Origin of the sequence: Brumimicrobium glaciale, from assembly GCF_004152935.1 — a bacterium.
GTDB lineage: Bacteria > Bacteroidota > Bacteroidia > Flavobacteriales_D > Crocinitomicaceae > Brumimicrobium > Brumimicrobium glaciale.
In genome coordinates this window covers 1-115,343 of the sequence record NZ_SETE01000005.1, presented here as the reverse complement: position 1 = coordinate 115,343, position 115,343 = coordinate 1, and the positions used below count along the sequence as shown (strand labels likewise).

General features: G+C 33.8%; 92 protein-coding genes and 1 tRNA gene (1 of these 93 running past the window's edge). 28 read left to right on the top strand and 65 right to left on the bottom strand.

Annotation, left to right across the window (positions count from 1 at the left end; all coding sequences use genetic code 11):
* A protein-coding gene (locus ERX46_RS12210) for an HYR-like domain-containing protein (protein WP_165366229.1) crosses the window boundary here: on the bottom strand, positions 1 to 1,720 show its start. It extends 3,398 nt beyond the left edge of the window; only the first 1,720 of its 5,118 coding nucleotides appear in the window; its start codon is at positions 1,718 to 1,720; its stop codon lies off the left edge, out of view.
* 130 nt (positions 1,721 to 1,850) lie between these two features.
* On the opposite strand from ERX46_RS12210, the gene ERX46_RS12205 reads away from it, so the two are divergent.
* Positions 1,851 to 3,332: a tail fiber domain-containing protein gene (locus ERX46_RS12205; protein ID WP_165366228.1), complete on the top strand. Its 1,482-nt coding sequence runs from the start codon at positions 1,851 to 1,853 to the stop codon at positions 3,330 to 3,332.
* A 349-nt stretch (positions 3,333 to 3,681) separates the two neighbouring features.
* On the opposite strand, the gene ERX46_RS12200 is transcribed toward ERX46_RS12205, so the two are convergent.
* The gene (locus ERX46_RS12200; protein ID WP_130094155.1) at positions 3,682 to 8,814 is read right to left on the bottom strand and encodes a T9SS type B sorting domain-containing protein; all 5,133 of its coding nucleotides are present in this window, start codon (positions 8,812 to 8,814) and stop codon (positions 3,682 to 3,684) included.
* Positions 8,815 to 8,902: 88 nt separating this feature from the next.
* Here ERX46_RS12200 and ERX46_RS12195 point away from each other — a divergent pair, with 88 nt between their 5' ends.
* Positions 8,903 to 10,498, top strand: coding sequence for a tail fiber domain-containing protein (locus ERX46_RS12195; protein ID WP_130094154.1), 1,596 nt, complete (start codon positions 8,903 to 8,905; stop codon positions 10,496 to 10,498).
* Between the two features lie 303 nt (positions 10,499 to 10,801).
* On the opposite strand, the gene ERX46_RS12190 is transcribed toward ERX46_RS12195, so the two are convergent.
* From ERX46_RS12190 to ERX46_RS12150, 9 genes are all read right to left on the bottom strand, one after another.
* Complete coding sequence (locus ERX46_RS12190) at positions 10,802 to 11,728, bottom strand: isoaspartyl peptidase/L-asparaginase family protein (RefSeq protein WP_130094153.1); 927 nt, start codon at positions 11,726 to 11,728, stop codon at positions 10,802 to 10,804.
* Between the two features lie 178 nt (positions 11,729 to 11,906).
* Positions 11,907 to 13,160 carry a T9SS type A sorting domain-containing protein gene (locus tag ERX46_RS12185; protein WP_165366227.1) on the bottom strand — a complete coding sequence of 418 codons (1,254 nt, stop codon included), beginning with the start codon at positions 13,158 to 13,160 and terminating at the stop codon, positions 11,907 to 11,909.
* Between the two features lie 276 nt (positions 13,161 to 13,436).
* Positions 13,437 to 13,973 (bottom strand): GNAT family N-acetyltransferase, encoded by a 537-nt coding sequence (locus ERX46_RS12180; RefSeq protein ID WP_130094152.1) that lies wholly within the window; start codon positions 13,971 to 13,973, stop codon positions 13,437 to 13,439.
* Between the two features lie 458 nt (positions 13,974 to 14,431).
* The gene (locus ERX46_RS12175; protein ID WP_130094151.1) at positions 14,432 to 15,514 is read right to left on the bottom strand and encodes a CNNM domain-containing protein; all 1,083 of its coding nucleotides are present in this window, start codon (positions 15,512 to 15,514) and stop codon (positions 14,432 to 14,434) included.
* A 226-nt stretch (positions 15,515 to 15,740) separates the two neighbouring features.
* Positions 15,741 to 16,856: a DUF2914 domain-containing protein gene (locus tag ERX46_RS12170; protein ID WP_130094150.1), complete on the bottom strand. Its 1,116-nt coding sequence runs from the start codon at positions 16,854 to 16,856 to the stop codon at positions 15,741 to 15,743.
* A 308-nt stretch (positions 16,857 to 17,164) separates the two neighbouring features.
* A complete protein-coding gene (locus ERX46_RS12165; protein ID WP_130094149.1) occupies positions 17,165 to 18,850 on the bottom strand; it encodes a T9SS type A sorting domain-containing protein in 1,686 nt (561 codons plus the stop codon).
* 137 nt (positions 18,851 to 18,987) lie between these two features.
* The gene (locus ERX46_RS12160) at positions 18,988 to 19,611 is read right to left on the bottom strand and encodes a porin family protein (RefSeq protein WP_165366226.1); all 624 of its coding nucleotides are present in this window, start codon (positions 19,609 to 19,611) and stop codon (positions 18,988 to 18,990) included.
* A gap of 244 nt (positions 19,612 to 19,855) precedes the next feature.
* Positions 19,856 to 20,194 carry a DoxX family protein gene (locus ERX46_RS12155; RefSeq protein WP_130094147.1) on the bottom strand — a complete coding sequence of 113 codons (339 nt, stop codon included), beginning with the start codon at positions 20,192 to 20,194 and terminating at the stop codon, positions 19,856 to 19,858.
* A gap of 9 nt (positions 20,195 to 20,203) precedes the next feature.
* A complete protein-coding gene (locus ERX46_RS12150; RefSeq protein ID WP_130094146.1) occupies positions 20,204 to 20,539 on the bottom strand; it encodes a DoxX family protein in 336 nt (111 codons plus the stop codon).
* Positions 20,540 to 20,847: 308 nt separating this feature from the next.
* Between ERX46_RS12150 and ERX46_RS12145 the strand changes: the two genes are divergently transcribed.
* A complete protein-coding gene (locus ERX46_RS12145; RefSeq protein ID WP_130094145.1) occupies positions 20,848 to 22,326 on the top strand; it encodes a DUF6770 family protein in 1,479 nt (492 codons plus the stop codon).
* Positions 22,327 to 22,600: 274 nt separating this feature from the next.
* On the opposite strand, the gene ERX46_RS17520 is transcribed toward ERX46_RS12145, so the two are convergent.
* The 3 genes from ERX46_RS17520 to fabV all read right to left on the bottom strand — a co-directional run bounded on the left by ERX46_RS17520 (position 22,601) and on the right by fabV (position 24,810).
* Positions 22,601 to 22,771 (bottom strand): hypothetical protein, encoded by a 171-nt coding sequence (locus ERX46_RS17520; RefSeq protein WP_165366225.1) that lies wholly within the window; start codon positions 22,769 to 22,771, stop codon positions 22,601 to 22,603.
* 66 nt (positions 22,772 to 22,837) lie between these two features.
* Positions 22,838 to 23,368 carry a DUF6934 family protein gene (locus ERX46_RS12140; protein WP_242494574.1) on the bottom strand — a complete coding sequence of 177 codons (531 nt, stop codon included), beginning with the start codon at positions 23,366 to 23,368 and terminating at the stop codon, positions 22,838 to 22,840.
* Between the two features lie 251 nt (positions 23,369 to 23,619).
* Complete coding sequence (gene fabV, locus ERX46_RS12135) at positions 23,620 to 24,810, bottom strand: enoyl-ACP reductase FabV (RefSeq protein ID WP_130094144.1); 1,191 nt, start codon at positions 24,808 to 24,810, stop codon at positions 23,620 to 23,622.
* A gap of 486 nt (positions 24,811 to 25,296) precedes the next feature.
* Here fabV and ERX46_RS12130 point away from each other — a divergent pair, with 486 nt between their 5' ends.
* Together ERX46_RS12130 and ERX46_RS12125 are read left to right on the top strand one after the other, a co-directional pair.
* A complete protein-coding gene (locus ERX46_RS12130) occupies positions 25,297 to 25,860 on the top strand; it encodes a fasciclin domain-containing protein (protein ID WP_130094143.1) in 564 nt (187 codons plus the stop codon).
* A 66-nt stretch (positions 25,861 to 25,926) separates the two neighbouring features.
* The gene (locus tag ERX46_RS12125) at positions 25,927 to 27,765 is read left to right on the top strand and encodes a CHRD domain-containing protein (protein ID WP_165366224.1); all 1,839 of its coding nucleotides are present in this window, start codon (positions 25,927 to 25,929) and stop codon (positions 27,763 to 27,765) included.
* 103 nt (positions 27,766 to 27,868) lie between these two features.
* Here the strand turns inward: ERX46_RS12125 and ERX46_RS12120 are convergent, their stop codons facing one another.
* Positions 27,869 to 29,143 (bottom strand): T9SS type A sorting domain-containing protein, encoded by a 1,275-nt coding sequence (locus ERX46_RS12120; protein ID WP_130094141.1) that lies wholly within the window; start codon positions 29,141 to 29,143, stop codon positions 27,869 to 27,871.
* A gap of 253 nt (positions 29,144 to 29,396) precedes the next feature.
* On the opposite strand from ERX46_RS12120, the gene ERX46_RS12115 reads away from it, so the two are divergent.
* Positions 29,397 to 31,061 carry an ABC1 kinase family protein gene (locus ERX46_RS12115; protein WP_130094140.1) on the top strand — a complete coding sequence of 555 codons (1,665 nt, stop codon included), beginning with the start codon at positions 29,397 to 29,399 and terminating at the stop codon, positions 31,059 to 31,061.
* A gap of 18 nt (positions 31,062 to 31,079) precedes the next feature.
* Here the strand turns inward: ERX46_RS12115 and ERX46_RS12110 are convergent, their stop codons facing one another.
* A complete protein-coding gene (locus ERX46_RS12110) occupies positions 31,080 to 31,700 on the bottom strand; it encodes a porin family protein (protein ID WP_130094139.1) in 621 nt (206 codons plus the stop codon).
* A 192-nt stretch (positions 31,701 to 31,892) separates the two neighbouring features.
* On the opposite strand from ERX46_RS12110, the gene ERX46_RS12105 reads away from it, so the two are divergent.
* From ERX46_RS12105 to ERX46_RS12095, 3 genes are read left to right on the top strand one after another with little or no spacing between them, the layout of a single operon-like run.
* Positions 31,893 to 32,273, top strand: a complete 381-nt coding sequence (locus ERX46_RS12105) for a DUF6249 domain-containing protein (protein ID WP_130094138.1) — start codon at positions 31,893 to 31,895, stop codon at positions 32,271 to 32,273.
* Positions 32,273 to 32,809 (top strand): RNA polymerase sigma factor, encoded by a 537-nt coding sequence (locus ERX46_RS12100; RefSeq protein ID WP_207214167.1) that lies wholly within the window; start codon positions 32,273 to 32,275, stop codon positions 32,807 to 32,809. Before ERX46_RS12105 ends, ERX46_RS12100 begins: the two co-directional genes overlap by 1 nt.
* A gap of 5 nt (positions 32,810 to 32,814) precedes the next feature.
* Positions 32,815 to 33,144, top strand: coding sequence for a hypothetical protein (locus ERX46_RS12095; protein ID WP_130094137.1), 330 nt, complete (start codon positions 32,815 to 32,817; stop codon positions 33,142 to 33,144).
* Between the two features lie 290 nt (positions 33,145 to 33,434).
* On the opposite strand, the gene ERX46_RS12090 is transcribed toward ERX46_RS12095, so the two are convergent.
* The 7 genes from ERX46_RS12090 to ERX46_RS12060 form a co-directional block, all read right to left on the bottom strand.
* Positions 33,435 to 35,306 (bottom strand): PLP-dependent aminotransferase family protein, encoded by a 1,872-nt coding sequence (locus ERX46_RS12090; RefSeq protein ID WP_130094136.1) that lies wholly within the window; start codon positions 35,304 to 35,306, stop codon positions 33,435 to 33,437.
* Between the two features lie 313 nt (positions 35,307 to 35,619).
* Positions 35,620 to 36,309 (bottom strand): class I SAM-dependent methyltransferase, encoded by a 690-nt coding sequence (locus ERX46_RS12085; protein ID WP_130094135.1) that lies wholly within the window; start codon positions 36,307 to 36,309, stop codon positions 35,620 to 35,622.
* 372 nt (positions 36,310 to 36,681) lie between these two features.
* Positions 36,682 to 37,866, bottom strand: a complete 1,185-nt coding sequence (locus ERX46_RS12080; RefSeq protein WP_130094134.1) for a BaiN/RdsA family NAD(P)/FAD-dependent oxidoreductase — start codon at positions 37,864 to 37,866, stop codon at positions 36,682 to 36,684.
* A 123-nt stretch (positions 37,867 to 37,989) separates the two neighbouring features.
* The gene (locus ERX46_RS12075) at positions 37,990 to 38,505 is read right to left on the bottom strand and encodes a DUF3124 domain-containing protein (RefSeq protein ID WP_130094133.1); all 516 of its coding nucleotides are present in this window, start codon (positions 38,503 to 38,505) and stop codon (positions 37,990 to 37,992) included.
* A 124-nt stretch (positions 38,506 to 38,629) separates the two neighbouring features.
* The gene (locus tag ERX46_RS12070; RefSeq protein WP_130094132.1) at positions 38,630 to 40,099 is read right to left on the bottom strand and encodes an amidase family protein; all 1,470 of its coding nucleotides are present in this window, start codon (positions 40,097 to 40,099) and stop codon (positions 38,630 to 38,632) included.
* Between the two features lie 218 nt (positions 40,100 to 40,317).
* On the bottom strand, positions 40,318 to 40,593 hold the full coding sequence (locus tag ERX46_RS12065; RefSeq protein WP_130094131.1) for an EF-hand domain-containing protein: 276 nt from the start codon (positions 40,591 to 40,593) through the stop codon (positions 40,318 to 40,320).
* A 270-nt stretch (positions 40,594 to 40,863) separates the two neighbouring features.
* Complete coding sequence (locus ERX46_RS12060; RefSeq protein WP_130094130.1) at positions 40,864 to 41,157, bottom strand: T9SS type A sorting domain-containing protein; 294 nt, start codon at positions 41,155 to 41,157, stop codon at positions 40,864 to 40,866.
* 197 nt (positions 41,158 to 41,354) lie between these two features.
* On the opposite strand from ERX46_RS12060, the gene ERX46_RS12055 reads away from it, so the two are divergent.
* Together ERX46_RS12055 and ERX46_RS12050 are read left to right on the top strand one after the other, a co-directional pair.
* Entirely contained in the window at positions 41,355 to 45,746 is a 4,392-nt protein-coding gene (locus ERX46_RS12055) for a beta strand repeat-containing protein (RefSeq protein WP_130094129.1), read from the top strand.
* A 123-nt stretch (positions 45,747 to 45,869) separates the two neighbouring features.
* Positions 45,870 to 46,061, top strand: a complete 192-nt coding sequence (locus ERX46_RS12050; protein WP_130094128.1) for a LytTR family transcriptional regulator DNA-binding domain-containing protein — start codon at positions 45,870 to 45,872, stop codon at positions 46,059 to 46,061.
* Between the two features lie 178 nt (positions 46,062 to 46,239).
* Here the strand turns inward: ERX46_RS12050 and ERX46_RS12045 are convergent, their stop codons facing one another.
* The 8 genes from ERX46_RS12045 to ERX46_RS12010 all read right to left on the bottom strand — a co-directional run bounded on the left by ERX46_RS12045 (position 46,240) and on the right by ERX46_RS12010 (position 51,931).
* Positions 46,240 to 47,337: a poly(ethylene terephthalate) hydrolase family protein gene (locus tag ERX46_RS12045; RefSeq protein WP_130094127.1), complete on the bottom strand. Its 1,098-nt coding sequence runs from the start codon at positions 47,335 to 47,337 to the stop codon at positions 46,240 to 46,242.
* Positions 47,338 to 47,556: 219 nt separating this feature from the next.
* Entirely contained in the window at positions 47,557 to 48,171 is a 615-nt protein-coding gene (locus ERX46_RS12040) for a hypothetical protein (protein WP_130094126.1), read from the bottom strand.
* A 66-nt stretch (positions 48,172 to 48,237) separates the two neighbouring features.
* Positions 48,238 to 48,621, bottom strand: coding sequence for a hypothetical protein (locus ERX46_RS12035; protein ID WP_130094125.1), 384 nt, complete (start codon positions 48,619 to 48,621; stop codon positions 48,238 to 48,240).
* Between the two features lie 248 nt (positions 48,622 to 48,869).
* Positions 48,870 to 49,421, bottom strand: a complete 552-nt coding sequence (locus ERX46_RS12030) for a hypothetical protein (protein WP_242494573.1) — start codon at positions 49,419 to 49,421, stop codon at positions 48,870 to 48,872.
* Positions 49,422 to 49,651: 230 nt separating this feature from the next.
* A complete protein-coding gene (locus ERX46_RS12025) occupies positions 49,652 to 50,254 on the bottom strand; it encodes a Fic/DOC family protein (protein ID WP_130094124.1) in 603 nt (200 codons plus the stop codon).
* Complete coding sequence (locus ERX46_RS12020) at positions 50,244 to 50,465, bottom strand: hypothetical protein (protein ID WP_130094123.1); 222 nt, start codon at positions 50,463 to 50,465, stop codon at positions 50,244 to 50,246. Before ERX46_RS12020 ends, ERX46_RS12025 begins: the two co-directional genes overlap by 11 nt.
* 108 nt (positions 50,466 to 50,573) lie before the next feature.
* On the bottom strand, positions 50,574 to 51,053 hold the full coding sequence (locus tag ERX46_RS12015) for a hypothetical protein (protein WP_130094122.1): 480 nt from the start codon (positions 51,051 to 51,053) through the stop codon (positions 50,574 to 50,576).
* Positions 51,054 to 51,361: 308 nt separating this feature from the next.
* Positions 51,362 to 51,931, bottom strand: coding sequence for a hypothetical protein (locus tag ERX46_RS12010; protein WP_130094121.1), 570 nt, complete (start codon positions 51,929 to 51,931; stop codon positions 51,362 to 51,364).
* An 817-nt stretch (positions 51,932 to 52,748) separates the two neighbouring features.
* Here ERX46_RS12010 and ERX46_RS12005 point away from each other — a divergent pair.
* From ERX46_RS12005 to ERX46_RS11980, 6 genes are all read left to right on the top strand, one after another.
* Positions 52,749 to 53,321 (top strand): DUF4293 family protein, encoded by a 573-nt coding sequence (locus ERX46_RS12005; protein WP_130094120.1) that lies wholly within the window; start codon positions 52,749 to 52,751, stop codon positions 53,319 to 53,321.
* On the top strand, positions 53,321 to 55,213 hold the full coding sequence (locus tag ERX46_RS12000) for an ABC-F family ATP-binding cassette domain-containing protein (RefSeq protein WP_130094119.1): 1,893 nt from the start codon (positions 53,321 to 53,323) through the stop codon (positions 55,211 to 55,213). Before ERX46_RS12005 ends, ERX46_RS12000 begins: the two co-directional genes overlap by 1 nt.
* A gap of 478 nt (positions 55,214 to 55,691) precedes the next feature.
* A complete protein-coding gene (locus tag ERX46_RS11995) occupies positions 55,692 to 56,303 on the top strand; it encodes a 30S ribosomal protein S16 (protein ID WP_130094118.1) in 612 nt (203 codons plus the stop codon).
* A 30-nt stretch (positions 56,304 to 56,333) separates the two neighbouring features.
* Complete coding sequence (rimM, locus tag ERX46_RS11990) at positions 56,334 to 56,870, top strand: ribosome maturation factor RimM (RefSeq protein WP_130094117.1); 537 nt, start codon at positions 56,334 to 56,336, stop codon at positions 56,868 to 56,870.
* Between the two features lie 150 nt (positions 56,871 to 57,020).
* Positions 57,021 to 57,758 carry a tRNA1(Val) (adenine(37)-N6)-methyltransferase gene (locus tag ERX46_RS11985; RefSeq protein ID WP_130094116.1) on the top strand — a complete coding sequence of 246 codons (738 nt, stop codon included), beginning with the start codon at positions 57,021 to 57,023 and terminating at the stop codon, positions 57,756 to 57,758.
* 122 nt (positions 57,759 to 57,880) lie between these two features.
* Positions 57,881 to 58,528 carry a C40 family peptidase gene (locus tag ERX46_RS11980; RefSeq protein WP_130094115.1) on the top strand — a complete coding sequence of 216 codons (648 nt, stop codon included), beginning with the start codon at positions 57,881 to 57,883 and terminating at the stop codon, positions 58,526 to 58,528.
* Positions 58,529 to 58,763: 235 nt separating this feature from the next.
* Here ERX46_RS11980 and ERX46_RS11975 read toward each other — a convergent pair whose 3' ends face one another.
* The 6 genes from ERX46_RS11975 to ERX46_RS11955 form a co-directional block, all read right to left on the bottom strand.
* Entirely contained in the window at positions 58,764 to 59,591 is an 828-nt protein-coding gene (locus ERX46_RS11975) for a DUF2797 domain-containing protein (protein ID WP_130094114.1), read from the bottom strand.
* A gap of 234 nt (positions 59,592 to 59,825) precedes the next feature.
* Positions 59,826 to 60,809 carry a NupC/NupG family nucleoside CNT transporter gene (locus ERX46_RS11970; protein WP_207214166.1) on the bottom strand — a complete coding sequence of 328 codons (984 nt, stop codon included), beginning with the start codon at positions 60,807 to 60,809 and terminating at the stop codon, positions 59,826 to 59,828.
* 3 nt (positions 60,810 to 60,812) lie between these two features.
* Positions 60,813 to 61,469, bottom strand: a complete 657-nt coding sequence (locus ERX46_RS17595) for a Na+ dependent nucleoside transporter N-terminal domain-containing protein (RefSeq protein WP_207214165.1) — start codon at positions 61,467 to 61,469, stop codon at positions 60,813 to 60,815.
* The gene (locus ERX46_RS11965) at positions 61,444 to 62,046 is read right to left on the bottom strand and encodes a bifunctional nuclease family protein (protein WP_130094113.1); all 603 of its coding nucleotides are present in this window, start codon (positions 62,044 to 62,046) and stop codon (positions 61,444 to 61,446) included. Before ERX46_RS11965 ends, ERX46_RS17595 begins: the two co-directional genes overlap by 26 nt.
* 100 nt (positions 62,047 to 62,146) lie before the next feature.
* A complete protein-coding gene (locus tag ERX46_RS11960; protein ID WP_130094112.1) occupies positions 62,147 to 63,088 on the bottom strand; it encodes an electron transfer flavoprotein subunit alpha/FixB family protein in 942 nt (313 codons plus the stop codon).
* 26 nt (positions 63,089 to 63,114) lie between these two features.
* The gene (locus ERX46_RS11955) at positions 63,115 to 63,855 is read right to left on the bottom strand and encodes an electron transfer flavoprotein subunit beta/FixA family protein (protein ID WP_130094111.1); all 741 of its coding nucleotides are present in this window, start codon (positions 63,853 to 63,855) and stop codon (positions 63,115 to 63,117) included.
* Positions 63,856 to 64,712: 857 nt separating this feature from the next.
* On the opposite strand from ERX46_RS11955, the gene ERX46_RS11950 reads away from it, so the two are divergent.
* Positions 64,713 to 65,222, top strand: a complete 510-nt coding sequence (locus ERX46_RS11950) for a Sec-independent protein translocase subunit TatA/TatB (protein ID WP_130094110.1) — start codon at positions 64,713 to 64,715, stop codon at positions 65,220 to 65,222.
* Complete coding sequence (locus ERX46_RS11945) at positions 65,222 to 66,166, top strand: calcium/sodium antiporter (protein WP_130094109.1); 945 nt, start codon at positions 65,222 to 65,224, stop codon at positions 66,164 to 66,166. The genes ERX46_RS11950 and ERX46_RS11945 overlap by 1 nt, the downstream gene beginning before the upstream one ends.
* Positions 66,167 to 66,518: 352 nt before the next feature.
* Here the strand turns inward: ERX46_RS11945 and mnhG are convergent, their stop codons facing one another.
* From mnhG to ERX46_RS11890, 11 genes are all read right to left on the bottom strand, one after another.
* Positions 66,519 to 66,908 (bottom strand): monovalent cation/H(+) antiporter subunit G, encoded by a 390-nt coding sequence (gene mnhG / locus ERX46_RS11940; protein WP_130094108.1) that lies wholly within the window; start codon positions 66,906 to 66,908, stop codon positions 66,519 to 66,521.
* Positions 66,901 to 67,176 (bottom strand): cation:proton antiporter, encoded by a 276-nt coding sequence (locus ERX46_RS11935; protein ID WP_130094107.1) that lies wholly within the window; start codon positions 67,174 to 67,176, stop codon positions 66,901 to 66,903. The genes mnhG and ERX46_RS11935 overlap by 8 nt, the downstream gene beginning before the upstream one ends.
* On the bottom strand, positions 67,173 to 67,649 hold the full coding sequence (locus ERX46_RS11930; protein WP_130094106.1) for a Na+/H+ antiporter subunit E: 477 nt from the start codon (positions 67,647 to 67,649) through the stop codon (positions 67,173 to 67,175). The genes ERX46_RS11935 and ERX46_RS11930 overlap by 4 nt, the downstream gene beginning before the upstream one ends.
* Positions 67,646 to 69,172 carry a complex I subunit 5 family protein gene (locus tag ERX46_RS11925; RefSeq protein WP_130094105.1) on the bottom strand — a complete coding sequence of 509 codons (1,527 nt, stop codon included), beginning with the start codon at positions 69,170 to 69,172 and terminating at the stop codon, positions 67,646 to 67,648. Before ERX46_RS11925 ends, ERX46_RS11930 begins: the two co-directional genes overlap by 4 nt.
* Complete coding sequence (locus ERX46_RS11920; protein WP_130094104.1) at positions 69,169 to 69,522, bottom strand: Na+/H+ antiporter subunit C; 354 nt, start codon at positions 69,520 to 69,522, stop codon at positions 69,169 to 69,171. Before ERX46_RS11920 ends, ERX46_RS11925 begins: the two co-directional genes overlap by 4 nt.
* A 5-nt stretch (positions 69,523 to 69,527) precedes the next feature.
* A complete protein-coding gene (locus ERX46_RS11915) occupies positions 69,528 to 69,941 on the bottom strand; it encodes a Na+/H+ antiporter subunit B (protein WP_130094103.1) in 414 nt (137 codons plus the stop codon).
* Between the two features lies 1 nt (position 69,942).
* Positions 69,943 to 72,192 carry a hydrogen gas-evolving membrane-bound hydrogenase subunit E gene (gene mbhE, locus ERX46_RS11910; RefSeq protein ID WP_449374884.1) on the bottom strand — a complete coding sequence of 750 codons (2,250 nt, stop codon included), beginning with the start codon at positions 72,190 to 72,192 and terminating at the stop codon, positions 69,943 to 69,945.
* A 323-nt stretch (positions 72,193 to 72,515) separates the two neighbouring features.
* On the bottom strand, positions 72,516 to 73,700 hold the full coding sequence (locus ERX46_RS11905; RefSeq protein WP_130094101.1) for a pepsin/retropepsin-like aspartic protease family protein: 1,185 nt from the start codon (positions 73,698 to 73,700) through the stop codon (positions 72,516 to 72,518).
* Between the two features lie 137 nt (positions 73,701 to 73,837).
* A complete protein-coding gene (locus tag ERX46_RS11900) occupies positions 73,838 to 75,157 on the bottom strand; it encodes a DEAD/DEAH box helicase (protein WP_130094100.1) in 1,320 nt (439 codons plus the stop codon).
* Between the two features lie 3 nt (positions 75,158 to 75,160).
* Positions 75,161 to 75,724, bottom strand: coding sequence for an L-threonylcarbamoyladenylate synthase (locus ERX46_RS11895; protein ID WP_130094099.1), 564 nt, complete (start codon positions 75,722 to 75,724; stop codon positions 75,161 to 75,163).
* A 46-nt stretch (positions 75,725 to 75,770) separates the two neighbouring features.
* Complete coding sequence (locus ERX46_RS11890) at positions 75,771 to 76,256, bottom strand: hypothetical protein (RefSeq protein WP_130094098.1); 486 nt, start codon at positions 76,254 to 76,256, stop codon at positions 75,771 to 75,773.
* Positions 76,257 to 76,374: 118 nt separating this feature from the next.
* On the opposite strand from ERX46_RS11890, the gene ERX46_RS11885 reads away from it, so the two are divergent.
* A complete protein-coding gene (locus ERX46_RS11885) occupies positions 76,375 to 76,818 on the top strand; it encodes a PaaI family thioesterase (protein ID WP_130094097.1) in 444 nt (147 codons plus the stop codon).
* Positions 76,819 to 77,483: 665 nt separating this feature from the next.
* On the opposite strand, the gene ERX46_RS11880 is transcribed toward ERX46_RS11885, so the two are convergent.
* The 7 genes from ERX46_RS11880 to ERX46_RS11850 form a co-directional block, all read right to left on the bottom strand.
* Positions 77,484 to 78,395: a ribonuclease Z gene (locus ERX46_RS11880; protein ID WP_130094096.1), complete on the bottom strand. Its 912-nt coding sequence runs from the start codon at positions 78,393 to 78,395 to the stop codon at positions 77,484 to 77,486.
* 4 nt (positions 78,396 to 78,399) lie between these two features.
* On the bottom strand, positions 78,400 to 78,738 hold the full coding sequence (locus tag ERX46_RS11875) for an STAS domain-containing protein (protein WP_130094095.1): 339 nt from the start codon (positions 78,736 to 78,738) through the stop codon (positions 78,400 to 78,402).
* Between the two features lie 34 nt (positions 78,739 to 78,772).
* Positions 78,773 to 79,702 (bottom strand): aspartate carbamoyltransferase catalytic subunit, encoded by a 930-nt coding sequence (locus tag ERX46_RS11870; RefSeq protein ID WP_130094094.1) that lies wholly within the window; start codon positions 79,700 to 79,702, stop codon positions 78,773 to 78,775.
* The gene (pyrR, locus tag ERX46_RS11865) at positions 79,695 to 80,243 is read right to left on the bottom strand and encodes a bifunctional pyr operon transcriptional regulator/uracil phosphoribosyltransferase PyrR (RefSeq protein ID WP_130094093.1); all 549 of its coding nucleotides are present in this window, start codon (positions 80,241 to 80,243) and stop codon (positions 79,695 to 79,697) included. Before pyrR ends, ERX46_RS11870 begins: the two co-directional genes overlap by 8 nt.
* 141 nt (positions 80,244 to 80,384) lie before the next feature.
* Positions 80,385 to 81,779: a sugar transferase gene (locus tag ERX46_RS11860; protein ID WP_130094092.1), complete on the bottom strand. Its 1,395-nt coding sequence runs from the start codon at positions 81,777 to 81,779 to the stop codon at positions 80,385 to 80,387.
* Between the two features lie 9 nt (positions 81,780 to 81,788).
* The gene (locus tag ERX46_RS11855) at positions 81,789 to 82,652 is read right to left on the bottom strand and encodes a hypothetical protein (protein ID WP_130094091.1); all 864 of its coding nucleotides are present in this window, start codon (positions 82,650 to 82,652) and stop codon (positions 81,789 to 81,791) included.
* Positions 82,653 to 82,693: 41 nt separating this feature from the next.
* The gene (locus tag ERX46_RS11850) at positions 82,694 to 83,686 is read right to left on the bottom strand and encodes a Gfo/Idh/MocA family protein (protein ID WP_130094090.1); all 993 of its coding nucleotides are present in this window, start codon (positions 83,684 to 83,686) and stop codon (positions 82,694 to 82,696) included.
* A 368-nt stretch (positions 83,687 to 84,054) separates the two neighbouring features.
* On the opposite strand from ERX46_RS11850, the gene ERX46_RS11845 reads away from it, so the two are divergent.
* The 5 genes from ERX46_RS11845 to ERX46_RS11825 all read left to right on the top strand — a co-directional run bounded on the left by ERX46_RS11845 (position 84,055) and on the right by ERX46_RS11825 (position 90,881).
* Positions 84,055 to 84,130: transfer RNA gene (locus tag ERX46_RS11845), tRNA-His, on the top strand.
* Positions 84,131 to 84,638: 508 nt separating this feature from the next.
* A complete protein-coding gene (locus ERX46_RS11840) occupies positions 84,639 to 85,052 on the top strand; it encodes a hypothetical protein (protein ID WP_130094089.1) in 414 nt (137 codons plus the stop codon).
* A gap of 8 nt (positions 85,053 to 85,060) precedes the next feature.
* A complete protein-coding gene (locus tag ERX46_RS11835; protein ID WP_130094088.1) occupies positions 85,061 to 88,135 on the top strand; it encodes a PKD domain-containing protein in 3,075 nt (1,024 codons plus the stop codon).
* A 346-nt stretch (positions 88,136 to 88,481) separates the two neighbouring features.
* On the top strand, positions 88,482 to 90,305 hold the full coding sequence (gene rho, locus ERX46_RS11830) for a transcription termination factor Rho (RefSeq protein ID WP_130094087.1): 1,824 nt from the start codon (positions 88,482 to 88,484) through the stop codon (positions 90,303 to 90,305).
* A 3-nt stretch (positions 90,306 to 90,308) separates the two neighbouring features.
* Positions 90,309 to 90,881, top strand: a complete 573-nt coding sequence (locus ERX46_RS11825; protein ID WP_130094086.1) for a hypothetical protein — start codon at positions 90,309 to 90,311, stop codon at positions 90,879 to 90,881.
* Between the two features lie 340 nt (positions 90,882 to 91,221).
* On the opposite strand, the gene ERX46_RS11820 is transcribed toward ERX46_RS11825, so the two are convergent.
* From ERX46_RS11820 to ERX46_RS11775, 10 genes are all read right to left on the bottom strand, one after another.
* Complete coding sequence (locus tag ERX46_RS11820; protein WP_130094085.1) at positions 91,222 to 91,752, bottom strand: TspO/MBR family protein; 531 nt, start codon at positions 91,750 to 91,752, stop codon at positions 91,222 to 91,224.
* Entirely contained in the window at positions 91,712 to 92,614 is a 903-nt protein-coding gene (locus ERX46_RS11815) for a histone deacetylase family protein (RefSeq protein ID WP_130094084.1), read from the bottom strand. The genes ERX46_RS11820 and ERX46_RS11815 overlap by 41 nt, the downstream gene beginning before the upstream one ends.
* 4 nt (positions 92,615 to 92,618) lie before the next feature.
* The gene (locus tag ERX46_RS11810; protein WP_317127197.1) at positions 92,619 to 94,283 is read right to left on the bottom strand and encodes a DUF819 family protein; all 1,665 of its coding nucleotides are present in this window, start codon (positions 94,281 to 94,283) and stop codon (positions 92,619 to 92,621) included.
* Between the two features lie 223 nt (positions 94,284 to 94,506).
* Positions 94,507 to 102,261, bottom strand: coding sequence for a PD40 domain-containing protein (locus ERX46_RS11805; RefSeq protein ID WP_130094083.1), 7,755 nt, complete (start codon positions 102,259 to 102,261; stop codon positions 94,507 to 94,509).
* Positions 102,262 to 102,311: 50 nt separating this feature from the next.
* Positions 102,312 to 102,932: a glycerol-3-phosphate 1-O-acyltransferase PlsY gene (gene plsY, locus ERX46_RS11800; protein WP_130094082.1), complete on the bottom strand. Its 621-nt coding sequence runs from the start codon at positions 102,930 to 102,932 to the stop codon at positions 102,312 to 102,314.
* Positions 102,933 to 102,941: 9 nt separating this feature from the next.
* Positions 102,942 to 107,546 (bottom strand): hypothetical protein, encoded by a 4,605-nt coding sequence (locus tag ERX46_RS11795; protein WP_130094081.1) that lies wholly within the window; start codon positions 107,544 to 107,546, stop codon positions 102,942 to 102,944.
* Between the two features lie 2 nt (positions 107,547 to 107,548).
* The gene (prmA, locus tag ERX46_RS11790; protein WP_130094080.1) at positions 107,549 to 108,388 is read right to left on the bottom strand and encodes a 50S ribosomal protein L11 methyltransferase; all 840 of its coding nucleotides are present in this window, start codon (positions 108,386 to 108,388) and stop codon (positions 107,549 to 107,551) included.
* Between the two features lie 3 nt (positions 108,389 to 108,391).
* Positions 108,392 to 109,144, bottom strand: a complete 753-nt coding sequence (gene tpiA, locus ERX46_RS11785) for a triose-phosphate isomerase (RefSeq protein WP_130094079.1) — start codon at positions 109,142 to 109,144, stop codon at positions 108,392 to 108,394.
* A 3-nt stretch (positions 109,145 to 109,147) separates the two neighbouring features.
* Positions 109,148 to 111,034 carry a DoxX family protein gene (locus ERX46_RS17835; protein ID WP_130094078.1) on the bottom strand — a complete coding sequence of 629 codons (1,887 nt, stop codon included), beginning with the start codon at positions 111,032 to 111,034 and terminating at the stop codon, positions 109,148 to 109,150.
* Positions 111,027 to 111,581: a DUF1599 domain-containing protein gene (locus ERX46_RS11775; protein WP_130094077.1), complete on the bottom strand. Its 555-nt coding sequence runs from the start codon at positions 111,579 to 111,581 to the stop codon at positions 111,027 to 111,029. Before ERX46_RS11775 ends, ERX46_RS17835 begins: the two co-directional genes overlap by 8 nt.
* A gap of 56 nt (positions 111,582 to 111,637) precedes the next feature.
* Between ERX46_RS11775 and folP the strand changes: the two genes are divergently transcribed.
* Genes folP through ERX46_RS11760 form a run of 3 tightly spaced genes read left to right on the top strand, consistent with a single transcriptional unit; the run spans position 111,638 to position 115,050 of the window.
* The gene (gene folP / locus ERX46_RS11770) at positions 111,638 to 112,459 is read left to right on the top strand and encodes a dihydropteroate synthase (RefSeq protein ID WP_130094076.1); all 822 of its coding nucleotides are present in this window, start codon (positions 111,638 to 111,640) and stop codon (positions 112,457 to 112,459) included.
* A 2-nt stretch (positions 112,460 to 112,461) separates the two neighbouring features.
* Positions 112,462 to 113,976 (top strand): sensor histidine kinase, encoded by a 1,515-nt coding sequence (locus ERX46_RS11765; protein ID WP_130094075.1) that lies wholly within the window; start codon positions 112,462 to 112,464, stop codon positions 113,974 to 113,976.
* 18 nt (positions 113,977 to 113,994) lie between these two features.
* Complete coding sequence (locus ERX46_RS11760; RefSeq protein WP_130094074.1) at positions 113,995 to 115,050, top strand: response regulator; 1,056 nt, start codon at positions 113,995 to 113,997, stop codon at positions 115,048 to 115,050.
* Positions 115,051 to 115,343 lie beyond the last annotated feature (293 nt).

The following is a 115,343-nucleotide window of genomic DNA, read 5'->3' as shown; positions in this document are numbered from 1 at the left end:
GGCAAAGTGAATCTGTAAAAGAAAAACTAGGAATAGTTTGCGAAATAACCTCAATTAATTGCTGAAAATTTACTGGACAACCCGCCGAAACGCCCGAAGAATCTGACGAAAAAGTATAAGTTGTTGTGTTTTGATTATCAAAAGCAGGCGACCAAGAACCAGCAACTCCATTATTGGAAACTGTTGGTAAAACAAGTGCATCATTTATGCAAATAGAATCTGGTAAATTAAATGTTGGAACTATTTCTGGAACAATTTGCACGGTAAGTTGAACTGTATCTGCACAGAATAAACTTGATGGCGAAAAAGTATAGGTTGTTGTTGCTTGAGAATTGAAAGCTGGCGCCCAAGTTCCTGAAATACTGTTGTTAGATGTAGTTGGCAAAACTAAATTTGTTCCTTGACAAACTGGTTGAATAGAATCAAAAATTGGAACTGTAACCGTTATTAAATTAAGCGTTGTGTCTGCAGAATTATTTAAGAAATTACTCTCTGGAATAACGCCCAATTGAGTGGCATCTTGGTTGGCAATAACACTTAATGTAAAAGGACTGGTAACATTTGCTGGAATTGTTACGCTTGTTGACATTGCTAAACTGTCTCCAATAAAAATTTCAGATGGTGTTAAAAATGTTCCTAGAAAAATAGTGTTATTTGCATAAATTGAAATGGGAGTTCCTTGAGGTAAGGTGTCGTTAGAGTTGACATTGAGAACGGTAAAATCTATTGCAAGGGTTTGGTTTTCACAAAGTTCTTGACCTGTGATGGTGTTGAAGGTGACTGTGGCGTCTGGGAGTTCTGAGGGGATGGATGTGATAATGTTTGAAATAAAGCGAAAACGATTAGACCTTGCACCTATTGTCGCAGAAATATCTCCAATATTGATAGAATTGCTAATATCAAATTTATCAACATCCCTATTCCAACTCGTATTGCTTCCTGAAAAGCTATCTGTACTATTGAATGGGTTATTGGCAGGGCTTTGTATGTTACTTAAAGTATCTCCATTGATTGTAATCCATTCTCCTAAAAATTTATTCGCACTTCCATTCCAAGAAAGACAGGTCATAGTAGCATTATTTGTATTTGTTACATTTAAGTTGTTTATTGAGAAGCTGATAGGAGTTACGGGACTAAGGCCCAAGGTTTCCAGTCCATCATAGATGTTTAGTTGTACACTTGGAAGTGAAGTTTCAGAGTAGACCACTACAATATTCCATCCTGAATAGTAAATAGCATTTGAACAATAACTCGGGAGGAAAGGATTTAGGTCGAAGTTGCTAATGTTATAAAGGCCGTTACCAGTAATTTGAGCATAGGTTGTAATATCTTTTACCGCTGAAAAATATAGTCTAGGGTTGCTACTAGGACCACTTACATTCGTGGTATTAATGATATCTGGGGTTTGAAGATTTCCGTTTAGGGTAACAGTTGTTCCAACACCATCTTTAACTCCACTCCAGATTAAATAGGCAGCTTCAATAGATTGGTTAGTGGTTAAATTCAATGTTGCGCTTGAGTTCGTTAGCAATTGGCATGGTGGATTGGGAGTTTGCCAATTATCCAAGACATTGTGGGTGTTACCTATTACTGTGTAATCATATTGCCCATTGAATTGCTTATAAAGTGTTAAGGGTGTAGTAAACTGAGAAAATAAATTGTTCGAGATAATCAATGAAAAGAGCAATGCCCATAGAACTATGTTTTTTGACTTTTTCATAGTTTCAAAAATAAGGAAAACTTTCAGTATTCGCAAATATAGAAAACTTAAAGCAAAAATAAACATCAGATTATTTTGATTAGTCATTTTTTTTTTTAGTAGATTTATGACTTATCAAAACTATTATATTATGAAAAAGCAAATTTTAGTGTTATGCCTATTGGTTTCAACCATGACGATTTTAAAAGCCCAAGACAATTTATCGGAAGGCCCAGTAGAAACATATAACAATACTGGAATAACACAGCTTAATGGTGAAATCTTTCGTTTTAAACCGGGCCTAGTAACACAATTACAAAGTGGGACCAGCTTTAATTTTGATGAGGACTGGTTTGCTTTAGGAAAGATTACTGCTGGTACTCAAGATTTTTATGGCTTACGTTTTCAACAATTCAAGAAAGGTTTAACAATGGGTTATACAAGTGCAGCTCCTAATAAGCCACGTATTGAATGGGTTCATAGTGGTGGACCAACTGCTGGATTTCTAGAGTTTCGTGTAGGAACTAGTTTAGGTAGCTCAGGTAGTCCTGGTACAAATGTCTTAGTAGCTTCTATGTCTCCACTTCAAGGTAATACATATTTTGGGGATATAGTTAATTTAGGAAATCCATTTCTAGATAATGCTAATTCCCCTGAGGTAGGTATTCTTACACGAGGGCAAATAGGTTTGAGTATTAGAAATCAAAATTCAAATTCGACAACAGGTAATAATATAGGAGCAGCAATTCGGGTGGAGCATGGTTCGAACAATGGTAATGGAATGATTATCGATTGTGTTGGAGGAGAAAGCTCAATAGGTATTAGAACAGAAGTGGCTAGTTCACTAAATTCAATTGGTGTCAGATCAACAACAAATACAAACACCCAGTTTAGTGCTGCAATTTATGGAGATGCTCAACTATCAGGTAGTAATCGTCATGCAGGTTATTTTAATGGAGACGTTCTTGTAACGGCAGGTACTTTTACTGTTTCTGATGAAAAATTAAAACAAAACATCAATAATGAAAAAAGCGCACTCGAAAGAATTGCTTTGTTGCGTCCTGTTACATATACGTTCAACAAAACAGAAGGAATTGCACTTCCTGAGACAAATCAACATGGTTTTGTTTCTCAAGAAATGGCAGAAGTATTCCCAGAATTAACCAAAGATGTGACTCAACCAGTTTTTGATGAAGACGGTAAAATAGTTTCTGATATTTCTTACAAAGCCATTAACTACACTGGGCTAATTTCTGTTTTAACGGCTGGTATTCAAGAATTGAACAGTGAATTGGTTGATATTAGAGAAGAATTGGCAGAATACAAAGCCAACGACAAAATAAGAGAAAGCTTAGTTCAAGACAGCCGTGAGGTTTCGGATTACTCAATGGAGCAAAACATACCTAATCCATTCAATGATAGAACCGTAATTCGCTACCAATTAGCGCCTAATGTTGAACAAGCTTCAATTACTATTTTCAACTTAAATGGTGGATTTGTGAAGGATTACCCAATTAATGAAAACAAAGGTGAAATTACGATTTTGGCATCTGAAATTGGTAAAGGAATGTTTATTTACAGCCTTACAAGAAATGGACAGGAAATTATGTCTAAACGAATGATTGTTAGATAGATAATGGTTAATTATTAATCCGCCAGGGGTCGGACAAGTTGTTTAATTATTAACGCGATAGAGGTGGTTATTTGCGGTGAATACTACAAAGCTCTTTAGTTAATTTTTATCTGATAACGGTTGGTCGTTCGATTTTTTATTAAAAATCTCTGAGAGTTTAGACTTTTGGAGGTTTTTTCTTGATAATTGAAAATTCAATAATGGTCAAATCATTGATTAACGCGATATTGATACCTGAAGCGAATAGTCAAATCTCATACCTAATAATTCAAAGGATTCAAAGGATTCAAGGATTGAAAAATTCAATGATTAAAAAATTCACCATTCAATATTTTTCATTTTTCATTATTTAACGTAGTAAACTAACACTTCCAACGATTTCAACTCTATCTTTATTTCTTGCTTTTTTGAAATTAATTCTCCAAACATAAGCACCCGACGGCGCAAACTTATAGCTATTCGTTCCATAAGTTCCGTCCCATCCAATTGCTGCATCGTTACTTTCAAATACTACTTCTCCCCAACGATTAAAGATTTTTAAATTGTATTCCATTGGATCGAATCCTGTTGTGAAAATCGGTTTAAATGTTTCGTTATACTGATTTCCATCTGGTGTAAACGCATTCGGAATATAGTAGATCAATTCTTCAAAGAATGGGAGATCTAATTTTGCTGTATCTGGACAACCTAAGTTGCTGTATGCTATAAGTTCTACTCCGAAAGTATACTTTTGACCAATAGAATCAACTGAATATTCATGACTTGGATCTGTCGCATTACTGAAATTCTCGTCTCCAAAACTCCAGTCGTAATCTGTAGCTCCTGTCGATTCATTTGTGAAATCAGCAATATTATAAATACTGGTTAGCTCTTTTGGATTCACTGTGAAATCAGCAACTGGATAGTCATCGATGCAGATGAATTTCGTTTTTGTTAAATCATCGACACAACCATTTGTTAATTCCACTTGTAAATTGATATCATAACAACCTGCTTCTGTAAAAATGTGATTTACATTACATCCTGAAATTTGTTCACCTCCATTTATAGTATAAATACATTTATTTGAAACACCAGGTGATGTACTAATAAAGTTAACTTCTTGCGGTGCGCAACCTATTGTTCTATCCGCTACAAAAGATACATCTGGAGAAATTATAACGTCAACATCAACTTGATCTGAAGCTGTACATCCAAAAATAGATGTCCCAATTACAGTATAAGTTACTGTTCCTAATGAAGGAGTAAATGGAACTCCATCGATAACTCCATTGTCCCAAACATAAGTATCTGCCCCACTTCCAGACAGAGTAGCTTCATCACCGTCACAAACTGTAAAATCATTTCCTGCATTCACAATCGGTAATGGATTTATAGTAACTTGAACATCATCTGTAGAAAAACAATTGAACTTTTCCGCAGTAACGGTATAAATTGTTGTTCCAACTGGTGGAATAAAACCAACGCCGTCCACTACTCCATTGTCCCAAGAGATATTTGCTGTATCAGGATTACTCGCTGTTAAAGTTATAGTTTCAGCTTCACATTCTTCAAAGTCAGCTCCAGCATCAACTATTGGTGGAAGAGGATCTGTTAAAGTCATTGTTACATTTTCTGTTGTACTACACGTTAAACACGTTCCTTCAGTAACAGTAAATCCGGTATAAGTTCCTTCAACAAGTCCTGTTATTGTGTATTCTCCAGCAGTATTAGTTGTGATTGAAATTATCGCTCCACCATTATAATTTAGTTCATAAATAGCAGAAGGAGCTAATCCTGAAAGTGTAATTGTTCCTTCGTTTCCAAGACATGTAGTTGGATTTGTGCTCGACACCGTAAAAACTGGATTATACACCTCAATCACAATGATTTGAGTTACATCAATAATGTTTCCGCAATCATCAGTAATGCTATAAATACGCGTGATTTCTTCGCCATTACAAGTATTTGCATCTGTACTTTCTGAAACAAAAGCTACCGTTGGATTTACGGTACAATTATCTGCTTCGTCGGTTACTTCTGTAATATCTGCTAGAGGAACATCAACCAAACAATCTACAAATATTGTATCGGGATTACTCGCTGTTGGTAGAATATCGTCGTTAATCGTAATGGTTTGAACCACATCAATGTTGTTTCCACATTTGTCCTCAATGTTGTAAGTTCTGGTTATTACTTCAGGACAAGTATTCCCATCTGAAACATCGCTAATGTGCGTCACAATTGGAATAGCAGAACAATTATCAGTTTCATCTGTGATTGAGTTAACATCTACAATTGGAACATCTCCGATACATTGAACTAGCGTATCATTCGGCGCTGTCCCTGTTGGTAAAATTATTTCGCTAATTACGATATTTTGCGTACATGAAAGCGTCACTCCACAAGTATCTGCTATTTGATAAGTTCTTGTAATTGTTTCTGGACAAGTTATTCCATCAGAAACTTCACTCAATAAAGTAAATGAGGCTGAATCAATTATACCACCAACTGGAATTGTTGCAGAACCTCCAGCAGCTATAAAAGCATTAAAATCCGCGTAAGGTGCTTGTTCTGAAATGTTACATGAAGCTGTTAAATCTCCCGGACAAGTAATGTCTGTAATTGCTGGAGAAACCGTGATACTCATTTGATCTGAAGAAAAACAATTTACTCTTTCTGCGGTAATGGTATAAAAAGTTGTGCCGACGGGTTGAATAAATCCAACGCCATCCGTTATCCCGTTATTCCAAGTGATGTTCGCATTTTCAGGGTTTATTGCATTTAAAACGATGGTTTCACCTTCGCAATATTGCTGATCTGGTCCAGCGTTAATAATTGCAGCTGTTGGGTCGTTAATGTTGATGGAAACATTTTCTGTAGATGTGCAAGCTGGACAATCTGCATCTGAAACAGTGTAGTTTGTGTAAGAACCTGCTGCAAGTCCTGTTATTAAGTAATCTCCTGTTGCATTTGTTGTGATAGCATTTGTCGTTCCACCATTATAACTCATTTCATAATTTGTGTTTGGCGATAATCCTGAAAGTGTTATTGTTCCATCGCTTCCATCACAAGTTGTTGTTCCTTGTCCTGAAACAGTAAAGTTTGGCGTGTAGGAATCTACAAGAATTGTATGTGTAACATTAATGCTGTTTCCGCAATCATCAGTAACGCTGTAAATTCTCGTAATTATTTCTCCCTTACAGGAGCTTCCGTCTGTACTTTCTGAAACAAAAGCAACTGTTGGATTTGCTGTGCAGTTATCCGCTTCATCTGAAACTACAGAAATATCAACCGCAGGAACATCTGTTAAACACTGAACAATTGTTGAAATATTACTTGATGTTGGCGCGGTATCGTCGTTGATTATAATGGTTTGAATTACATCAATATCATTTCCGTTATCATCTGCAATGTTGTAAGTTCTTGTGATGATTTCTGGACAGGTATTTCCGTTTGAAACATCAGAAACAAAAGTAACCGTTGGAATTGCTGTACAATTATCTGCTTCATCAGTAATTGCGTTTATGTCTGCAACTGGAACATTAGCAAAACATTGCAAAACTAAATTCGCTGGCGCTGTTCCAGTTGGATTAACAATATCAATGATTGTGATTGTTTCTGAAGTACTTGCTGCGCAGCCATTTGAAAGGTTACTACTGTTAGGAGAAAAAGTATAATTGGTAGTCAATTGATTATCAAATACTGGTGACCAAGTACCAATTATTCCATTGTCAGAGCTTGTTGGAAAAGTAAAAACAGCATTTGGGCAAAGTGAATCTGTAAAAGAAAAGCTAGGAATGCTTTGTGGAACAACCTCAATTAATTGCTGAAAACTTACTGGACAACCCGCCGAAACTCCCGAAGAATCCGGCGTAAAAGTATAATTTGTTGTGTTTTGGTTGTCAAAAGCGGGCGACCAAGCTCCAGCTATTCCATTATTGGAAGCTGTTGGGAAAACCAAGGCATCATTGATACAAATAGAATCTGGTAAAGTAAATGTTGGAACTATTTCTGGAACAATTTGCACGGTAAGTTGAACTGTATCTGCACAGAATAAACTTGATGGCGAAAAAGTATAGGTTGTTGTTGCTTGAGAATTGAAAGTAGGCGACCAAGTTCCTGAAATACCGTTGTTAGATGTAGTTGGAAAAACTAAATTTGTTCCTTGACAAACAGGCGGAATAGAATCAAAAATTGGAGTGATAACCGTTGTTAAACTAAGTGTTGTATCTGCTGAATTATTGGTTAAATTGCTCTCCTGAATTACGCCCAATTGAGTAGCGTCTTGGTTGGCAATAACACTTAAATCAAAAGGACTGGTAACATTTGCTGGAATTGTAACGTTAGTTGACATTGCTAAACTGTCTCCAATTAAAATTTCGGAGGGCGTGATAACTGTTCCTAGAAATGTATTGGTGTTTGCGAAAATTGAAACGGGTGTTCCTTGGGGTAGAGTGTCGTTGGAGTTGACGTTTAGGACTGTGAAATCTATTGATAGAGTTTGGTTGTCGCAGAGGTCTTGACCGGTGATGGTTTCTATATTAATTGTGGCGTCTGGGAGTTCTGAGGGGATAGAAGTGATGATGTTTGAGATGAAGCGGATAAGACCAGAAGTAACATCTATTGTTGCAGAATTATCTCCAATATTTATAAAGCCACTGATGTCAAATAAATCTACATCCCTGTTCCAACTGATGTTACTTCCCGTAAAGCTATCTGTGCTATTGAAAGGATTATTTGGGGGGCTTTGCGCATTACTCAATGTATTTCCATTAATTGCAATAGATTGAGTAAAATTTATGTTTGAACTGCCGTTCCATGAAAGACAAGTCATGTTGGCATTATTTGTATTCGTTACGTTCAAGTTGTTAACAGGGAAGGTAACAGAACTACCGATTTGAAGCCCATCATAAATATTTATTTGAACATTAGGTAGTGAGTTGTCAGAATAGACTAAAATAATATTCCATCCTGAATAGTCAAGTGTCTGAAAACAATAACTAGAAGTAAATGGATTCAAATCAAAATTCGTGATTTGGTAAATTCCGTTACCAAAATTTTGAGCATAACTAGTGATGTCTTTGACAGCAGAAAACCAAAATAAGGAGAATGGGGGTGTGCCACTAGCAATTAAATTGGTATAATCAGGGGTTATCAAATTTCCATTTAAAGAAACAGACGTGGCCATGCCATCACTTATACCACTCCAAATTAAATATGCTGCTTCTATTGTCTGGTTTGGATTGAGGTTTAGAGTAGCAGAAGAACTTGTTAAAAACTGACATGTTGAGTTTGTAGAATTATCCGCTGTATTATGAGTGTTACCAATTACTGTATAGTCGTATTTTCCGTTGAATTGTTGGTATAGAGTAATTGGTGTGTTGATAAATTGTGCAAGAAGCTTGTTTGGAACCAGCAATCCAAGTAGCGTTAACCAAATAAAGATGTGTTTATTTACACTCATAGCTTCAAAAATAGAGAAAATTAGTTGAACTCCCATACAGAAAAATTAAAAATAGTTGTTTTTAATTTTGCTATTTCATTTTTTTTTTTTATGAGTTTTAACAATCAATTAAAAACATTACATTATGAAAAAAGTACTTTTATTCGCAAGTTTATTTACTATTACGTTTTCTTTTGGACAATCTAATAGTCTAAGTCAGAACAATATCACTGCTGTTCCTTTTCCTACTCCGTTAGGGTCTTCCTTGGGTCTTGATGAAATCTTCCGTTTTCAAGCTGGAGCAGTTACCCAACTGTCAGGTGGCACAAGTGATTTTACATTTGGTAATACTGATGAATGGTTTTCCTTAGGTAAAGTTCCTGCTGGCGGACAAACATTTTACGGCTCTCGTTTCCAATTCAAAGGAAGTGCTTTGGTAACGGGCTATACAAGTGCAAGTCCAGCGAAACCTCGTATTCAATGGATTCACAATGGCGGCACAACTGCTAAACCATTAGAATTTATCGTAGGAAATGGTTTTGGATCTTTGCCGAGTGGCGGAAATCCTGGAACTCAAGGTACAACTAAATTAGTAGCTATTATGACTCCAAATGGCGCGAACACTTATTTTGGAGAAAATGTTGATGAAGTTTTTCCTTTTGGAGATAATAATGTTACTTCTCCTAAAGTAGGTATCTTCACAAAGGGGCAACTAGGTTTGTCCATCAATAATTTTAATGGATCTTTAATTGCACCTGAAATATTTGGTGCAAAAATTAGAGTACGCCATGTTTCAGATTTCGGTTATGGAATATTTAGTGAATGTTCTGATGGAGGAATGTCAACGGGTGTTTATGGTAAAGCTATAGGTCGAGACGTTTCAACAGGTGTTCATGGTATAAGTATAAATAGTAATGCAAGTGCTTCATATGGAGTAAAAGGTGAAACTGATGCCACTGCTAGTTTTAATGCTGGAATTTATGGTATAGCAGCAAGTACTACAGGTAATAATTTCGCAGGATATTTTAATGGAAATATTATGACAACCGCGGGTACATTCCTTATATCTGACGCCAAATTAAAGAACGAAATTTCAAATGAGATTAATGTACTTGAAAAGATTTCTTTACTTAGACCGGTAACTTATAATTTCAATAAAACAGATGGGCTTGTACTTCCAGAGATAAACCAACACGGTTTTATATCACAAGAAATGGCAGAAGTCTTCCCAGAATTAACCAAAGACGTAACTCAACCAGTTTTTGATGAAGACGGTAAGATAGTTTCTGATATTTCTTACAAAGCCATTAACTATACAGGTTTAATCTCTGTTTTAACCGCAGGAATTCAGGAGTTGAACACTGAATTAGTTGAAGAAATAAAATCAGTTCGCGAGGAATTATCATCTGTTAAAGATGAATTAGCAGAATACAAAGCCAACGACAAAATAAGAGAAAGCTTAGTTCAAGCCAGTCGTGAGGTATCTGATTACTCAATGGAACAAAACACACCTAATCCATTCAATGATAGAACCGTAATTCGCTACCAATTAGCTTCTGAGGTTAATCAAGCTTCAATTACTATTTTTAACTTAAACGGAGGATTTGTTAAGGATTATCCACTTGAAGAAAACAAAGGTGAAATTACAATTTTGGCTTCTGAGGTTGGGAAAGGAATGTTTATTTATTCACTTACAAGAAATGGACAAGAGATAATGTCTAAGAGAATGATAGTTAGGTAAATAATGATTAATTATTAAGGTTTAATTATTAACGCGATAGGGGTGGTTGTTTGTGGTACAGACTTCAATTGCAGACCGTTTTGTTATTCAAAATTAATTTTAAACTGGTAAATATGATATGTTAGATTTATATATTTTTGATGAATAGAAACCTCTGAGAGTTTTGGCTTTTGGAGGTTTTTTTATTGGTTGTTGGCTTTGATTGTTACCTGTGACAATGCTCAGTCAACGAAGAGTAATCCGTTGACTCATGGTAGCCGAAGTTAACGCAAACGCTGAAAGCAGCAATCCTAAAGCAAAACTCTAGTTATAAATCAAAACCTCTTTCTTCCCTTCTGAATCTCTGCATCCGCGGTACATTCCTTCGGTATTAAATGGCATTGCGATATCTCCTTTTGCGTTTACAGCAATCAATCCGCCATCTCCACCGATTTTTAGAATACGCTTATTGATAACTTCATCAGCCGCTTTTTCTAATGAATAATTTTTGTGTTCAATTAAACACGCTACGTCATAAGCAACAACTCCACGAATGAAGAATTCACCACTTCCTGTGCAGGAGATTGCGCAAGTTTCATTGTTGGCGTAGTTTCCAGCTCCAACCATAGGACTGTCTCCAATTCTACCAAATTTCTTGTTGGTCATTCCACCAGTGCTTGTTGCAGCGGCTATGTTTCCGTTTTTATCGCAAGCAACAGCTCCAACAGTTCCAAATTTTGAATCTTTAGATTTAGAATGATCCAATTGAAAACTATCCGTGTCTTTTATTTCTAGCCATTGTTTATGACGTAAATCATCGTAGAAATATGAATCAGGTTCAGTCGTATAGCCATTCATTTTAGCGAAAATCATCGCTCCTTCAGCTGCTAGGAAAACGTGTTCGCTTTTTTCCATGACATCTCTAGCTAAAGAAATTGGGTTTTTGATTCCAGAAATTAAAGAGATTGCTCCAGCGTTTAGATTTTTTCCTTCCATAATAGAAGCATCCATTTCATGCGTTTCATTGGCGGTAAAAACACTTCCTTTTCCAGCGTTAAAAAGTGGGGAATCTTCTAGAATATTTACAGCAATTTCAACAGCATCGACTGATGACTTTCCATCTTCGAGTGCTTTGTAGCCCGCATCAAGCGCTTTTTCTAGGTCTGCTTTGTATCGTAATTCCAATTCTGGAGTCATCATACCTTTAACGAGTGTACCGGCACCGCCGTGAATTGCTATTGAAAATTTCATTTGAAGAGTTTATTATTTGATTGATACAAAGTTAGAAAATGGATTGAAATTAGAATGTTCTAATTATTCTATTTGAATGTTTTTTTTGGATGATTTTAAAACTATTCATTGGTTTCAAATTTATAGGCTATGCTGGAAATTGAACTAATAGACCAATAGTTCACAAACAAACTTTAATTTATCGTTTGATTATATTAAATATGTGTTCTTGGTTTTCACCAATTTTAAGATAATATAGTCCATTTTGAATATTTGAAATATCTATACTTGGATTATCATTTATCAGTTTTCCTTTACGAAGAACTTTGCCCATTTGATTAATCAAAATATAATTTCTATTGTGAAGATCGGTTTTGGATTTTATATAAATGAAATCACTTGCTGGAACAGGATAAATGAAATAGTCATTTTTAATATAAATTTCTGAAATGGACAAGAGATTTGATAAATGTTCATCCAAATATGGAGTTAAATCTATTATATGTAGCTTTTGAATGATGTTGGATTGTGAAAATTTTTCATTAGAAATATAATATTTGAATCCATTTGAAGAGGTGATTCCCTCAACTTGGTGGAATGGGAGTGATAAATTGATTTTTCTTTTATTTCCCCTAGTAAAAAAATCTCCTTTAAAATCATAAATCAGATAAATGAAGGGACTCAGCAATTTTGAATAACCTGACAATGCGATAATATTTTTTGACTCTAGATAAACGGCTCCTGTGATTAATCCTTCAACATTTATGGTTGATTTTAATCTTGCATTATAGGAACCAGGGACTTTAGGAAGGGAATAGATTTTAGTCTTTTCACTTATCCATTGTTTTGTAAATAAGTAAATACTGTCTTTTGAGACAATAAAAGCTTCACAATCAAATTCAGTAATATTGGATCCTGTATTTGTAAAATCAGTTTGATCTGAATAAGAAAAATATATCGTATCGACAATTGGAAAATTAGTAAGTAAAGAAACTTTTGAGATTCTTAAAATTTTTAAATCTGTTCGATTTCCACTTATATTGTTTCCAAAGTCACCAATATATACAAAACTACTGTCTTGGGAAATCTCTTCCCAATCAACAGGTTCTCCAGCAATCGGAGGGTTTGATGTGCTAAATAATTCGATAGTTTCATTCAGATTGCCATTCAAAGTATCTAAACCATAAATTATTGATTGACCGCCGCTGTCATTATGGGTCCATAATTTATCATTCCACTTTATTAATCCAGATGTTTCTGAGATTGCGTTTTCTAAAATAGAGCTTGAATTAGGCGTTATTGTGTCTGAAATATAAATACAACTGCCATTGTTTTCTGATGCCACTGAATTGAAATTAAGGGCTTTTGAATCGGTACAACCAGTTACCTGTGCGTTTAAATCGTTTAGTATAAATAAAAAACTCGAAATGGTTAAAAAAAATATTTTCTTCATGTTGGTTTAGAATGGTTTGAAAATAGGAAAAAAATAATTGGTTTAAATATAAATATCTTGTTGTTATGCTTTTATCATAATATGTTTAGGCTTTTCTTGGTCTCAGTAATAATTAAAACTATGCACTTTAGCTGCTAAAAACCTTTGTCAAACATTAGATTTGCGATGTTAGAAAAAAGACAGAAAGTCTAATATCTAACATCTTAATTTTTTTGATAGAAATAAAATTTTATTCTCAAATGAACCTATAGTGTTTTAAGACCTAATGGTTCAGTTCTATCTTTTCTCAAAATCTGATTTTTTAATTTTATACCAATGGTGTTTTGCTCCATCATACATAAACTTCTCAGTACAACTAAAACCAATTTTGTATAGTATATGGTTTGATGCTCTATTTTTAGAATCTGTAATTGCATAAACTTCCTTTGCATCTAATTTAGTGAAAGCATATTTTAAAGAAGCCAATGCAGCTTCAGTTGCAAATCCTTGATTCCAGTATTTTTGAATGATTCGATAACCTAAATCATAATAATTAATATGATTGTTTGTTTCTTCTGTAACAAATTTTAGGCCTGCCCAACCCATGAAGGCATTGGTTTTCTTGTCGACTATTGCCCATCGCCCAATTCCGTTCTCTTCGTATTGTTTTCTAATAAAATCGATTACCTCAACAAGCTTTTCTTTGTAAATTACAGGTTCATTGCCTAAATATTTATGTACAGCTGGATCGGAGTCTAACGCGAACAATCCATCTATATCAGTAGAAATAATTTCTCTTAAAATTAATCTATCTGTTTCTGCGTATATTTTCATTCTGAAGCATATTTTGGGTAATATTAGACGATTTATTAATCTTTTATTAGATAATTTCTCATTTTATCTTCAATATACGTATTATTGTATAAAGTTTTATACGCACCATTCAATTTAATTATGCTATCAATATTGATGATTATTATAGTGCTTTCGAATTGTTCATCTAGCTTTATCTTCTAAAAACCTTTATATCAAACATTATATTTTAGGAAAAAGACAAAAAGTCTAATTTTTGTCTAATGTCTAATGTCTAACATCTAACATCAAAATCGCTAGCCATAGAATTCTATTCTCAAATGATCCTCAGGCACTTTTAGTCCCTAGTGGTTCAGTTCAATTTGTTTGAAGCTAATTTGACCAATACTTTAAAAAGCTAAGGCAAAATAGAGCAATAGCGTTTGAATTATCATCAAGGATTTTAATTTTAGTCAAATAAACATTAAGTTTTCAATCCTTTACTCTTTAGGTTTTTCGGGCTGATCATCTTTATTGAATTTCTCAATATTTTCATATTTTACTTGTCTATTTTCCCATCTGTCACGTGCAAATTTTTGCATGTCAGTTACAGTATCTTTTTCATCCATAATCTCTAATCCAAGTAAAGTTTCAATAATGTCTTCCATAGATACGATTCCGTCCACACCGCCATATTGGTCTACGATTAAAGCGATATGGTCTTTTTTCTCCAATAGACTTTCCCAAAGAGTGAAGAGCACTGTGAAGTTTGGAACTTTTAAAATAGAATGTTTTAAATCTTTCAGTTTTAGATTTTGATTTCCTTCAGCCAAATGTTCAAAAACCTCTTGCCTCATAACGTAGCCAGTGATGTTTTCAATGTTTTCAGAGTAAACTGGAATTCTAGAGAATTTTAAATATTCTTTATCCTTTAAGAATTCATTTAAATTCATGTTTTCATCTGCTGTAGCTAAGACAACTCGCGGAGTCATAATTTCCTTAACTTTTATATTTTTTAATTTTAGAATATTTTGAATGATTTTGTTCTCTTTACTTGAGAATAGACCTTCTTCTGTTCCTATACTTGCTAAAGCAGCTATTTCGGCTCTACTTGTTGTGTTTTCATTATCGTTTTTGGAAAACATTTTTGTGATTAATGCAGATAAAATCACAAAAGGGTAAGTGATGAAGATTGTTACTTTAATAATTTTGTAAACGGGCTTTGTTAACTTTCTCCAGAATCTAGCTCCAATTGTTTTTGGGATAATTTCAGTTAAAAATAGAATCAATAATGTTAAAACAGCGGAAACAATTCCGAAAGATGCTTCACCAAATACTTTGACTGCTTGAGCACCAACTCCTGCCGCACCAATGGTATGTGCTACGGTGTTTAAAGTTAAAATAGCTGACAAAGGTTTGTCGATATTCATTTTTAACTCACTGAATGGTTGAGCCCAAACTTTCCCTTCGTTTTGTTTGACAATAAGATAAGATTGTGGAATGGAGAGTAAAACAGATTCCATTATCGAGCATAAAAAGGAAATAAATAAAGCGATGAATAAATAGACAAATAATGCTACCATTTTTTCTAATTAGTTTTGGTGTAGTTTACTATGCTGTGCGATTTCAATCAATTGTTAGCTGAATATAAATAATCAATTGAGTATAATGTGAATTAATCTACTAAAAGTATATCCTAAAAATACAAAATCTATAAAAAGGAGTATGGTTTCAATTCCAATTTTACCAAATAGAAGTGTTTTTTAACAGAATCAAAACCTTAATAACTGTCTCTTGGAATTTAAAGTTTTAAAACCTTCTTTCAACAACTCTTTTGGGCGCTTTTGTTGGATCTATGATAATTTCAAAATCAATAATTCCCAAAACTAAATTTTCTTCCGTGATCACATCTACTTTCCAGAAGCCGGGTTTCACGTTGTTTTTGAAAGTATAACCACGAAAACCTTCATCTCTTCCGCCTGTTATTTCATAGCCGATGTTATCAGTAATTTCCCAAGTTTTTGTTGCTTCATTATACCATTTCCATCGGTGGAAGACTGGTTTTGTAATTTGTGTTGGAGCAAAAATTGAGGTAAAAACATAAACACTTTCATCTGGTTTGTGAATGTATTTTATTCTGTGATCTCGCCAAAATATATACCAATCGTCTCGTTCGTAGATTACAACATAGTCACCATTAACTTTCTCGACATTATGTGCGACCATTCCTGAATCTAAAGCCAATGGAACAGGAGGGATGAGGTTTGTGAAATAGAATAAATTGATTGTTGCGTACATTGTTAAAATAATAGCAACCAACTTTTTAATGCGAATTTCAGCCCTTGTGCTTGGACTTTTTCTATATGTAAATGTGATAAGTGAAAGTGTAACAACCAAACTCACAAAACCAGAAATGAGAAAGATATTGGTATTCATTTGTTTTATGAAAACCGGAATCATAAACGTGAAAAACGTAAAACTGATAAAAAAGTAGACACTAAACTGCAGGTATTTATTAGAAATCCGTTTTTTCAGCATTTCATTGGCGAAAAGTAAAGCCACCAAAATAACGAAGAAAGTTATGGTTTTAGAAAGGGAAACACTCCTTGAAAAGTAAATCACGTAAGCACTGGAAAGTCCACCAAATGAGAACTGAATAGCCAAAGGCAAATACATTTGATAACCATCTAAAAGTGTGTTTTTCCACCTGCCGTCATCCACGCGATTATACACATAAATCACAACAGTTAAAAAAGTCATGTGTGCGCACAAAATGGTTAAGTCATAAATACGATCTATTCGTCCAAGCGTAAGAGAATCAAAAATAAATCCTCCAATAAAGAATATAACGGGAGCATATTTATTGTTTCTCCGAATGAATTTTCGAAAGCCACTATTCTTAAATTTTTGTACTGTTCTGTTCATGCATTTTTAGAATGGATTGAAAGTAGGTAAAAAGATTTATAATTGATATGCTTATTGGTTGATTTTAAATATTATTAGGAAATATATTTAGAGCTTTGTTCTAAATCATTTTTTTGATTGAAGGATCTATTTTAAATTAGTGATTAATAGCCGTTTTTGTCGGTTTGGATAGCATGTATTATAGTTGGTTTATTTCCTGATATTTAAATGGGGAACCCTTCAATTAATCCATCATCCAAATCAACTGCCTCGTTAATCATTAAAAATTTACTGTAATAATTAACCGTCCGATTCCTATCGGATAACAATTAGTTTTTTACTAAGAACTGCTTCCTGTGAATCAAATCTCCATCTTTCGAATTCAGCTGTAAAACATACATTCCGCTTGACAATTTACTTACATCGATTTGTTTTGATTCCACGTCTCCTTTATTGATGAGTAAACCTTGAGTATTGTAAATTACATATTGCAAGTCCTCTTTTTCTATTTCAATATTTAAAATTGAGCTTGTCGGATTTGGGTAGATGTTTACTTCATTGATTTCATTTTCTTCCAGTCCCAAATATCCAAAAACAATGTTTTTACAATAATTATCATTTGTAATATTCATGTCTGTTTTGAAATTTGAGTGACTTGTATAAACACAGATACCAGCTGAAATTAAACTATCCGAGAAATAGTTGTTATTGGTATGAATTAATCCCAATGAAATCCACATTGAGTCGTTTGGAGCAAGGTTTAAATTAGAGAATTGTTCTGAATAAACCGCAGATCCACAAAATCCTTGTGCGATGTAGTGATTGATTCGACAGTCGTCTAAGGTGTTATTTCCAAAATTTTTAATCAATACATCAGCCCATAATTTTATTTCGAAAACACCTTCTATTCCTTGTGCAGGAACTGCCGAAACTTGTGTTTGTTGAATATCAATTACTCCAATATCAGTTGTGTTAATTATTGCATCTTGAGTTGATTTTCTAGAATAATCCAAATGGCGAATTGATGTAAACATTGTGAGCTCATAGTTTTCCGAAACAGTGAAATGTAAATCATTAAAATCTTTTTCAGTTGCAATATCAAGTTTTATTGGAATAGTAAGGAGATTTATTAATCCAAATTGATGATCCAATGTTATTATAAATTGGTCATTCAATCCATGACTTATAAATTCGATTTGATTATTATCAACCTTCAAATTCGAATATCCAGTGTAACCAACTAAGTTATTCGCTTCGATTTCTTGAAAATTGGTATCAAAACTAAAAATACTGTCCGAAGTCAAAGCGTAAAGCGTATCGTTTAGCACTTTCATTCCTTGAATATGTGTACTAAATCTAAGCGAAGCTGTCAAATTTCCATTATTATCAAAACCAAAAATCGAATCTTTTTTATATGCGATTTTATCATAATTAGTAAATTCTGAAATACTTTCTAGCTCTGAATTGGCTAAACTTAAACTATCCATTAAGGTTCCTCCTGAGCTCATGGTATAGATCTTAGATTCAGTTGCGGTTTTGTAATTAAACAGTAATTCATTGTTATCATTCAATGACAAACCACTTATGATAACTTCATTACAGAACTCATCAAACCAAGTTTTTGTCCACCCTAGATTCCCATTTGCATCAAACTTTTGAATAAATCGAAAACATTCTGACCCCACATCGCATGAAGGCCAGCCCCAACCAGAAAGATAAATTCCACCATTTTCAGATGGAATGATTTTAAATTCAATCATTGCGTCTGAAGGGTTTGGCTCGATAAGGCTACTCCAAACAATATTTTCTAAGGTATCTACTTTGTTTAATGTATATGTCGTGGCATAGTTATCTCCATTGGGCTGATATTTAATGAAGTAAGAATATTCATCAACAACTGTCATTCCCATTGACATTTGAGAATATTCGTCATTAAGTGCTATTTCGCCATTTAATCCTTGACCAAAACTAGCTAAGGATATGAAGAGTGCCGTAATAAGGGTTGTAATTTTCATAGTGAGTTGTGTTTTATTAGTTTTTTAAACTATTGGTAATGTTAGTTATAAGTGTTGACTAAGTTAAGGTGAAAAAACAAAAAAAACAATTTTCTTATTGTTCAAATAAAAATAGATTTATAAGTTTTTCAACTTTCTTACAACTCCATCACCAAAACAATCCCAAGCGAGTTCATTCTGCCCAGTTTTTGTTTATCATTGATGATCAATTGCTTATTGCTTGATGAGAATTTGCTCAAATCATATTGTAATCCGTAGTTAAATCCGAGATGAAAATTTGTGTATAATTCAAAGATAAGTCCGACACCTAATTGTGCTCCGAAATTCCATTCTTCAAAGATGTTTTTATGAGTGGAATTTAGAAAACGATATTCATCTTCAAAAATGTAGTTGGCATATACTCCGAGATTGGGAATAATGCTGAAATGATCAGAAATTGTGTAATCGAGAATAGCCAGTAATGGAATTTTGAGCAACTTTCTTTCATGATGAAAATTTCCATTTATGTTAAAACCATCACCTGACAATTCATTTAAACCAATACCTGTAGCTATTCCTAATTTCTGGGTGACCCTATATTTTAATAATATATCAGCGCTATTGCTGTTCATATTGTAGTTGGGATCCGAATCATTTTCCATCACGCCAAATCCAATTCCACCATAAGCTAGAATGTTGAAATCATAATGCTTTATTTGAGCTTGAGTAGGATTGATGATCCAAATAAGAATTAATAATAGAAAGTATTTTGATGATTTCATGCGTTTGAACATTTCATAATTGGCTTCTAAAAGTAATAGACTAAGCTAGCCTTATTTGTAACGTTTTTTAAATTATAATCTAACTTCGAAATTAATCAAATGAACGAGTTTAAGGAATAGTAGTTGAATTATTTAATGAATCTTGAAATTACCCAACGATTTTTAACAAACCCTGTAATTCATAATTCCAATAATCCATAACTGATTATTATACACAATTCGTAATTCTTTAATTCGTAATTCTCTATTTAATAGCGTACACAAAAATCACAGCATTCAAAATCATATAGAAAAGAGCGGGTGTGGAAACCTTAAGGCCATCTTTTAACCTCAATCTTACAATCACTCCAAAAAACATGAGTAGTGCCAGACCTAGAGAAGACAAAATTAAAAGTAGATTGAACTTTAGTCCAAGCAGTAAACCAGATGCTCCTAAAAATTGCAGGACAATGACTATTAAACCAAATTTCTCTAGTTTGAACCGCTCAAATTCTCCCTTCATTTTGGTAGAAGTAAAGTAGAATAGGGTGTAAGCAAAAAACGACAAACTAGAGATTAGAATGCAAATTGTAATAATGTCCATTTCTAAATTTTAGTATGATTGATAGGCTACATAAAGACTTAAAATCAATAGAATAAGTGATGGTAAATGCTTGATGAATGGATTCTTTATTTTGAAGTGAAAAAATTGTGCTGATAACATAAAAAATGCCATTAGAACAGCGGGAATGAAAACCAATTCTGGATACCAAATTCCAACGACAAGCAATGTTGACAAAACAGTTTTAGAAAAACCAACAAAACTTCTTGTGACCAAACTTAATCCAAATTGATTAAATTCTTTTTCTACGTTATGAAATCTAAGAATCCATACGAAAGCAACTGATATTGCGATTGCTAATTGTACTACATGTGTAAAGTTATCCATAATTAATAAATTAAATTTTCCTTACTCATGAGGCTTTTCTGATTCCGCCCTATTTTTTGAAATGAGTTTCGTTCTCCTTGCAGATTTTAATTTCTACCCTATAATAACAAATGTTTAGAATAATTGTTTTTAAGAATTATTCGGAATGAAGATATAATTCAATCAAATATACTATTCTGTTTTTGATATTTTCAATAAATTATGAATGAGATGTTTTTGATTCAATTATTAATAGCAATAAGCAGTCTTGTGTGTACTTGTAATTTATTATATTGTGCCATTAAATATTACTTATGAAAACAAACAGAATGAAAACAAAAACGTTTATTAAGCAAGGATTATTCCTTTTTGGGATGGCAGTACTCTCTAATATTTCATTTGCTCAAGATTTAACAATTGATGATGTGAAAATTTTTGAGGGAGCTGGCGATGTTGATAAAATCGGGTTTTATAGTGTTTATCAGGCAGATGGTGAAAAAGGAAAATTTAGAAATTACACAGTAAATTTCGTAGATTACGATTACAACACAATAGGAAAGGATAAAATTCAACTTTCTAAAAGAGCAGATGTTATTCACTCTGAGAGTAATGATTCTCATTTGGCCATTTCTTTCGGTGATCTAAAAGAGAAGAAACATGTTGTTTATAGTTTTGATAAAAATGGATCTATTGCTGGGAAATTAGATTTGGAGAAAGGCAAGCTATATGATTCAAAAATTTACAAGTCGCCGAATGGATTTGTTATTTCAAATACAATCAGACATAAATTGATGTCAGCAGAATCAACAATCGAAATCATTATGGTTGATAATGAGATGAATAAATTATGGACCAAAACATTTGAGAAAGGAAAGGCCATATCTGTTACCGATATTCTTTCTACTGAAAACGGCGTTGCTGTAGTTTATACTTCTGGAAAAGGGATGTCTATAGAGAATTATAGTCAAAACATGATTCGATTAGATAATTCTGGAGAAGTTGTTTTTGATGAAGTTTTTGCAAATAACTTTTATTATTACCCAAATAAAATATTGCTCGACGATGAAAATACTTACATTTTTGGTTCATATCCTGAAGAAGGTAAAGTGAAGCCAGAAGGTGTTTTCGGAATTGGATTTTCTCCAAATGGTGATATTGTAATGAAAGAAGAAGTGAGTTTTGAGATGGATATTATTCCAGTTGCAAAAGACTTAATGACCGAAGAGCAATTGAACGTTAAGGATGCCCCTCAATTTATTGTGAACGATGTAGTTAAAACAGATGACGGTTTTTATCTGATTACAGAAACTATTCGTTTACGTCCATCATTAGGCGGTTCTATCAATGTTGGTGGTGGTGGAGCAGGAGGTTCAATAACAGTGAATACTGCTTTCTTGATGGGTGACTTTATAATTTTAAAATTCAATAAGGATTTGGGTTTAGATAAAATTAAATTTGTAACCAAAGAGGAGAACAAAATTGTTGTTGAAGGAATGGTTACTAATGTTAATACGTATGCAAGTATGTTTAAAAGTAAAAATATCAGTAATTATCAGTTCTGGGTAGAAAATAGTGATGGAAATCCAGCTATGGTTTATACAATTATTGAAGGTTATAGAAATAAAGTAAGGGTTGGAATTGCAGATATTACTACAGAAGCGTTAATCACAGAATCAGAGCCAATTGAATCCGAAATGGGGAAAATTAAAAAAGTTGAATCATTCAACGTTTTGAAAAATGAAGCAGGCAGACTATCTGTACTAATTTATAAAAACAAGATGATTTCTTATTATAATTTCGATTACTAAGCAAGTTGTCTATATAACTTACTAATTCCGTTAAATTAATAAAAGTGCTTAAAGAATGTATTTCCTTAAGCACTTTTTTTAATGTATTTTTAGTTCAATATTATCTATTGCAATCCAGCAATGTCAACTACTTCTTCCGTTTCTTTTGTATAATCTATTTCATCATAATTAAATCCGAAAAGATGAAAGAGAAATAGTAGAAAATATTTAATTAAATTCATTCTATATTTTTTTTCATGATTAAGATTTAATAAGAATGAAATAATAGTCGTTATTAAATAGGAAGTGATTTAATCTTACTCAATGTTCTCTTTGCTTGTTCTACTTTTTGTGGAAACAACTCTTTTCCTTTTAATTCTAAGGCAACTTTAGCTAGTCTTTCTTTAGTCGCTTTTGACATTGAAATAGCTTTTTGAGATTTACGTATTTGTTTTTCTTGTTCCATTTTTTTTCAAAAGTTAAATTTGAATAATGTATAAATTCATTAAACATTCAACTAGACAAAGATAATTCATTTTTTCTTATACACCAAAATTCCTATATATTCACTATTGGGAATATACTGCACAAAGTCAGGATTTTTTCCACTTGTGAAACCAAAAAAGATGTACTCTTTACTCAATTGAACGAAATTTTTGTCGACATAATATTTATATGCTTTTATTCTCCTGTTATGATTTTTACAAATTTCATCACATTTCTTTTTGCATTTAATTTCACATTTAGCTCTAAAGTCCTCTGCACTGTCGCTTCCTTGTACCCAAATTGCAGCTTCGTTATTAAGTGCGAAAAATTTTGGAATCGTATTTAATACTTTTCGCATGTCTCCATTATTACTATTAATGTCATCTATTAGCATGCCATTTTTTTCATTGAAATCTCCAAATCCTAAATTGTAAACTTTTCTACCTGAAATATTTCTAATAAAGCTATATTCTATGGCTTTCACGATAGTTCTCTCACCTTTACTTTCAAAAATAAATTGAGTGCTTAATGAATCTTTATTTAAAACTTGAAATTTGTATGCATGAATATTATTCAAGAGTTAGGTTTTATATTTAAGTTCTGATAAATTTAATGGTATAAACATATAAATATATGAAAACTGATTGATTGAACTTTAAAAAACACAATGAAAAATAAAAAAGCACCAAAATGATGAATAAAGGTGCTTTTCTGAAATTACCGTTGGTCAATTGATTAAATCCCTTTAAAATTATCTTCAATTTCGAAGTTACCAAATTGCTTGCTTTTAAAGTGGAAAATTCCCAATTCGTAATTTATAATCCGTAATTAATCTTGTAATCCAGCAATGTCAACTACTTCTTCCGTTTCTTTTGTATAATCTATTTCATCATAATTAAATCCGAAAAGATGAAAGAATTCATTTCTATATCCTTGTAAATCTCCAATGGACATTAAATTTTCAGTAGTAACTTTTTCCCAAAGTTCAGCTACTTTTTCTTGAATGTCAGCACGCATTTCTAAATCATCGATGCGTATTCTTCCTTCATTATCCGTTGGAACTTCATCCAAGAATAATCTTTCAGTGTACAATCTTTGTATTTGTTCAATACAACCTTCATGAACATTGTTGTCTTTCATAACTCGGTACAATAAAGACATGTACAAAGGGATAACAGGAATCGCAGAGCTAGATTGTGTTACAAGCGCTTTGTTAACAGAAATGTATGCTTTTCCGCTAATGTCTTTAAGTTTATCTGTAATCTTAAAAGCAGTTGCTTCTAAATGGTCTTTTGCTCTTCCAATTGTTCCGTTTCTGTAAACAGGTTCAGTTAATTTTGGTCCTATATATGAATAGGCAACAGTTTTAAAATCATCAGAAAGTAAATTCTCTTTTTTCAAAGCATCAATCCACATTTCCCAATCTTCACCACCCATTACAGCGACAGTATTTTCAATATCTCCCTCTACCGAAGGATCAATACTAATTTCTTTAACTTCTCCAGTATGGAAGTCTACCGTTTTATTTGTGTAGACATCACCAATTGGTTTTAGAGAAGATTTATATTTAACTCCCGTTACAGGATGAGTTCTAACTGGTGAAGCTAGACTATAAACAACCAAGTCAATTTGACCAAGGTCTTTCTTGATTAATGCAATTGTTTGCTCTTTAATTTCATTGGAAAAAGCATCACCATTAATACTTTTTGCATACAAACCAGCCTTATGCGCTGCTTTTTCGAAAGCTGCTGTGTTGTACCAACCAGAAGAAGCTGTTCTTCCTTCAGAAGGCGGCTTTTCAAAAAACACTCCAATAGTGGAAGCGTCTGAGCCAAAAGCACTCGTAATTCTTGAAGCTATACCAAATCCTGTTGAGGCACCTATTACTAAGACTTTTTTTGGACTATCGATTTTCCCTTTTGATTTTATATATTCAATCTGATTTAATACACCTTGCTCGCATCCTTCTGGGTGAGCTGTTGTACAGATAAATCCGCGAGTTCTTGGTTCAATTATCATATTTTATTGTTTTATAATATTATCAATGACCAGTTGTGAAAAACGTGTCAAGTTATTTAAGCACCTAATTTAATAAATTCTAGCCGAAGATAATCCAAGATTTGAAAATAATAGGGCTTCTATTGATTCTTAAATTAATGTATGCGATTATGGGATTGTCCTGGTATGGTTTTAAGAGAACTAGTCACGCTGCTTCCTTTTCAACCACTAATTAGTATATAAGATAGCAGTAAAGACCACGAAAGCAGTAACTCCTTATTTCAAACTTCCTAATCAATCCAGATTTCATCAACTATAATCACCTTATTAAGGAGGAATCCCACTTTATTTAAAATTATTTAAAAATAAAACACACTTTTAAATAGTTAATAATCAGTGTGTAGTGATTTAATTTCAATTTAATTACATTTTTTAAAATCCAAAACACAATCCAGTGCGTATGTCTCGGCAAACAATAACTAATTAATAAACGCAAAAAAATTAAACATGAAAAAATCATTCAAAACAATCGGATTAATTGCAGGATCAATATTCTTAATGAGTACAGCATCATTTGCACAAGAAACAGTTAAAGTTGGTGGAGAGGAAATGTTCCCAAAGAAAAACATTGTAGAAAATGCAGTAAATTCTAAAGATCACACAACATTAGTAGCAGCGGTTAAAGCAGCAGATTTAGTAGCGACTTTACAAACTGCAGGACCTTTCACAGTATTTGCACCAGTTAATGATGCATTCGAGAATTTACCAGAAGGAACAGTAGCATCTTTATTAGAGCCAGCAAACAAAAGTAAATTGGCAACAATTTTAACTTACCATGTAGTAGCTGGAAGTTATGATTTCGATGCAATCTCTGGATTAATTAAAAAAGGAAAAGGTTCAGCAAAATTAAAAACTGTAGCAGGCGGAACATTGACTGCACAAATGAACGGAAAGCACAACATTACACTTACAGATGAAAATGGAGGTGTAGCAAATATCACTACTTACGATGTTTACCAATCAAACGGTGTAATTCACGTAATTGACAAAGTAGTTTTACCAAAAATGTAATACAAGTTTGCCCAGAGCCGGTAAAAGGTATCGGCTCTTATAATTGAATAATTAAAATTTAACATGATGAAAAATTTACAAAAAATTGCAATAGCTGCAGTTCTAACACTTTCAACTTCAGCAATGAGTTTCGCTGCACACTTGGGTGATCAGCTTACTTTCTCAGCTAGAATGAACGGTCAACAAGAAGTGCCAGCAGTTACAACAACAGGACAAGGAGTTGCAACAATGGTTTTAAACGGAACAAGAGATACTTTATGTATTTCTATCTATACAGCAGGTTCACCAACAATGCTTAATGGAATTCATTTACACAGTGGTGCAGCAGGAACAAACGGAGCAGTAGTGGTTGATTTATCACCATTTTTAGTAAACGGTAACGTGAAAACAGTAATTACTGGTGCAGCATTAACATCTGCTTTAATTTCTGATATGATCACAGGTGACATTTATGTAAATGCACATACTGATGCTAATCCAAATGGTGAGATCAGAGGTCAAGTTAAATTGGAAAGTGATTTCCCATACCGTGCAGAATTAAATGGACTTAATGAAGTGCCATTGGTTGTTACAGCTGCAAGTGGATTAGGTGTTTTCAATCTTTCTTTAGACAAGAAAAAGTTGATGTATTGGATTACAGCTGATGGATTGAGTGGAACAATTGGAGGAGCACATTTACACGTAGGTGCTGCAGGTTCAAACGGAGCAGTAGTAGTTGATTTATCACCATCTATAATGGGTAATTCTATCATAGGAGTTGCAGATGTTTCAGCAATACCTGGTTTTGTTGCAAATTTAGAAGCAGATGATATCTATGTTAATATTCATACAGCTGCAAATCCAAATGGTGAAATTAGAGCTCAATTGAATTATGATAACCAAGTTGCTTTTGATGGTGCACTTTCAGGAATGCAAGAAGTACCAGCAGTTACAACAAATGCTACAGGAGTTGCACAGTTTTCTTTAAACAGTGATTTTACATCTATTGATTATTCTGTACAAGTTGAAGGTTTGTCAGGTGCAATCATGGGAGCGCATTTACATAATGAAGCAGCAGGAGCGAATGGTCCAGTTGTAGTTGACTTGTCAGGTGATGTAACTGGAAACAGAATTTCAGGAACAATCTCAGGAGCTGCTTTAACACAGTCTTTAATTATCGAATTATTGGAAAGTAATATCTACTTAAATGTACATACTGCAGCAAATCCAAATGGTGAAATTAGAGCTCAAATTAACCGTGTTGCTCGTGAGGGTTACTCTGTAAACTTAAGTGGTGATCAAGAAGTACCAGGTGTTTCAACTCCAGCTAGTGGAGGTGGTATCATTACTATTTCAAGAGAAAGAAACAATGCACACGTTATGTTAGTTGCTAAAGATCTTTCAGGACCAATCACAGCGTCTCATATTCACAATGCAGCAGCAGGAATGAATGGAGGAGTAGAATTTGATTTATCTGGTTTATTTGCAGGTACAAATTCTTATGATGGAGCTTACGGATACCTTACGGCTGACGATGCTTCACCAATGAACGCAGCAGCTGAAACGAAATTCAGAAACAACGAAATGTATGTTAACGTTCATACTGCAGACAATCCAAATGGTGAAGTTCGTGGTCAAGTGATGCGTGGTTCTGAGTGTATGCAAGTTACTTTGGGTCTTGATGATTCAAATGTAATTGAGGAAAACAATTTAACAGCTTACCCTAATCCAACTTCAGATATCATTACTTTATCATTCGAGAAATTTGAAGGTGAAATGACAGTACAGTTAGTTGATATTTTCGGAAAAATCATCCAAACTAAATCAGTTAATGCTAACAATACTACAATCGACATGTCTAAATTACCAAGTGGTGTTTATATGTTGAAAGCAGGTAGTCAAATTACAAGAGTAATTAAAAAATAAGATTATAATTATCTAATTAACTTTTTGCTTGGTTGATTAGTTCAAACCCTGCTCAGAACAGAAATGTTTTGAGCAGGGTTCTTTGGTTTTGAAAAGTTAAACCCTAATTTAAAATCACCTGCTTAGTCCCTACATTAGTCGTACTCTGAATTTTCAAAATGTAATGACCTCTAGGTAAATCAGAAACATTAATTGATTGCTCATTAATCTTAAATTCTCTGATCAATTGTCCTTGAGAAGAATATAAAGCAATAGATGTTAGATTACTCATTTCTTTTGTTGAAATATTAATCTGATTTTGAGCAGGATTTGGATAAATTCCAACTTCTAAAGCTTCGTTTTTATCAACTGAAACAATTACTGGATTCCCAATAAATCCTGGCATACTTGTGAATAAATCACCATACATTGTAAATAGTTTATTTCCTGAATTGAAGTAGAATGGGATATCTGAAATTGTTGCGTTAGTTGGCAGCCCTGAACCATCACCAACACTAAAACTTGGTGAAGCTGACATTGAACTGATAAATGGTGGTTCATCCACAAAATTCCCAGATTCAGGCAAAACAGAAGCGAAAATAAAATCATCAACTGCAAACATAGCTCCTATAAACGCATTGTTGTACGTGTATTGAGCTGCTGAATTTGTTAGAGTAAATGAGTTTCCGCCATCTGCTGAAAAGTAAATGTCTGTTCCTCCATTTGCTGGTGAATTCGAAACAAATAAACGGTCTAAGCCATTACTCGCCAATTTATTTCCTTGAAATCCTGTTGGCAATCCTGTTGGTGAAAGTTCTGACCATGATCCTCCATGATTCGTGCTTTTATACATTCTTCCTGCTCCAATTGCATACCAATTGTCATTCATTCCAATAACATCTGGAATCGTGTAATCAATAGTTGTAGCAATCCATGTACTTGTTCCCAGTTTTTTGTGATAAGCCTTTGTAGGATTGAAAGCCATTACATAATTGTTGCCCATGTAACGCACATTCATTGCCTCTTTTCCAGTATTTGGTAAGTTTTGTGGCAAACCAACTGTATCTACAGTCCAAGTTAATCCGTTGTTTAAACTATAACGAAGCTCATGGTCATAGTTGTTGAGTTTCATAGATGCATATAAATAATTATTGCAAGCTATCAATGCATAGTATGCTCCAGGAGGTGGCGTTATTGCGGGTGCTGTCCATGTTACTCCTCTATTTGGAGAATATACAAAAGTGAGGTCGCTTCCCACTGCATAAACATTGTCACCAATACTAGTAGCAGCAATAAGATAACTACTTCCTGATGCTGCTAATGCTCCTGTTGAAGTCCAGTTCTGACTAAAAGAAGTCGTCGCTAATGCGATAGATAAAAAAGTAAAAATTGTTTTCATGATAATTGATTTTAAAATTCATTGTAAAGTTATGCGAGTGATGCGCATCTTGAAATACGGCATTTGACTTATATTGATGATTTGGTCTGGTCATTTTAATATGTTGTGTTTCCGACGAGTCACTAAATACTTATGAAAACAAATCTTGTAGACCTTACGCTCATCAAACTCACTCTCCACTTCTCCAAATTTTCTTAAATAAATCTACCATAAGCTCATTTTTCGTAGTTTGCAAAAAAAAAATAAATACACTATGGGAATTCTTCCTGATCAATACGACAAATACGTTCGCTTTTTCAAATTCATGTTGAAATACTGGAACAGTGATGTTTTTTCATTTTCTGGCGATGAAATTCAATCAGCGGATAAAGAAAATATTGCTGATGAATTTGATCATACTCCTGAAGAATTAACGGAAGACTTAAAGAAAATGGGACCAACTTATGTGAAGTTGGGTCAGTTACTTTCTACACGACCAGATTTACTTCCTCCGCATTTTATGGAGGCTTTAGCAACATTGCAAGATGATGTCGATGAGGTAGAGTACGAAGTTGTAGAAGAAATTTTCAAGGAAGAAATAGGAGTTCGAATTTCAAAAGCGTTTTTGTCTTTCGATAAAGAGCCGCTGGCAAGTGCTTCAATCGGACAAGTGCATAAAGCGGTTACGCTATCGGGTCAAGTTGTGGCAGTTAAAATTCAACGTCCTGGAATACGTAAGCGATTTATTGAAGATTTAGATACCTTAATGGAGTTGTCTAAAAAGGCTGAAAGTATAAGTAAAGTTGCTAGAAGTTACAGCCTTCACACAGTAATTGAAGAATTGCGTTATATTTTATTGAAGGAATTAGATTATAATTTAGAAGCGCAAAACCTGCTTACTTTAAAAACAAATTTAAAGTCTTTCCATCATTTATTTATTCCAGCACCAGTATTGGATTATTGCTCTTCAAGAGTATTAACGATGGATTTTGTAGAAGGAAACAAAATTACAAAGGTTTCGCCGTTAAAAATTATGGATCTCGACATGGTGCCTTTAATTGATGATTTGATCAAAGGATATCTGAATCAAATAATTATTGATGGTTTCGCTCATGCTGACCCACATCCAGGAAATGTTTACTTAACACCAGACAATAAAATTGCTTTAATGGATGCCGGAATGGTAGCCAAGTTCAGCAATCAAATGCAAGAAACGATTCTTAAATTAATGATAGGATTAAGTAATTACGACAGTTCTCGTGTGACTGATCTTTTACTTTCTATTAGTGAATATGATGATAAAGATGTCGATTTAGCACTATTTACAAAGAATATTGAAAGAAAAATTCAAGAAAGTCAAAATCAAAAAGCGAAAGATTTACAGACGGGGAGAACCCTTATTGAAATCAATCAAATGGCGGCAAAACAGAACATTCATATTCCTGTAGACTTGAATGTACTAGGGAAAATATTGTTGAATATGGATCAAATTGTTGCTACACTCACACCTGAGTATGACATGCAGAAAACGGTGAAAGAGTATGCTAAACATTTGATGCAAAAGCGCATGAAAGAGGACCTGAAGCCGGGAAACTTGATGGAATTGTTCTTAGAAATGAAAGATTTGACGGAGAGTTTGCCTTATCGAATCAATAAATTCACAGAAAACTTAGCCGAAAATAAAATAAGAATTAAAGTAGATACGATTGATGAAGACCGATTTACAGGAGCATTTCAAAAAGTAGCCAATCGAATTACAGCAGGATTAATTATCGCTGCGTTAATCATAGGAGCTGCAATGTTAGTTCAAATTCCGAGTTCATTCACCGTTTTTGGATATCCAGCGTTTGCTTTTGTATTGTTCATTATTGCCGCTTTGATTGGAATGTATTTATTGTATCAAATTTTATTTGTTGATGAAAGTAAAAAGCAAAAGTAAGTGAGGTTTGAATTTTACTTAGGTAAAATTCAAAACCAATGAAATACTGTGTAATTTCAGACCTTTTAAAGATGGATTGCCATTTATATTCAGCAGACCATAGGAATATCTCAGTTCAGGTGCGAAAATAAAATTTTTCACTTTGTTTTCTAATCCTATTCCGAAATCTAGCGCAATATCGTAACTGGTTTTATAAGCTGTGTTTATAGTTGGATTTCTAGAAAGCGGTAATTTTAAATTTGGGCCAACAAAAATATAAGGTATGTGCTTCTTGCCTGTGATCTTGTATTTGAAATGTGTCATTACATTCAAACTTATTGGAAGAATTTTGTAGGAATAACTTGAACCGTTGCTATTGTTTCTAAATTCCATGCTGCTATTGTGAATTGCCAATTCTGTTTTTGGAGAAATAATAAAATTATCAGTAACTGAATAATCCATGAGTACTCCTAAATTGTATCCAATTCCATTTGAGATTTCATAATTAGCGGTTGGTGTGTTTACCGGTTTGATCATTGAATAATTAGCGCCAAGATTAAATCCAAATCTAAATTTACTTTCTTCTGAATTACTTTCCGATTGTGCTTTTAAACTCAAAGAACAGAAGATCAAAACTGTAAATAAAATTATTGTTTTCATTTCTCAAAAATTAATTGATATAAGTTACTCTTCCTTAGTTATCTGTTATTCAGTGCAAACGGAGTTTCTATTAAATTATTGTAAAAGCAAGTTATCGAAATGGTTTATTTATTTTACCCATTTGTAACCAAATCATTTTATCGTTAGTCTTATTAGTGAGACAAAATTCGTATTAACTTTAAATTAAAAAAGATGAATGATATTTTTGGAAGCGTAATAGCTATTGTTGCAATTCTTTCTACCATTGCTTTACCAATTGGATTAGGAGTTTATTTTGCTTTGCGCACAGCAAACCATAAACACAAAGAACGAATGGAAATGATCAATCAGGGTTTGATGCCTCCGAGCGATGATAAAGAAATCCCAAATCGTTTGAAAACATTGAAAAATGCTGTTTTGTTAATTGGAGTAGGTGTTGGGGTTGGAATTGGTATCTTGATCGTCAAAATTTTAAATTTACGTGAAGACGAAGGTTTTTGGGTAATTGCACCAATAGTGCTGCTATTCTTAGGGATTTCACATTTAATCTATTTCTTTATGTCAAAGAACCACAATGAAAACGAAGTAGATTAATGTTGAATGAAAAGCAAATAATAAAGCAAGTTTTAAAGGGAGATTCATCTTCCTTTGACTTTTTTGTTGATCAATACCAAGATATGGCGTTGACGATTGCTTTTCGTATTTTGAATAATAGACAAGAAGCAGAAGATGTTGTTCAGAATGCTTTTGTAAAAGCCTATTATAACATGCATACTTATAGTTCAAAAAGTAAATTTTCAACTTGGTTTTATCGAATCGTTTACAATACGGCAATAACAACATTCAATAAGGTTAAGAAAAGGGGGGAAGCTGATTATATTGAAAACCTCACTGAAGATTCACAAAAGATAGTTTTTGAATCCAACGAAAATAGTGAACTTCAAGAACGAAAAGAATCTGTAAATAAAGCGGTTGAGAGATTACCAAAAAACGAGGCAATCGTTGTAACTTTATATTATTTAGAGGAATATTCAGTGAGCGAAATAGCTGAAATTATGACTTTGACCAAAAGTAATGTCAAAATCATACTTTTTAGAGCGCGAAAAAAATTACATGACATTTTAAAATAATTATCATGGAAGATAAAGAATTAAAAGAATTGATGCTGGCATCAAAACTAAAGGCCAGCGAGAATTTAAAGGACAGAATTATACATCAAATTAATGCTGAAAAAGGGTTGATTCCAAAAAGCCATAAAGTAAAAACTTCTAATGGCAGTTACTTCTACATTTTGAGAGTAATGTATTTATTCTTATTGATTTTGGCAGCTTATTTCTATTTTCAAACCGATGGAAATCCATTTCAATCGCAAACTTTTGTTATTTCTACATTGTTTATCGCCAGTACTTTTAGTTTGTATTGGTTTGTAAATGTTTATGTAGATTATAGAAAAACCAAGGTGTGAAAATGGGAGGGTTTGTTGAATCTTTATTCGAATAAAAATTTAATACTGAAAAGGACGATTTGTAAAATGGACGAACATTATGGCTTTGATAAATGTTTGTTTTTTTGAATCATTGAATTTTTGAATCCTTAACCAAATAATCATTGAATAATGTAAAGGACGTTTGCAAAACGTCCCTACATTGTAACTTCGTTAAATGTTTTTTCTTTTGAATCCTTGAATCAAATAATACATTAATGATAAAAGGGACGTTTTTCAAAACGTCCCTTCATTGTACCTCCGTAAAATGTTTATCCTTTTAAATCCTTAAACAAATGTTTAACAAATTCTGAAAATACCTCTTTGTGTTTTTCTAAATCCATATTTCCAGACAGCGATGCCCTAACAATATAATCTTTATCTCCTTCTTTGGTTGTTCCTTGCGTTGATGTTGCTGGAATTGTCCAATAACATCCTTTCAACTGACCATAACTTACACAGAATTTACTTTCATTAGGAATTTCTGTAATCATCATGTTGATTAACTTCAAATTCAATGCTCTTTTATACGCTTCTTTTTCTTCTGCATTATTTCCTTTTGTTGGAAGATCTAATGAGAAAACTGAAGGTGTAAATTCATGCTCTGCTAATTCTTCCGAAACAAAATTTATTTTTGCGCTTGGCAGAACATCGTGTATAAATGTCACGAATTCACGTGTGTTTTTATAAGCATCAATAATTCGTTGATTCATTGAAGGCAATTGCTTCGCTAAAATCTCATATTGAAGATGTGTCGCTTCGTTATCGCAAAGTTCCAGATGCAATTCAATTTTATCCATCAAAGTTTGCGTCATGTCATTTCCAACACAATAACCAGCAGTACATTTTCCACCACTAGGAAATTTCGATCCACTCGCATAAGAAATTGTTCTCACGGTTGATAGAATTTCTCCTTCGCCTAAGAAATGAACGTTTGGACAAAATGTTTGATCTAAAATGAAAACTGGATCAATAGCGATTTCACCATTTGCAGTTTTGCGCTCTTTACTTAAAGCAGCTTTCAAAGCTTCCAAATTAGGAACCTCAACTCTAGGATTCGTTGGGATTTCAGCAATTATATATGGAATAGCGTCTTCATTAGCGATTTTCGTAAGCACAGTATCAATACTCTGAACCATGTCATTTTCACCATCTACAGGTAAATCTACAACTTCCACGTTGTCGTTACATGCCGCAACACGTCTGGCTTGATCATTCGTTCCACCATAACAATTTGGAGGAACAATAAATTTAATTTCTTTTCCTTTGTGATTTTCCAATGCATCATCAATAAGTCCCATCATAATTGCATATTGCATGGACAGTCCACTTGACGCAACTAATGGTTTTATTGTTGTTCCAGTAATCTCATTGAATGATTTTAAAACGCTTGATTTATTTTGAGCAAGATTTTCGTCAAAATTCCCTTCAAAATCAATTGCAGAATCTTCAATAAATGATTTTAAAGCAACGTGAGAATTTTCTGGCGTCATTGCAATAGTTTCTCTTCTTCTTACATGCTGAATATCCGAAATGTAGCTTTCGTTTTGTTCACCATTCACAATCAAAACACTTCCTAATTGAGCATGTAAATTGATATAGAAATCTACATTTTTAGAAAGATCAGTATTTCCAATTTTATCTTCATGAGAAATAAAAATTGTAGTTCCATCATACTCAGAAATATCTTCTGCTTTCTCTACCTTCTTTAAATCGAAGTTATATTCATAAACTTCACGAATTTTATCAGCATCAAAATGAGCTGGTAATTCTCCAGTATAAGCAATCTGAGTTTTCTTATTCTTTAATGCATTTGTTCTTAAAATAGCTAAAACAGGAACTGTCTTAGAGGAGAAACTGATTACATTTTCTGAATTTATGTTGTATAAATTCGCAATTCCCCATTCCAAAATACAAGATAAAGGATGACCTAAACGAATATAATCATAAGCAGTAGGCAGTTTTTTTAGTACTGATAAATCAGAATTATTGTCGTTAAACAAATCTTCTAACTCATTTAGAAACTGAGTTTTTGCTAACTTTTCGTCATAAATATCTAAACGATGTGTTGTGAGTGTCAACCAATCACTTGGCATATTTTCCAGTACATCTTTAATATAATTTCGCATTTTATTTGCCTCCATAATTTTCAACTTTTAATAGGCATGCAAGGTACGGTTTTTTTAATGATTAATGTTTAAGGTTTAATGTTTAATGTGTGTTTGCGCTGGACAGACTTTTAATTATTAATGTTTAAGGTTTAACGGGTTTTGCGCTGGACGGACTTTTAATGATTAATGTTTAACGATTTTTGCGCTGGACGGTTTTTTAATAGTAGTGGTTTATTAGTAAACTCAATTTCTACACAGTAGAAATTCAATATCCAACCACGTTAACAATTAATAATTAACCATTAAACATTGCTTTTCCTTTCCGTTAACCATTAATAATTAACCATTAAACATTAGTCTTCTCTGCCACTCCAAACAATATATACCGCTTGCTTTTAGGAACAACTTTCGTAACAACATTATCGAGTTTACTCAAGAAGTTTCTTTGGCTTTCTGATCTTCCGAATGTTCCGAAAAAGCCTACGGTTTTGAACTTTACTTTATCAAATGAGCTAAAAACATGTTTGATTTCGTCGTGTTTTAAATAGTTCCATCTTTCTCCCCATTTAATAAACGTCTTTCTAAAACCTTTATGGATAAACGATGATTCAAGATTTTCGGCAAACAATAACTTACCGTTTGGTTTTAAGGATTTATAAATTTGGTCTATCATCTGTTTTTTTAAATGATCTTGACCGTTTCCACTAATTCCACCCATTATAGATTTAAAAACCACAATATCAAACGCGTTTTCATAAGGAATATCAGTGGCGCAAATACTTTGATATTCTATTTTATCGGTGCAATTGTATTTGGTGTGTAATTTTTCAGCAATTTCTTCTGGAGATTCTAAGTCCGAACAGATAACAGAATTGTTATTCATAGCAAGCCACAGAGATAATCCACCTCGTCTTCCACCAAGTTCCAAACATTTAAAGTTTTTATCTTTAATGTCAATTTCCTTCGTCCAAAAGTCTAATGCTTTTGACCAATTTAAAATATCCCATTCAAATATATCTTGTGTTAGTTCGTCCATAGTCGTGTAAAAATAATCTCTAAAGTTAAATATTTAAAGCAAATTGTGGATGATTCTAGAGTCGACTAAAAATGATGATTTTTGTTGTCCCGATAAATCTCAGAAATAAATAATTTAATTCTAGCCATTGTACAATGCAATGGATGAAAGTACCCTACTTGTGCAGATTGAAGTCGAAGTAGATAAACACGGATTTTTTTATCTCTAAAAATAATTGCCATCAACATTTCAATTATTTAGAAAGCGACAGTTTCTGAATCTTTGAATTTTTCAAACTTTAAATCCTTAAAATCCCAAAACTCACTAAATTGTCCCACTACTAACGAATTCATAACGCTCCAAGTCTTACCGTTAACCATTAATAATTTAACATTAATAATTATTAAGTCGTTTCGCCAACCAAAACCCCATGCTAAAACTTCCTTGCAATAAATAACCGCCAGTAGGAGCGTACCAGTCTAACATTTCTCCGATTACATAAGAATTTGGAATTTTCTTGAGTTGTAAGTTTTCATCAACTTCTTCCAAATCGACACCTCCTAAAGTAGAAATTGCTTTATCTATTTCATCCGCTGATTTAATAACAATTGGAACAGATTTAATGATTTTGGCTAATAAATCCGGATTTGAAAAGGTTTCTTTACTCGAAAATTGCTTTAAAAGTCCAATGGCTGTTCTGTCAATTTTTAAATCTTTATTCAGAATATCAGTTACTTTCGATTGTTTTGAATTCTTGTATTTGGATTTAATCTGATCAATTGTTAAAGTCGGTTTTAAGTCTAAATAAATCGTTATAGTTTCATCAATGAGCAATTTATCTTGAATTTTTTGACTCAAAGCATAAATTGCATTTCCCTCTAATCCAAATTCAGAGATTACCATTTCTCCTTTTGAAAAATTATTTTCGAATGCTAATGCAATGTTTTTTAATGGTTTTCCTTCATGAGTGGAAATGAAATTTTTGTCCCAATCGACTTCAAAAGCGCAATTGGCTGCTCTGAAAGGATTGATTTTTATATTTCGTTCTTCAAATAGGTTTTTCCATTCTCCATCAGAGCCTGTCACTTTCCAACTTGCTCCACCCAATGCAAAAACAACGATGTCAGATTCAATAATTTCGCCTTCTTCAAAGTATAAATCCCCATTTTTATTCCAACCCGACCATTCTGAGGAGAATCTAAACGTTATATCTTTTGCTGATATATATTCTACAATTTTATTGAGTACTTCGATGGGCTTGATTCCCATTTCTGGAAAAACCCGATTACTTGAACCAATAAATGTTGGGATTTCATGATTGTTTAGCCAATTGATTAAATCTACGTTACTAAACTGACGCAAACTATTCTCCATAAACTCACTCGGAAAATATTGATTGATGAGTTCTTCTAGAGGAGAATCAAATGTCAAATTCAAACCACCTTCACCAGCAACTAAAAATTTCCGACCCAAAGATTTTTTCTTTTCACAAAGTGTTACTTTATATTTCTTTGTGTCTATTTCTGCTGCGAGCATAAGTGCTGCTGCGCCTCCTCCTATAATTGTTAATTTTTTCATCTAAAAAATGAGTGGTATTTTTAACGTTTGATCCCAAAGTTCTCGTGTGGAAATGTGAGTTGGATTTGTCTAAATTTAGTTAATCGTTGTGCATGAATTGGCTGAATTATAAATCAATGAGGATTATTCAAAATAAATTCCTTCAGTGGCAAATGAAAAAGATTTACTTCCTAAACCACCAATCATGATAGCTTGAAATAATGGATTCAGTTTTTTACTTCCATACCATTCAATTACGAAATTTGCACCAGAACCTCCAGTGTCATCTTTCTCGTCAACGACATATTCAATAGTCTCAAATGTGTTGAGATAAATAGGCGATTCCAAATATTTCTTCACCAATTTACCTTCTGTATTGTGGTAATCTATTCTTGTAATAAATAAAGTATCTGTTTCACTTGTGTTGTGAATACTCAAAGTTGAAGTCAATGAAGTCCTGTCGTTACGTGTACTTTGATAAATATTTGAATAAACAGGAACATAAACTTTCTTCGTTTGATGCAGACTATCTGATGAAGTAGCTAAGTTTTTAATAGCATGATCCTCAACAAGAATTTGCGTTTCGCTGTTGGGAACGTGATTTTCACAGCTTAAAAGCGCTAATAATGGAATAGAAAGTAAGAGTTTGAAATATTTCATGTTTTATATAGATTGTCGAACAGTATGTTTTGTCTAATCAAATATACAAAAGATTAGATTAGGAAATAACTTCAATTATGGAATGTAGAAAACAATTACACTTGATCCATTTTCATGTTCCAATTTATTTGAAATTTTCTGGTTTCTTAAATCCTTGGATATATGGAAGCAAAAGCTTTCCGAAATGAATCAATTCTTTTTCTGAATTGTTAGGGCCAATTATCTGAATTCCTATTGGAAGCCCATCTTTTGTTTGTCCCAATGGAGCAATTAGAGCAGGGAATCCCAATACATTTGCAATATATACGAAAGGAAGACACATGTCCCAGTAATTGATTTCTCGTCCATCAACTTGAATAGGTTTTCCAGTTCGACAATGTTCAAATGCAGGACCAACCGCAATTGGACTTAGTATAAAAGAATAGTTTTTAAAGAACTCTTGAAATACTTCAATATTCTCTTGTCTTAATGATGTGAATTTCTCCAGTTTTTTAGGGTTGTTTCCCAATATTCCATTAGAAATATGTTGACCTTTTCCACGGGCTGAGTAGCCATAAGTAAATTGAAACCTAGCGATTTTTTGAATAATAAAAGGCAAATCTTGCCCTAAGAGATAACCCAATATATTTGCCCAATTTTCTTCTGCTTCCTTATAATTAATTATCGGTAAAGTTTTTTCTATATGCTTAACTTGACCCGATAAATCATTTACTAGTTGATTTAATAAAGTAATTGTTTCCTCACCTGCTTTTATATCGTTCATCGAATCTGTCCATGCTAAACTATAATCGGATAGAACTTTATTTTCAAAAGCTAAGTACTTTGGTTTGTCTTTATTTGATTCATTTCCTTCTTTTTTAATAATGTCAAAAACCAATTCTAGGTCATCTAAACTTCTGGAAATTGGTCCAAATACTGCCATTTTTTGAAAAGCACCTTTAGATTTTGGAAGTGGTGGAACATGTCCTTTTTCTGAAACAGCACCATCGGTTGTCTTCAAACTATAAACTCCGCAAAAGTGAGCGGGTATTCTCACCGAACCTCCCATATCACTGCCAACTTCAACACCACTTAATCCAGAAGCAACTGCGCTTGCTCCACCACCTGTACTTCCGCCGGTAGTTCGTGTTAAATCAAATGGATTGTTCGCTCTCGGATATAATGGTCCGTGGGTTTGGTGGTCGGTAAGTAATGTTGGAATGTTGGTTTTACCAAGAATTATAGCTCCTTCATTATATAGTAAATTGACTATGTCTGAATGTTCCAGCGCAATATTGTTTTTTAACTGCTTGAAATTAACAGTCGTTTTATAGCCTTTTATATTGAAAGCCTCTTTTACAGTAATTGGAACACCATGAAGCTTTCCGAGAGATTTGCCTTGTGCTAAAGCAACATCTGCAGCTTTAGCGCGTTCAAGAGCATCTTTTTCCATATCAATAACGATAGCATTCAATTGAGGATTAAATCGTTTTATTCTTTCAATATAGATACCCGTAATAAACTCAGATGTTATTTCTTTGTTTCTGATGCGTTTTGCAATTTCAGTTACAGTTAAAAATGCTAAATCGGAATTCTTATTATGTTTTGATGTCATTACTTATGTTCTTATTAACCTTCTTAAGACTTTGTTTTTTATACTTTCTTCAGCGCTAAGAAATATATTCGGAAACGCTATTAATTAAATCTGTAAGTTACATCTTAGAATTAAATATCGTGGGTTCTTATGAAATATTCTTTAGAACGCTCACCAAATATCTAAAACCAAAAAATCCTTCATAGTAGTATGAAGGATTTAATAAAACCAATAATTTACTACTCACTTTTTGATTTTCTTTTTTTTGGTGCGTTATTAAACTCTGCTTCCGAAATAAATCCATCTTTATCTGTGTCGATTTCCGAGAAGTTATTTTTAAGTGGTCCTTTTACTTCCGACTCTGCAATTTTACCATCCTTATTACTGTCCATTTTTTCTACTAATTGCGCAAAAGTTGGACGTTCTTTCTGCTGAGGTTGTGCATTTGAAAAAGTTACGAATCCAATGCAAAATACCATTGCTACGAAACCAAATTTTAAATTTTCATTTTTCATTTCTGCTGTTTTTAATGTTCACTATAATAACTTGATTTAAGTGTGTAAGTTGTATTGTAAGTAGAGTTTTCAGTGAACAGTGGGAGATTTTCAACGAATAGGGATTTTTGTGTTTAGTTTGAATCCCAAGAATCTACAATAAGTAAAAAGGTGTTTCTTAATCTCTTCAATTTCGAAGTCAAGCCAAAACTTCCAATAATAAAAAAACTCCACAATTTACTTGTGAAGCTTCTTTATTACATTTTCAACCTACCACTAACTAACCTACCACTAATCTTTCAAAATCTTAATGACTTTACTTTCGTTTATTGTCACAAAATAAGTTCCTTTCGAAAAGCTGGACATATCTAATTGTACAGCTTCTGCATTATTATATTCGTTTGTAAATAATACTCTTCCTAACATTGAAACCACTTTAATTGAATTGATGTTTCCTGCTGGATTTTCAATTGTTAAAACTGACCTTGTTGGATTTGGATAATATTTTAAATCCATTTCTTGATTATAATCAGCAACTGATACTTTAGTAACTTGATGAGAATATACATTTGTGAGGGATCTCAATTTTATTACAACGAATATTATTAAATTGAATCAGGATATCTAAATGGGTAAACTTGTTGAATTATTTGTAAGAGAATTCATTTCAATATGATTCACAGTGATTTGCAAAAAAAAAAAAGATAGGTTTTGCTAAAAAAATACAAAAAAATAGCGTTTTTATTTTTAAATTTGAGCAACTATAAACTTAAATTCATTTTATGAAACTAATTATAAAATCATTGGCCCTTTGTGTATTAGCATTTGGGGTAAACGCACAAACAGGAAATGAAACGCTCGGCGCAGGTTCTGGGTCATCCATAACTACTGGAGATTTTAATACCGCACTGGGTGATTCTTCAATGCCAAATCTAACTTCCGGATCTCACAATACAGCCATTGGTTGGAAATCTGGGTATAATTTGACAACTAGTAGGGAAGGAGTTTATATTGGTTACCAAGCTGGATACTCAGATGACGATGGATTTGACAACACAATGATTGGTTTTCGAGCTGGTTTTTACAATACCGGAAGTGAAAATACATTTATTGGTAACGGAGCTGGTTTCAGGAATTCCAATGGAGTAGATAATACTTTTATTGGAGATGAAGCTGGTTCTTGTGTTACTTCTGGTAGTGATAACACCTATATAGGACATAAAGCAGGACCTGGTTTTTCTACTACTACATTAACAACAGCAACTAATTATATAATAATTCCTGCGACAGGATCAGATAATACCGCTGTAGGATCTGAATCGGGTAGAGGTTTGACAACCGGTTTTCGAAATGCATTTTTTGGATCAGATGCAGGTCGCGATAATACAACTGGATTTTGGAATACATTTGTCGGTGATTCAGCTGGTGTAGATAATTCTTCAGGGTTTAAAAATACTTTTATAGGACAAGGTGCTGGGTCTGCTACCGAGTTTGCTAGCAACAATACTTTTATTGGATACAAAGCAGGTGGAGACAATAACAGAACAAATAATAGCAGCATCAATAATGCCCAGAGAAATACTTACGTGGGAACACAGGCAGGCTCTATTAATCGAGAAGGTTCTGATAACGTTGGTTTAGGTACTTTCGCAAATTTTAGTGGTCTTAATTACTCCCGAAGTATTTTTATCGGAAGCGGTGGTGAAGGTTTTGACAACACAGGATGGTATCGTGGATTCGGAATGGTTAGGGCTAGCGATGTGATTGTAATGGGGTACAAAGCGCAAAATTCAGGACAATTTGGAATTGCAATAGGAAATAATATTTTTCAAAGAGGAATATATTCAGTTGCACTTGGTCAGGATTTAATTACAACCAATGAAGGAGATTATGGTGTGTCTATTGGAGCAAAAAGTTATCTTTCAGATATATACAGTGTTGGAGTAGGATATAATGATTCGATTAAAGGAAAGAGATCAATCGGAATAGGCGCTTTTTCAGTTGTATCTTCAGATTCAGCAATAGCGATTGGTGCTAATACTAATGTTTCAGGTTCAAATTCTGTTGCAATTGGAAATGGTGCAACAACTTCCCAGAATAACAGTATGGTTTTAGGTGGTTCAACTGCAGCAAACAGAATGTCAGTTGGAATTGGTACTTCTACTCCTAACAACAAAGCTTCTTTAACACTTGAAGATGCTGATAAAGGATTCATGATTAATAAAATGACAACCACTCAAAGAACTACTTTTGGAGGAACTCTTGCTGCTAGTGAACAAGGAATGGTTGTTTATGATACTGATCTTAACGCTTTGTATTCTTGGAATGGAACAGCTTGGAATTCAAACTCTAATACAGATGAACAAACTTTAGCTTTGACTGGAACATCTCTTCAAATATCTAATGGGAATTCAATTAATCTTTCAGGTCTTGATACTGATACACAGTTGTCAGAAGCACAAGTTGATGGTTTTGTAGCGAACAATGGTTACTTAACTTCATTTTCAGAAGTTGATGGAAGTATTACCAATGAGATTCAGGATATTTCATTGACTGGAACTAACTTAGCATTAACGAACGGTTCAACAGTAGATCTTTCAGGAATCAACACAAACACACAATTGTCAGAAGCGCAAGTTGATGGTTTTGTATCCAACAATGGTTTCCTTACTTCATTCACAGAAGTTGATGGAAGTATTACCAATGAGATTCAAGATATTTCATTGACTGGAACAGATTTAGCATTGACTAGTGGGTCAACAATTGATCTTTCGGGAATCAATACGGATACTCAATTAACAGAAGCGCAAGTTGATGGTTTTGTAGCGAACAATGGTTACTTAACTTCATTTTCAGAAGTTGATGGAAGTATTACCAATGAGATTCAAGATATTTCATTGACTGGAACTAACTTAGCATTAACGAACGGTTCAACAGTAGATCTTTCAGGAATCAACACAAACACACAATTGTCAGAAGCGCAAGTTGATGGTTTTGTATCCAACAATGGTTTCCTTACTTCATTCACAGAAGTTGATGGAAGTATTACCAATGAGATTCAAGATATTTCATTGACTGGAACAGATTTAGCATTGACTAGTGGGTCAACAATTGATCTTTCGGGAATCAATACGGATACTCAATTAACAGAAGCGCAAGTTGATGGTTTTGTAGCGAACAATGGTTACTTAACTTCATTTTCAGAAGTTGATGGAAGTATTACCAATGAGATTCAAGATATTTCATTAACGGGAACTAACTTAGCATTAACGAACGGATCAACAGTAGATCTTTCGGGAATCAACACAAATACTCAATTGTCAGAAGCGCAAGTAGATGGTTTTGTAGCCAACAACGGTTACTTAACGACATTCACAGAGGTTGATGGAAGTGTTACCAATGAGATTCAAGATATTTCATTGACTGGAACAGATTTAGCATTAACAAGTGGTTCAACAATTGATCTTTCGGGAATCAATACAGATACACAATTATCAGAAGCGCAAGTTGACAATTTTGTAGCCAACAACGGTTACTTAACTTCATTCACAGAAGTAGATGGAAGTGTTACAAATGAGATTCAAGATATTTCATTGACTGGAACAGATTTAGCATTAACAAACGGTTCAACAATTGATCTTTCGGGAATCAATACAGATACTCAATTAACAGAAGCGCAAGTTGACGGATTTGTATCCAACAATGGTTTCCTTACTTCATTCACAGAAGTCGATGGAAGTGTTACCAATGAGATTCAAGATATTTCATTAACAGGAACAGATTTAGCATTGACAAGTGGTTCAACGATTGACCTTTCGGGAATCAATACAGATACTCAATTAACAGAAGCGCAAGTAGATGGTTTTGTAGCGAATAATGGTTTCCTTACTTCATTCACAGAAGTTGATGGAAGTATTACCAATGAGATTCAAGATATTTCATTAACAGGAACAGATTTAGCATTGACAAGTGGTTCAACGATTGACCTTTCAAGTATCAACACTGATACACAATTAACAGAAGCGCAAGTAGATGGTTTTGTAGCGAATAATGGTTTCCTTACTTCATTCACAGAAGTTGATGGAAGTATTACCAATGAGATTCAAGATATTTCATTAACAGGAACAGATTTAGCATTGACAAGTGGTTCAACGATTGACCTTTCAAGTATCAACACTGATACACAATTAACAGAAGCGCAAGTAGATGGTTTTGTAGCGAATAATGGTTTCCTTACTTCATTCACAGAAGTTGATGGAAGTATTACCAATGAGATTCAAGATATTTCATTAACAGGAACAGATTTAGCATTGACAAGTGGTTCAACGATTGACCTTTCGGGAATCAATACAGATACTCAATTAACAGAAGTTCAAGTTGACAATTTTGTAGCCAACAACGGTTACTTAACGACATTCACAGAGGTTGATGGAAGTGTTACCAATGAGATTCAAGATATTTCATTGACTGGAACAGATTTAGCATTAACAAGTGGTTCAACAATTGATCTTTCGGGAATCAATACAGATACTCAATTAACAGAAGCGCAAGTTGACGGATTTGTATCCAACAATGGTTTCCTTACTTCATTCACAGAAGTCGATGGAAGTGTTACCAATGAGATTCAAGATATTTCATTGACTGGAACAGATTTAGCATTAACAAGTGGTTCAACAATTGATCTTTCGGGAATCAATACAGATACTGATGAGCAAGATTTAACTTCTGCTACTTTATCAGGAACGAATCTAAAGATTGAAATTGAAAACGGATCGTCAGTTACAGTCGATTTAGCTCCATTACTGCAAGGTTTACAAAATCAAATTAATGACCTTCAATCGCGAGTGGATATAATTGAAGATTGTGCTTGTGATGGTACATTAGGTTTTACTGATGTTGAAATTGAATTTGAAAAGCCAATTTTATATCAAAACATTCCAAATCCTTTCAATAATACTTCTTCTATAAAGTATTACATTCCAAGTTGGGCAACATCTGCAAATCTTGTAGTTTCGGATGGAATGGGTAAAATAGTTTCAAACTTACCTATTGAAGAAGTTGGAGATTATGGTTCTAGTTATGTAAATGCTGAAGATTTAAATACAGGGATATATTATTATTCTCTTTATGTTGATCAGACATTGGCTGATACTAAGAAAATGACAATACATTAGAATATTCGAAAATTGATTTTATAGAAAAGTCTCACCTTGTATGGTGAGACTTTTTTTGGTCTTGTTTAGACGAGAAGTTGATCATATATAATCACAAGCTGTAAACATAACGCTTAAGTAGAATTGATAGCGAATCAATCTTTGAGTAAACTTATTTCAAAATTACCTAGTTCGTTTTTGCAAGTGCACCGATCGTATATTGTGAATGGTGAAAAAGTAACAGGATTAAAAGGGAGAGAATTATTCCTGGGGGAAGTTAAGATTCCTGTTAGTGATAGTTTTTATGAAGTGGTGAAGAGGAATTTGTTTGGTTGAAATGGCAATTTAGACTATTTATAAATGATGTGAAGAACTTGTTTTTTTAAAATAAATACCCTTAGTATTCTCTTGGAATTTTTCTAAAGTTCATTTTAGTTAACCACATAGCTAAACGCCAATCTCTCATTTATGCTGACAAACCAATTCATTTAATTCATCTAATTCTCCCTAACAATTAATCAAGTTTGACAAGTTTAACAACTTGACCTTCTATGTGCAAATAATAAATATTAGTGGGTAATTCCGACAAGTCAATTTGTTTGTTGTTTCCTGTTAAGTATCCTCCAAACATTCTTTGTCCCAATGGAGAAATTAGTTCATAATATACATCTTTAGAAATTTCTAGATTAACAGTGTTTTTTGTTGGATTAGGATAATAACCTATTTTCAATTCTTGCTCATTTATTGCTAATAAATCGCAATCGAAACTTTGCTCAACTTTGGATGCTTCAGAAGGATTCAACAAAAGATCATCAGTTAATAAAGAGCAATAACATTTATCGTTTTCCACATATAATTTAAGCCATGAAAGCGCAATTTTCCCAACTGAACCACCGCCTCCATTTGGAGTATTTGCAGCGGAATGATTTCCACCTTTTATTTCATACAATACTTTATTTGTAGTACTTGGAGTAACGTTATAATGGACATCCGCCTGTTGAGAAGGAGTTGCAACGGCATCATTTTGACCACTGAAAATTAACACAGGAACATCATGATTAAGAACAGGATTCTCTAAATAAGGACATAAAGCAACCACACCAGCAATTGAATTATCAAGTACTGCAGCTCGTTGTGCACCGCCGCCGCCCATCGACCAGCCACTCACAGCCAATTGACTCAAGTCGAGCAGCCCTTCAATTGGAGATGAATTTCTTACATTTTCTTGCTTTATAGTTTCCAAAGCATCAAGCAGTGCATTGGCGCGAGTCTCTGGATCATCAAAAAGCGAATTTGTACCGATAATAATGGTTACAATTCCGTGAGAAGCATAAAAAGGACCCCATTCTTGAACACTTGATGGAAGCGATACAAACCCTGGAACAATTGCAATACTCGCAAATGGAGGTGTCGCATTTGTTGGATAGTAAATTGTTGCTCCGTCATAATCTGGACCATTACGAATTCCATCTAATTCAGTGAGAATTGCGACTCCATAAGGACCTGGATTCGTAATGCTTTCTACTGTAACGTTATCACATTGAGCAATAACACTAGTGTTAAAAGAGAAAAAGATAAACGAAATCAATAGGCCAAGGTATAAGTTTTTCATGTTTTCGGTAATAAACAGTAAGTAATGGAACGTATAATTTTTATTTGATAAATATAGTCTTTTATTGTGAAAATTAAGGCTGTTATTTTGTTTTAACTGGGTAGTGAAATATTTTAAAGTATTGAAAAGTAGGATGTTTGGGTAGGCGGAGAATTAAATATTTAAAAAAGACAATTATTTATTGATTAAGATTTTCAAAACTTCTGATATTTATTTTCACTATTTACTATCAATCATCTCTATCATTTTTCCAAGACTTATTTGTCTAGTGTTAAACGTTGCCATGCTCGGTCCAGAATAATAACGGATAGAAAGTTGTCCGGTTTCTTTGATTTTTTCCATCATAAGAACTGGAATGTTGTATTTGAATTTGACTGTTTTTTTATTTTGTTCTGAGTAACCTGTTACCACTGAAACTGTCGTAGAATCTGCGGTTAAAACATCTGATTTATTCTCGATCGTTTTTCTAACATTGTCAAATTCTACATGATCAATAGTCATAGGATATGCAACATTGTCAATTATGTAGAATACTTTTTCATCTATTTTAAAACTAGAACTCGTTAGTTCAAGATAATCATAGGCTGTATAAGAAACTTTATCATTTGAATCAATTTCTTTGATGATATCTTGTATGAGGACCTTTATGGCAGATCGGGAATCTTCGGGATGAATATAGTGTTTGAGTTCAAATCTTTTTGTACCGTAAACTACATCATTTTTAATGTAGATTTCATTGTAAATTTTATCGCTAAAACAACCTTGAAAAGTTAAGGATATTAGAACCAAAGCCAGTGTTTTCTTAATTCGTGTTTTTGATAGAAGTTTATACATGGTAATTTATGTTTGCTTTGTAATAGTCTGTTCAAAGGATGATATGATTAACGTTGTCAATATTTCTTATTCACAAGAAAATTCCCCATCCTTATATGCGAACGTTGATTCTCCAAAATCATGTTCATACGTTAACGAGCACTCTTTTAATTTTAGCTCATTTGAGTATAAAATGTCATTAAACTCATTCATTATTTTTTGAGTTTTATCGTTGTCCTCTTCCGCGAAATATCCAGCACCAAATGCCGTTAAACTTGCCTCAAAATAAAAATCATTTTCAGTATCATAAATCAGAAATGCAAATCCTTCATAATGCTTTTGGGGTTGAGTTCCAAGCAAGGAATAAAGTCGAACATAGAATTCGCAAATTGCGTCAGTATTTATAGCTAAACTTTTGATTCTTATGTTGCTATTGTGGGTTTCTGTGATTGTAAATCTTGAAGAGTTCATGTTGTTTTTTTTTCGAGTTTGGTATTAATGGTTAAAGTATTGTTTTTCGTTTAATAAACGAAGATTTTAAAGAGGGAATTTCTTGAGATTCCTTTAACTGTTTGTTTATCGCCCACAGTTGTTGTGTTTGGTTAGTTGCGTGGATGAGCAATAAATTCACCAAATAAAAACTGAATAGAAAATCTTTAAACTTTTATTAAAGTAGGCGAGAGCTTGGTAAATAATTATGCACTTTTTTTACAGTAATTTTAGTTCATTCTGGCTTGATATGAAATTGATTCAGAATTAGATAATTTCCGACCTTCTTCAAAACCTAGATATTTGTCATTACCATGTTTTTCTGACCAAAAACCAGTAATAATTTCACCATTTATAAATTTGTACACGACAACTCCTTTGTATATTTTCCCTTCATTATCATCCTCACCTGCATAAGAGAAGTTAATGATTAAAGTATCTCCGTTATAGAAACCTTTTCCTTGTTGTATTTGTTCTCCATCAATGACCCATTCTGCATTCACTCTTTTATCGCCTATCTTAGTAAGATGTAAAAAACCATTGTATGTACTTTGCTCCGCATTTTGATTCAACCCTATAATATTATATGTTCCATCAATATCTTCAATTGTAACGGTTGAATTTGCAACTACTAGAGAAAGATCGGCTATCAACTTTTCTCTCTTTTTTATCTCTTCTTGAATAATTTGAACTTCATATTTCGGTAAATTCTCTTTATTTTGTAAAGCTTTCATTGAATTTTCGAGCCATTGATTAAGCTCATGTTTTTTAGAATTTTTCATATTTGGTTTATTGTGTTCTAATTTTTTGATGCTATTAGTGAAAATTCAATTTCAGAATTTTTAATTTGAACTTCTTTGGTATGTAAATTATTTCGTTTGTTGTTTAAGTTTTGGAAAAGGAAAAGTACTATTAGAGTTCCTACGAAAAGTAGTTTTATTGTTAATGCGTTGTTGAGTAGGTTTGTCATTGTTTTTACTAATGTTTAGCGACGAAGATTATGCTATGAGCCTTATCTGTCTTTTTCTAATAATTCAAAAATAAGGTCTGTTAGGATTTTGGTGTCGCTATTTATGGTGCCATTCATGTATTTTTCATAAACATCCTTATTATCTGCGGGGTTTAAATTTAAAGTAAGACCTTTTTCTAGTGCTAAAACCCGTAAAAATTCACGTTGTACTCTTCCGTTGCCTTCTCTGAATGGGTGCAAGAAGTTTACATTATCTAAAAATTCAGCCAATTTTATTGCAAGTTCCTTTTTATTTCTACTCTTGATGTTTCTATATTCCAATATGAGATTATCAATATACTTAAAACCCATCTCGAATCGTTCTCCTTGAAAAAATGGTTTACCATCTTTGCTTATGTTCACGGATCGAGTTTTTCCTGCCCACTCATAAACATCTTGAAATAAATAGTGATGAATTGTAATTAATGAGATTGAACCTTTAATTTTTAAGGGAGTTGCATAAATTTCTTCAAGTCTTTTAGAAACTTTTAAGCTTTCATAAACAGCAAGAACCTTTTCATCTTTAATGTTAGCTAGGTTATAGAGAACACCATTTTTATCGGTGTATTTATGATTAGGGTCAAGGTATTTGTAATTATTTCCCATAAAGAGAATATAGCCGTGTTAAAAAGTCGGATTCATTGAGGTCTCCATTTTTCCAATCCAAATAAATCTGAATTAGCTCCTTAGTTGGTTCGAGTCCTTCAAACATATTTGTTCCTAATGCATTAGCGGTACTCTCTAATGATTCTATGTTGGGAAATTGAACTCCCATTAATGTGAGTTTTTCTCTATCTACTTCTATTGTTCTGTACATAATTTTAAAAGTATGAAATCAAAGATACAAATTAAAGATGTATCATTCTAACCTTTGGGTTTTGTGATAGAGCGTAAATAGAGTGTAACGATAATGGCATTTCGTATATTACATTGTGTATAAGCGCAGTAGGATAGTGGTTTTACTAATTATCGTAAATCCTCCGTGCATGAATGACCCTTTCTTGAAGAAAGATGGCTGGTAATATTTTAAATTGGTACTGTTTTTAAGCTTCAATAAATTCTCATTATTAAGCCATTCAAATCTAAAATATTCTTTTTTTAATTCATTCATGGAAGCAGACAGTAAATTATAATTTTTCTTTAGTTCCTCAATTGTCTTTTTATCAAATTCAAGTAAAGCTTCAATTTTATAATCATTCGGGCCAGGTGTTCTAGTTTCAGTTTGAATTCCCTGCTTTATAAATATCCATTCTGCCCTTAATGGTTTGTATGTTTCAAGATTTATGTACTTAGCTAATTTAATTTTGTCTGTTGAAGTTTCTAATTCAATCGAATCATCTGAACAACTATAATGAATACTAAACAATATTAATAGTAGTGCAGATTGCCTTATAATTGTTTTCATATTTATTATTAAGTGATTGCAAATTCAGACCAAATAATTTCAAATGACATTATTCGTATTTTGTTAAAAGTTCAGCGCTGCTTTTAAATCGATTATTTCGAAAGTCAGATTCTGATTTGTCAATTCGTTTACTCAATTCAGATTTAGTCATTGGTTCAAATGTATTTCCCGAAGAATCTACTTCATCACAATTATCTGTATGTGGCTTTCAGGTAGAACAAGATAAGAAGGTTACTCTTTCAGTTTATCTAACAGACGTGGCAATATGGTTAACTAAAGTACTTAGATGAAATTCCAATATTATTTAACTATTGGCACAAAGAATTGTATAATTCTATTGTTTTATTAAAAAGTGGCTCAGCAGTTTTAAATTCACCTTTATATTGATTTTTAAATTCTTTACATTCTAAAAGGTATGGTATGATATACTTTTTCATATTCTTTTTTTTCCTTATATCGTAGAATTTGCCATCGGGCATTTGGATAGTATAGTGATATTCACCCATTACTTCCTCTCCTATTGAATAACTGTACGCTTTACTAGAAGCATTAGAGTATGTTTTTATTTTTCCATTAACAGCCCTAGATATAAATCTCACATATGAATTTGGTTTGCTTGCTTTTAAAGGAATTCTATCGATGGTTTTATCTTTTATGTGAAAAGTAGTTACGTTAGGACATTTTTTCCTTTTTTCATATTTAACCAAGCTGCCATCGAGGCTCTCATAACTCATTTTTTTTAGATAACCTTGGCTTGTTGTAGAATATGCTAAATCTTGGCAGTAAGTCGTGTCATTATCAGCAATGAAATAGTCTTGAGAAAAAGTTGAAGTTGTTGATAAAATTACTATTAGGAAAATTAGAATAGTTTTTTTCATATTTGTAATATATTAAGTTGTTAAAGATAAGGAGAGTAAGAATAGGAGTAAAACTTATAGTATAAACTAGTTTTAGGGCTATTGAATGGGGTTTTACCTTTGCTCTTTTGTAAATATAGTAAAAAATAAATAACTCGGGTAATCATCAAAAGAGAAATTAATCTGCTAAATAGGAATAAGAGGATTACTTGCATTTAAGTTATTAACTTCGATGCCACTTCGTGATCTGCTTTTTAGAACTTCTTTTTCTTAGTGATTTTTGGTCTAATGAATTCTAAGCTTCCTCTTCCAGTCGAAGCATCTCCTCCCGGCCCTGACAAAAACGGAAATCCTGTTGAACTGTTCTGCACAGCTGTTTACACCAAAAGAGCGACCACGGGAAGCTCCTTTTTGGGTAATTTAAAGCGTAGCAAGAACAGACAACAGATTAGAGGTGGAGGCAGATATAGGACGCAAGAATCAATTAGAAATTACGAATGGTTTAATTACGAATTGAATAATGCTGTATCGCATATGAATTTAGTTTCACATTATTACAAAGCATTTGTTTATCTTAAATATCTCTTTAATCTTCCAATCTTTTTTAAATCCGCGAATCCCGAAAGCTTTCGGGACCGCGTTGCTTGCATTCTTGTCATCCGCGTTCCATTTTTCAACTCTACCACACATTCCTCTACGAAAACTCTGTACACTTTGAGGTAAAATATTCTATTCCTCCAATCTTTGAATCCTTCAAATTTTGAATCTTTAATTCACCTCATGCATTATACAGTAAACATTCACCAAAAAAAACTATCTTTGCGTAAAATTTCAAAATATGATTCAACGCGTTCAATCCCTTTATTTATTGCTGACTTTAGGAGCTTTGATTATGCTAAGCATCGGAACGGATGTTTTTGTTACTGAAGTAGCGCAAAAAGACCAATTCGACATAATTAGTCATGGGAATGTTTATGGAGTTCAGAAGGACCTTCATGTTCATGGAGAATTGACTGATAAAAATATTCAGCTATTAAGAGAAGCAACAGGAAAGGTTGATATTGATGGAGATATGAAAGGAGTTCCAACTTTTTATTTTCCATTTTATTCTATTACTATATTATTAGCAATGCTCACAACAGTGGTTTTGTTAGGGTATAAAAACTTAAAACGCCAATTGAAATTAGGGCGCTTATTATTCGTTTTAAACTTCATTTTATTTGGTGTAAGCATTGTTTTATACAACTTTTTACGCGGGAGCACCATTCCTGGATCGGCTGATTATACTAGCAGCACGCATTTGGCATTTGGTTTTTACTGCATCGTTATTGCCTTGTCATTTTCTTTCTTGGCAAACATTGGAATTCGTCGTGATGTACGACTTATTAAATCTATAGATCGTATCCGTTAATGAATTATTTATCAGTTGAACAGTTGACCAAAACGTATGCAGATCGTACGATTTTTGAGAACTTAAGCTTTGGTATAGACCAAGGTCAAAAAGTAGCATTAGTTGCTAAAAACGGAAGTGGAAAATCAACTTTAATCCGTTGTATCATGGGCGAAGAGCCTTTTGATAGTGGAAGAGTCGTTTTCCGTAATGGAATCAATATCGCTTATTTACAGCAAGCAGATGATTTGAATCCTGAAAACACGATTTACGAAGAGATTTTCGATCATGATTTACCGAAATTAAACGTCTTTAAGAAATATTCTAAAGCTGTTCGTGATAATGACGAAATGGCAATGGCAGATCTTTTTGAAGAAATTTCAGAATTAAATGCATGGGATTTAGACAGTTTGGTTGAACAAGTATTGTCTAAATTGAAACTAGATAATCACGACGCAAAAATTTCAACGCTTTCTGGAGGTCAACGAAAACGAGTAGCCTTGGCGAAAGTATTGATTTCAGAACCAGACTTTTTGTTTCTGGATGAGCCAACCAACCACCTCGATTTAGATATGATTGAATGGTTGGAAGAATACCTTTCAAAATCGAATTCTACTTTATTCATGGTAACACACGACCGTTACTTCTTGGAGGTAATTACAGATATTATCTATGAATTAGAAGATGAACAGATCTACCGTTACAAAGGAAATTTCTCTTACTATTTAGAGAAAAAAGCCGAACGTGAAGAAAACAAAGCCATTGAAGTTGGAAAAGCGAGAAGTTTATTCAAATCAGAATTGCAATGGATCAGAAGACAACCAAAAGCGCGTGGAACTAAGCAAAAAGCAAGAACAGATGCTTTTGAAGGAATTAAGCAAACAGCAGGTCAAAACATAGAAAAAGAAGAACTCGAAATTCCAATTAAAATGGAACGTTTGGGATCTAAAATTTTGGAATTGCACAAAGTTTCAAAAAGCTATCCAGACCTTAGGATTCTCGATAATTTAACTTATACTTTTAAACGTCAAGAACGTTTAGGAATTGTTGGGCCAAACGGAGTAGGGAAATCTACACTTTTACGTATAATTACTGGAGAAGAAGAGCCAGATGCAGGAAAAGTAGTTGTTGGAGATACAGTGGTGTTTGGATATTATTCTCAAGCCAACATCGAGGTGGACGTAAACATGAAAGTGATTGACGTTATTCGCGATGTCGCAGAATTTATTCCTTTAGAAAAAGGAAGAGAAATGTCAGCAGCACATTTCCTTGAAAAATTCCTTTTCCCACGCAGTATGCATTACAATTATGTGTACAAATTGAGTGGGGGAGAGCAGCGCCGTTTGAAATTGATGAAAGTTTTGATGTCAAATCCTAACTTCCTAATTCTCGATGAGCCAACCAATGACTTGGATATTTATATTTTGAGTGTTTTGGAAGATTACCTTAAGAATTTCCAAGGTTGTTTAATCGTTGTTTCTCACGACCGTTACTTCATGGATAAAATGGTGGATCACATCTTCGTTTTCGAAGGAGACGCTAAAATCAAAGACATCACTGGAAACTATACGATTTACAGAGATCAATTGAAAAAAGATATCCTAGAAGAACAAGCAGAAAAAAGATTAGAAAAAGCGGAAGCTAAGAAAGCGCCAGTTGAAAAGAAGGTAGAAAAACCAGTGCAACAAGAAGCTGCCAAAAGAAAATTAAGCTTTAAAGAAGACCAAGAATTCAAAACATTGGATTCAGAAATAGAAAAGTTAGAAAACGAAAAAGAGAAATTAACTGGAATTCTTTCTGGCGGAAAAGCATCTTCAGACGAACTCAACGATGCAAGTAAACGCATTGGAGAATTGATGTCGGAGTTGGAGGGAAAGACGGAGAGATGGATGGAGTTGGCGGAGTTTGCTTAGAGGGCAAAATTCAGAGGGAGAGAGTTTAGAGAGAGACGAGATCAACTGATGATTTTATTTATCCACTCAGACTTCTGCTTTTAAATTTAAAAGAGATCCCTCGTCGTTGCACTCTGTCGGGATGACAGTTTTTTGTTTTTAAAAGTCGAAAAAAAAGGATGTTCAAGCTCCGCTTGAACATCCTTTTTTTTCGAAAACACCACTACTCGATTGTCATTCCGAACATTTTACTAAAACCACAGGTTTTTAAAATGGAGGAATCTCTTTTTTAATTGTAATCGATTGAATATAATCGCCACCCGCATTGGAAAGCTTGTCCTGAAATAATCGGGTGGGATAGAGGAAGATGAAATTTATGCTTTTATTTTAAATTCATCATTTTTCATTTTTAATTACTTTTACAAGAAAATACCACTATATTTGCACCCTTAAATAAATATTATTAATAGGGGTTTCGAACTCCAACCAATAAAACATTATGGCAACAAAAATTAGATTGCAAAGACACGGTAAAAAAGGTTATGCTTTTTACCACGTAGTAGTAGCAGATTCACGTGCTCCACGTGATGGTCGCTTCATCGAAAAATTAGGTACTTACAACCCAAACACGAATCCTGCGACAATCGATATCGATTTCGACAGAACTTTAACGTGGGTTGGTACAGGTGCTGAAATGTCTGATACAGCGCGTGCGATTCTTTCGTACAAAGGTGTATTGTTCAAAAACCACCTTATTAAAGGTGTAGCAAAAGGTGCTTTATCAGAAGCTGATGTTGAGACGAAATTCGAAGCATGGATGAACGATAAAGGAGCTAAGATTACTAAGAAAACAGAAGGACATTCTGATTCAATTAAGAAAGCAGAATCTGATCGTTTAGCTGCAGAGCGCAAGACGAATACAGATAGAGCTGCTGCAATTGCTGCCAAAAATGCTCCAGAAGTAGAAGAGGTAGTTGAAGAAGAAGCTCCAGCTGCAGAAGAAACTCCAGCTGCAGAAGCAACTGAAGAAGCGACTACACCAGTTCCAACTCCTGAAAAGGATCCAGTTGTAGAAGCTGCAAAAGAAGCTAAAAAAGAAGACGAAAAATAAGAGATTAATTTCTCACAATCGTTAAAGAAAATGAATAAAGCAGATTGCTTTAATCTTGGTTACGTAGCGAAACTTCACAGTTATAAAGGTGAAGTTTCGCTTTTTTTTGATGCAACTAATCCAGAAGATTACGCAAACCTTGACGCTGTTTATATTGATATAGACGGAATCCTTACTCCATTCTTTGTAGAAAAGATTGAATTGAAAGACAAAGGTTTTGCAAAAGTAAAATTCGAAGGAGTTGATACAGAAAATGCAGCCAAAATTATCCTAAAAAAAGAACTTTTCCTTGCCCTAGATAAGCTTCCACAGCTTTCAGGAAAGAATTATTATGACCATGAAATTATTGGTTATACTGTTGTCGATGTAAATTTCGGTGAAGTAGGAGAAGTAGTGCAAGTACTAGATTTTAAAATAAATCCATTACTGCAAGTTCAAAATAACAAACTAGACAAAGAAGTTTTACTTCCTCTAGGAAATGACCTTGTGCAAAGTGTGGACAGAGATAAAAAAGAATTGCATGTTCAATCTGCTCCGGGTTTGATTGAGATGTATTTGGATTTGTAGGGACGATTTGCAAATCGTCCGTACTACAAATCCCAAATTGCCCTTATGATTATTGAAATTTCTGAATGATAGGGACGATTTGCAAATCGTCCGTACATTAAAATTTCAAATTAGCGTTATTGATTATCAAATTTTATCCCGTTGATTTAAATGAGTATTTTTAAATTCAAAAAATTCAAAGTTCATCAAACCAATGCTCCACAGAAAATAGGAACAGATGCCATGGTTTTGGGTGCTTTGGTTAATCCACTTACTATTTCAAACGAGAAATCTGAATTGAACCAAAGAATCCTAGATGTCGGAACAGGATGTGGCGTTATTGCTTTAATGTTAGCGCAAAACAATTCTTCAGCTCACATCACAGGAATTGATATCGACGAACAAGCAGTTTTACAAGCGAAAATCAATTTCGAGAATGCTGATTTTCCAAATCACTTTGAAGCACTTCAACAAAATTTTATAGTATACAATCCGACTGACAAGTTTGACTTGATTGTTTCTAATCCGCCCTATTTTAATTCCAAAATGCCTTCTGCTAATGAGCAAAGAAGTTTAGCTCGCCATGAAAGTAGTATGTCTTTGCAAGATTTGATCAATCATTCAGCAGATCTACTGACTGAAAACGGAGAATTATGGATGATTGTACCTTCAGAAAGAACGGAGGAGTTAATAGCTGATAATCTCAACCTATATTTACAACATAGAATTAAAATTTATGGTAAACCAGGCCGACATGTTAGAGATGTTTTGGTTTTTTCTCATAAGGAAAATCAAATAGAAAAACCTTCATCAAATCAATTGGGTGAACTAACAATTCGTGATGAGAATAATCAATATACTCAGCAATACAAGAAACTTACAGTAGATTTTCACTTCAATAAATTGTAAGTTTATAGGTGTTTGTTGCCCAGTCATATAGCTAAACTATGTTAAACAAAAGTGAAGCTTTGATCTTCATAGGAATAATGTGTTAGTTTTATGTTCGAAAAAAATATACTTATAGTATTTATATGAATTTATTATCAATTCTTATTTTCTCGACATTAAGTTGGTCTAATCCAGATTCAACATTAATTATTTCAACGCCTACTGTTGCTAATGTGGATTCGACATTCTTAAGTTTAGAATCAATTTTGTTTATTTCAGATTCTGCTCTAGCCAGTATAGACTCTTCCTATTTAAAAGCAGATTCCATGATTCTTATTTCAGAAGATCATGAAGAATGTCAGATTAAAAGTTACCTCATTGATTCTTTAGTTTCCAGCGGAACAGATCTTTTGGGAACTCCATATAGATATGCAGGGAATTCAGCCAATGGAATCGATTGTTCTGGTTTAATACACTATATGTTTGAATCAGTAGGAGCGGAAGTAGCTAGGAACAGCAGGGACTTGTCTAGACTAGGTCAAAAAATACCAATGGATGAAGTAACAAAAGGTGATTTAGTGTTTTTTAAAGGAAGGAACTCTAATTCGAAAACTGTAGGTCATGTAGCAATGGTTGTTGAAGGTTCCGGAGACGAAATGGTTTTTCTACATGCTTCATCAAGCAGAGGAGTAGTTATAGATAAGATTTCAGATACAACCTATTTTAGAAAACGTCTTCTTTTCGCTAAGAGATTGGAAATTGAAGAAATCCTTTCAATTGATAATTTATAATTAACAATTGATAATTGTTTGACTCGTTGGAACGCCGATGACACGGATGCTTCGGCAGGTTCGGTACAACTGCAAAGCAACCTATATTTTCACGGATATTTTTCACAAACCACTTTGTTATCTCTTTTCATCAAAGTGAAACTTCCAGCTCTTCTTGCCTAATTTGTACTTAGATTACCTCAATTACAACGCAGTTGAAATTTAGTACTCTCCAGTAATTCGTAATTCGTAATTGTCAATTGTCAATTGAAAACTCAACTTCATATCCCGTATGTCGTCGTATATTCATCACGCGATCTCCATCTAATAAAAAATACTGACCTTTAATTCCCATTAACTTTCCAGAAATAGAAGGTAATTTATCAAGGTTGATACTTTTTATTTTTACAGGGAATTCTAAAACAGGATAATTGATGTTTGTTAATTCATCTTCTTCTGTAATATATTGTGCAAGATCTTCAGGGAGTAATTCCTCTAATTGCCATTTTGTTTCTTCTAAATCGATGCTTTCATCTACATCATTGCGCAACATTTTACGCCAATTAGTTTTATCAGTAAATTCAGATTTCAAAGCAACTTCTAGAACTCCTGCTAAATAACGATTCGGAGTTTCTGCTAATTTAATTGCTTCATTTGCTCCTTGGTCAATCCATCTTGTGGGGATTTGTGTTCCTCTTGTAACTCCTACTTTTACCACATCACTTGCAGCTAAATAAACAATATGCGGCTGATTGTGGTTTCTTTCTTCCCATTCAACGTCTCTTCCTTCTCCTAAATGCGCTCTACACAATTCTGGACGAATAATACATTCAGCAGATTCTGGAGCGTCTTTAAAACAGGGATAACAAAAACCTTGATTAAACGAAGTTTTTGTTTTTGTTCCGCATTTTACACAGAAGATATTTCCATCAAATTTGAATGAAACATTTTGACCTATCAATTCATTCATAGGAACAAGTTGTTCTTCTTGTGTTTCAGTATTGAAAAATCGCATTTGATATTGAACAACGTTTTCATCGTTGAATGAAACATTCATTTTCCTTAATTCTCCTTTAAAATCCATATTGAATAAGTATTTATCTTTTAATGATAGTAACAAAAGACTGAGTTAATCTTAAATCCCTCTATTCTATTTGTTGATGGTGATTTCGTTTGTCTTCATTGCCTTCGACAAGCTCAGTCAACGGTTAACTCTTCGGTGACTGAGCCTGTCGAAGGCACCGAAATGTCGTAGAGGTCGCATCGTCGAAGGCACCGAAATATCGAAGGCACACCATCTAAGTTTCGATTAATCAGATTAAAACAACATTCCAACCATTGTCGCTGTCAACATACAAGCCAATGTTCCCGCAATTAGTGAAAGCACACCGTATTTTGCCAAGGTTGGTTTCTTACCTGGTGCAATCGCTCCAATTCCTCCAACTTGAATTCCAATAGAAGCAAAATTGGCAAATCCACAGAGGACATACGTTCCAATGATGACTGATTTTCCTGAAATTTCATCTTGTAATTCACCCAAATGCGGATAAGCAACAAATTCATTAATGATTGTTTTTTCACCTAACAACTGACCGATAATCATAGAGTCTTGCCACGGAACTCCCATTAACCATGCAATAGGAGATAGGGCGTTACCAACAATATATTGGAAAGTTAATTCAGTATATAAAGAAGAAGAGCTTGCAATTACATCATTTATTCCAGTATAATGACCAACAGTGCTGAGCATGTAATTTGCTAGTGCAATTAATGAAATAAATACAATTAACATTGCCGCAACGTTCACCGCTAATTTTAATCCGTCAGTTGTTCCGTTGGCAATTGCTTCCAATGCATTAACTCCTAATTTATCTTTAGGAACAGTTAAATCTTTATTGATTTTCTCAGTTTCTGGTAATAGAATTTTAGAAAATACAATTGCTGCAGGCGCTGACATTAACGATGCAGTCAATAAATGCTTTGCAAAGAATACTTTTTGTTCAGGATCATCTCCTCCAAGGAAACCAATATAAGCGGCTAAAACTCCACCTGCGATAGTTGCCATTCCTCCAGCCATAAGACAAAGGATTTCACTATCTGTCATTTTGTTTAAATACGGCTTTACTAATAATGGAGCTTCTGTCTGACCTAGAAATACGTTTCCAGCGGCTGATACACTTTCAGCTCCTGATAATCCCATTAAGCGTTTCATGACATAAGCCATTCCGTAAACAACTTTTTGAAGAATTCCCCAGTAGTAAAGCAAGCTCGTTAATGCAGAGAAGAAGATTACAGAAGGCAAAAGTCAAGTTGCAAAATTCATAACAATTGGATTCATTTCACCAGTGACAACACTACTGAAAACAAACATTGCTCCTTCGTGGGCCATATCTACGACTTTCACGAATCCTTTGGAAACAAAGTCAAAGCCGGTTTCTATAAAAGGAACTTTTAGAATAAGGAGTGCTAATACAATTTGCAGTAAAATTCCTTTGACTACGAGTGGCCAATTGATTCTTCGGCGATTTTTACTTAAAAGAAATGCTATAAAAATTAATGCAGTAACTCCAAGAATCCCTCTCATTACACCTTCCCATGAAAATGAAGTAGCATTAGTTTTATTCTCTTTTAAATAGGTAATCCGTTTGTCTTGATTATTAAGAGCGAATTTACCGTCTTCCAAAGTTAAAACTGGAAATGTTTCTGTAGTTAAGACTGTATCCGCTAAGCTTGTAAGGATAAGTTTATTGTCTTCTAAAACATAACTACCCGACTTTTGATAAGTAAGAATTGTGTCATTTGTTTTAAAAGTTCCATTTTCATTTAATTTCAATGAGAATTTTCTTCTGAACCATTCTTCATCAGATGATTTTTCACTCTCTTGAGCGCTAAGGCTAAAAAAAGTGGTTAAGAAAACGATTGAAAATATAAGTAGTCTAGGAAGTACGTTTGTTAATTTCATCTCTTATTTTTGATGCAAGCTCATAGTCTTCACCTTCAACAGCTTTGTCCAAACGGTCTTCTAATTCTTTAATCGTTAAATCAGAAAGATCATTTTTACTTTTCTTAGAAGAGATACTTTTCTTCGGTTTTTCAATTGGAGCAGGAGTTTCTTCATTCCCATCTTCTTGATCTAGTCGAATTCCAGCAGAGCTAAGTATAGATTCATAAGTGTAAACATTACATTTAAAGCGAACAGCTAGCGCAATGGCATCTGAAGTTCGGGCATCAATTTCAACTTCTTTTCCATCTTTCTCACAGATAAGTTTTGCGAAGAAAATCCCTTCTTTTAAATTATAAATGATCACTTCTTTAAGTGTCACATTAAAGGCTTGAGCGAAATTCTTGAATAAATCGTGTGTTAAAGGGCGAGAAGGTGTCATATCTTCCAATTCAATAGCAATTGCTTGCGCTTCGAATCCTCCAATAATAATAGGCAATCTTCTCAATCCATCTACCTCAGACAATACCAATGCATAAGCACCAGATTGTGTCTGACTGTATGATAATCCAATAATTTCCAGTTTTACTTTTTCCATATTTGGCGAAAGGTCATCTTTAAATATTTAATAACAAATTAGGGAAGCAGATGCCTCCCTAATTTCACATAACGTAAAAATAATATTTATTATCGAATGATTAGTTCGAAGCCTTGAATTTTTTTACTGCTTCTGTTAATCGAGGCAATACTTCGAAAGCATCTCCAACAACTCCATAGTCAGCAGCTTTAAAGAAAGGCGCTTCTGCATCCGTGTTTATCACAACGATTACTTTAGATCTGTTTACCCCAGCCAAGTGCTGAATTGCACCAGAAATACCCGCTGCGATGTATAAGTTTGGAGCAATAGCAACTCCTGTTTGACCCACGTGTTCGTGGTGAGGACGCCAATCTGAATCCGATACCGGACGAGAACAAGCTGTTGCCGCTCCTAATACTTCTGCTAAATCTGTAATCAAAGCCCAGTTTTCAGGACCTTTCAATCCACGACCACCTGAAACAACTAATTCTGCTTCTGGTAATGGAATGTCTCCATCTGGAAGTTTAGTTTCTTTTACTTTAACACGAGTATCACCTGCATTTCCTGCAAATTCCTCAATTGTAGCCTCTGAACCTGTTTCTTCTGGTTGGATAGAATTTGGAAGTAAAGCGATAATTTTCTTATCTGTATTTACTTTAACGAATCCGAAAGCTTTTCCTGAAAATACACTTACTGGAACTGTACCGTCATCCTTAGGAATTCCATTTGCACCTGTAATTAAACCTGCGTTCATTTTAACAGATAAACGTGGAGCAACTGCTTTACCGATTAAGTCATCAGAGAAAATGATAGTATTTGCACCAACTTTTTCAGCTGCTGTGGCTACCATTCTCATGATTTGTTGTTCGTCGATTCCATCAAATGAACGGTCAACTAAAATTTTACTTGCACCATATTTACCTAATTGAGCAAGTTTAGAATCGTCGGCCTTACCATTTGTTACAACAGTTACTTCACCTATTTTCTTTGCGTAAGTAACAACTTCGAATGCGCTTTTCGCTAATTTTTCGCCGTTACTATTTATATATACTAATACTGACATAATTAATTTCTTTTTTTCGGGTGTGATTATATTACTTTCGCTTCGTTGTGCAACAATTCAACTAGTTCATCCATATTATTAGGATCAATTAATTTAACTGCAGATTTTGGAGCAGGTAAAGCATATTTCTCAAAAGAAGTTTGTTTTGCTGCATTTGAAGAAGGAACCACGTTTAAAGGTTTCTTTCTCGCTGCCATAATTCCACGCATATTTGGAATGCGTTGTTCAGCCATTCCTTTAGCACAACTTACTACCAATGGTAAATCTGCTTCCACAGTTTGAATTCCACCAATAATTTCTTTGTCTAAAGTTGCTGTAGTTCCATTTATAGTCATGCTTTCTGCTAGAGAAATAAAAGGCATATCTAAATGCTCAGCCAACATTCCACCTACTTGAGAACCGTTATAATCAATAGTTTCTTTACCTAAAAGAACTAAATCATAACCACCTTCTTTAGCGAAATGTGCAATTTCAGCAGCTACTTGACCACCATCCTCAGGTTTCACATCAATTCTTGTCGCGTCATCAGCACCAATTGCTAATGCTTTACGAATTGTTGCTTCATCCTCAGCAGTACCAACAGTTACAGTTGTTACCGTTCCTCCATGAGCTTCTTTAATTTCTAAACCTTTTACTAGAGCATACCACTCATCGTAAGGGTTAACAATATATTTAACACCACTTTCGTCAAACTTCGTATCACCATCAGTGAAAGAAATTTTCGTGGTCGTATCTGGAGCTTTACTAATACAAACTAGTATTTTCATATTATTATTTATTTTTTAGTCTTTTACAAAAATATAAAAAGATTTTTCTTTACATACTATTTTTACAAGGTATGCATAGTAAATCTAACTTTTGTCATCTTTTCTATTGAAATAAGGCGTGACAAGGTTGAAATATAAGGATTTTAAGCCAATTTGAACACACAAAATTAATTAAAAAGCAATGAAAGTTATTAGGTGACTTGCAAAGGATAGCTAATGTCAATCTGTTATTTAAGTTTTTTCCATTCCTTATTAACGTAAACAATATTTTGGTTCTATATGAAATACTGTGGGTAATCAATTTTAATCCTTCGAAAAATTAAAAGTTCTACTGCGAGTTTAACTGTAACCTAAACGAGTTGTATTTTAAAGTATTTATCAAAATTATCATTTCATTTTTACAAGCAAGCACATGGTGGTCTGTATTTCAATTGATTAGTCCCGGCGGGACGGCATATTAATAGCCAAGGACGTAAGTCCTTGGTTTAAAACAAATAGAAATAATACAAAACCCCACAAAATCGACCTAATTGCATGCAATTAGGTCGATTTTGTGGGGTTTTGCTTCGGTTTGTATCGTTTGGCGGATGGACTTACGTCCAGCCCTATTAACATGCCGTCCCTCTGGGACTTCGAATAATAAATACTTAAATAACAGGGACTTATAAAGTTAAGCGAATTAGATTTTTAATAGAAAGTTTCCATTTAAATAAAAGTAGAACCAAATTAACAATCGTTTAGCTTCAATTAAAACCATAGATTTTAAAACTACCCACACAAAATCACATAGAACCAATATTTTAAATCAAAAACTGTATTAATTCTTTGCAATTCTCAATTTCTAGTATCTTTGTATCATGTTATTATTCATTAATAGTATTGCAGGTTCCGAAATTGTAGTTATCCTACTTTTTGTTCTCATCTTTTTTGGGGCGAAAAGCATTCCTGGTATGGCTAGAGGTCTAGGAAAAGGAATTCGTCAAATTAAAGACGCTAGTCAAGATATTCAGGATGAAATAAGGAGAACGACAACAGATATGAAGCGTGATTTGAATGTGAATCAAGCGCTTCATGATGCCAAAAATACCTTGCAAGCTCCTGTTAAAGATTTTACAAATAATTTAAAAGCTTCTGCAACAGGTGTTGATAAGAATATCAAAGGGATTTTAAATGATGGTGGTAAAAATAGTATTGAAAAATCTATGGAAGCCCCAATAAAAGACTTTAAGAAGGATTTGAAAGAAACTGCTACTGAAATCGATAACAATATCAAAGGAGAAGTTAAAGACAATCCAAAAACCACATCAACAGAATCGTCAAAAGACGTAAATTCAGATCGTAAACCAGATCAAGAAAACCTTAGTTAATGTTTATAGATATTTTATTAATTGTATTGGGATTAGCCCTCTTAATAGCAGGAGGAGAGTTCCTTGTTAAAGGAGCCGTTGGAATCGCTGCTAAAGCTAGACTTTCCAAGTTAGTTATCGGTATGACCGTAGTTTCGTTTGGTACTTCATCACCAGAACTATTGGTTTCTTTACAATCAGCAAGTGAAGGTTTACCAGAATTAGCGATCGGAAATGTTGTAGGTTCAAACATTGCCAATCTCGCATTGGTACTTGGGGTTACAGTTCTAATTTTTCCAATGCCAGTAGCTCGAAATACGATTCGCTACGATTGGCCAATGATGATGATTGCCTCACTCTTATTCTATGTTTTTGCACTCGATTTAGAAGTTGTCCGCTGGGAAGGCTTGATAATGTTTGCCATACTGATTGCCTTTATTACTTTTATTATTATTAAATCAAGAAAAAGCTCCGATCCAAATCCTGTAGAAATTCCAGAAATGGAAGAAATGACAAAAAACATTTCAACTTCGAAACATATTCTTTTTATCGTTATTGGATTAGTAGGATTATTCTTCGGTTCAACTTGGTTGATTGACGGAGCCAAATCTATAGCAGAAGATTTTGGGATTTCAAAGCACGTTATTGGTATTACAATTATCGCTTTCGGAACATCTGTTCCTGAGTTAGCAACTAGTTGTGTGGCGGCTTATAAGAAAGAAACAGATATTTCTGTCGGAAACCTTGTTGGAAGTAATATTTTTAATATTCTAGCCGTTTTGGGCTTAACAGCAATAGTAAATCCAATTCCAATTGAAGAAGTTGTAATGTCATGGGATATTCTTTGGATGATTGGAATATCGCTTTTACTCTTACCAATGATGGTCATCAGAAGAAAAGTCGGACGAATTAGTGGAGTAATTCTGCTGGGTATTTATGTGACTTATATTGTGACTTTGTTTTAGAAGATCCTTTGTATTGTCTTTAACACTATCTACAAGTTCTGGTGAAAATGGCAGTGGTTTCCTCTTTTTATACTGTTCAATGTATGTCTAGCTATAAAAAAGCTTCCTTTACGCTATAAATCTACTTGTTTAGTGGTAACTGAGCTTAGGTTGCATAGTTTGGTAGAATATCTAAGGAATAGATTGTATCCCAAGACGAACAGTGAAACACGCTTACAATTAACCATTAAAAGATCGAGCTAATTAATTACCAATTATGAACCTCAACTGAACCTCAACTGAACCTCAACTCAACTTCCAAAAATTCATAATTCAACAACTTGTACTACCTCAGGAGGATGCATAATTCATTCTAGTCTTCCGCTTCAACCTCTTCTTCTTCGTCTTCCAAACCACTCATCAAATCATGAGTTTTTGTGTTGTACATTCCTTCTAGCTCATCTATTTTGGTTTTTTTCCATAATGGAACACCTACAAAATACGATGCTCTCCCTATTACATGTGCACTAATTGGTGCTGTGAGTAATAAAAATACAATTATGGCAATAACACGCGTCGTGATGGAAGTTTCCATATAATACAATGCTAAACCAATTAAGATCAATCCAACACCTAAAGTTGCTGCTTTTGTAGTTACTGACATGCGCAGGTATAGATCAGGCATACGCACCAATCCTATCGCTGCAAGAAGAATAAAAAGTGTTCCAAGGGAAACGATTATCATTATTATAATATCATTCATTTCTTTTTCTTTTTTCAAGGTAATAAGAGAACGCAACTGTGCTCAGGAATGCAATTAAAGCAAAGATCATGGCGATATCCAAAAACGAAGGTCGGTTGGAAACCATGCTGTAAACTGCAATAATCGAAATACCTATTGTAATCAATAAATCTAGTGCAACAACTCTATCTGGAAGAGATGGTCCCATTAAAAAGCGAATAAACACCAATAGGGTTGATGTGCTCAAAATGGGTAAAATAATATATGATAAAAAATCCTCTATGTTCATCGTAATATTTTCAAAATTCGTTTTTCAAATCCATTCTTGATGCTATCGATAAATTCTTCTCTATCGTGAACATACATGGCGTGGATATACAATACTTTTCTGTCGTCTGAAACATCAAGGCTTAGTGTTCCTGGAGTAAGTGTAATCACATTTGCCAAGAGCGTTATTTCTAAATCTGTTTTTGCATCCAAGGGATATTTAATAATTCCAGGTTCCATGTAGAACTTTGGCGTTACCACATCCGCTGCTACTTGTAAGTTTGCTTTTATTAATTCATATAAAAAATAAAATGCAAAACTGATGATGCGTGGTGCAATAATAAAGTATTTTCTACTTCTCTCGTTGAAGCTGATTAACCACAATACCAAAAAGCTGAGGATAAATCCAAAAGCAACATTGGTTGCATTGATTGTTCCAGTAAGAAACACCCAAACAATGGCCAATAAGATATTTAGTAAAAATTGAACTCTCATAGTTTCGTCACTTCTTTAATTCCAAAAACAGCGTTATAATATTCTTCTGTATTCATTAATTCATAACCGATTCTTTCTGCTACCAATTGGAAGTGTTCTGCGAAAAAGCTGTAATATAATGTTACTCCTACCAATAATACTATTGGAACGATGTAAGCTGCTTTTTCTGAAAAACTAAAATCTTTAAAGTACTTAAAAGAAGCTCTTCTTTCGATTCTGTTTTCATTTTTTGAGAACGCTTTATTCCAAATTTTAGCAACAATGATTAAGGTAATTAAACTTGCGAAGATAAACATAACCAACATGGCTATTTCTCCAGCGGTGTAACTTGCACTAAATAAAGAAATTTTAGGCCAAAATCCAGACAGTGGCGGAATTCCAACTAATGCGAATAATGGAATAGCAAAAAGTAAAGAAAGTTTTGGATAATTATCCATCAAACCTCCCATATTTTCCATTTTTGTAGTTCCAAATATTCTATACATTACGCCTCCCATCATGAAAAGGGTTGCTTTCACAATGATATCATGGAACATATACATTACTGCTCCAACAAGCGCTACTTCTGTGAATAAGCTTAATCCACCTACCATAAATCCGATGTGACAGATGATCAGATAAGAAAAAACCCTTAAAATATCTTTTTGTACCAAAGCTCCAATTCCACCGAAGAACATAGTCAGTCCGGCAATTACCATTAAGATCATTTGATTCATTTCTCCCAATGGGAAAATTAAGGTGAACACGCGAAGCATAGCATAAATTCCAACCTTGGTTAGAAGTCCTGCAAAAAGTGCTGAAACAACTGATGGTGGAGTGTGGTAGGAGGCAGGAAGCCAAAAATACAAGGGAAAAACTCCTGATTTCACTCCAAATCCAATAAAGAAAACCAAAGAAATTGTTTGAACTAAACCTTGATTTTCCATTTCTGGAATAATTCGGGAAAGTTCAGCCATGTTTAATGAACCTGTTGCTCCATAAACCATCGCAATTCCAGTCAAGAAAATGATGGAGGAAATCATGTTCAAAGTAAAGTACTTTACCGCTCCTTCAATTTGAATTTTCCGACCACCAATAGTTAACAATACAAATGAAGAAATGATAATTACCTCAAACCAAACATAAAGGCTGAATAAATCCCCAGTGATAAAGGCACCACTTAATCCCATAATTAGGAAGTGGAAAATGGCGTGATATCCAAACTTGACCCGCGTAGAAACCATGTTTTTTGTAGAGGCAATAGAGAGGGCAAAAGCGACAATATTGGTTAGTACAATTAATGAAACAGCCAATGTATCAGCGATCATGGTAATTCCAAAAGGTGCTTGCCAGTTTCCTAACTGAACACTTTGGATTCCGTCAGTCCAAACTTCTTTAAATAGAAGAATACCAATAATAATTCCTACAGCACTTCCTAGGATACTGATGTAGCGCTGAATTTTCGGGTTCATCCAAAAGAACAACAGCAGAATTGCTGTCAGCATGTGGACAATAATTGGATAAATAACTAAATGTTCGCTCATGTGATATCGTCAGTTTTATTCATGGTATCAATATCGTCTGTTTTCAAGACTTTGTAGGCACGCTTGATCAAAACAATTGCAAAAGATTGTAATCCAAAACTAATTACAATTGCTGTTAAAATCAATGCTTGTGGCACTGGATCGGCATATATTCCTTCAAGTGCATTTCCATCTTCAGGGATTAATGGTGGTCTTCCTTTTACCAATCCACCCATCAAGAATATCAAAAGGTTTACTCCGTTTCCAAGGATTACAATTCCGATGATTAATTTTACTAAACTTCGGCGAAGAATCAGGTAGATTCCGGCTGCGTAAAGTATTCCTGTCATTATCGCTAATAGTATTTCCATAATATTTATACGCTTTCTGAAATAGTAAAAATGATGGTTAAACAAACACCAACAACAACAAAGTAAACGCCCATGTCAAAAAACAAAGCACTTCCTATTTTTCCAAGTACAGGTACATCTTGTTCTTGCCAAAGTCCTGTCATTAAAGGATCTCCTGTTAAAATGATTGGAGCTAAAGCACTCAGTATTGCGATTGTTAATCCTATTGGAATTAAAAAACCAGGATGAATTCTTAATAATTTTTTTGTTTCTGGTAAACCATTAGCAAAAGCATGCAGAATAAATGCAACTGCGGCAATTAACCCACCCACAAAACCTCCTCCAGGAAGATAGTGTCCACGCAAAAGCACAAACACAGAAAACAATATCAGCAAAGGCAATAATGTTTTTGAAACGGTTTTTAGTATTAAACTTTTCATATTACTTCTCGTGTTTTTTAAGGTGTAATTTCAATAAGGCGAAAACACCAATTGCTGAAATAGCCAATACGGAAATTTCAATCATGGTATCAAATCCACGGAAATCGACCAATATAACATTCACAACGTTCTTTCCTTTAGCCAATATATAAGCATTTTCTGCATAATATTCTGTTGTTGACTTTATTGGTGTTTCATTCATAATTTCAATAATCGTGAATGCCAGGAATGTTCCAAATGATGTGGCGATAATTCCATCTCGAACTCTATTGGTTCTATTGGATAGTTTCAGGTATTTCGGCAAACGATAGAGAACCAAAACGAACAAAATCACGGTTAATGTATCAATTGAGAATTGTGTCATTGCTAAATCTGGCGCGCCATAGAACACAAAGATTAAACACATTGTATAACCTAAAACACCCATTCCTGCAATTGCTGAAAGTCGGGATTTTGTAAATACAGTAAAAATGACGGAAACCAACATCATGGCGAGAATCACAATTTCATTCCAGTTTAATTCTTTAATTTCTTTAACTGAAAGGAAAATACGTGGATTTACAAATACGTGAACTCCAAATACTAGCGTTAACAACACCAAGATAATTAAAACATAGCGACGCAAATAACCGTTTTGGAATGTACGGGTAAGAAAGTAAGATAACCTCTGAAATAAGTCAGCGAATTTTAATGCTAAACTTTTTGGTGACCAAACATTAAATTTGATCATTGAACTTTCTTTCTTATGACTTGGTTTCCATAAAAAGTAAAGCGCGATTCCTCCTGCGATGGTAATAGCACTCAACAAAATAATCAGATTAAATCCGTGCCATATAGCCAAGTGTGGACTCGCTTCTCCTGTTAGAAGTGGAGTGATATTGTGTGTGAATAAACTTTCAACCATTGCTGGGAAAAGTCCGAATAACAAACTTAAAGCGGCTAAAATCATAGGCATAAACCACAATAAGAAATGTGGTTTTTTAATTCGACCTAATTCTACTGGTTGTTTTCCTGTGAATGGTTTAACACCCACTAATAATCCTGCAAAAACCATTAAAATATTGGTTAATACAGCCATTGTGGTCAATACAGTTGGATTTAATCCGCCATTTAGCGTAGCTTCATAAATCAAATCTTTTCCAATAAAACCGACCGTTGGAGGGAATCCACCACTTGAAAAAGCAGCAATTAATCCTGCGATAGACAAAGGCATTAAGACTTTCCTTAATCCGCCTAGTTTTGTGATGTCTCGCGTTCCTGCTTGGTGATCTATTGTTCCTGTAACCAAGAACAAACTGGCTTTATACAATGCGTGAACAACAATAAATACAATAGCTGCAGTAATAGATGCGCTTGTTCCAATTCCAATTAAAAACACCATGATTCCCAATGCTCCAATTGTAGAATAAGCTAATATTCCTTTTAAATCTGTTTTGAATAATGTTTGGAAAGCGGCATACAACATGGTTATGGCTCCAACTATTAAAAGTGTGGTAAAGAAATAAGAGTTGTTTTGAAAGTGTGGAGTAAAACGCAAGAGTAAATAAATACCTGCTTTTACCATCGTTGCAGAGTGTAAATAAGTGGAAACTGGAGTAGGGGCTTTCATTGCGCCCGGCAACCAGAAATGAAATGGGAATTGCGCCGATTTCGTAAAAGCTGCTAAGAAAATAAAGATCAATAAATAAACAGTGTACTCATGATTGGCGAATATTTCAGGAGACTGAAGCATTTCTGCTATCGAATATGTTCCTGTTAATTGCCCTGCTAAAACACCAAATGCCAATAATGCTAAACCTCCCAATCCAGTAATGCTCAGCGCTATAATTGCTGATTTTCGGGAGGAAGATTCTGTATTGTTAAATCCGATAAGGAAGAATGAACTGATACTTGTTAATTCCCAGAAAATGAATAGAGTAATGATGTTGTTTGAAGTGACTAATCCCAACATTGCTCCCATAAATATGGAAAGGAATACATAAAAGCGCATCAATTTTGGATGTCCTTTCATGTATTGAGTGGTGTACAGGAAAACTATACTTCCCACCCCTGTTATTAATAAGGTGAAGAGCAATGCTAAATTATCAAGTCGAAAATCTAGATTGATACTCATGGAAGGAACCCAAGCGGTAAAGAAATTGAAAACTTCTCCATTCATAATTGGTTTCGCAAAACTAGAAAAGTAGAGAAACAATGAAATAGGCAAAAGTGACGCAAACCATGTCATTCGCTTAAAAACCTTCTGACCCATTCCAAATAAGAGGAGTGAGAAAAGAAATGAAGCGAGTATTACAAATAAAAATACGGTCATAATTAATTAAATATACACTTGATTTTATGTCAATTTCTCTTTTCTAAGAGGCTTATTGATGATCAATTTTTCAGCTTTGTTGTTTAGCGTGACAATATACGAATTACCGCGATTTTAGATGTGAATTTGGTGGTTTTTCGATGTGAAATTTGGTTAAAAATTGATTGCAGTGTTTATGTAGATGATTAAAATGGAATACTAAAATAAACTTGAAGTCAATTTTTAATTATAATCTTCTAAAAAACTGATGTTAAAACATGATCCTAGTATTCCAAAATACTTGGAGGAACTTGAACATCCATGAATCTATTGTCCCGTTTAATCTTCAAATACCAAATTCTTTCATTTTTCAAGCTTTCCATGAGTTCTGCTACTTTTTCTTGATCGTTTCGCACTTCATTTCCATTGATCTGAATTATTTCATCAAATAGTTCCAAATCAATCGCAAGAACTTCAACTTTCTTATGAACAACTTTTAATCCTTCTATCCATCCAAAAGCAAAGGAGTGAGTAGGGAAGTCTTTAATAGCTAATTTTATCTTTTCATCCTTTAATTTTAGCATCATTTGCATCTTATTACAATCTAAAATAACCTTGTTGTCCATTAGGATTTTTGTTCCCAGTGAATTGATATTATAATCTGAACTTTTAATGATAATGGCGTTGTCAACCTTAAAATTATTGAAAGCTAAGTTTTGAGTTTCAATATAAGTGACGGTTCCACTTTGATAACCTTTTATGTTTCTGCCAATTAATTCATATGACGTTTGTTTATCGCCAATGAATTCAAATTTATCGGTCGTTTCCAAGAAACCAGTCCTTCCTGTGTCAAAAACAAAATTCATTTCTTGACCTTCAATATTTATTTTGGTGCTGTAAACTTTGCGCCAATCTTTCTTAAGTTCAAATGGATAATCATTGGCATTTTCTTCTGGAGAAATGTCTGAAATAAGCAATTTGTTATTCGGGAAATCGAAAGTAAATATTTTGTCCTTCATGAAATCTGCTCCAATAACGCCATCCAGATTTTTATTCACATATTCATCCACTGTTAATTTGAAATTCTCAACTAAAATATCACCGATGTAAAGTTTCTCAACCAAATACACTTCGGTTTCAGTGGCTGCTTTGTTATTGTCGAAATTTTTCGTTCTCAAGTCCGCAAAATCACCTTTAAACTGTTCGTATTTTTTTATCGAAATACCAGAATAGGAATCGGTGTCAAAAAGAAAGTTTAATGGGGTTTTGGCATTTTTATCAGCATAGACCTTTAGAATGATTTGGCCACTAATAATTTTAAATGGAACTTCTACTGTGTAGTTGGTAGCAGAAACAGTTCCACCATTGTGCATTTTCTTGACTTGATATCTACCGAAAGTATTTGTAAGAATAGGTTTACAAGAAGAAAAAAACAATGTCAATAAAGCAAGTAGTAATATTTGTTTCATAAGTTAAATTTAAACAAAAAAACACTTCTAATTTTATAACTTTCTTTAATTCAAAAGCTTAATTTTTATATAACTATTAAATACGAAGTCGATTTATACGCTACCGCGAGTTTACAACTCCTGGTAGCGTATAAAAACTATTTCTTACGTTTATTCTTACGTTGCTTTTTACGTTCCAATTTCTTTTCTATTGGACGAATATTTCTTCTTTCAGCATAAGGAGAAGCTTGATCTTTATCTCCATCGCCAATTGAGTGCTTCGGATTCAACATTGTTGGCGCATCGTGAATATCCGGAACTTCTTCTAATGGAATCAATACTGTCGTTGCTTCAACTTCTTCTGGAAGTGCTGAAACAGGTACTACTAAATTCATGAATTCTTGAATTTCCTCAAAGATTTTTTTATCTTCTTCCTTTACAAATGAAATCGTGTTTCCTTCAGCTTCTGCACGACCTGTTCTACCAATTCTGTGCATGTATTGTTCTTTGTCATCCGGTAAATCAAAGTTGATTACGTGACTCACATTCTCAATATCAATACCACGAGAAACCAAATCTGTAGCGACTATACCACGTAGTTTATTGTCCTTGAATTCTCTCACCATTCTCAAACGGAAATTCTGAGATTTATTACTGTGAATAACACCGTATTGTTCTGGGTAATCTTCTTCTATTCGTGCGAAAAGTATATCTGCATAAACACGCGATTTAACAAAAATGAATGTTTTCTCAATATCTTCATTTGAAGTTAAAAGGTGTTTCAATAAATTGTATTTTGTATTGAAATTTGTAACAGCAAATGCAGTTTGATTAATTTTCTGTAATGGCGTTCCTGATGGAGCAGCAACAATACGTTCTGTTTTTCTAAAGAATGTTTCTACTAATTCATCAACATCGTCGGTAATCGTTGCTGAAAACATTAAACTTTGACGCTTTGTTGGCAATAAATCAAAAATACGCTGAATTTGAGGTCTAAATCCTAAACTCAGCATTTCATCACATTCATCGATAACAACTTTCTTAATTTCCTTCAAACGCAACAAGCCTGTCATTGCAATATCGTAAAGTCGACCTGGTGTTCCAATAATAATATCACATCCAGCATAAACAGCTTTTTTCTGTGTATTAATATTTGTTCCACCATAAACAGCAATTGTTCTTGTTGACATAGATCCTGTCAGTTTCTCTACTTCGGAAGCAACTTGAACAGCCAATTCACGTGTAGGAACAAGAATTAGAACCCTTGGATGCGTTGAGTCTGAAAATTTCAAATCACGCAAAATTGGAATTAAATAAGCCAATGTTTTTCCCGTTCCAGTTTGTGCAATTCCAATTACATCATCACCAGCCAAAACTTTTGGAATGGCTTTCTCCTGAATTGGAGTCATGTCTGTAATTCCTTGCTCATTAAGCGCGTTTAATAGCTGCTTAGTCAATTTTATATCTTCGAATTTCATTGCTTATCTTATTACTTTTACGCCGTTATCACTTCCCACTTTTATAATAGAAGATGGTTTGCGCATCACCTCTTCAAGGCGTTCATTTAAAATTAAATCTACTGACTTTTTTATAGCATCACTGATTTCAGCAAAACTATTGGCATTGGCTTGACCAGAAATGTTAGCACTTGTTGAAACCAAAGGCTTACGTAAACGCTGAATCAATTTTTTACAATTCATATCTTCTGTTACACGAATAGCGATTGTGCCATCAGCCGCCAAAAGTGATTTCGGTAAATTAATTGGCTCGTCGTAAATAATTGTCAACGGGCGAGCTGCAAAATCAATTAAGTCAAAACAAACTTCTGGAATATTAGCAACATAGCGCTCCAACATGGCTACACTGTCTACCAATACGATAAAGGATTGTTCTTTTGGTCGATTTTTAACATCAAATATTTTTTGAATTGCTTCTTCATTACTTGCATCACAACCGAGTCCCCAAACGGTATCCGTAGGATAAAGCAATGTTTTTCCAGCTTTTAAACCTTCAGCAGCATCATGTATATTGACTAATTTCTCCAAGGCACTTTAATTTTTGACAAAAATACAACACTCATTTGTATTCACGTCACTCTGTGCTTCTTTTATGGACATCATTATGTCCTTCTTCGATTTCGTCCTTTACATCAGTGATGATTCGGGTGAGAAAAAAATACTCTTGTGTACTGTTTTGATTGATCCATTTGAAACCTTCAGCGTCGCCATCAATCGCAATGGCCATGTTATAAAACAAGGTAAAATTGTTGACTTGCAACCAGCGCAAAGCCTGCTGATTTCCTTCTGCTGCGTTAATCATTGCCATCACATGTGGATATCCATTTTTCATGAGCCAAGTTCTGGCTTTTTCTTTCAATCGAATAGCATGAGCGGCCATTACTAATTCTTTATAACCATTTTCAAGTAAATAATTGAGCAATTCAGAATGACCTTCAATCCCTTTTGCCCAGGCCAAAATAATTTTAGGATGATATTCAAAAGGTTTAATTTCAACCTTCGTTGCCTTTTGACGTGTACCTTTCATATCGTCTTTCTTATTTCGATTAAATAAACCCATAATGCAATATATTCTTCAATTGAATTCTATTTTTACTACTCCTTCAAAGTTAAGTTTTTTCTTCTTTTAAACCGGACAACACATATTAAAACGATTACTTTTGTAGAAAAATTCAACAATGATTGACGAAAGGGTATTGAATATGTACAAGGCTTCAAATAATTTTGGAGCATTCTTAGAAATGGAATTAGAAGTTTTAGAAGAAGGAGAAGCAAAATACGTACTTGAAATCAAAGAAAAACATTTAGCAACTCCAATTGCAGCACACGGTGGAGTAGTGGCAGGATTAATTGACGGAACCCTTGGTGTTGCAGCACTAACAATTTCTGGTCAAAATGGAAATGTTGTCAGTACAGTAGAATTGCAAGTCAATTTTTTAAAACCAGTTGTTCTTGGAGATAAGCTGACCTCAATAGGAAAAGTTATTTCTGCAGGAAAACGTTTGTTGTATGTGGAAGCAGCAGTGACGAATCAAAAAGGTGTATTGGTTGCTAAAGCAAGTGGGACTTTTAATGCTTATCCGGCGGAGAAAGCGTTTAAGTCGCTAAATATCGATGTTTAGCAAAAGCAAAAGTGAGTGAAGAGAACGGATTTACAGGGAGAGAGAGAGAGAGCAGTGGAGAACTCCTTCGTTAAAATAAGAAATTTGTAAAAAACAGATGAAGTCTAAATATTGGTTTGCTTTTTTATCTATTCTATCTTTAAATGTTTTATTTATATTTTTAAAAATTACTGGAGTAGAACTTGTCATATTTACGATGATTATTCCTTGTCTAATTTTATTCTGGTTTAAATATGAGAAATTATCTAAGGAAATAGAAAGACTTGACAGACACTTGTTTGAAAGTGAGTCTGTTTACTTGAAAGCATTAGATTTACACTATTTAAATCCGTTTTCAGCATTGTCCAAAAGTAATAAGGATAATCAAATCATCGAAAAGATTAGAAATGAGTATAAACTGATATTTGCGTTCCAAATACTCTCTTTTTTGACGTTAATAATCCTGGATTTATTGGTTTATTTAACTTATTAAAAAATATTGATAAAGTAAAACCAAACGCAAAAACTTCTCACTCTATTCTTCTCAGCGAATCTCTGCTCCTCCGCGCATCTCCGCGTAACTTTTCTCTCAATGCCATCGGCATCCTTTCTTTTTTCTTCTCTGCGTAACTTTGCTTTTTCTCCTTTTAACTTTGCGGTTAATCTTCCAATGCCACCGGCATCCCTCAAACATAAAACAACTCCCCATCCTCCGGAATAAAAACCCTTTCAAAAATACTTTGAGCCTCTTCCTTATGAATTTCTAATGTTTTATATCTTGCCGAAAAATGACCTAAAATCAGTCTTTTGGCATTCGATTTTAACGCAATTGTAGCAGCTTGTTTCGCTGTAGAATGAAAAGTTTCTGTTGCTCTTTCACTTTCATGATCTGTAAATGTTGCTTCATGATAAAGTAAATCAACATTTTTTATAGACTCAATTATTGGTGTATGATAAGCTGTGTCAGAACAAAAAGCGTAAGACTTTGTAGGTTTTGGTGAATAGGTAACATCCGCAGATTTAACAATATTCCCTTCATTGTCCACTACGTCTTCTCCTGAGATTAATTTTTGAATGTAAGAAGTACTAATTCCCGTTTCATCAAAAGCTTCTTTGTCCAAACCTCTTTTCCCTGGCTTTTCATTAATGCGATAACCTTGTGTTTGAATGCGGTGACTCAATGGGAAAGTTTGAATTTCAACGCACTTATCTTCGAATACTATTCCACTTGTTTCAGGTTCTAATTCTCTAAAATCAATAGGGAAACCGTTATAATATCCAGTTATTTTGAATTGATTCATTAAAAACTCCTTAATTCCAACAGGGCCAACTACGATTATGGCTTCTTTTCGCCCCAACAATTGCATTGTGCTGATCAAACCACAAAGTCCAAAAACATGATCGCCATGTAAATGAGAAATGAGAATAATTTGAATACCTTGGAATTTGACTTTGAATTTACGCATTTGAATTTGCGTGCCTTCACCACAATCTATGAGTATAGAACGTTGCTGACAACTTACGAATTGTGATGTTGTTCCTCTTTTTAATGTGGGAACAGCAGCTCCAGATCCTAAAATTGTAACAGTAAAACTCATGGGTTTATTGAATTTCTTTTTCTGCTTCCTCTAAAGTTTCTGTAATGCTTAACACTCTGTGTAATTGAGCAATTTCAATCATCTTCTTAACATTAGGTTGTAATCCTGTCAAGACAAATTGTCCGTTTGAATTCTTACATAAACGATTCGCAGATAATAATGCACTTAAACCAGAAGAATCACAATAAGATGTTTCCGCTAAGTCAATAATCAAATTATTAACGTTTGATTTGTTAACAGCAAGAATTAAAGATTTTAATTCTGAAGCATTCGATAAATTGAGCTTGTCAACTGCTGAAGAAATAATACTGTAATTTGCTTTATTTAAAACTTTAAAGTCCATTCTGGGTTTGTTTTCTCAAAAATAACAAAATATATCAACGTTCAATCTTTGCAGCGAGTAAGTAAATTACCGCCATTCGGATTGCAACGCCATTTTCAACCTGATTTAAAATAATAGATTGCTTACTGTCAGCGACATCACTCGTGATTTCAACGCCTCTATTAATTGGTCCAGGGTGCATAACAACAATTTCTTTAGAAAGACTGTCCAGTAGTTTTTTATCCAAACCATACAACATTGTGTATTCTCTCAATGAAGGGAAATATTGAATATCTTGACGTTCCAATTGAATCCGCAACATATTCGCAACATCACACCATTCTAAAGCTTTTCTTAAATTGTGTTCAACTTTTACTCCTAATTCATGAATGTATTTTGGAATAAGCGTTGTTGGACCACAAACCATCACTTCTGCGCCTAGTTTCTGTAAGGCATAAATGTTTGATAAAGCAACGCGAGAGTGTAAAATATCTCCAACAATAACTACTTTCTTTCCTTGAACTTCTCCTAATTTCTCGCGAATAGAGTAGGCGTCCAATAATGCTTGTGTTGGATGTTCGTGTGTTCCGTCTCCTGCATTTATAACTTTCGCATTCACACGTTCAGAAAGAAATTTTGCAGCTCCAGGATTTGGGTGACGCATCACAACCATATCTACCTTCATCGAAAGAATATTGTTGACAGTATCCACTAAAGTTTCTCCTTTGGTAACTGAACTGCTAGAAGCACTAAAATTAACAACATCTGCGCTTAATCTTTTTTCAGCCAGTTCAAATGAAAGTTTGGTTCTGGTAGAATTTTCAAAAAATACATTGGCAATTGTTGTGTCGCGTAATGAAGGGACTTTCTTAATTGGGCGATTGATTACTTCTTTAAAACGATCGGCAGTTTGAAAAATAATTTCAATGTCCCTTGTCGTGAGATGTTCAATTCCAATTAAATGATCAACACTTAAATTATCCATTATTCTCTTTGGTATATAGTATCACTTTATCTTCTCCTTCAATTTCTTTCCATTCCACAGAAACACGCTCAGAAACGAGTGAATCTACTGTTTTCCCAATATAATCAGCTTGAATAGGAAGGTGGCGCTTGAATCTTCGGTCAACAAATGCGAGTAATTCAACATTGTTTGGTCGACCATAAGCCAACATTGCGTCCAGGCCTGCACGAATTGTTCTTCCAGTATAGAGCACATCGTCAATTAAAACAACTTTCTTGTTCTCTAAGGAAAAATCAATATTTGTAACACTGGGAATGAGTGGAGTTTCGCGTCTTCTGAAATCATCACGGTGAAAAGTTATGTCTAAACTTCCACATTGAATTTCTTTGTCTAAAATCTCCTCAATGAGTTCTTTTAAACGATTCAAAACACTAATTCCTCGGGGTTGTAATCCGATTAAAACGGTATTTGAGAAATCATCATGATTTTCAATGAGTTGTCGACAGAGCCTTTGAAGGGTGAAATCAAACTGCTTTGCGTTGAGAATTACTTGCGTTTCCATCGAGAGCAAAGATAAAATTAAACTGGTAATAATTTGCCAAACCAAGAGATAAAGTTTCTCTGTAACGAAGAATGTTTTAACTTTTTCTATCGGAAATAAACAAGCTGCTGCGGGATTGTATCTGTTGGCTAGTTAGCTTATTTATTTCCCACTCCCTTTAAAAACAATAACCACCGTATAAAGCAAAATCTTTAAATCCAGTGCAATTGACATATTCTTAAGGTAAAGTAAGTCATACTTCATGCGTTGTAACATTTCATCCACGTTTTCTGCGTAACCAAATTTCACTTGTCCCCATGAAGTAATTCCAGGTTTTACTTTTGTTAATTGCAGAAATTGTGGTTCCCGTTCAGCTATTTTATCAATGAAAAATTGTCGCTCTGGACGTGGTCCAACAAGTGACATTTCTCCGACAATTACATTCCAAAATTGTGGAATTTCATCTAATCGCACCTTGCGCATGAATTTTCCAATATTCGTTATCCGCTTGTCATGCGTAGAGGAGAGCTGTGGACCAGATTTTTCAGCATCAACAACCATCGTCCTGAATTTTATAATGTCGAATGGAACTCCGTTTTTACCAATTCGTTCTTGCAAGAAAAACACAGGTCCTTTGGAGGAGCTTTTAACCATAATTGCCAACACAATATAGACAGGTAAAAGTATAGCCATTGCAATAATTGATGCAATAATGTCCATAACTCTTTTAATAACAAATTGCCAGTGCGGCATAATTTCGTCATTCACTTCTATTAATAAAGCGCCAAAAATGTTGGTCATTTTTACACTTCCACTCAAAAGGTCATACATGTTAGCACTGATTTTTATCTTGATATCCCGACCTTGAATTCGTGCTATAATATTTTTTAGGCGTTCTTGTTCTGATGAATCTAAAGCGATAATAACCTCTTCCACATCGTAAGCGTCAATAATTCTTTCGAGTTCATCGATATGACCCAAGTGAGTCATCAGGTTTGAAATGTCGTTGTCTATTCCGTTTAAATTTATGAAACCTATAAATTTTGAACCCGTTCCTTTAGGTAGACCTTCAACTTCTCTGAAAATATCAACAGCTTTAGAGCTCCCACCAATTAATAATGTTCTAAAACCATCTTTTTTATTTCGAATACGCTGAACAATATAATAGGTTATAATTAATCGCGGAATTAAAGTTATTAAGGAATGAATTAGAAATAGCGCAAATAAAAGATTGTAATAATAAGTATGACTAGGAATTTCATCATCTAAAATAAGAAAGAAGAATATCGCTAAAGTACCCAAGACGAATGAACGCATTGAAAAGGAAAGTACCCGCATAAAGTACATTCTCTTCAGATTATTATAAGTGCCTAAGAAGAAGTAAAGGGCAATCCAGAAAATTGGAACGATAATCATTCCTAAATAAAAACGCTCAGAAGTTTCGAAGTCTACATGCTCAACATAAATCTTTCTAAAATAGAAAAACGCCGCCCAAGCTAATGTAGCTGTAAGCAGGTCGATTAATACGAAAATTGATTTTAAGCGTTTTTGATTCATATTGAAAAACTATGGGTAAACGAGTTTAATGTTGTCTATTATGAAATAGGAAGAATTAAATCCAGGATCCAATACGAATTTAAATGATGCCTCATTAATTGGTGTGGTTTGTCTGTATGACACAATTTCCATTAAGTCTAAATATACATGTTTCCAAACTGCTTTATCTTTTAGTTGAGAATTTATCAAAATGTAAGGATCTTCATAATAGTCACCATTTCCAACAGAAACAACGTTTGTAAGCATAGAATTTGTATTAATATAGTCAAACTCCAAATAAACTTCTGCTCCTAATTTAGGGAGAACGGTTCCAAATGTTGTGGCGATTGAGATGTTTGATGCTGAATCACTAAGTATAATTTCACCATATTTATTTCCCCATTTTAAAAACGCTGGATCATTGTTTCTGCCTAATGTAGCAGTAGACTCCGTTGCGACATCCATTTGCATACTTGGACTTTCAAAGTCTTCAATCAAAAATTTAACTGAGCTATAGTACTGCGTCGATGGGGTAAATGAAACAGTATCATTTTTAACCAAAGTAATTGAACCTTTATAGGGTTCTACAAACGGATATCTTTTTTTTGTTGCGCTAATTCCATTGTTAATTACTCCGGGAAGAATTACAAAATCATGTGTTCCGTCCCCAATAATTGGAATTTTAGCAGGCAATTGATAAACACCTAGACTTTTTCCGTCCATGTTTACAAAAACCTGTGACAAATCATGCGACATTTCCCCTTGCGGAATTTCTGCATTTGGATTAGAATTTAGAATCCATTTATCGATTTTTAACCATGCCACTTCAGGTTGATCCTTTTTACAAGAAAGAATAACGAGAGATAAAATAAACAATATAGAAATGCGCTTCATGTAGAATGATTTTAAAAGAGAACGTAAAATATTATGGAATATTATTTGTCAAGCATAGAACCATTCATTTTTAACTTATCTAGAATCTGTTCTGCTACATGTAAAGCGAGCATTCCATCCTCCAAAGAAACGATTGGCGTTGTGTCATTTTTAATACATTCTGCAAAAGTAAGAAGTTCTTCCTTAATAGCGTTTATTGGTTCAATCTCCGGTTTGTCGAAAATGATTTTTTTAGATGGTTTTCCATTCCCCATTTCCATTACCATGTCATAAGGACCTGCTTCCCCTTCTAAAGTTTCCATTTGAACAACTTCCATTTCTTTTTCTAAAAAATCTACACTTATATAAGCGTCTTTTTGAAAGAAACGAGATTTACGCATGTTTTTCAATGAAATTCTTGAAGCTGTTAAATTTGCTACGCAACCATTGTCAAACTCTATTCGTGCATTGGCAATGTCTGGAGTGTCAGAAACAACAGCAACTCCAGAAGCAGATATTTTTCTTACAGTTGAATTGACAACACTTAAGATCGCATCAATATCGTGAATCATTAAATCTAAAATAACAGGAACATCTGTTCCGCGAGGGTTAAATTGCGCCAAACGATGTGTTTCTATAAACATTGGTTGATCAAAATATGGAATAGCTGCTCTAAATGCAGGATTGAATCTTTCAACATGGCCAACTTGAACTTTAACTTTTGCTTCTTCAGCTAGGGCTAATAAAGCACGCGCTTCGTAGGTGGTTTGTGTTACAGGTTTTTCTATAAAAACGTGAGTTGAACGCTTAATGGCAATCGATGCTGTTTCAAAATGCGCAGTTGTAGGCGTTACAATATCTACACAATCTACTTCATCAATTAGTGCTTCAACAGAAGAGAATGCTTTACAATCATACTCCTCACTAACTAATTTAGCTTGTTCAGGATTGTTGTCGAAAATCCCAACCAATTCATAAACCTCAGAAAGTTCTTTAATTAAACGTAAATGTATTTTTCCTAAATGTCCAGCACCTATCAATCCAATTTTTATCATCTCATCGATTTTTTACAAATATACAGTATGTATGCTAGTAATAATAGCCTTTTCTAGGATGTTATTAACAGTTTATATACAATTCAATCAAATCTTCAATGATTAAACTATCGATTAATACATGCAAAACTTTGATTTACAGTTGAGTTATTCAATCGTAGATAATTTCTAAAAAAAAAGTGCTTTGATGAGGAGATAGATAACTTTATTATAATTATATTTGCAACCGATTTGAACAACGGTTCAGTTTTTAAAAAGAAATTTTAGGTTTGATTTTACTTTAAAAGTAAGCATTAAGCATCAATAATATTTAAGTGTGTTTTGATTTCCTGTAATCTAAGGATGGTCAGAACAAAAAAAGTTTAAATGGTGGTTGTAGCTCAGTTGGTTAGAGCATTGGTTTGTGGTACCAAGGGTCGCCGGTTCGAATCCGGTCTTCCACCCAAAAGCTAGTCTAGAAATAGGCTAGCTTTTTTGTTTTATAAATGTTTTTTTTAATCGCTATTACCACCCTGTTTTTATACTTGGATTATTTCGATTTTCTAAATTCAACTTTAATGTTTTCTCTTTTTCTGATGAGAATTGTCTTAAAGGTGAAGTCATCCCCTTGTTTTTAAAACAATCTATTCAATATTTAGGTTTCTAGGAGTAGATCCTCTTTTATTAAATCTATGTGTTTGTTTGCGATACTTTATAAATCGAACTGTTAGTTCTATTAAGTATTCTATCTATTTGAAAACCAGGCTATGCTTGTGCTTCTGTTTAAATGGTTGGTTTGTAGTTTCGATTTAGCCTTTCAGCTGTACTTAAAATAGAAAATATTCATTTTATTTGGCAACCCATCCAGACCTCTTTTCGTTTTAATATTGAGATTGTCTTTCTGACTAGAATTAGAAGATTTTACAAAACAATTTTATTATTATATATTACTAACACAATAATACATTAACTCATGAAAAAACTACTTCTTACTCTATTTTCCATCACTTTTTCTCTAATGCTTTTTGCTCAAGAAAATTTGTATGTTGATTCAAAAATTAAAGTTCAATTCTCAGTGGAGGAACACACAGATGCGGTAAATGATATTTTTTATGAATATTATTCCTTTGAAATAACGAATGTTTCTCAAAATCAAGTTTCATTTACACCCGTTTTTAACTACACAAATGAAAAAGGAGAGCAAAAAAATACTGCCAATGGTGATGATAACAATGTTATTCAGTTAACACCAGGTGAGACTATTAAGGGAGGCCTAATTGATTACAAGAATTTAACTTTGTTTAAACAATTTTTAGTTGGTAACAGCGGTAAACGCGCTGCAAATACAACTACAAGTATACAATCCACTACTATTAACTATCAATAAAAACTATTATGAAAAATTTTATATCATTTATCGTCGTATTGTTTGCTGCGCAATGGAGTATTGCGCAATGTACCGTTACTCTTACTACACCAACAACTTCTGTTGAGTGTGGTGATTGTTTTACTTTAACTGCTGTCGGAGAAACTGATTCAGTTCAACTTTCTGAGGATTTTAATAATTCCGCTTTAGGACCAGGGTGGACTTCTAATGTAAGTTTGATGTATTCAAATCCATGCGGTGCACCACCAGATGGTACACCATCAGCTTGGTTTGGGAATGCTTCTTATCCAAGAGAGTTGGTTACTGCTGCTTTTGATGTGTCTTGCGGTGGTGTTGTGTGCTTTGAAATGATGTATGCCGAACAAGGTACTTCAACTGGTGGGCCTAACTGTGAAGGGCCTGATGCAGTTGGTGAAGGTGTAAACTTCCAATACTCTATTAATGGAGGAGCTACTTGGGTGAATATAAACTATTGGCCACCAAATGGAGGTCATGATCCAAATATGATTCAATGGAATGGGTACTGTGATTCTATCCCTTTAGCAGCTCAAACTAATAGTACAAAGTTTAGATGGTATCAAAATCTTGCATCTGGTAATGGAAACGACCACTGGGGAATAGATAATGTAAATATTACAGCAATTTCTTGTGACCCTTATTATTTTGAATGGTTTGCAAATGGTGACAGTATTCCTGGAGGTCCTAACAAAACTACTGATACTCTTTTATGTCAAGATACAAGTAGTGAGTACTATATGATTATGTTTACAAATGGTATAGATGATACTTGTAATGCTGATATTGTAGTTAATTCTTCTATAGAAGTTGACTTAGGTCCTGATACAGTTTTAAATTGTGGACAGTCAAGTATGGATATTTTTGGTGTTGAATCTGGAAGTTCTGGAGCTTATAGTTATGAATGGAGTACGAACCTGCCAGCCAATAATTCAGCCACCCAGATGATTGTTACCTCTGGACAATATTGGTTGGAGGTAGTAGATCAAGGCTATCCCAATTGTATTGCGAGGGACACTATTAATATAGATATTCCTTCGAATCCAATAGCCGATTTTAATTTTACATCAGTCTGTCAAGGCTTTGATATAACATTTGCCGACAATACCGTATTAGGTGATGGTCCGATTATTTCAAATGAATGGGACTTCGATGGTGATGGTTTAGTTGATACCGCTGGAACATCAATTTTAACCAGTTTTCAAAATGGAGGTTTTCATCCTGTTACTTACTTTGTAGAAGATAATAAAGGCTGTGAACATGATACTACTATTTTAGTTCAAATATTTAATGGTCCAGATGTAGACTTTTCATTTGATCCTACATGTAGCGGTTATCCAACACAGTTTACGAATCTTACCACTCCACCAGCAGGGAGTAATAATGATACTTGGTTATGGAATTTCGTTGGTCAAGCCACTTTATCAACAGACGAAAACCCAACCCACATGTATTCTGCACCTGGAACTTATGATGTGAATTTAGAAGCAACATCAGACGATGGTTGTGTGGCTGATTCTACCATTCAAGTGGTGATAAGTCAAACTCCACAGGCTGACTTTACTTATTTTGCACCTTGTGCAGGAGAAGAAATTACATTCACAAATGCTACCACAGGAAATTATGTTAATTCACAATGGATTTTCCAGAATGGATTGGATACAATAAGATCCGTAGATGCTGCATATACTTTCCCAGCTGGAAGTAATCTTGATGTAAAGCTGATTATTGAAGATGCTGTAGAAAATTGTTCTGATACTATTGTAATTACAGTAGTAGAAATTCCAAAATTAACAGTTCAAGTTAACAATACTGTCGATGTAACATGTAATAGTGGAAATGATGGTATTGTAGATATAGGAGTTTCACAAGGTACTACTCCGTATACATTCAGTTGGACAGGTTCAGCTTCTACAACTGCAATAGCAAATGATTTATCTTTCGGTACAACAACCGTAACTATTACAGATGACAATGGATGTGTGATTACGGAAAGTATAAACATTGGACAACCAAATCCTTTATCAATTTCAAATATTTCTAAAGACACAGTAATTTGTATTGATGATCCAGTTAATTTATTTGCTCAAGGTTCAGGTGGAAGCAGTCCTTATATATACACATGGGTTGCCAACAATCAAACTGTAGCTACAGGAAATCTTGTTACTGTTACACCAAACTCAGCTTATACAGAATACTGTTTAATCTTAAGCGAGCAATGTGGTTCACCACAAGATACAGCTTGTTTAGTTGTAACATATCCTGGAGAAGTAGATCCTACATTGATGCCAGATAAAACTGGAGAATGTTATCCATTAGAAGTTGCCTTTACTAACAGTACAAATACAACTGAGGTTATAGATTATACAATTTGGACTTACAGTGATGGAGTGATTGATACAACATCTGGAGGAAGCCCAACAACTCATGAATTTGGATTAGGTGTTTATGATGTAAACATCGAAATTGTAACAGATAGAGGATGTAGATATTTTAAATCTTATGATAAACTGATTGAAGGTTATCCTTATCCAGAAGCTGATTTCTATGTGAATCCTAATCCAGTTTCATTTTATGAAGCGAAAGTGGGAGCATTCAGTCAGTCAAATAACGATGTTATTGGTTTCGAATGGTTTGCAGAAGGAGCAGATCCAGACTACTCATCTATTCAGAACCCAAACTTTCAATATCCAAATGAAATTCAAAATTATCCGTTAATCCTTGTAGTGGAAAACTCTTATGGATGTACTGATAGTTTAGAAAAATTAGTAAGAGTAGAAAATGTAGTGAGTATCTTCTCACCGAATACTTTTACTCCTGATGGTGATGGTTTAAATGATACATGGAAAGCTCATATTCTTGGTATTGATGTAAGGAATTTCCAACTTCAAATCTTTAACAGATGGGGAGAAACAGTTTTTGAATCTCTTGATCCAAATGGAGAATGGGATGGAACGTATGGAGGTAAAATTGTTCAAGAAGGTACTTACTTGTGGATAATCCGTGCGTATGACTTCGAAAATGACAATAAACATGAATATAAAGGTTCAGTTAATATACTGAGATAATACATTCTAAATTGATTTTAAAAATAGCTACTCTTATATAGGGGTAGCTATTTTTTTTCTTAGAATATTCCCATCTAACAAGCAGGAAGCTTCAAATTCCTATGAATTGGATCAATAAAATTTTAATAAAAATCAAGTTGAAATTACACAAATGGAATTGGTTCAAATGTTTTGAATAGCGAATTATTCAGGATTAAAAAAAGAGGATTCTAACATTTTTATAATTTTAGTTGGATATTATTAAAGAATATTTGTATTATTGTATCATCGCAACTCTGCGGTAATCTCTTTAAGAAAATATAACAACCTTTTGGTTATCTCTTACAATATTATTTCATACAAGTAAATGGAAAAAGACGAATTAGCTGGGAAGAAACTCCCTGAATTACGCGTTATCGCAAAAGCAATAGGTATTAAGAAAGTTGAGTCATTTAGAAAATCAGAATTAATTGATTTAATTACAAGTGACGGACAATCTGCTCCTGCAACCACAAACGAAGAAGTTGAAAAAACAATTCCTAAACCTTCAAAAAAGGAAGCTGTTGATAAGTCAGCAAATAAAAAACAAAAGGCAAAAGCAGTTGATTTGTTTGATTCTTCAGATAAGAATGAAATAGAGCAAGAAAAGAATGTTGTTTCAATTGATATCGTTCCAAGCGACGCTATTATTGATCAAACGGATAAAGAATCAGTCAAACCAATTTCTCCAGAAAAGAAAATTATTAAAAGAGAACAAACTGATCCTAAACAATTAAAAGAAATTAGGGAAAAAAGGAATGCCAATAAAAATCTAAAAGACAATAAAAATAATAAAACTCCTGATAACAAAACTCAGGAGAACAAAACTGCAGACAATAAAGTTCAGGACAACAAAGGTTTTATAAAAGCCAATGGTGATGATTCAAAACCTTCACGAAAAGTTCCTGGAGATTCAAAACCAAATACTCCTCGTCCGCCAAAGAATGACAATTCTAAAGCACCAAAAAACGAGAATCCAAACGCAAATCGTAAAAATGATCAGCAAAAAACTAAGGAAAAGAAATATGATCTTTCTGGAATTGTTGCTGCAGAAGGTGTGTTGGAAGTAATGCAAGATGGATTTGGATTCCTACGTTCTTCAGATTACAACTATTTATCTTCTCCGGATGATATTTATGTAAGTCACAGCCAAATTAAATTATTTGGACTTAAAACAGGAGATACGGTTTATGGAACTATTCGTCCACCAAAAGAAGGAGAAAAATATTTCCCTCTTGTACGTGTAGATTCTATTAATGGACGTGATCCAGCATTTATTCGTGACCGTGTTCCTTTCCAATATTTAACACCTTTATTCCCAGATGAAAAATTCAAATTAACGGGTCACAGACAAGAAACAATGTCGACACGTATTATGGATTTATTTGCACCTATTGGAAAAGGTCAGCGTGGAATGATTGTAGCACAGCCAAAAACAGGTAAAACTGTTTTATTAAAAGATGTGGCCAATGCAATTGCTGCAAATCACCCAGAGACTTATTTAATTATTTTATTAATTGATGAACGTCCAGAGGAGGTTACTGACATGGCAAGAAGTGTAAATGCAGAAGTCATTGCTTCTACGTTTGATGAGCCAGCAGAACAACACGTAAAAGTGGCTAACATGGTGTTAGAAAAAGCAAAACGAATGGTTGAATGTGGCCATGATGTTTGTATATTATTAGATTCTATTACACGTCTAGCACGTGCTTACAATACTGTTTCTCCGGCTTCTGGAAAAGTACTTTCAGGTGGTGTGGATGCAAATGCATTACAAAAACCAAAACGTTTCTTTGGTGCTGCCCGTAAAATTGAAAATGGAGGTTCACTTTCAATAATAGCAACTGCACTGACTGATACTGGATCTAAAATGGATGAGGTTATTTTCGAAGAGTTCAAAGGAACAGGAAATATGGAACTTCAATTAGACAGAAAAATCGCAAACAGACGTATTTATCCAGCAATTGATATCTTAACTTCTGGAACAAGACGGGAAGATTTATTAATGGACAAAGAAACACTTCAACGTGTTTGGTTGCTCCGTAAAGTAATTGCAGACATGAATCCTATTGAAGCAATGGAATTCATGAGGAACAATATGAAAGATACAAAAAGCAACGAGGAATTTTTAGTTTCAATGCACAATACCTAGTCTATGAGACCAGCAATTAAGATGGCTCTTCTGTTTTCAGGAGCTTGGATATTATTAAAGTTTATTCTTTTGTCAATCAACGTTTTTCAAGAAGATGTTGTAAAACCTGGACTGATCAATAACTTGTTTATGCTATTGGCCATCAGTTTTGGTTTGTACTTTGAAAAAAAGAAACAAGGTTTTGGTGTAGGAACACCATTGTCAGATATAAAGAATGCTTTGTCTGCTGGTGCTCCGTATGTTTTGATCGTATCGGTGTTCATGTTTTTTTACTATGATACAATCAATCCATCATTTATTGATAACAGAGTGACAGAAAGAATGGATAGCATCTATGCTGAGGCACAAGATGAAGCTTATGTTGACACTTTACGTATTCATAATCCTGAATTTCGTGTGATGACAACTGATGAAATCATTAGAGAAATAAAGTCAGACACTGAAAGCGCATTATCTGCAAAAACATTGTTTGTGTTCTCCTTACTTGGATTGATGGTAATGGCGTTGACTTATGCTATTTTCATTACTCTAATTTTTAGGAAGATTCTGTTGAGAGATTATTATCCGAAAAGTTAATTATTAATGTTAAACGTTGTTACCTATTGAATTTCTACTGCGTAGAAATTTAGGTATTTTCATTGATGAATTTTCTTCCCACTTTTTGTATCATCCAATACTAAAGACTGTCATCCTTTGGAAAACACTAGAAAAATGTTTCTTGTGTTTTCCAAAGGATTTTTTTTATGCAATAAATAATAATTTATGTATAACTTTTTTAGGAGTAAGGTGTCCGATAAGCATTTTAATTATTAACCATTATGTTTCTCTTGAATTATAAGCAAACCTTTCATTAAAAGGGAGTCCAGCGCAAATAACATTATTAATTAAACCTTAAACATTAATAATTAATTAATAATTAATTCAACACCACAATTGCCAAGTTTAGTGCTGTGGCAAATGAAACCCATAACAAATATGGAATCAATAAAAATGCTGAAAGTCTATCTAGTCGATAGAAGTGTCTAATCAGAATTATAATAAACGCTAGAATAATAAAGATTACAACCAATGCTAATCCTGTCATGTGTAAATTGAAGAATATTGGAGACCAGATCAGATTAAAGATAAGATGAATTAGAAAGATTACGATTCCTCGCTTAGCAAACTTCTTTATAGTTGGATAACGGCTGACTGAAACAATTTGCCAGATGATTGCCAATGATCCTCCCATTAAAATGTATAAAATAGACCAAGCTGGTCCGAACAACCAATTTGGAGGAGTGAAAAATGGTTTATTAAGTTCATCATACCAATCTTGAAATCCGCCCATAGATGATAAACCACTGAATGTTCCTAAACCAAGAATACCCAATGAACAGATTAAGATTTTCCACCAAAGTCCATTTTTAAAAGAAGATGTGTTGTGCGGTCCTGAATGTATTTGCATGTGCCTCAATTATATATTTTATTTCCTCAGAATATCCTCCTCCCATGCTTGCAACAATAGGTAAGTCTAATTCTTTAGCCAATTGTAGAACAATTTCATCTCTTCGTTTACATCCTTTTATGCTTACTCCAAGTCGTCCTAATTTATCAGTCTCTAGTATATCGATTCCTGATTGAAAAAACAAAAAATCTGGAGTAAATATGTTTAAAATTTGATCCAGAGATTGTTCTAATAGGTAAATATACTCATTATCTTTTATACCATCAGGCAAAGGAACGTCGAGATCAGAAGTTTCCTTTTTTAAAGGATAGTTATTTTCTCCATGCATGCTGAATGTGAATACTTGAGGTGTGTTTTGAAATATTTCGGCTGTTCCATTTCCTTGATGAACATCTAAATCTATAATCAAAATCTTACTTGCTTTATTATTATCTAACAACCATCTTGCAGCAATTGCTTGATCATTCAATAAACAAAATCCTTCGCCTCGGTCTGTGAAAGAGTGGTGGGTTCCTCCAGCAATATTCATTGAAACGCCATATTCAATAGCATATTCTGCGCATCTTCTGGTTCCTTCCATGATGATTTGTTCCCTGAGAATTAAATCATCATTATGAACAAACCCCGTTTTCCTTTGCGCTCTTCTGTCTAATTTTAATTCCAGTAAGTCATTGAAATAATTAGCGTCATGAATTGCCAAAACAGCTTCTTTTTCAATTTTACCTGGACTAAAGAATGCATTCTCATCAACAGTTCCTTCTAAAAGTAATTGTTGTGGCAATAAGTAATATTTCGCCATAGGAAATCGATGTCCTTCAGGCAAAGAATGAATATAATAATCGTTGAAAGCAATTTTTAGCATAGCGTTACATTGGGGCGACCATTCTCATGAGCTCTGCTGCCATGATAGCACCGAAAGTTCCAATAAAGTAACCAACAACTGCCATTAAAACACCAACAGTCGTTAACGCTGGATGAAAAGCATTTGCAATAATAGGAGCAGAGGCTGCACCACCAACATTGGCCTGACTTCCTACAGCCAAGAAGAAAAATGGAGCACGAATTATTTTCGCTACTACAATCAATAGTATTGCATGGAAAGCCATCCAAATTAATCCTACAAAAATCAATAATGGTTTATCGAAAATCATCATGATATCGACTTTCATTCCAATAGTCGCAACAAGAAGGTACAAGAAAACAGATCCGATTTTAGAAGCACCTGCTCCTTCATAGTTTTTTGCTCTGGTAAAGCTTAAAATCAATCCATAGATTGTTGAGATAACAACCATCCAAAAGAATTGACTTGAGAATGTATTTCCTTTACCATAGTTTTCTAGGAAGAAATCTGATAAAAAGGAACCTCCAAAATGTGCTAATGCAACACCTCCAAAGACAAGCCCTGTAATTACCATAAAGTCTGTTAGCGTAGTTTTTCTTTCCACCTTTTTTTGGAAGTCTTCCACTTTTACAACAAGTTTATCAATTGAGCTACTGTCCGCTTTTAGCCACTTATCAATCTTCGCTTTCTTACCAATTCCGAAAAGAATAACTGCCATCCAGATATTCGCTACAACGATATCAACGAGAATCATTCCTCCAAATAAAGTTTCTTTGTATTTGTACGTTTCAAGCATTGCAGTTTGATTTGCTCCACCACCAATCCAACTTCCTGCAATTGTAGCCAAACCTTTCCATGTTGCTTCGTTTCCTGTTCCACCAACTGTTTCAGGTGAGATAAATGTGAAAATCCAAACAGCGAATACACCTCCAAGGATAATTCCAATTGTTCCAGTAAAGAACATGATTAAACTTTTAGAACCTAAGCCGATTAAACTTTTTATGTCCGCAGATAAGATCAATAAAATCAAAGAGCCTGGAAGTAAATAACGACTCGCCATGTAATAAAGATTCGTTGCTTCTGGATCAATAATATTAAAAGAAGTCAGTGATGCAGGAATCATATAACACAAGAAAAGCGCGGGTATAATGGTGTAAAAACTTTTCCATCTTTTGTTCTTTAAGCTTGCGGTAAAGAAAATCAAGGCAAGAACAATAGTCAGAATTCCTAAAACAATTCTATCATCTGTGACCAAAGCAGTTTTAGGTGCCTTGTTTAAGAAACTAATTTTCGTTTGTCCCTCATGTCCAGTAAATTCAAGTTCCTTACCATTTTTATAGGCTTTCAGCCTTACATTAATCATTTCATCATGTCCAGGATTCTTAAAGAATATATTACTGATTGAATTTACTCTTAGCGAATCTTCATTAAAGAAAACTTCAATATCATCAGCACTTTTCAATACTCTTCTGTCGTCATCATCAAAAGAAAAGATACCATATATAGATTCACTAAACACTTTCTTTTCCTTTCCAAATTGATAAGATTCCATTTTATCCAAAACCTCCTGTGGGATTTCTTGATTAGAAATAAGTAGGCTGTCTTTTCCACTAATCAAAACTTGCTCTTGTGCATTTGATAGTGAAATAGTAAATAGTAAACCGATAAGTATAAAAAGAAATTTCTTCATGTAAGTGTGTCTAGTTTATTTGCAGCCCCAAAATAATTAACAAATCTGAAATATGCTTCTAAATCTTTAGGTTTATTTCTTTTTGTTGTGGTTAATTCGGTTTTTAGCAATAAAGGGGAGTGAAAATGCTCTTTTTTAATTCTGAAAAATTCAATCCAAAAAAGAAGAGCTACAATTACTGCAGCCCTTCTTTATATTATTTAATCCAATTATTTTTTTTGTTCTAAAACGACTGTTCGGTTTTCGTAACCTCAGTAGCTCCAAGTTTTGTCAATACGGCTTGTAATCGATCAACAATAAATCGGTTGTTTTCAACATCGACAGCGTAGAAATTAACTACTAATTGATTCTCATTTGTTTTCATTTGTTTTATGACAGGTGTATTCAAAATAGCTTCCATTAAATCAGAATTCAAATCTTCATTATTTATAGATACTTCCAAATGAATCAAGTTACTTTCAGAATATTCGATAGCATTCTTTCTGTATGGAGTTTTAACATCTACGATTGGATAAGCATAATTGTAAACTGCTTTCGTGTTAAAGTCACTGCTAAATTGAGAAGTAATTGTTTTCCCATCAAATAAGAAACTTTGTATTCTCTTTGTTTTTGAATCGTAATAGAATAATTCACCATACTCGTTGTAGCGATTAAGTTCTTGAATAGGATATTCAGTATAGCTTTTTGAAGAAACAAGCATATTCTTCGTGTTGTTATCACTGATAAATGCATCTTGAACTTCACCTGAATTAGTATTGCCTTCAGTAGTCGTTTCATCAATATTTACTCTTTTTTCAGGAGCGTTAGACTGAAGCACTAAATCACCTTGAGATTTTAAAATCTCATTTGCTTGGGATGCTGAAATTCGCAATCCTTTATAGTAAGCAACAATGTATGCATCAGAAATACCTTTGGCAACAACCTCTTGCTTTTTCGGTAATGCTTCATCGTAAGAACTAAAAACTCCAGACGAATAGCGTATCAAACCTGTAGGTAATCTTTTTGTAATTAATGGTGAAACATTACTCAATTGTTCTGCTGTTGCAGGCGTATTGTAAACTCCAACTTGAACGGTATAGAACAAGCCTGCTTTATTTTCCACAACATCAGCTTCGGCAGATCCAACAGATTTATTGTAAGCCATTTCATCTAATTGTGGAGCGCTTCTTGGCGTTTCAACATTGCTTTCCGTATTTGCTATTAAGTCTTCATCCGGATTGATTAAAGAAATACATGCTCCAGAACTAGCAAGTTCAACAGCGCGATAAACAGGGATTCTTTCTCCATCACAGTACGCAACAACAAATGCATCAGAATATCCCATTGTTCTAATTTTATCACGGGCATCAGAAGCGGTTTCTTTATTTCCGAAAAGACCAACTACATACTTAATCCAACCAGATCCAATTTGATCTCCAGTAATAGGGGAGAACTCACTAAAAGTTACATTCGGTACTGGATTTCTAAATGCACCAATTTGAACACGGAATATCAAACCTCCCATTTGATCATCTTGCTTTTCTATAATTGGAATAGGGTTTTCATCAGAATAGACATTTTCTTTTTTCTCGCCAATTGATAACCCTGTTTTCATCAAAGCCATGCTTGAAGTTCTAATTGGCATTGCTTTTAATGGAGCAACATCACGAGCTATCATGTTTTCAGTTTTAAAACGCAATCCTGGATCACTTGGCAATGCACTTGCAACATCGGCTTGCTTACTTTGAACATTCTCTCTTAAACTTTGAACCTCATTTTTGGTTTTGCTGATTGTGTTCAATTGAGCGTTGATGTTTTCTTTTTTCTCGTCATTGAAAAGTTTAGATGTTTTGATTTCATCATAAGTCTCTTTCAATTCAGTTTGCTGATTTTTCAACTGTTCTTCCTTAACTCTTAACTCAAACTGCGCTTGTGTTAAACGATTGTTGTTTTTCAGCTGATCAATATATTCCTTCGATTGTGCAATTTCAACTTCTTCCTGATAAGTTAAAGTGTTTTTAATTGCTTCATTTGAAATACCTTTATTTGCATCTGCTAATCGCTGTGTTTCTTTTTCATCTAAGACTTTTGAATTAGAATAGTACTTGTTTTCAAGTCCCATTTTAATTTGGTTCAATTGATTTATATTGTATTCAATTGATATGACATCCTGTTTCTTAGCATTAGGAATCATTGCGTTTAATTCATTGATTTGCTCATTCAAATTAACCAATTTAAGGTTGATCTGATTTTGCTCCTTCATGATTTCACTGTCAGTAAGAGCAACAGTTTCAGTCTCTATATTTTCAAGGTTTTGCGCTTTAACCAAATCGTTGATATAACTATTAATTTGTTTTTGAGTTTTGTTGTCCTCAATCACTTGAAGCGCTCTTTCTTGCTCATTATAGGCTTCTTGGAAAAGTGAATATATTTCAACTGCATTTTTCTTTTCACTTGATTTTTGGAGTAACTGTTCAATTTTTACAATGCTTTGTTGCGTACTCAAAGAAGTTACTTCCTCAGGCGCATCTTGCATTAATTTATCAGACCTTTTAACCAGTTTTGGATAAGTTGTTACTAATGAATTTTGTAATGCTATGTTTAACTCTGTTGCTATAGTATTGTCAATTCTTTCCAGTTTCTTTCGAACTTTTTTATCCTCAGCTAATTCTGGATTAGCTCTAATTTCTTGTTCTAATTGATCTTTTTCATTGAATAAGTCATTAAGACGTTCTTGTTCGTTGTTGCCAAGTGAGTTTTGTATTTGATTTGGAATTGCTGCTTTAGAAATAGAAGTTATCAATTGAATTGCATCAACACTCGTATTGGTTTTGTTTTCACTTGATGCTACCAATTCAACTCTTTCCAATTCATCAATTTCATTTACAATCTGATTTTCTATCTGCGTAATCGTTGCAACTTTTTGCTTTAAAATCGGAGTTGAGTTTTGCTCCTCTTCTTTTATAGTTTCTGTTTTAACATCTCCAACCGAGATAAGAACTTTGTATTTACGTTTAATTAGTTCTTTATTCGTTTGTGTTCCTTCTTTTATTCCTTGTTCTATTTCAGCAATGTCATTAAGATAGTCAGGATCTATTTCCATTAACATTTCAGCTGGGTTAGCAATTGATACGTTTTCCTCAATTGTTGATCCCTCATTTTGAGTTTCAACATTTAGTTCATTTGCAACAGCAACTTCATTTTCTAAGTTTTCGGTTGTTTCATTTTCAGCTAATCCTGTTTCAGCATTCTCCGTATTGTTTTCTACTGAATTTTCAGCTAAGTCAGTGTTTATTTCCTCTTGAGAAGCCGCTGGATTAGTTTCTGCTGATTCCTCATTTTGAGTTTCAACATTTAGTTCATTTACAACAGCAACTTCATTTTCTAAGTTTTCGGTTGTTTCATTTTCAGCTAATCCTGTTTCAGAATTCTCCGTATTGTTTTCTACTGAATTTTCAGCTAATTCATTGTTTCTTTCTTCTTGAGAAGCGGCTGGATTAGTTATTGCTGATTCCTCATTTTGAGTTTCAGCATTCAGTTCATTTGCAACAGCAACTTCATTTTCTAAGTTATCTGTTGTTTCATTTTCAGCTAATCCTGTCTCAGAATTCTCCGAATTGCTTTCTACTGAATTCTCCGCTAAGTCAGTGTTTATTTCCTCTTGAGAAGCCGCTGGGTTAGTCTCTGCTGATTCCTCGCTTTGAGTTCCAGTATTCAGTTCATTTACAACAGCAACTTCATTTTCTAAGTTTTCGTTTGTTTCATTTTTAGCTAATCCTGTCTCAGAATTCTCCGAATTGCTTTCTACTGAATTTTCAGCTAATTCATTGTTTATTTCCTCTTGAGAAGCCGCTGGATTAGTTTCTGCTGATTCCTCGTTTTGAGTTTCAGCATTCATTTCATTTACATCAGCAACTTCATTTTCTAAGTTTTCAGTTGTTTCAATATTGGCTAGATCTGTTTCAGAATTCTCCGTATTGTTTTCTTCGGGGTTCTCTGCTAACTCATTGTTTGATTCTTCTTGAAAAGTTGCTGGATTAGTTTCTGCTGATTCCTCGTTTTGAGTTCCAGCATTCAATTCATTTACAACAGCAACTTCATTTTCTAAGTTATCAGTTGTTTCATTATTGGCTAAATCTGTTTCAGAATTCTCAGTGTTGCTTTCCTCGGAGTTGGCAGCTAAGTCAGTATTTGATTCTTCTTGAAAAGCCGCTGGATTAGTTTCAGTTTCCTGACTTGAAGCTTGAGCCATCAATTCATTTTTCTCAGCTATCTCATATTCTATAGATTCAATGTCGCTATAAATCTGGTTTTCCAAAAGATCTAAATCATCAAGTTTATCTACTAGAACTTTATCTTCTGGATTTTCGGTTATCAAAACAATCGTTTTCTCTTTGATATCATGTACTTTTAATACAGCTTGATAATTACGTTTGATCAGTTCACTTTTAGTTAAAGAACCCTCATTTATTTCTAGTTCAATTTGTGCAATGTCATTCGTGAAATCTGGATCAATTTCTACAAATAGTTGGGCCGAAGAAGTCAATTCTTGTTCACCCGACGCGTTTTCATTTTCTGCAGTGAATTCTGTTTCTGGCAACTCGTTTTCACTTACTTCTGATGCAGATTCAGCGATATTACTTTCATTGGTTTCTTCATTCGCTTCATTTTCTAAAGCTTCAGCCAACATTTCATTTTCAGCAGTAATCTCATTTTCTAACGCCGCAATCTCACTGATTAAAGTATTTTCGATACTGTTTAGTTCCTCAACAACTGTGTTCAAAGCAATATTATCTGGTTGACTTTCTCGCTTTTCATTGGCTTCAACCTTCGCATCTTTTACTTTAATAATAGCTTGGTTTTTACGTGAAATAAGATCTTCTTTATTACGAGTACCAGTCTCTAAAGCCAATTCTAATTGTGCAATGTCTGATGAGTAATCAGTATCAATTTCTGCTAAAGTAGGAGTGGAGATGATTAGAGCTGCTTCTTCTATTGTATTTTCTTCTTCATTAGAAACGTTAGAAGTACTTTCATTGTTAACGAGTTCTTCCTGTTCTGCAAGATTTTCTGTTTCAGTAGAAGCAATTTCATTTGCTAATTCTTCGTTTACTTCTGGAGTTTCTTCTGTCTCTTGATTTTCTGCAACTAAGCCATTGTCTGCATCAATTTCAGCTGTTAACAGTGTAATCTCATTGAATAACTTACCCTCTAATTTATTAAGACTTAAAGATGTTTTCTGTAAAGATTGATCGTTAGGGTTTTTAGCTATTTGTTCTGCTACCGTAACTTTTGCGTCTTGAATTTTCGTTACTGCTTTCGTTTTTCTATTAAGAAGATCACTTTTTTCAATTGTTCCCTCTTCAATACCAGATTCTATTTGAGCAATGTCATTTGCGTACTCAGGATCTAACATAAATAAAGTTGGAATAATTAGTGTTTCTTTTTCTTCAACAATATTCGATTCTTCAGTGTTTTCTATTTCAGTTGCTTCTTCGTTTGATTCATTAGTTGCAGCAATTTCTTCAGGGTTAATTTCCGTTTGCTGTTCAGTTAATGTTTCCTCTTCAATAGCTTCAACTTCTTCTTGTTGTTCCTCTGGTGCTACTTCTGTTTCAACTGTTTCATTGTTTTGTGTAGAATTTTCTGCTAACTCCTCATTTTTAGGAATAGCGTTCGCCTTAGTTTCTATTTCTGCTAACTCTTTTTTAAGATTTTCAAATTCTTCTGCCAAGTCATGCTGAGAAATCATATTTTCTTTAATAGGACTTCTGCTTATTTGCGCTAAAACTTCCTTCTGATCTGCTACCTTACTTTTTTCTGCTATTACTTCATCAGTGTATTTAATTTCATTAACTAATCCTTCTAGCTTAATTTCAGCCTTACTTAATTCAAAGCTAATATCTTCACGTGCTCTGCTTGAGGCAGCTTCGTAATCTCGTCTCAGTTTTTCGAGTACAACTTTAGTTGACTGTTCTTCTCTTTTCAATGAATCTTTACGCACGATTAAATTATCTCTTAATCTAAGTTGATCGTTGATAACACCCAAGTATTCAAAATAAGCATTGGTTTTTGTTCTCACCAATAACTCTTCACTAACGAAAGTTGGATATTTCGAAAGTACATCTATTAATTCTTTTGTATTGCTGGTATTAATATTCTTAATGCCGTCATTTAAGCTTTTCGATTGCGATAAAAGCGCTTCTTTTTCAACATAATCCTTCTCTAAAAAGGATAAAATAATCTGTGCATTGAGTAATTCCGTTTGAAGCTTCTTAGATTTTTCAAGTTGCTGTTCTGAAATTCTATTCCATTTATCAACTTCAGGATCATTAGGATTTTCTTTACTCAGGCTCACTAATGAGTCGGCAGATTTTAAAGCCCTTTTTATCGATTGATTTCCTGTTTGAACAATGTACTTTGATTTTTGCAACAAAGAATCCGTGCTTGTCTGTCTTGTGTAAAGGTCTTTGAACTTCGTTTTAATTAAGTCTTGAATTTCAACATTTGTATACTCTGCAAGTCCTATTTTATCAAATTTCCTTTGTTCATCTTTAATGCGATCAAGAGAATCTAGATTAAATAAATTCTTGTTAATTTCCATCTTTGCTTTAGCTTCAATTGCTTCGGCTAAGATTTCATCATAATTTTCAACTTTCTCATTAAACAGATTATTAAAGACGATTATATGCTGACCTTCTTTGTCAATCTGTGCTATTTTCTGTTTTAAGGGTCTAAAGGATTTAGATTTTGGAACTTCAATAATTTCTCTGTATTCCTTTTCATCCCTATCTAATTTTACAATAAATTCATACTTACCATTCTTTGGTAATTTAATATTGTACTCTCCTTTGTTATCTGATTTAAAATTCCCAATCAAGTTTCCTGCTAAATCGTTTACTTTTATTGAGATGTTTTTCAGTGTCGGATTTATACTCGATAAATAATCACCTTTTAGAAGAATCGTTTGCATTGGCATACGTTCCAAGCGCACCTTATAAACATGAACGTTCTTCGTTTCACTTTCTCTTTGTGATGCAAAATAAGCGTATTTGTCTAGTGAATCAACAATATATAAGAAGTCGTTGTCTGGCGATGAGACAGAAATATTCATGTTCTCTGGAATTCCAAATGTATTTGTTGAAGGATCATAAACACTTCGGAAAACATCATAACCTCCCATGCTTTTATGTCCTTCAGAAGAAAAATACAAATATTTTCCATTGGGATGCATGTAAGGATAATCTTCGTTATACTTTGTATTTACATCTCCAAGAACAGGGCTTTCTTTTGACCAATCACCATCTGCTTTTCGGTATCTAAAATAGATGTCTTTATTGTTAGAATCTTGGCCATAGCTAGAGTAGTAGATATAGTCAGAGTTGATAGGGAAGTGAATTAAAGGGGTGTGGTTATTTTTTTTATCTTGTTTACTTTGAAATTCTTCTGCAACAATAAGGTTTCCACCAATATCTTTTAAATCATAAATTCTAAAGAAACTCTTTAAATCAATTTGGGTTTTTTCAAGAACAATAGTTTCCGTGAAATCAGAGAATTGTGATTTTCCATTTCTACACATTTCAATTTGACGGCTAACCTGCAAATTTTCTAAAGCTTTAACTCCAGCTTTTTGCTTGTAGATCTCATAGTTTTTAATTGCTTTATCAAATCTGTAGGAAAGATGGTAAGCCTTACCAAGATAATAATATGCCTCTGGCTCAACTTCGCTATCTTTTTGAATGGAGTAATTCAAATACTTAAATGCTTCTTTGTTTTTGTCGGCATTATAGAGTAAACAAGTACCGTATTTATAATTGTAATTTGGGTTTCTAGGTTCTAGGGAAAGAAGTCTAAGGAATAATGGCGTCGCTTCAACAAATTCTCCTTTTTTAAAAAATGATTGAGCTTGTTTATCAATGTCCTCTTTAGACTCTTGTGCATTTATAATGTGTGTTCCGAAGAACAATGCAATTAGTATTGTATAGTATTTTAATCCCATTTGTAGTAACAATTTATATTCAAAAGATAGGTACCAAAAAAAGTATACGACTATTTTTTAAAAAGGTTCATCTTATTCTCATTTCCTGCAATAAGTCTTTTTATATTCTGATGGTGCAATATGATTACCGCAGAGGAAAGTACTACACTGAAAATAGTAAGCGAGGTGTTTTCATTTTTAAATACAAATACAACAAGTAAAGGAAAAGCAGCTGAAGAAATGATGGCTCCTAAAGAAACATAATTGAATGCGATAAATACAATAAGAAATAACACAATACAAATTAATGCTGCTTGTGGATGCACTCCTAAAATAACTCCCAAAGATGTCGCTACACCTTTTCCTCCTTTAAAACCAGCGAAAAGTGGGAATATATGGCCTATGACAACCAATATTCCTGAAACGATTTTTAGGTGAATTAAGTGATCATTGTTCCAAAGAAAATCATTTACCAAAAACGGAATGACAACAGCTAAAACACCTTTCAAGACATCAACAGTTAAAACAAAAATCCCTGCATTCTTGCCGAGTACCCTAAATGTATTAGTTGCTCCTGCATTTTTACTTCCATGTTCCCTTATGTCTAAATTAAAGCGCATCTTTCCAACCCAAACAGCGGTAGGAATAGATCCTAATAAATAGGCAATTAATCCAAATAATATAAAATCCATTTTTAATTTTTAATTAAACACCCTCAAGAATTGACTCTTATAAGCAGAGTTTTGGGTTATGTCATAGATAAACTTTCTTGACTTTTTCTTGTCTGCTTTTAATTCAGATATCTCTGCATTAAAGTCTTTATCGTCTGATAAGATATTCATTACTCCATCTTTTCTATAATCATAATCGATGAAGTATGAAGATCCTCCCGGAACATCAAAGAAAATCCCTAATCGATCTCCCAAATTTGATCTTTGTTCTGCAAAAACCTTTGTTGAAACATATTTCATTACAGGTTGATTAAATATATTCACAATGGCAGATTGCGTGGTTGTGGTAATTAATCCCTTTTGATTATCTCCCGGTTTAGCATAAGAAGTAAACTTAATGCCAGTGACTACAATTGCATCTTCCATCACTTTAGGAACATTTTTAAATTCTTTTTTTAGCGTGAAATCTGATTTGATTTTATCCGCAGTTTTTAAATCCACCCATTCAACAAGTGCTTGCTCTAATGTTGAAGTATTGAAATCGGTGTCTTTTAATCCAGGTACTTCAATTATTTTTGAACCAATATCTTTAAAAGCTTTTTGATCAAGAGGTGCTCTTATGGCCATCGTTAAATCAAGATCAGTTTGCTCTGTTTCTTCATTATAAATTACAGATCCTATTGATGTGACTTCAAGCGCACCGAAGTCCATTCCTAAATCAATTTTCCCATCTCCGTTAAGTGAACATGTTTCAGTATGCAATGAGATGTAATTACCTTTCTCATTTCTATTGACAAGTTTTTCTTTATTTGAAATTTGAAATTCTTTAGTTGATTCATTGTACTGTAGTAATCCACTTGCTGAAAACACTTCTGGATCCTCTTCTCCCAATACCTGACTTAAGAAAGTTGGGTACAATTTAACTTCCTCTAAATCTATTGAGTTTCTCCAACGTATTCCAACAGTAATTTTATTCCCTTCCAAATCGACCATATTTTTATTTACAGGAATTTGGATTTTCTCAGGATCAATTGCGGTTTCGAAGGCCATCCAACTGCGCTCAAAGTTCTTACATTCATGATTCACTTTTGTTGCACCTTTGAAAGTTAAATAAGGATCAGAAGCTTTTAATCTTACATCACCATAGAAGTTAAATTGGTCACTTAATTCAAGAATATTTTCTTGCTTAACTGCTCCAATTGCAACAGTTTGGAATGAAGTGTCAAGTCTGATTTCTGTAAGGTGAATTAATTGTTTATCAACGCCTTCTCTTCCATATTCGTAATCACCAATGGCTGTATATGCTCTTCTTGCCGTAATTTCAGCCTCAACATTTATCATTGAGTGATACTTCGTGATAAAGTTGGCCACAATTTTAGCATTTGTGAACTTGTCTAATTTTGCATTTTTTCGAACGACAACAACTGCACTGTCAGGGAAAATCCTTGCATCCGCAATTTCTAAGAATTCAGTATCATAAGCATATATAGTCCTTTCTTTCAAACTAAATTTCGCTTTTGGAGATAAAAATTGAAGTGAATCTTGCTTAGGGTTTGTAGAAAAGAAATTAGGACCATCTAAATCCATCCCACTTTCGATAGCTAAATTGCTTTGTTCTTTCTTTTCTAGCGTCATCTCATCTTGATCCATTTCCCAAGTAAATTGGTCAATTTTACAGATGTATTGATTTACTGGGAATTCTACAATAGATACTCCTTTATTAGGTCTGAAAATACCGTTTCTTTCCTTAAAATCTAAAGTTCCATTAACGTTGTCTGTTTTAAATGCCAACGCATCCTCAGTTAAATCGCCTTCTTTTTTATATTTATTATTCAACTGGAAAGAAGCTGTATCAGTATTAGCTGTCCATCTGGTGAAATCAAAATTTCTAGATCTTAGCCTTGCAGAAGATAACTCAAGTGCTCCTCGACCTGTCATTCCACTCGCATTTAAAACTGTTGATCCTTTCAATTTTGCCTCTCCATTAAAGAAAGCAATATCTTCTTTGTTTGATCGTGCTTTCAATTTTTTCTCTCTAGGCAAGAAAGTAATAAATGCATCTGGACCATCCGCATCTGGATATTCTATACCAGCTTCCTGCGGACGATTAATAAATGTGGCAACTCCAATTGTTGAATCTGGTAAGAATGTGAACAATGACTTAGATGTAGATGAAGAATTGATGAAATTGATTGTTCCTCCTCCTTGTAGTCCATTGTTTGAAAGTAAAATCTTATTTTCATAAACAGCTTCAGTTCCATAAAACTCATATCCTTCCGAAGGAACATCTTTAGAGAAACCAAGTGAATAATCCGACATTACTTTTAATTCATCGCGCATCTTAGGAAAAATACCCGCCGAAGTTAACTCTCCTGGGAAACGTAAATTCCGCTCATTAAATGTAAGTAAGCTGTCTAACGTAAATGGATCTACTTCAAAATAGAAGCGTTCCTTGTTATACGCCCCACGGTGCAGTTGCTTTTGGTCATAATAAACGCGGGTCTTTTCTTTAGAAACAAGAATTGGATATTCATCAAATCCTTTGTTCAAACCAGATCTGTTTGAGATATCATCTACTATAATTTCTCCCTGTAGTCCATTTAAAACAGATTGTAATGGAATAGCTCTCTTGCCATCTTCGTCTCTTAAGGGATTAGCATTAAAATACGCGACTTTTGAATCGTAGACATTGAATTTATTCTTGTCATAAACGTAGTCTCCTTTATCAATTTTAACTTCCCATTTACCACTATTTATCCATCCTGAAAAAACAATATTTCTATTCTTCTTAATGACAACTTTGTTACTATCAGGGTAAATCGTTGTCCTTTTAATTTCAGCAATTTTAATGTAGTCAACTGCTTGAATATTCATGTCCAAGGATGATAAATCCATTTTTCCGTATTCAGAAATTTGGGCTCTCTCCTGATTTCTTTTGAGTACTCTTTCCAAATATGCTGGATCATCATTTCCTTGTTCGCTTCGAATAGGAGACAGGTTAGAAGTAAATGAAATGTTATCATAATCGCTTTTTCTCGATTTTGACTTTACAAAATGCTCTGTTTTAGGATTTACCTTTACAATTGCACGATCTGTATCATAACTTATAAAACCAAGCGCAGAAAGTTCTAATAACTTTGGTTTAGCTTGTTCGATAGTCCTGTTTAAAGCGGTTGCAGCAGTTCCTTCTGTCATTTCAAATTTATCATATTTGAAAGCATAATTGTAAATTGCCACCAAGGGATGAATCGACTCTATCCCTTGAAGCTCCTGGTATAACCTTTCGTCGTAATAGCTAAATGATTCAAATCGAGCATTTCTTTGTTGCTCTGAAGTGTTTCTGTCATATCCTAAAATGAGTTCAGTTGAGTTTTTATTCCAAATTATCTCATCTACATAAATATCCATTTTATGAAAAGAGTTAATGAAAGGCGCTTGAGATATAGCGGCACTTCCTCTCACCATTTTTAAAGACTGCGTTTCTCTATTGAAAGTGATATCAAGTCCTGTATGTGTTATCGAATCGTTTAATCCAATATACATTACCATATTGGCCATGTCTGTTTTTACGCTATTCTTTTTTAACCTTACTTGGTCAGACTGCGTAATGATAAACGGTTTACTGTTTCTATAATAGATTAATTCTGCTTGTCTTTCTTTATTTCCACCACCTACAAATTGTTCTCCATTCAATGAAAAACCACCATTGTAATCAACATCTTCAATAATGTTTTTGATTTCAAAGTTGGCTTCATACGAGCTGAATTGTGGATAAGATAAATCTCTATCTTCTCTGTAATTTCCTTTCACAGCTCGATCAATAATTCTTCCCATTACAGGTCTTCCAATATAAGGTGTTTTTAAGGAAACACTATCTACTGTGAAGTTTGTAGAGCGAAATGATATCGAATAATCAAATAAGGTAGCTACTGTTTCATCTTTTGGTAATAGTGCTTTTTCCCACGTAAATTGACCGCCTTTTCCTTCCCATTTATCACTCGATAAATCAGCTATTCCACTTGTATTCTCGATTTTTACTGAATCGGTATAAGGAATGTCCTTTTTTTGTGAACTGCGATTAATGGTTTTACAAACTATGGTTGTATTCTCAACTTTTAATTGAGGTGTTTTATCATTGATGAATTCAAATTCATTTCCTGACATGAACCAGATATAATTAGGATCTTCTGCGATAATACTTTTGTATAAAAAGTTACTTGATATTCCTAAAAATTCCTCAAGCCTTCTGGTATTTCTATTTTCTAAAAATTCATCCAATATTATGTGCCAATTATCAAATTGCACGCCTGTTTTACCTCTTTTCACGAGTGAATAAACTGAAATTACATAATTATGAAGGTGAGGGAAAGAAGCTATTTGTTTTTCATTGATTATTTTAACAGTACTTTTTAATTGTTGAAAACGTTCTTCTGGAAAGAAATTCCCTTCCAATAACATTGGACTTAATTCATCATCGATGAAATCTTTTATTTCCTTTGAACGGCCGGCTTCCATAGTTCGTGAATAATCTGATATGAATTTTTCACGTTCTTCATTCGCTTTATTTTTCTGTCCATAAGAATGGCCTATTGAAATAATAAGGATGAAGATCAAAAATAGGGAAGTCGTTTTCATGATTATTTGGTTTTTAGAAGCTTAATTACAGCCCAAGTTTCCTTGGTAAATGTTTCTATTGTTTCAAACTTATATAACGCGGCATGCGCTGATAATTCAGAAATATCAGTTTCAAAAAAGCCACTCAAAAACAACAAACCATCCTCTTTGGTAAGTTTGGCGTATTCTTCCATATGTCGTTTCAAAACATTCTTGTTAATGTTCGCAATAACTATATCATACTTTTCATTCGGAACTAAATCTATATCTCCTTTAATTATAGTGAAGTTTTGAGTTGAATTCCGTTCGCAATTTTCAATAGCATTCTCAACAGCTCCTTCTTCAATATCTGTTCCGAAGACCTTTTCAGCGCCTAGTTTTGAGGCTATAATTCCTAATACACCAGTTCCTGTACCAACATCAAGAACTTTCTTGTTTTTGAATTCAACAGCTAACAAGTGCTTACTTAATAAATAAGTGGTTTGATGGTGACCAGTTCCAAATGACATTTGTGGTTGAATCTCAATGGATAATTCAAAACTTTTATCCTCAGAATGAAAAGGCGCACGAATTAATAAGCTTTTGTCTACAGTTACAGGATCATAATCAGATTCCCAAACTGCATTCCAGTTCTGAGAAGGAATTAAATCTTGTTTAACGGCAATCTTTATGTCTTTTGATTTATATTCCTCAATTAATGCATTAAAACGCTTTTCGTTAAAGTTTTCCGCTGAAACATAAGCTTGTAATAACTTATCTTCTTCGGTAAAACTATCAAAGTCAATTCCCGCAAGTTCTTGGGTTATAATTTCAGTCCAAGGCTGCTTTGGCCATATGTCTAATGTAATTTGAATGTAATCCATAAATCAATTGTAAGTTGAAATGATTTCTAAAAAATCTGAAGCTTTTAAAGATGCTCCCCCAATTAACCCACCATCAATATCCGGTTGATTTAATAACTCATCGGCATTTGAAGGTTTACAGCTTCCGCCGTATAAAATGGAAGTTTTCTCCGCTATTTCTTGGGTGTAGGCATGCGCAATTGCTTCACGAATACTTTTATGCATTTGATTCGCTTGTTCTGGACTTGCTGTTTTTCCTGTTCCAATTGCCCAAATCGGTTCATAAGCAATAATGATTTTCGAAAAATCAGTTGAGTTAAGATGAAAAAGTGAGTTCTTTAGTTGAGCAATCACTGTTTCTTTGAATTTACCCGACTCTCTTTGTTCCAAACTTTCTCCACAACAAAAGAATATTTTCAAATCCTCTTCAAGCGCAGAATCAACTTTTTCCTTCAAAAAAGAAGCGGATTCATTAAAGATTTGACGTCGCTCTGAATGGCCAATCAAAACAGCTTGTGTTCCAATTCCTGACAACTGTTGCATGCTTACTTCACCCGTAAATGCTCCGTTTTTTGCAGGATAACCATTTTGGGCTCCAGTTTTAACCACTTGATCATTTCCGATAAGTGAATTTAAATAAATAGAAGGCGCGAAATGATAAACATCGCATTTGCTGTTAGTTGTTGTAAGTGCTTCGTTTATATCTTTATGAAGTGTTTTTGCTTCTTCTAAAGTCAAATTCATTTTCCAGTTTCCTGCTACAATTTTTTTTCTCATCTTTTAATCAAATTTTAAAATGTTTTCCGTCAACCATTCCCATGAAGGTGTCGATCTGAAAGGATATTTCCCCATAACAACACTATTCGACAATACCATCAGTGAAGGATTAGATCTTGTGATTGCCTTAATTTCGATTTCATCATTCTGAACAGTTGGAATATTTAATCCTGTTTTCTCACGGAATGCAATAATCTCCTCTTTTGAAGCAGTTGAAATCATTATTACCGCAATGTTATTCTCTTTCGCCTTCTCAGCGATTTCTTTTAATCTTGAAATTCTACTAAAGTTACCATTGCTTAGGTTTCTACTAAAGATTAAGATGACTTGTTCTTGACTCAAGATATACTCTTTTAAGCTAATATCCGTTAAAGATTCATCCAAACGAATTAAAGTGTCGCCAATAGCGTACATCGCTGTATCAATGTCAGGCAGATGAAAATCTGCAAGCGACATTGGATAACGATCTCCTGTTTCTTTATCAATTACATCAATGTATTGTGCTTGATTATTCGCTAAAATTGCCGCAATAGGTTCAAATTCCTTTTCCACTGAAGTTAAATTTTCAACAGGAATACTTGGGTCAAACTGCTGAATTGCATGAGGAATCGCAGCTTTAATTGTTTTCGTTTCTCTTTTTTCGAATGACCAAGTATCTGTATCTCCCCAAATACTTTTGGTTGATTCGTCCAAGTTTGTAATCATGGTATCTTTTTGTGTTTTTAGGTTTTTATAAACCATGAAGTTTTCATATTCTCCATCTACACCATCAACCATTCGCTCTCTTAAATTACTTCCTACATGATAAGGTCTGTAATCTCTCATCGGAAGATACATTAATACATAAGTCACAAAAATTGAACAGATCACAGTAAGAATCAAAATCATTCCCCAGTCGTTTCCTAAAATTTTCCCGCCAGTTCTTCTTATCCATAGAGCGAGAAGTAAAGAAATCAATCCAAATAATACAGGGAATGTCCAAGTGAAAATATAAGAGAAGAAACTGATGAAAACCAATCCGAAAACAATCATAATGATGTTTTCTCGCCCGTTGTTTATTGTTATTTTTCTTCTAGAGAAGAAGATTATCACAACTAGGTATAGCAATACGATATCTTTCCAGAAACTTTCGGCAGGTGTTAACGATCGACCAATTGAACCTTTCATCGCGTCACCAAAACATCCACAATCATCAACACATTGTGGTTTTTTTACTTCCTTAATTGTAACAGTCTCTGCAGTTTGATTAAGAATGGTGATGTTTTCATTGTCTACCGCTTGTGGGATTTTAGCATTTGCAGCAGTCGAATTAATTGCATAAGTATCAACATCAGTAAATGTCGTATGCGGATCACATTCTTTCGTGTGCCATGTCAGGAAAGTAAAGAATAACATCATTACCAACATTAACCATGATGAAGATTTCATCTTAGCGCCCAAAAGAACCAATGCTCCGAGTACAATTTCGAAAATACAAATCAAAACACTCAGCAATAACGCATGATCAATTAAATATTCTAAAGTAAAAGTTTCCCAATTAAACCATTCTTTGATTCGGTAAGCCAAGGCTCCATCTTCAAAATACTCTTCAAGTTTGTATGCGAACCCTTTGGGGTCATTGGCTTTTATTAGTCCAGAAACGATGAATAATCCACCGACCAACACCCTTGCCACATAAGCAAAAAGCAACATTCCTTCCAATAGAAATGCTGCTACCAGCGTTGATGCCATTAAAACATATCCAAGAATTTTGAATAATAGTCCGTTGGCTTCAAAAGCAGGATGATAACCCATCACCAGAAAACTTAATCCAATAAGGTTTATAGTTATGAGAATAATATTCAAGATAAGTGATTTTCCTGAAATTGAGTAGTTCGTATTTTTAAGCATTTTTCTCTTTTTTGAATGTTAAATGAATAAGTGCGAAAACTGAATAATTGAGCATGTCAAAATAGTTTGCATCAATTCCTTCGCTGATTAATGTTTTTCCTTTATTGTTTTCAATTTGTTTAACGCGTAGAATTTTCATTAAAATTAAATCTGTTAATGAGCTTACACGCATGCTCCTCCAAGCTTCACCATAATCATGATTTTTAGCCATCATAAGATCTAGTGAACTTTTGGTGTATTTGTCATATAATTTTTCCGCTTCAATGGGCTCTATTTCTAATGCCATATGTTTTCCTTCGTGAAGTTGAATCAAAGCCATTATACAGTAGTTTATGATTCCAACGAATTCATCTTCAATATTTTCACCAACTTTGTTTTCCCCTGTCTCTTGAATCGTTCTAATTCTTTGAGCTTTAATGAAAATTTGATCGGTTAAAGAACTCGTGCGTAATATTCTCCAAGCTGTTCCATAATCCTTGGTTTTCTTTTGGAATATTTCACGACACTTGGAAATAACTTTTGTATATTGATCAACTGTTTCTGACATTATTTTTGATAAAAAGTTTTATAGTTGGGAAAGATAATAATTATGACTCAAAAAATATGAATATAAGAGGTGATAAATTACATAACCTAAGTTGTCCCATGATAATGGGCGTTATAAACGTCACACCTGATTCTTTTTACAAAGAAAGTCGATTAGAAAATTCTTCTCAGATAATTGATGTAGTGGAAGAAATGGTGGGTTTCGGAGCCCAAATAATTGATGTAGGAGGGGTTTCAACTCGACCTGGAGCAGATTTATTGTCGAGTAAAGAAGAATTGAACCGTATAATTCCAACTATAGAAACTATTCGAAGTTTATATCCTGATTTATTAATAAGTGTAGATACTTTTCGTGCTGATGTTGCACGGGCTGCAGTAAATTCTGGTGCCAATATCATAAATGATGTTTATGGTGGAAGGTATGATAATCAAATGTTTGATACTGTAGCAGAGCTTCAAGTGCCTTATATATTGATGCACAGCAGAGGAGATGCAGATAATATGCAAAATTTATGTCAATATGAAGATGTTGTCGAAGAGGTTTGTCTCGAATTGAGCGAAAGTATTCAACAATTAATTGCTAAAGGTGTTAAAGATATTATTATTGATCCAGGATTTGGGTTTGCCAAGAATATTGAACAGAATTATGAACTATTTCAAAACCTTTCTTTATTGAAAATTCTTGACTGTCCTATTTTAGTGGGGATTTCGAGAAAATCAATGATTTATAACTTGTTGGGGACGAGTTCACAAGAGGCGTTAAATGGAACGAGTATTTTAAACACAATTGGACTTTTGAAAGGCGCCTCAATTATTAGAGTTCACGATGTGAAAGAAGCCAGAGAAGTGGCTCAAATTGTTTCAATGTTGAAGAAGTAACTATGGATTTAAAAAACAACTTATATGAAATTCTTTTTGGAGCTATCCAGGAAGGTCTAATTCTCGTGAATGATAAAGGTGTAATTGTAGAGCTGAATAAAACTGGAAATTTTATGTTTGGATATACAGGCGACGAATTAGTTGGACAGAAGATAGAAGTTTTAGTTCCAACAAGTGCGCGAGGCGGTCATGAACAACACCGGACAAATTATAATGCTCACCCAACGGCTAGATCAATGGGGTCAGCCCTAAAGCTAGACGGAGTTCGGAAAGATGGCTCTGAATTCCCTGTTCAAGTCAGTTTGAATCCTTTTGAAAATAAAAATGGACAAAAGTATGTTGTTGCATTAGTTTCTGATGTAACGGAAAGACGCGAGAATGAACAAAATTTATTAAAGCTGCGTGAATCACTTGAACAGAAAGTGAAAGAAAGAACGCAAGAATTACGGGAAAGTGAACGACTATATAAGTCTATTGCGCGAAACTTCCCAAGTGGGGTAATCAGTATTTTTGATAGTTCTTTCAAATATCTTTTCGCCGAAGGACAAGGGCTCTATGAGTTAGGTATTGAAACATCAGATTTAATTGGATTGGATTATTTGGATAGAATAGATCCTAGGGCTAAAAAACAAGTTAAAGAGGAATTAGATGAAGTCTTTAAAGGAGAATCTAAAAACTTTGAAGTTAAGGTAGGGGAGCGAACATATTCTATTAATGCAGTTCCTCTGTCAGATGAAGGAAACGAGGTTGATAAGATTTTAGTTGTAGAGAAGAATATTACAGCCCAAAAAGAAGTCTCCAAGAAATTGGAAGAAACCTTAAATAAAGAACGTGAATTAACTGAAATGAAATCGAGATTTGTTTCAATGGCTTCTCATGAATTTAGAACACCTTTATCAACAATCAATTCCTCGGCAAGTTTAATTAAGAAATACCATGAAAGAGAAAGCTTCGATAAGATAGTTAAACATGCTGATAGAATTAAGAATTCTGTGCGAAACTTAACAGCTATTCTAAATGACTTCCTTTCTTTTGAAAAGCTTGAGGCCAATAAAGTGAATGTTAATTTTGACGATTGTAGTTTGCCTCAATTGTTATTGGAGTCTTTTGATGAGATGGTTGATATGACAAAACCCGAACAAAATATTATTTACAAAGGACCTAAAGAGTTGATTATTCCAACGGATGGACAGCTGTTGAAAAACACCATGTTGAATATGCTTTCCAACGCAGTTAAATATTCGCGAGCTAAAGGAGAGATAATAGTATCATTAGAAGAGACACCTGATAATATTGTTATTTCAATACAAGATTTTGGATTGGGAATTCCATTGGCTGATCAAAAGAATTTGTTCACCAGATTCTTTAGAGCTGGAAATGTAACGAACATTGAAGGAACTGGTTTGGGGTTAAATATTGTGCTTAGGTACCTTGATTTATTGAAAGGAGAGATATCCTTTAAGTCTAAAGAGGGGGAAGGAACAATATTTTTCATTACATTGCCAAAGCAAAATTAAAATCATACTACAAATATCATGACTAAAATAGTTTTAATTGAGGACAATCACGAAATGCGAGAAAACATTGAAGAAATGTTGGAACTTGCGGATTATCAAGTTTTATCTGCCGAAAATGGCAAAATAGGATTAGACCTTGTTAAAAGAGAACTTCCTGACCTAATCATTTGTGATATAATGATGCCAGAATTGGATGGTTATGGTGTCTTGTACTATTTAAGCAAAATGCCCGAAACACGTGCCATCCCTTTTATATTTCTTTCGGCTAAGACAGAGCGAACTGATTTACGTAAAGGAATGAATCTTGGAGCAGATGATTATATCACTAAGCCATTTGAAGAAATGGAACTTCTGGAGGCTATTGAATCTAGATTAAAAAAGAGACAGCGCTTTGAAGCTATCATGGATAGTGATGATAAATGGAAAGGCTTTCAAGATGCTGTTTGTGATTTAACGGGGTTAGATGATTTAAAAGACAATGGACAAATTAAATCATTTGGAAAAAGAGAAGAGATTTACTTTGAAGGGGATACCCCAAAATGGTTGTACTATGTTAAGGAAGGGCACGTAAGAAGTTACAAAGTAACTAGGGATGATAAAGAACTTGTTACTGGTTTATATGGTGCAGGTGAATTTTTCGGATATATTGATCTTCTTTCACAAGGAGCTTATAATGAATTCTCTGTAGCTATTGAAGGGGCCAAGTTGGCATTGATAGCCAAGGATGATTTTGAAAAATTGATACTTTCCAACAAAGATGTATCTATAAATTTCATTAAGCTATTGGCGGGCGATATTGTAGAAAAAGAAAATGAATTAGTGAGCTTAGCCTATAATACTGTTCGAAAAAGAGTAGCTAATGCATTAAGTAAGCTCTATCTTAAATATAAAGAAGGTTTGGCAGAGAGAGTAGAGGTGACGGTGACTAGAGATGAGTTAGCAAGTATGGTTGGAACAGCAACTGAATCTGTTATTCGTATTTTAAGTGAATTCAAAAAAGACGAGTACATTAAAACAAAAGGTTCTTTAATTACGATCTTGGATTATCCATCACTCCGCGATTATCGTTTCTAATCCTATAAAACCGCTTGTTGGCGGGTGTGATACGCACTGTTTGCAACAGTCCACACTAGTGAAGACTATCCTCCATTGGGCAATCCCCACTTCTCAACTATCACGTATCTTATCATTATTACTCTAAACCTACTACTGCGAGACTTTATATAAGGGTATAAAACTTTATACCTTATATATAGGTCAGTATTTTTCTATACTCTAACTATTAAAGTCTATTCTCAATAAATCCAAAAATAATGAAAGATTCAAAGAGTAGGTTTTAAGAGACTTAAGAATTAATTTAAAAATAG

What these genes read in the sequence shown, in the direction of transcription:
- ERX46_RS12205 (WP_165366228.1), top strand. Translation starts at nt 1,851, where the DNA reads ATGAAAAAGCAAATTTTAGTGTTATGCCTATTGGTTTCAACCATGACG.
- ERX46_RS12200 (WP_130094155.1), bottom strand. Translation starts at nt 8,814, where the DNA reads ATGGGAGTTCAACTAATTTTCTCTATTTTTGAAGCTATGAGTGTAAAT.
- ERX46_RS12195 (WP_130094154.1), top strand. Translation starts at nt 8,903, where the DNA reads ATGAAAAAAGTACTTTTATTCGCAAGTTTATTTACTATTACGTTTTCT.
- ERX46_RS12190 (WP_130094153.1), bottom strand. Translation starts at nt 11,728, where the DNA reads ATGAAATTTTCAATAGCAATTCACGGCGGTGCCGGTACACTCGTTAAA.
- ERX46_RS12185 (WP_165366227.1), bottom strand. Translation starts at nt 13,160, where the DNA reads ATGAAGAAAATATTTTTTTTAACCATTTCGAGTTTTTTATTTATACTA.
- ERX46_RS12180 (WP_130094152.1), bottom strand. Translation starts at nt 13,973, where the DNA reads ATGAAAATATACGCAGAAACAGATAGATTAATTTTAAGAGAAATTATT.
- ERX46_RS12175 (WP_130094151.1), bottom strand. Translation starts at nt 15,514, where the DNA reads ATGGTAGCATTATTTGTCTATTTATTCATCGCTTTATTTATTTCCTTT.
- ERX46_RS12170 (WP_130094150.1), bottom strand. Translation starts at nt 16,856, where the DNA reads ATGAACAGAACAGTACAAAAATTTAAGAATAGTGGCTTTCGAAAATTC.
- ERX46_RS12165 (WP_130094149.1), bottom strand. Translation starts at nt 18,850, where the DNA reads ATGAAAATTACAACCCTTATTACGGCACTCTTCATATCCTTAGCTAGT.
- ERX46_RS12160 (WP_165366226.1), bottom strand. Translation starts at nt 19,611, where the DNA reads ATGAAATCATCAAAATACTTTCTATTATTAATTCTTATTTGGATCATC.
- ERX46_RS12155 (WP_130094147.1), bottom strand. Translation starts at nt 20,194, where the DNA reads ATGGACATTATTACAATTTGCATTCTAATCTCTAGTTTGTCGTTTTTT.
- ERX46_RS12150 (WP_130094146.1), bottom strand. Translation starts at nt 20,539, where the DNA reads ATGGATAACTTTACACATGTAGTACAATTAGCAATCGCAATATCAGTT.
- ERX46_RS12145 (WP_130094145.1), top strand. Translation starts at nt 20,848, where the DNA reads ATGAAAACAAAAACGTTTATTAAGCAAGGATTATTCCTTTTTGGGATG.
- ERX46_RS17520 (WP_165366225.1), bottom strand. Translation starts at nt 22,771, where the DNA reads ATGGAACAAGAAAAACAAATACGTAAATCTCAAAAAGCTATTTCAATG.
- fabV (WP_130094144.1), bottom strand. Translation starts at nt 24,810, where the DNA reads ATGATAATTGAACCAAGAACTCGCGGATTTATCTGTACAACAGCTCAC.
- ERX46_RS12130 (WP_130094143.1), top strand. Translation starts at nt 25,297, where the DNA reads ATGAAAAAATCATTCAAAACAATCGGATTAATTGCAGGATCAATATTC.
- ERX46_RS12125 (WP_165366224.1), top strand. Translation starts at nt 25,927, where the DNA reads ATGAAAAATTTACAAAAAATTGCAATAGCTGCAGTTCTAACACTTTCA.
- ERX46_RS12120 (WP_130094141.1), bottom strand. Translation starts at nt 29,143, where the DNA reads ATGAAAACAATTTTTACTTTTTTATCTATCGCATTAGCGACGACTTCT.
- ERX46_RS12115 (WP_130094140.1), top strand. Translation starts at nt 29,397, where the DNA reads ATGGGAATTCTTCCTGATCAATACGACAAATACGTTCGCTTTTTCAAA.
- ERX46_RS12110 (WP_130094139.1), bottom strand. Translation starts at nt 31,700, where the DNA reads ATGAAAACAATAATTTTATTTACAGTTTTGATCTTCTGTTCTTTGAGT.
- ERX46_RS12105 (WP_130094138.1), top strand. Translation starts at nt 31,893, where the DNA reads ATGAATGATATTTTTGGAAGCGTAATAGCTATTGTTGCAATTCTTTCT.
- ERX46_RS12100 (WP_207214167.1), top strand. Translation starts at nt 32,273, where the DNA reads ATGTTGAATGAAAAGCAAATAATAAAGCAAGTTTTAAAGGGAGATTCA.
- ERX46_RS12095 (WP_130094137.1), top strand. Translation starts at nt 32,815, where the DNA reads ATGGAAGATAAAGAATTAAAAGAATTGATGCTGGCATCAAAACTAAAG.
- ERX46_RS12090 (WP_130094136.1), bottom strand. Translation starts at nt 35,306, where the DNA reads ATGGAGGCAAATAAAATGCGAAATTATATTAAAGATGTACTGGAAAAT.
- ERX46_RS12085 (WP_130094135.1), bottom strand. Translation starts at nt 36,309, where the DNA reads ATGGACGAACTAACACAAGATATATTTGAATGGGATATTTTAAATTGG.
- ERX46_RS12080 (WP_130094134.1), bottom strand. Translation starts at nt 37,866, where the DNA reads ATGAAAAAATTAACAATTATAGGAGGAGGCGCAGCAGCACTTATGCTC.
- ERX46_RS12075 (WP_130094133.1), bottom strand. Translation starts at nt 38,505, where the DNA reads ATGAAATATTTCAAACTCTTACTTTCTATTCCATTATTAGCGCTTTTA.
- ERX46_RS12070 (WP_130094132.1), bottom strand. Translation starts at nt 40,099, where the DNA reads ATGACATCAAAACATAATAAGAATTCCGATTTAGCATTTTTAACTGTA.
- ERX46_RS12065 (WP_130094131.1), bottom strand. Translation starts at nt 40,593, where the DNA reads ATGAAAAATGAAAATTTAAAATTTGGTTTCGTAGCAATGGTATTTTGC.
- ERX46_RS12055 (WP_130094129.1), top strand. Translation starts at nt 41,355, where the DNA reads ATGAAACTAATTATAAAATCATTGGCCCTTTGTGTATTAGCATTTGGG.
- ERX46_RS12045 (WP_130094127.1), bottom strand. Translation starts at nt 47,337, where the DNA reads ATGAAAAACTTATACCTTGGCCTATTGATTTCGTTTATCTTTTTCTCT.
- ERX46_RS12040 (WP_130094126.1), bottom strand. Translation starts at nt 48,171, where the DNA reads ATGTATAAACTTCTATCAAAAACACGAATTAAGAAAACACTGGCTTTG.
- ERX46_RS12035 (WP_130094125.1), bottom strand. Translation starts at nt 48,621, where the DNA reads ATGAACTCTTCAAGATTTACAATCACAGAAACCCACAATAGCAACATA.
- ERX46_RS12030 (WP_242494573.1), bottom strand. Translation starts at nt 49,421, where the DNA reads ATGAAAAATTCTAAAAAACATGAGCTTAATCAATGGCTCGAAAATTCA.
- ERX46_RS12025 (WP_130094124.1), bottom strand. Translation starts at nt 50,254, where the DNA reads ATGGGAAATAATTACAAATACCTTGACCCTAATCATAAATACACCGAT.
- ERX46_RS12020 (WP_130094123.1), bottom strand. Translation starts at nt 50,465, where the DNA reads ATGTACAGAACAATAGAAGTAGATAGAGAAAAACTCACATTAATGGGA.
- ERX46_RS12015 (WP_130094122.1), bottom strand. Translation starts at nt 51,053, where the DNA reads ATGAAAACAATTATAAGGCAATCTGCACTACTATTAATATTGTTTAGT.
- ERX46_RS12010 (WP_130094121.1), bottom strand. Translation starts at nt 51,931, where the DNA reads ATGAAAAAAACTATTCTAATTTTCCTAATAGTAATTTTATCAACAACT.
- ERX46_RS12005 (WP_130094120.1), top strand. Translation starts at nt 52,749, where the DNA reads ATGATTCAACGCGTTCAATCCCTTTATTTATTGCTGACTTTAGGAGCT.
- ERX46_RS12000 (WP_130094119.1), top strand. Translation starts at nt 53,321, where the DNA reads ATGAATTATTTATCAGTTGAACAGTTGACCAAAACGTATGCAGATCGT.
- ERX46_RS11995 (WP_130094118.1), top strand. Translation starts at nt 55,692, where the DNA reads ATGGCAACAAAAATTAGATTGCAAAGACACGGTAAAAAAGGTTATGCT.
- rimM (WP_130094117.1), top strand. Translation starts at nt 56,334, where the DNA reads ATGAATAAAGCAGATTGCTTTAATCTTGGTTACGTAGCGAAACTTCAC.
- ERX46_RS11985 (WP_130094116.1), top strand. Translation starts at nt 57,021, where the DNA reads ATGAGTATTTTTAAATTCAAAAAATTCAAAGTTCATCAAACCAATGCT.
- ERX46_RS11980 (WP_130094115.1), top strand. Translation starts at nt 57,881, where the DNA reads ATGAATTTATTATCAATTCTTATTTTCTCGACATTAAGTTGGTCTAAT.
- ERX46_RS11975 (WP_130094114.1), bottom strand. Translation starts at nt 59,591, where the DNA reads ATGGATTTTAAAGGAGAATTAAGGAAAATGAATGTTTCATTCAACGAT.
- ERX46_RS17595 (WP_207214165.1), bottom strand. Translation starts at nt 61,469, where the DNA reads ATGAAATTAACAAACGTACTTCCTAGACTACTTATATTTTCAATCGTT.
- ERX46_RS11965 (WP_130094113.1), bottom strand. Translation starts at nt 62,046, where the DNA reads ATGGAAAAAGTAAAACTGGAAATTATTGGATTATCATACAGTCAGACA.
- ERX46_RS11960 (WP_130094112.1), bottom strand. Translation starts at nt 63,088, where the DNA reads ATGTCAGTATTAGTATATATAAATAGTAACGGCGAAAAATTAGCGAAA.
- ERX46_RS11955 (WP_130094111.1), bottom strand. Translation starts at nt 63,855, where the DNA reads ATGAAAATACTAGTTTGTATTAGTAAAGCTCCAGATACGACCACGAAA.
- ERX46_RS11950 (WP_130094110.1), top strand. Translation starts at nt 64,713, where the DNA reads ATGTTATTATTCATTAATAGTATTGCAGGTTCCGAAATTGTAGTTATC.
- ERX46_RS11945 (WP_130094109.1), top strand. Translation starts at nt 65,222, where the DNA reads ATGTTTATAGATATTTTATTAATTGTATTGGGATTAGCCCTCTTAATA.
- mnhG (WP_130094108.1), bottom strand. Translation starts at nt 66,908, where the DNA reads ATGAATGATATTATAATAATGATAATCGTTTCCCTTGGAACACTTTTT.
- ERX46_RS11935 (WP_130094107.1), bottom strand. Translation starts at nt 67,176, where the DNA reads ATGAACATAGAGGATTTTTTATCATATATTATTTTACCCATTTTGAGC.
- ERX46_RS11930 (WP_130094106.1), bottom strand. Translation starts at nt 67,649, where the DNA reads ATGAGAGTTCAATTTTTACTAAATATCTTATTGGCCATTGTTTGGGTG.
- ERX46_RS11925 (WP_130094105.1), bottom strand. Translation starts at nt 69,172, where the DNA reads ATGAGCGAACATTTAGTTATTTATCCAATTATTGTCCACATGCTGACA.
- ERX46_RS11920 (WP_130094104.1), bottom strand. Translation starts at nt 69,522, where the DNA reads ATGGAAATACTATTAGCGATAATGACAGGAATACTTTACGCAGCCGGA.
- ERX46_RS11915 (WP_130094103.1), bottom strand. Translation starts at nt 69,941, where the DNA reads ATGAAAAGTTTAATACTAAAAACCGTTTCAAAAACATTATTGCCTTTG.
- mbhE (WP_449374884.1), bottom strand. Translation starts at nt 72,192, where the DNA reads ATGGGTCAGAAGGTTTTTAAGCGAATGACATGGTTTGCGTCACTTTTG.
- ERX46_RS11905 (WP_130094101.1), bottom strand. Translation starts at nt 73,700, where the DNA reads ATGAAACAAATATTACTACTTGCTTTATTGACATTGTTTTTTTCTTCT.
- ERX46_RS11900 (WP_130094100.1), bottom strand. Translation starts at nt 75,157, where the DNA reads ATGAAATTCGAAGATATAAAATTGACTAAGCAGCTATTAAACGCGCTT.
- ERX46_RS11890 (WP_130094098.1), bottom strand. Translation starts at nt 76,256, where the DNA reads ATGGGTTTATTTAATCGAAATAAGAAAGACGATATGAAAGGTACACGT.
- ERX46_RS11885 (WP_130094097.1), top strand. Translation starts at nt 76,375, where the DNA reads ATGATTGACGAAAGGGTATTGAATATGTACAAGGCTTCAAATAATTTT.
- ERX46_RS11880 (WP_130094096.1), bottom strand. Translation starts at nt 78,395, where the DNA reads ATGAGTTTTACTGTTACAATTTTAGGATCTGGAGCTGCTGTTCCCACA.
- ERX46_RS11875 (WP_130094095.1), bottom strand. Translation starts at nt 78,738, where the DNA reads ATGGACTTTAAAGTTTTAAATAAAGCAAATTACAGTATTATTTCTTCA.
- ERX46_RS11870 (WP_130094094.1), bottom strand. Translation starts at nt 79,702, where the DNA reads ATGGATAATTTAAGTGTTGATCATTTAATTGGAATTGAACATCTCACG.
- pyrR (WP_130094093.1), bottom strand. Translation starts at nt 80,243, where the DNA reads ATGGAAACGCAAGTAATTCTCAACGCAAAGCAGTTTGATTTCACCCTT.
- ERX46_RS11860 (WP_130094092.1), bottom strand. Translation starts at nt 81,779, where the DNA reads ATGAATCAAAAACGCTTAAAATCAATTTTCGTATTAATCGACCTGCTT.
- ERX46_RS11855 (WP_130094091.1), bottom strand. Translation starts at nt 82,652, where the DNA reads ATGAAGCGCATTTCTATATTGTTTATTTTATCTCTCGTTATTCTTTCT.
- ERX46_RS11850 (WP_130094090.1), bottom strand. Translation starts at nt 83,686, where the DNA reads ATGATAAAAATTGGATTGATAGGTGCTGGACATTTAGGAAAAATACAT.
- ERX46_RS11840 (WP_130094089.1), top strand. Translation starts at nt 84,639, where the DNA reads ATGAAAAAACTACTTCTTACTCTATTTTCCATCACTTTTTCTCTAATG.
- ERX46_RS11835 (WP_130094088.1), top strand. Translation starts at nt 85,061, where the DNA reads ATGAAAAATTTTATATCATTTATCGTCGTATTGTTTGCTGCGCAATGG.
- rho (WP_130094087.1), top strand. Translation starts at nt 88,482, where the DNA reads ATGGAAAAAGACGAATTAGCTGGGAAGAAACTCCCTGAATTACGCGTT.
- ERX46_RS11825 (WP_130094086.1), top strand. Translation starts at nt 90,309, where the DNA reads ATGAGACCAGCAATTAAGATGGCTCTTCTGTTTTCAGGAGCTTGGATA.
- ERX46_RS11820 (WP_130094085.1), bottom strand. Translation starts at nt 91,752, where the DNA reads ATGCAAATACATTCAGGACCGCACAACACATCTTCTTTTAAAAATGGA.
- ERX46_RS11815 (WP_130094084.1), bottom strand. Translation starts at nt 92,614, where the DNA reads ATGCTAAAAATTGCTTTCAACGATTATTATATTCATTCTTTGCCTGAA.
- ERX46_RS11810 (WP_317127197.1), bottom strand. Translation starts at nt 94,283, where the DNA reads ATGAAGAAATTTCTTTTTATACTTATCGGTTTACTATTTACTATTTCA.
- ERX46_RS11805 (WP_130094083.1), bottom strand. Translation starts at nt 102,261, where the DNA reads ATGGGATTAAAATACTATACAATACTAATTGCATTGTTCTTCGGAACA.
- plsY (WP_130094082.1), bottom strand. Translation starts at nt 102,932, where the DNA reads ATGGATTTTATATTATTTGGATTAATTGCCTATTTATTAGGATCTATT.
- ERX46_RS11795 (WP_130094081.1), bottom strand. Translation starts at nt 107,546, where the DNA reads ATGAAAACGACTTCCCTATTTTTGATCTTCATCCTTATTATTTCAATA.
- prmA (WP_130094080.1), bottom strand. Translation starts at nt 108,388, where the DNA reads ATGGATTACATTCAAATTACATTAGACATATGGCCAAAGCAGCCTTGG.
- tpiA (WP_130094079.1), bottom strand. Translation starts at nt 109,144, where the DNA reads ATGAGAAAAAAAATTGTAGCAGGAAACTGGAAAATGAATTTGACTTTA.
- ERX46_RS17835 (WP_130094078.1), bottom strand. Translation starts at nt 111,034, where the DNA reads ATGCTTAAAAATACGAACTACTCAATTTCAGGAAAATCACTTATCTTG.
- ERX46_RS11775 (WP_130094077.1), bottom strand. Translation starts at nt 111,581, where the DNA reads ATGTCAGAAACAGTTGATCAATATACAAAAGTTATTTCCAAGTGTCGT.
- folP (WP_130094076.1), top strand. Translation starts at nt 111,638, where the DNA reads ATGAATATAAGAGGTGATAAATTACATAACCTAAGTTGTCCCATGATA.
- ERX46_RS11765 (WP_130094075.1), top strand. Translation starts at nt 112,462, where the DNA reads ATGGATTTAAAAAACAACTTATATGAAATTCTTTTTGGAGCTATCCAG.
- ERX46_RS11760 (WP_130094074.1), top strand. Translation starts at nt 113,995, where the DNA reads ATGACTAAAATAGTTTTAATTGAGGACAATCACGAAATGCGAGAAAAC.